The sequence below is a fragment of the Streptomyces sp. NPDC012769 genome (genome assembly GCF_042901205.1).
Lineage (GTDB): Bacteria > Actinomycetota > Actinomycetes > Streptomycetales > Streptomycetaceae > Streptomyces.
In genome coordinates, this window is sequence record NZ_JBIBCP010000001.1 from 1,212,916 (window position 1) to 1,324,692 (window position 111,777).

The following is a 111,777-nucleotide window of genomic DNA, read 5'->3' on the forward strand; positions in this document are numbered from 1 at the left end:
CAGCGGCTCCCGGGCCCCTAGGGGGCCGAGTTCGCGCGGGTGGACGTCGAGGGGCCGGCCGTCGAGGAGTTCCGTGGCCAGGTACGGCCGTCCCTGGTCCACCCCCGAGTCCAGCACCCGGGCCGCGTAGGCGCCGGACACCATGGACAGCGCCTCGGCCTCGCGCTCGAAGCGGCTCAGCAGCCCCGGGTGGCCCAGGAGTTCGGGGTGGATGGTCTTCAGGGTCACCTGGGTGGCGGAGCCGTCCCGCCGCGCCGGGCAGACCGTGCCCATGCCGCCGGCGCCGATCCTGCCGAGCAGCCGGTACGTGCCGATGGTGCGCGGCTCGTGCGGGTGGAGCTCCCGCACGGCGGGCCCACGTCCTCTGCCGCCCCGACCATCTGTCCCCCGTTCGACGGCGACGAGCCTTCAGCGCACAGGAGATGAGCGTCACGGAGACGTCGATCGCGCGGTCCTCGCCGAACACCCGGACCGCGCCGGTCACGGCACGCGGACGACCTGCCCCGCGTACGAAAGGTTTCCGCCGAAACCGAAGAGCAGGACCGGGGCCCCGGAGGGGAGCTCGCCGCGTTCGACCAGCTTGGAGAAGGCGAGCGGTACGGAGGCGGCCGAGGTGTTGCCGGAGTCGACGACGTCACGGGCGACGACGGCGTTGACCGCGCCGATCTTCGCGGCGAGCGGCTCGACGATCCGCAGGTTGGCCTGGTGGAGCACCACGCCGGCCAGCTCCTCGGGAGCCGTGCCGGAGCGTTCGCAGACCTGCCGGGCGAGCGCGGGGAGCTGCTGGGTGGCCCAGCGGTAGACGGCCTGGCCCTCCTGGGCGAAGCGCGGCGGGGTGCCCTCGATGCGGACGGCGTGGCCCATCTCGGGGACCGAGCCCCACAGGACGGGGCCGATGGCCCCGGTGTCGGTCTCGGTCGCCTCGACGACCGCGGCGCCCGCGCCGTCGCCGACGAGGACGCAGGTGGTGCGGTCGGTCCAGTCCGTCACGTCGGTCATCTTGTCGGCACCGATGACGAGCGCGCGGCGGGCGGCGCCGGCCCGGACGGCGTGGTCGGCGGTGGCGAGGGCGTGCGTGAAGCCGGCGCAGACCACGTTGAGGTCCATGGTGGCGGGTGACGCCATGTCGAGGCGGGCCGCGACGCGGGCGGCGGTGTTAGGCGAGCGGTCGATCGCGGTGGAGGTGGCGACCAGCACCAGGTCGATGTCGCCGGGAACGAGGCCGGCGGCGGCGAGTGCCTTGCCGGCGGCGTGTGCGGCGAGTTCGTCGACCGGCTCCTCCGGCCCGGCGACGTGCCGGGTGCGGATGCCGACCCGGCTGGTGATCCACGCGTCGCTGGTGTCGACGAGTTCGGCCACGTCGTCGTTGGTGAGCACCTTGGCGGGCTGGTAGTGCCCGAGCGCGGCGATTCGTGTGCCCGTCATGCCCGGGGCCCCCTAGGTGATTCGTTCGTCGGTTCGTTCGTGCGGCAGGACCACCCAGTCTCGTCAGCGACTGATGGGTAACAGGTGACGTAAACCACCAAGATTCACCCGAAGTGCCTGTTCGACCGTGACAAGAGGAGAATGGGCCGGTCAGGCCCCTGGGGGCGTTCCGCGGGGACAGCGACGTCCCGCACGGACAGAAACGAGTGCAGCGACCATGGGACGGGTCACCGAGCGACGACGTGTGGTGCGCATCAGGGGCGGGGCGGTGAGCACCCGGCCGGACACGCTGGTGGCGGAGGAGCCGCTGGAGATCCGGCTGAACGGCCGGCCGATCGCGATCACCATGCGGACGCCGGGCGACGACTTCGCGCTGGCGGCGGGTTTCCTGGTGAGCGAGGGCGTGCTCGCGGCCGCCTCGGACGTGCGGAACATCGTGTACTGCGCGGGGGCGACGGAGGACGGCTCCAACACGTACAACGTGGTGGACGTGCAGCTGGCTCCCGGGGTGGCCGTCCCCGACATCACGCTGGAGCGGAACGTCTACACGACCTCGTCCTGCGGCCTGTGCGGCAAGGCGAGCCTGGACGCGGTCCGCACCACGGCCCGCTTCCCGATCGCCGACGCTCCCCCGCTGCGGCTCGCGCCCGGGCTGCTGTCGGCGCTGCCCGACCGGCTGCGGGCGGCGCAGCGGGTCTTCGACCGGACCGGCGGCCTGCACGCGGCGGCGCTCTTCTCGGAGGAGGGCGAACTGCTCGACGTACGGGAGGACGTGGGGCGGCACAACGCCGTGGACAAGATCGTGGGGCGGGCGCTGCGGGAGGGCCGGCTGCCGCTGGAGCGGGCGGTGCTGCTGGTGTCGGGGCGGGCCTCGTTCGAGCTGGCGCAGAAGGCGGTGATGGCGGGCGTGCCGGTCCTGGCGGCGGTGTCGGCGCCGTCGTCGCTCGCGGTGGACCTGGCGGTCGAGTCCGGGCTCACCCTGGTCGGTTTCCTGCGCGGGCAGGACATGAACGTGTACGCGGGTGAGCACCGGATCGTCGTGGACGAGGCCCCCTAGGGGGCACACCAGGGCCGGGTGGGGTCCGGGGCACACCAGGGTCGGGTCCGGGGGCGGATCAGGTTCCAGGGATGGTCAGGTCCGGGGCGGGTCGATCATCTGGAGTTCGAGGGTGGCCGGGGGCGGGGCGATTCCGGGCCCGCCGGCCGCGGTCCAGGCGAGGACCTCGTCGAGGCAGTCGTGGTCGGCGCTCCAGCCGATCCAGGCGGCCCGGCCGCCCCGGCGGCGGCCCTCGGTGGACGGCTGGACGACGAGCACGTTGGCCTGGGCGCAGGGCCCGAGGCAGTCGCTGGTGCGGACGACGAGCCGGCCGCCGGAGGCCGCGGCGGCCTCCTGGAGCCGGGCGAGCTGACCGTCGTGGTCCATGCCGGGGTTCTTGCGGGCGTCGCCGCAGCAGCAGCCGCGGCAGACGACCAGGGAGCAGGGGCGGGCCCCGTACCGTATCGGCACGCGGTTCATCCGGCGCCGCCGAGGGTGATCGCGCCGGTGGTGGCGACGGTGCCGAGGCGCGGGAAGTCCAGCTGGACCGAGGCGCGGTGCTCGTCGGCGGTGAGGGCGGTCATGGCGTCCTCGGCGAAGACGAGGTCGTAGCCGAGGTCGGCCGCGGCCCGGGCGGTGGACTCGACGCCGAGGTTGGTGGCGATGCCGCCGAACACGAGGGTGGACACGCCGCGCCCGCTGAGGAGCGCGTGCAGCCCGGTGTCGTGGAACCCGCCGATCGTGCGCTTGACCACGACGTCGTCGCCGTCGCGGACGAGCTCGGCGACGAGGTCGCTGCCGGGAGGCTGGGTGTCGACGCCGGGTCGTTCGACCCGGATGTGGACGACGGGGGCACCGGCGGCGCGGAAGGTTTCGGCGAGCCGGCCGGCCGCGGCGAGGACGTCGGTGCCGGGTCGGGGGGCGAGGGGCAGCGCGACGATGCGTTCCATCAGGTCGACGAGGACGAGCGCGGTGCGGTCGGGATCGAGTGCGGGCATGGGAGCACCGTATCGGCCTGGATGATCACCGCGGGGCGGCCGGCGATGTGATCCCGCCAACGGACGCGGGGCGGGGGCGCTGCCGGGAGGCGGGGGCGGGGCACAGGGACAGGCCCCGGCTCCGCCGGGTCGAGGGCGCTGGGCGGAGCGGAGTGCGGAGCCGCGCGGGCCCGCCGCGGGCGGGCGGAGGGTGAGCGGCCATGGCCGGAATTGGGCGGGACGGCGCTCCTCTCCGCGGACCGCCTAGCGGCCCGCCCCCGCCCCGGCCCCAGCTCCGGCTCCCGCCTCGGCCCCGGCCCCCGCTCCCACCCCCTCGTCCGCCGTCGGCTCGTCGGCCGGCACCGTCCCGGCTTGGCCTGACGGCTCCCGCCCCGCTCCGGCCGCGGCATCCCGCTCCGGGACGTCGAGCGGCTCCGCGGCCGCCTCCGGGTCGCGGGCCCGGCGGCGGGCGAGGACGGCGCAGACGATCAGTTGCATCTGGTGGAAGAGCATCAGCGGCAGCACGGCGAGCGAGGCGTGGGCGCCGAACAGGACGCTGGCCATCGGCAGTCCGGCGGCCAGGCTCTTCTTGGAGCCGGCGAACTGGATGGCGATGCGGTCCTCCCGTCCGAACCCGAGCCGCTGGGCCCCGTACCAGGTCAGCGCCAGCATGACGGCGAGCAGCACCGCCTCCACGACGAGGAGCAGACCGAGCCTGGCCGGAGTCACCAGGTGCCAGACGCCCTGGGTCATGCCCGCGCTGAAGGCCGTGTAGACGACGAGCAGGATCGAGCCCCGGTCGACACGGCCGAGCACCTTCTTGTGCCGGCCGACGAACCCGCCGATCCAGCGACGAAGGAGCTGCCCCGCCAGGAACGGCACGAGCAGCTGGAGCACGATCTTGACCAGCGAGTCGGCGGAGAGGCCGCCCGCGCTGTTGCCGAGGAGGAGGGCGGCGAGCAGCGGGGTGAGGAGGATGCCCACGAGGGAGGAGAAGGAGCCGGCGCAGATCGCGGCGGGCACGTTGCCCCGGGCGATCGAGGTGAAGGCGATCGAGGACTGGATGGTGGACGGCACCAGGCAGAGGAAGAGGAATCCGCCGTACAGATCGGGGGTGAGGACCGTCGGCACGAGCGCCCTCGCCGCCAGTCCGAGCAGCGGGAAGAGCAGGAAGGTGCAGGCGAGCACGGTGACGTGGAGCCGCCAGTGCTTGAGCCCCTCCCACGCCTCGCGGGTGGAGAGCCGCGCCCCGTAGAGGAAGAAGAGCAGCGCGACGGCGCCGGTGGAGGCACCGTTCGCGACCGTCGCCGCCGTCCCGGACGCGGGCAGCAGGGCGGCGAGCCCGACCGTGCCGAGCAGCGCCAGGATGTACGGGTCGATCGGCAGCCAGGAAGGCAGCAGGGGCCCGCGGGGGGCGCGGGACGGGCGGGAGCTCATGGGACCCATCCTGGTGGAAGCCCCGGTGATCGGGAATCCCGTACAGCGCACTGACTGTCATCACGAAACGTGATGACCACCCCCCGCTGCCCGCGATAGCGTCGGAGGCGTGTACGAGCCCAGCCAGCTGCGCACCTTCCTCGCGGTGGCCCAGACCCTGAGCTTCACCCAGGCCGCCCGGCGGCTCGGGCTGCGCCAGTCGACCGTCAGCCAGCACGTGCGGCGGCTGGAGGAGGCGACCGGCCGGCCCCTCTTCGTCCGGGACACCCACGGCGTGGAGCTGACCGAGGACGGCGAGGCGATGCTCGGCTTCGCCCGCACGATCCTGGAGGCGCACGAGCGGGCGTCGGCCTTCTTCACCGGGACCCGGCTGCGCGGCCGGCTGCGCTTCGGCGCCTCGGAGGACTTCGTGACCACCCGGCTGCCGGAGATCCTGGAGGCCTTCCGGCGCGAGCATCCGGAGGTCGACCTGGAGCTCACGGTCGAGCTGTCGGGCACGCTCCAGTCCCGTCTGGAGGCGGGACGGCTGGATCTGATACTGGCCAAGCGGCGCGGCGGCACGGTGAGCGAAGGGGAGGAGCTGGTCTGGCAGGACGTCCTGGTGTGGATCGGGGCGCCGCGGCTGCGGCTCGATCCGGACCGCCCGGTGCCGCTGATCGTCTATCCGCCGCCCGGGATCACCCGGGCCCGCGCCCTGGAGGCGCTCCAGGCGCAGGGGCGGGCGTGGCGGATCGCCTGTACGAGTTCCAGCCTGAGCGCCAATGTGGCGGCGGCGCGGGCGGGGCTCGGCGTGATGGCGCACACCCGTGGCCTGGTGCCGCCCGGCCTCGTCGAGCTGCCGGCCCGTACGGGGCTGCCGGAGCTCGGCGCGGTGGACTTCGTGCTGCGCAAGGGGCGGCGGCGCGGACCGACCCAGGACGCGGCGGACGCGCTGGCCTCGGCGATCCTCGCGGGCGGCGACCGCCTCCACCGCCCGCGCTGACGCCGGGCCGGGCCACGTGGACACGCTGCCCCGGACCGGCCGCCGCGGCCCCGTCCCGCCCCCTGCGCGCCCGCCTCCACCGGCCCAGGTGAGCGCTCCGTACAGATTCCGTGGAGATTCCGGCCGCCCCGCCTTACCGGGGGTTCGGCAACGACGCGCGCGAACCGATCACTTGTCCGGTTTCCCGCCGCTGACCTGTGGATACGTGCAATGTCGCGGCTTGGTGAAGGTTCTCCCACCGCACTGCGGTGTGGGGTAGGTTCACCGGCGCCGTGCGGGAGCGCGACGTCGGACGGGGGAGGGAGCAGGTCAGTGCGCGAGTTCACCGTGCCGCCCGTCGAGGCGGCGCCCCAGGTAGGCGGTCTGGCCGACGCCGTGTTCGACCACGCCGAGCGGCAGCCGGACCGGGTCGCGCTCGGCCGCAAGGACGCCGAGGGCCACTGGCGTGATGTGACGGCCGCGGAGTTCCGGGACGAGGTCCTGGCGCTGGCGAAGGGGCTGATCGCGCAGGGCGTGCGCTTCGGCGACCGGGTCGCGATCATGGCGCGGACCCGTTACGAGTGGACGCTGTTCGACTTCGCGCTGTGGACGCTCGGCGCGCAGCCGGTGCCGGTGTATCCCACCTCCTCCACCGAGCAGGTGTACTGGATGCTCCACGACGCCGAGGTGACCGCGTGCGTGGTGGAGCACGAGGACCACGCGATGACGATCGGTTCGGTGATCGACCGGCTGCCCCGGCTGCAGCGCCTGTGGCAGCTCGACGCGGGTGAGGGCGCGGTCGCCGAGCTGATGGCGGCGGGCGCGGACATCGACGAGGACGTGGTGCACCGGCACCGGAAGGCCGTGACGCCCGAGTCGGTGGCGACGGTGATCTACACCTCGGGCACCCTGGGCCGGCCCAAGGGCTGTGTGATCACCCATTCCAACTTCATGTTCGAGACGGACATGCTGATCGGCCGCTGGGAGCCGGTCTTCCACTCCCGGCCCGGCGACGAGGCGTCCACCCTCCTCTTCCTGCCGCTCGCGCACGTCTTCGGGCGGATGGTGGAGGTGGCGGCGGTCCGGGGCGGGGTGAAGCTGGGCCATCAGCCGGTGCTCGCCGCCTCCGAGCTGCTGCCGGACCTGCGGGCCTTCCGGCCGAGTTTCGTGCTCGCGGTGCCGTACGTCTTCGAGAAGGTCTTCCACGCGGCCCGCCGCAAGGCCGAGGCGGAGGGGAAGCGGGGCGCGTTCGACAAGGCCGTGGACGTGGCGGTGAAGTACGCGGAGGCCTTGGAGCACAAGGCCTTCGGCATCGGTCCCGGGCCGTCGGCGGCGCTGCGGATGCAGCACCAGTTCTTCGAGAAGACGGTGTACGGGAAGGTCCGGGAGGCGCTGGGCGGCCGGGTGCGGCACGCGATGTCGGGCGGCTCGGGCATGGACCGGCGGCTTGGCCTCTTCTTCGAGGGCGCGGGCGTCACGATCTTCGAGGGGTACGGCCTGACGGAGTCCTCGGCGGCGGCGACGGCGAACCCGCCGGAGCGCACCAAGTACGGGACGGTCGGGCAGCCGGTGCCGGGGACGACGGTGCACATCGCGGAGGACGGGGAGGTGTGGCTGCACGGCGGTCACGTCTTCTCGGGCTACCTGAACAATCCGCAGGCGACCGGCGCGGTGCTCAACGACGGCTGGCTGGCCACCGGCGACCTGGGCATGCTCGACGAGGACGGCTATCTGACGATCACCGGGCGCAAGAAGGAGATCCTGGTGACCGCGAGCGGCAAGAGCGTGTCGCCGACGGGTCTGGAGGAGCGGGTGCGGGCGCATCCGCTGGTGGCGCAGTGCATCGTGGTGGGCAACGACCGTCCGTATGTGGCCGCGTTGGTGACGCTGGACCAGGAGGCGGTGGAGCACTGGCTGGCGATGCAGAACCGGCCGCCGCTGCCGCCCGCGGACCTGGTGCACGACCCGTCGCTGGAGACGGAGATCCGGCGGGCGGTGGTGGCGGCCAACACCCTCGTGTCGCAGGCCGAGTCGATCCGCACCTTCCGGATCCTGGCGCATCCGTTCAGCGAGGAGCACGGGCTGCTCACTCCGTCCCTGAAGCTGAAGCGGAAGGCGATCGAGCAGGCGTACGCGGCGGAGGTCGACGCGCTGTACCGCTAGCGGGCAGGCCTTTCGAGCGTACTGACGCCTCATCAATTGACGTGTCGTCAGTTATTGACGGTTCATCAGGTCGCTCACAGAATGCGGTCACCCGACGGAGGGATGACCGACGTGTCCAGAACGCTCCGCACCCTCGCCGCCACGGCGGCGGCGCTGCTCCTCGCCACCGCCTGTAACTCCGCGTCCACGGGCGGTACGTCGGCCCCGCCGGGGACCTCGGGCGGCACCGTACGCGGAGTGACCGCCGACACGATCAGGGTCGGCGGCATCGTCTCCATGACCAGCGCCAGCGGCTACTCCAAGAAGGACACCGACCTCGGCGCCCGCGCCCGCTACGACCGGGCCAACGCGGAGGGCGGGATCAACGGTCGGCGCATCGAATACCTCGGCGCCGAGGACGACGGCCAGGACCCGGCCCGCAATCTCGCCGCCGCCCGCAAGCTCGTGCAGCGGGAGAAGGTCTTCGCGGTCGCGCCGATGAGCTCCGTCACCTTCGCGGGCGCCGACTTCCTCGACTCCCAGGCGGTGCCCACCGTCGGCTGGGGCACCCTGCCCTCCTTCTGCGGACCGCGGCACATCTACGGCTTCAACGGCTGCCTCGTCCCCACCCCCGGCGGCACCCTCAACCAGACCTGGCCCGAGGGACTCGCCACCGTCCTCGGCGGGGCGCAGGGCCGCTCGGTCGCGCTGATCGCGGGCGACAACGACGCCGGGAAGTTCGGCATCCGCACCTTCACCCAGGGCTTCAAGGCCGCCGGCTTCGACCTCGCCTACGCCAGGGCCGCCGTGCCCGCCACCTCCCTGCCGAGCGACTGGACGGCGTACACCAAGGAGATCCTGCGCTCCGGGCCGGGCGGCAAGGCCCCGGACGCCGTCGTGTCCGTGATGCAGACCCCGTACAACATCGGTCTGTTCACCGCGCTCAAGCGCGCCGGATACCGCGGCGTGCTGTCCGACCCGACCGACTACGACCCCGGGCTGCTCGCCAAGGACGCCACCCGGCAGGCGCTCGACGGGGTTCTGGTGCTCCTCCAGTTCCAGCCGTTCGAGTCCGACAGCCCGGCGATGCGGCGGTTCAAGGCCGACATCCGCAAGGCGGCGGGCAAGGAGGTGCCCTTGAACATGCACATGCTGACGGGCTACATGAGCGCCGACCTCTTCCTCTCCATCGCCGCCAAGGCCGGCAAGGACCTCACCGTGGAGTCCTTCCAGCAGGCCGCGAACGGCTTCTCCGACACCGGGACCCTGGTCGGCGACCGTGCCGAGCCCAAGGGTCAGAAGGAGAGCTTCGGCTGTGGCGCGCTCGTCCGCCTCACCGGCGGGCGGTACGAGGTGGCCGTGCCGTTCCGCTGCTACCCGCCCGTCCCGTTCCGCTAAAAGGGCGGTCCCATGGCCGACCTCCTCGCCTTCGTCCTGAGCGGACTGGTCTCCGGCGCGCTGTACGCGCTGCTCGCGACCGGACTCGTCCTGTCCTCCGCGGCCTCCGGGCTGTTCAACTTCGCGCACGGCGCCACCGCCTACCTGTGCGCGCTCGCCTTCCACGAGCTCCACTCGGGCTTCGGCTGGCCGGCCGTCCCGACCGCCCTGCTGCTCGTCCTCCTCGTCGCCCCGGGCCTCGGCTGGGCCCTGGACCGGCTGATGTTCCGCAAGCTGGCCCGGGTCGGCGAGACCGCGCAGATCACGGCGACCATCGGTCTGCTCGTCGCGCTGCCCGCCGCAGGGCTGTGGGCGGTGGAGCTCCTTCAGCGGGCCGGCGCACCGGTCGAGCCGGCCGAGAACCAGTTCGGCCTGCCCGGGGTCGGCCCGAGCCCGGCCGTCTCCTGGCAGCCGCTCGAAGCGCTCGGCATCGGCGGTGTCGACGGCGCGGGCGCAGGCGTCGGTGTCGACTCCGACCAGCTGATCACCTGGCTGGCGACGGCCGCCGTCGCGGTCGGCCTCTGGCTGCTGCTCCGGCACACCCGGCTCGGTCTGCGGCTGCGGGCCGCCGTCGACAACCGCTCCCTCGCCGAGCTGCGGGGCGTGGACGCCGACCGGCTCTCCTCCGTCGCCTGGATGCTCTCGTCCGGGCTCGCGGGGCTCGCCGGGGTGCTCGCGATCCCGTTGCTCGGACTGTCCGCGCACGACTACACCCTGTTCCTCTTCGTCTCGGCGACGGCCGCGGTCCTCGGCCGCTTCGCCTCGGTGCCGCTGGCGTTCGCCGCCGGCCTCGGGCTCGGCGTGGTGCAGAACCTGGTGGCGGGGTACGCGGGTTTCGCCGACGGCCTCACCGGTTTCCGCACCGCCGTGCCCTTCCTCATCCTCTTCGCCGGGCTGGTGCTGCTCGCGCGCCGGGAGCGGGTCGCCGGCACCCCGGCCGCCGAACCGCCGCCCGACGACCGGCTCGCCGGGCTCGGCCCGGCCCGCCGCTGGGGGCCGTGGACGATGGTGGCGGCGCTGCTGTGCGTGGCCCTCTTCACCGTCACCACCCCCTTCTGGAGCGGCATCCTCGCCCAGGGTCTGGCCGTCGGCCTCGTCTTCCTCTCCTTCACGGTGGTGACGGGGCTCGGCGCGATGGTGTCGCTCGCGCAGGCGACCTTCGTGACCGGCGCGGCGCTGGTGGCCGGACTCCTGATGAGCCGCGGGTGGCCCTTCGCCGCGGCGGCGCTCGCCGGTACGGCCGTGGCGGCGCTGCTCGGCGCGGTGGTGGCGCTGCCCGCGCTGCGGCTCGGCGGCCGGTCGCTCGCCCTGGCCACCCTCGCGCTGGCCTTCCTGGCCGACCAGGTCCTGTTCCAGTTCGGGTGGCTGCGCAACGGGGACACCGGCTGGGAGATCCCCCGGCCGGTCCTGGGTCCGCTCGACCTGTCCGACGACCGGGTCATGGGCGCCGCCCTGGTGGTGCTGTGCGCGGTGGGCGTGGCGGGCCTGACGCGGCTGCGGAACTCGCGCCGCGGCCGGGCGATGCTGGCGGTCCGCTCGGCGCCGGCGGCCGCGGCGGCCTCGGGCGTGTCGGTGGTGTGGACGAAGCTCCTGGTGTTCACCGTGTCGGCCGGGCTCGCCGGCTTCGGGGGCGTGCTCCTGGCCTCGTACAACACGCGGATCACCGCCACCGACTTCCCCGCGATGACGGGCCTGGTGTGGCTCGCGGTCGTGGTCGCGGCGGGCGTCCGCCGCCCGCAGTACGCGGTGGTCGCGGGCCTCGTCTTCGCGGTCGCCCCGCATCTGCTCGCCACGTACGTCACCGAGTCCGCCCACCTTCCGGTCGTCCTCTTCGGCCTCGCGGGCCTCGCCCTGGCCAACGACCCGGACGGCTATGTGGCGGCGGTGCCGACGCGGTGGGCACGGCGCCGCCGGGGTCCGGCGCCGAAGGTTCCCCGGGCCGCTCCCGTCTCCGCCCCCGCCGCCGCCCCAGCGCCGGGTCCCGCGCCCGCCCTGGAGATCAGCGGCCTGCGGGCCGGGTACGGCGCGGGCGCGGACGTGCTGCACGGCGTCGGCCTCACCGTGCGGCCCGGGGAGATCGTCGTGGTGCTCGGCGCCAACGGGGCGGGCAAGTCCACGCTGTGCCGGGTGGCGGGCGGGCTGCTGCGGGCCAGGGACGGCGGCGTCAGGGTCGGCGGTGCGGACGCCGCCGGGGACACGGTCGTGGCGCGGGCCCGGCGCGGGGTGCGGCTCGCGCCCGAGGGTCGCGGCATCTTCGCGGGGCTGTCCATCGAGGAGAACCTGGCCCTCCAACTGCCCGCCGCCGCGGACCGGGAGGCCGTGTACGCGCGGTTCCCCGCGCTCGCCGCCCGCCGTAGCGTCGCCGCGGGTTCCCTGTCCGGCGGCGAGCAGCAGCTGCTCTCCCTCGCCCCGCTGCTCCAGCGCCCGCCGCGGGTGCTGATCGCCGACGAGCCCTCCCTCGGGCTCGCGCCGCGCGTGGCCGACGAGGTCTTCGCGCTGCTGGCCGAACTGAGGGCACGGGGCACGGCGTTGCTCCTCGTCGAGGAGAAGGCGGCCGAGGCGCTGGGGCTCGCGGACACCGTCGCGTATCTGGCGGAGGGCCGGGTCGTGTGGTGCGGGCCGCGCGCCGAGGCGGACGCCGACCGGCTCGCCGACGCCTATCTGGGGATGGGGGTACGTTCATGACGGCGCCGGCCCTGCTCGACGCGACCGGCATCGGAGTCCGCTTCGGCGGGGTGCGGGCACTCCACGACGTGGACCTCACCGTGCGGCCCGGCGAGATCTGCGGGCTGATCGGACCCAACGGCGCGGGCAAGACCACCCTGTTCGACGTGCTGTCCGGCATCCGCCGTCCGAACAGCGGCCGGATCCTCCTCGACGGCACCGACATCACCCGCCGCTCGCCCGTCTGGCGGGCCCGGCACGGGGTGCGCCGCACCTTCCAGCGGCAGCAGCTCTTCGGCCGGCTGACCGTCGAGGACAACCTGGTCGTGGCGCAGGAATGGCGCCGCGGCGGCCGGGGCGCCACGGCCGCCCGCCGGGCCCGGGCCGCCGAGGTGCTGGACGCCTGCGGCCTGGAGGCGCTGGCGGGGGCGTACGCGGGAGCGCTGCCGGTGGGTCTCGCCCGGATGGCGGAGCTGGCACGGGCGCTGGCCGATCCGCCGCGGCTGCTCCTGCTCGACGAGCCCGCCTCGGGCATGTCGGAAGGGGAGCGGGGGCGGCTGGCCGCCGTGGTGCGGCACCTGGCGGAGGAGGAGGGTTGTGCGGTGCTGCTCGTCGAGCACCACGTGTCCTTCGTGATGGAGCTGTGTGCCCGGGTCGTCGTCCTCGACCTGGGTCGGGTCCTCGCCGAGGGACCGGGCCACGAGGTGCGCGCGGACCCGCGGGTCCGGGCCGCGTACCTGGGGGCGGGCGCGGGTACGAGCACCGGGACGGGGACGGGCTCCGGTCCCGGCCCCGCACCCGGCCCCGGGCACGAGCCCGGTCCCGGCCCCGGCCGCGATTTCTCCGGTCCGGCGGAATGCGATCGGGCGGGTGATCGTTGAGGCTGGGTGGAGTGAACCGACGACGATAGGAACGACCCCTCGTGAGCACGGACAGCAAGGTGCCCTTCCTCACCCTGAACAACGACGTGCGGATGCCGCAGCTCGGCTACGGCGTCTGGCAGGTGCCGGACGACGAGGCCGAGCAGGCCGTGACGACGGCCCTGGAGGCCGGCTACCGCTCCATCGACACGGCCGCGATCTACGAGAACGAGAAGGGCACGGGCAAGGCCCTCGCCGCCTCGGCGCTCCCCCGCGAGGAGCTCTTCGTCACGACCAAGCTGTGGAACAGCGAGCAGGGCTACGACTCCACGCTGCGGGCCTTCGACGCCTCGCTGGGCAGGCTGGGCCTGGACTACGTCGACCTGTACCTGATCCACTGGCCGATGCCGGCGAAGGACGCGTACGTCGACACCTACCGCGCCTTCGAGAAGATCCTCGCCGACGGCCGGGCCCGGGCCATCGGCGTGTCCAACTTCCTGCCCGAGCACCTGGAGCGGCTGATCGGCGAGACCTCCGTGGTGCCCGCCGTCAACCAGATCGAGCTGCACCCGCAGCTCCAGCAGTCCGCCTCCCGCGAGGCGCACGCCCGTCACGGCATCGCCACGGAGGCGTGGTCGCCGCTGGGCCAGGGCAAGGGCCTCCTGGAGGTCCCGGCGATCGTGGCCATCGCCCGGAAGCACGAGCGCACCCCGGCCCAGGTGGTGCTGCGCTGGCACCTCCAGATCGGGAACGTGGTGATCCCGAAGTCCGTGACCCCGTCCCGTATCCGGGAGAACATCGACGTCTTCGACTTCGAGCTGGACGCCGAGGACCTGGCGGCCGTCGCCGCGCTCGACGAGGGCCGCCGACTCGGCCCGGACCCGGCAGGATTCAACGCCGGCGCCTGACCGGCGCCGGCCGGCTCACGCCGCCTTGCGTGCCGTGTGGACGGTGCGGGCGGTGAGCAGGAAGACGTCCGGGCGGCCGTGCAGGGAGAGCGGGTCGGCCGGGTCGAGCAGCCGGTCGACGGCGGCGCGGTCGTCGGCGGCGAGGCGCTCGGCCAGGCCCTCCCGCAGCCGCGTGTAGTGGGCGACGATCTGCTCGCGCACGGGGGCCGGCAGCGGTGCGGGGACGTCGCAGAGGAAGCTGCGGGTGCCGCTCGGGGTGAGCCCGGCGTCGGCGAGGAGGGCGCCCCAGTCGTCGATCTCCTCCTTGGTGTCGGGCAGCCCCGCCCGCATCTCGCCGAACCAGTCGGCGCTGGCCGCGTCGAGCCGTGCCTCCAGGCCGGGGCGGCCGACGCCCTGGTTCCACGGCAGGTGGCGGGAGGGCAGCCCGCCCTCGGCGAGGGCGATCAGACCGCCGGGGTTCAGCACGTCGGCGAAGGCGGCGAGGGCGCCCCGCTGGTCGCCGATGTGGTGCAGCGAGTTGCTGGCCCAGATCAGGTCGGCCGTGCCCAAGGCGGCGAAGTCCTCGGGGAGTTCGGCACGCAGGGTGCTCACCCGGTCGCCGACGCCTCGGGCGTCGGCCCGCTCGCGGGCGAGGGCGAGGAGTTCGGGGGTCGCGTCGACGGCGACGACCTCCGCCTCGGGGAAGGCCTCGGCGAGCAGGGCCGTGACGACACCGGGCCCGCTGCCGAAGTCCAGGACCCGTCGGACCGAGGCGCCGGGCGCGAGGGAGGCGAGCCAGGCGGCGGCCTCCGCGTAGAGCGGGCTCTGGGTCTCCGCCTGCAGGGTGAGCAGCGGGGCCAGCTCGGCCCAGTCGAGGTCGGAGCCGTCGTGACCGTGTCCATGTCCGTGGCCGTGGCGGTGACCGTCCCCGGATGCGTGGACCGACGCATGGCCGGATCCGTGGCCGGATCCGTGGCCCTGGGCGCCGTGGTGTGCCTGGTGGTCGTGCGCGTAGCCCTGCGGGCCGTGATCGTTCGTGCTCATGGGGACAGCGTGCGACGCCGCTGCCGCGCACGCGAGAAAACTTGCCGGTCCGGCAAGCGATGCCCTGAGGTGTACCGGCCGTCCCGGTCAACCGCGGCCGCGGTGCTCCTGCGGGCTGACGCCGCGGACCCGCTTGAACGCGGCGCTCAGGGCGAAGGCGCTGCTGTAGCCGACCCGGCGGGCGACGGACTCGACGGTCGCGTCCGACTGCCGCAGCAGGTCGGCGGCGTGGGCGAGGCGCCGGCCGGTGAGATAGGCCATCGGCGGCTCCCCCACCAGTTCGGTGAAGCGGCGGGCCAGCGCCGCCCGGGAGACGCCGGCCTCGTCGGCGAGGGAGACGACCGTCCACGGCCGGGCCGGATCGTCCTCCATGAGCCGCAGGGTCCGGCCGACCACCGGGTCGCCCATCGCCCGGTACCAGGCGGGGGCGGCGGCCCCGGGCCGGGCGAACCAGGCACGGACGGCGGTGACGAGCATCAGGTCGAGGACCCGGTCGAGGATCACGCTCTGGCCCGGTTCGTCCCGGGAGACCTCCTCCGCGAGGAAGGGCATCAGCGGGCACCGCCACACGTCCGCGGGCAGGTGGAGCAGGCCGGGCAGCGCGTCGAGCAGCCGTCGGCTGACCTCGCCGGACAGCTGGTAGGTGCCGACGAGGACGGTGGTGGCACCGTCGGGGGCGTTGCCCCAGGTCCGTACGCCCAGGCTCATCGACTCGGCGAGCGGCTCGCCGCTCAGGGTGGCGCAGTGGCCGCCGGGTCCGACGACGGCGGTCGGCGGGGCGTCGGCGGCGTGGGCGACGGTGTAGGGCTCGGGGCCGCGGACGATGACGATGTCACCGGGGCGCAGCAGGATCGGGGCCCCGGTGCCGGGCACGATCCAGGCCTCGCCGTCGGTGACGCACATCAGGCACAGCGGCGCCCGGTCGTCGATGCGTACGGACCAGGGCGGGGCCATGACCATGCGCAGGACGAAGGCGCCCTTGGCGCGGGGCCCGTCGAGGAGACCGGCGAGTGCGTCCATGGCGGCCAGCGTAGACGGACGCGTATGCGGGTGAGCCGGTGGAGCATGGGAAACGGCCGCCCCGGCCGCGAGTCTTGAGCCATGACGACGAACACGAACACCGCGCGGACGATGCTGGTCACGAGCGCCACCGGCAAGACGGGACGCCGGGTCGCCCGGCGCCTAGCGGAGCACGGCGTCCGGGTGCGGGCGGGCTCCCGCACCGGCACCACCCGCTTCGACTGGGAGGACCCGGCCGGCTGGGGCCCGGCCCTGGACGGCGCGGACGCCGCGTATGTGAACTATCACCCCGACCTCGGCGCCCCGGGCGCCGCGGAGGCACTGCGGGCCTTCGGCGAGCTGGCGGCGGCGCACGGGCTGCGGCGGCTCACGCTGCTGTCGGGGCGCGGCGAGCCGGAGGCGGTGCACGCCGAGGAGGCGCTGCGCGGCGCGGTCCAGGACGCCGGGGTCGAACTCGCCGTCGTGCGGGCCTCGTTCTTCGCCCAGAACTTCGACGAGGGGCTGCTCGCCGAAGGGGTCGCGGCCGGGACGATCGCCTTCCCGGCGGGTGACACGGCGGAGCCGTTCATCGACGCGGACGACCTCGCCGAGGTGATCGTGGCGACACTGATCGCCGACGGCCACGCGGGCCTGGTGCACGAGGTGACGGGGCCGCGGGCGCTGACCTTCGCGGAGGTGGCGGCGGAGCTGTCCCGCGCGTCGGGCCGCGAGGTGACGTACGTGCCGATGGGCGAGGCCGAATTCGCGGGCATGCTGGGCGGGTTCGGGGTGCCCGAGGAGGAAGCGGCCTGGCTGGCCGGCCTGTTCGCGGCGCTGCTCGACGGGCACAACGCGCACGTGACGGACGGGGTGAAGCGGGTGCTCGGCCGGGAGCCGCGCGACTTCTCGGCCTACGCGGCAGGGGCGTTCGCCGCGGCGGCCGATCGGCCGTCAAGGGCGGCTCAGGCCCCGAGCCCGCCCCTGGCCTCGGCTCAGGCCCCGGCCTCCGGCCCGGCCTCGGCGTAACGCGCGGCGAGGGTCCGCACGGTGGTGGCGATCCGCTCGCGGAGGTCCTCGGGTGCGAGGACCTCCACCTCCGTGCCGAGGGCGAGCAGGGTGTCATGGGCGTGGTCGGGACCCTCCACGGGCAGCGTGGCACGGGTCCAGCCGTCGGGTTCCGGGGTGCCGTTCTCGGCGAGCGCGCGGGCGGCGGCGCCGGTCAGCCGGGCGGCGCCGCGCGGGGAGACGCGGACGACGGCCTCGCCCCGGTGCAGCCGGGCGTGGAAGTCCTCCTGGCTCGCCCTCCAGTGGGCGGCCAGGTCGAAGCCGTCGGGGATGACGGCCTCCTCGTCGGTGACGGTGAGGTCGAGGATCTGGTCGACCCGGTACGTACGGGGGCCGGGTCCGGCGACCAGGTACCAGCGGCCCGCCTTGAGCACCAGGCCGTACGGCTCCAGGCGCCGGTCGACGTCGGTCGGCTCCTTCCAGCGGCGGTAGCGGACGGCGAGGACGCGGCCGGCGCGGACGGCGTCGGTGACCTGCGGCAGGAAGGGTGCCCCGGTGTCCCGCGCGTACCAGCCGGGGGCGTCGATGTGGAAGCGGGCCCGCAGCCGGTCCACGTGCTCGCGCAGTGGTTCGGGCAGGGCGGCGCGCAGTTTCAGCCGGGCGTCGGCGAAGTGCCCGCCGAGGCCGAGCTCGTCGGCGGCGGCCGGCAGGCCGGCGAGCACCAGGGCCTCGGCCTCGCGCGCGTACAGGCCGGTGAGCCGGTTGCGGTGACCGGCGAGCAGCCGGTAGCCGCCACGGTGCCCGGCGTCCCCGTACAGCGGCACTCCGGCGGCGTGCAGCGACTCGACGTCCCGGTAGACGGTGCGGACGGAGACCTCCAGCTCCTCGGCGAGCTGGGCGGCGGTCATCCGGCCACGGGTCTGGAGGAGCAGCAGGATCGTCAGAAGACGGCTGGACTTCACTGACACAAGATGTCAGTGAAGCGTTCCTACAGTCCAGCCATGGCTTTCGCGGAGAAGTACCTCCATGTACAGGAGCCGGTCGTCGTGGGCGGCCGGCACGTCAAGCGCTATCACGTCACCGCCGACCCGGCCGGCATCGCACCGGAGGTGGAGAAGGCGGCGTACGCACTGCTGCCCGAGCTGCTTCCGGAGCCGGACGGCACCCCGGCGGCGAGCTTCGCCGTGCTGCACCGGGGCGGTGACTCCGGCGCGTATCTCAACGTCTACAGCTGGGTGTGGGACAACGTGCTGCACTTCTCCGGCGCGGCGGCGGGCCAGCCGGCGCTCGACTGTCCGGACCTGGATCCGACGCACTTCGTACGGACCGCGCCGGGCGCGCGCAACTGGATCGGCTGTGTGTGGGAACTGGCCCCGCTCGGCCACGAGCGGGCGGCCTGGGTGCGGCACGTGCTGGCACCCGACACCCCGGACCTGGCCGGCTATCTCCGTGACTCGCTTCCGTCCGGTACGACGGAGGTGCGGGCGTGAGCGGCGACGGCTTCGACTTCCTCGACGGGCGGTTCAGCGTCCGCAACCGCCGGCTGGCGGACTTCCTCGATCCGGACAGCGGCTGGGAGGAGTTCGACGGGCACACGACGGGCCGGCTCTTCTGGGGCGGCCGGGCGCACGTCGACGAGATCGTGTTCCCCTCGAAGGGCTTCAGCGGTCTGACGCTGCGGCTGTACGAGCCGGAGACCGGCGAGTGGACCCTGAACTGGTCGGCCAGCCGGACCGGCAGGCTCGATCCGCCGGTCCGGGGCCGGTTCGGCGCGGACGGCACGGGTGAGTTCTTCGGCGACGACGTCTTCGCGGGGCGGCCGGTGCGGGTCCGGTTCCGCTGGTCCGGGATCACCGCGGACGCGGCCCGCTGGGAGCAGGCCTTCGCTCCGGCCGGTACGGAGGCGTGGGTGACGAACTGGGTGATGGAGTTCAGCCGCGCCTGAGGTAGCGGGCCAGCGGGTACGCGGGGTCGGCACGGGGGCGGTCCTGGTCCGGCAGGCCGGCGAGCGCGGCGCACAGGGCGTCGACGTCGGCGGGGGTGCCGCGGAACCATGAGGCGTAGTAGCCGCGGCGCAGGTTCTCGGCCGTGCGGCGCGGGGTGGCGCCCTGTCCGTGTCCGGTGAAGGTGGTGCCGGGCGTCGGGCTCAGGCCGTGGGCGGTGGCGTAGGCGGTGACGCGGTCGGCCCGGTCGGAGCCGGCTCCGGGTGCGCGGTGCGGCCGGAGCACCGCGTCGATGTCGCTGCCGACGTCATGGGCGGCGTCCTTGTCGACGGTGGTGACGAACACGCCGCCGGGCCGCAGCACCCGGGCCGCCTCGGCGACGATCTCGTCGGCGAAGGGCACGAGGTGCAGCAGCCACACGGCGCTGACGGCGTCGACGGAGCCGTCCGGCAGCGGCAGCCGCCGGGCGTCGGCGCGCACGACCCGGCCCGGGAGGCGTCCGGCGGCGGTGCGCAGCATCCCGTGGGCGGCGTCGGCTCCGTGGACGGCGAGGCCGGGCCGGGCGAGGCGTTCGGTGACGAGGCCGGTGCCGCACGCGAGGTCGAGCAGGGTGCGGGTGCCGGGCGGCAGCAGCCGCAGCACGGCGTCGGCGGCGGCCTCGGCACGTGGCACGCCGCCCCGCGTCTCGTCGTAGTGCGCGGCCTCGGTCTCGTAGTCGAGAATCGTCTCCCCCATGAGGGGGATCGTACGTCGGGGTCGTTCCCGGGCCGGTTCAGCTCGCGCCGTGGCCGGGTGCCACCGCCTCGACCCGCTCGGCCAATTCGAAGTCCTTCTCGGTGACGGCCCCGCCGGCCGAGTGGGTGTTCACGGACAGAGCGACGCTGTTGTAACCGAGCGTCAGATCGCTGTGGTGGTCGAGCTCCTGCTGGATCTGGGCGACGTGGACGACGAGCGCGGTCGCGGCGAAGTGGTCGGCGAGGCGATAGCCGCGGGTGAGCCGGTCGCCCTCCACGGACCAGCCCGGCAGCTCCCGCAGGCGGTCCTCGATCTCCTTCTGCGACAGGGGCTGTGTGGGCACGTGGTGCTCCCTCCGGTTGGTACGGCTGGTGAGGGTGGTGCGCGATGACGGGCGGTCCCCGGGGAAAGCTACCCGGGTCCCCCTCTGGGATACCGTCTGCCCATGACAACTGTCGTGACCGACACGGGTGTGGGTCCGCTGCTGCGCGGCTGGCGCGAGCAGCGGCGGCTGAGCCAGCTGGAGCTGGCGCTGCGGGCGGAGTCGTCCGCCCGGCACATCTCCTTCATCGAGACCGGCCGCTCGCGCCCGAGCGAGGAGATGATCCTCAAGCTGGCCGAGCACCTGGACGTGCCGGTGCGGGAGCGCAACGCCCTTCTGCTGGCGGCCGGTTACGCCCCGAGGTTCAACGAGTCCCCGCTCGACGCGCCGGAGCTGGAGACGCTGCGCGAGGGGATCGAGCGGCTGCTGCAGGGCTACGAGCCCTATCCCGCGCTCGTGGTCGACGGCTCCTACACGGTGGTGGCGGCCAACCAGGGCATCGCGCTGCTGATGGCGGGGCTGCCGGAGCATCTGCTGACGCCTCCGCTGAACGCGATGCGGATCACGCTGCACCCGGAGGGTCTGGCTCCGCGCATCCGCAATCTGCGGGAGTGGCGGGGGCATCTGCTGGCCCAGATGGAGCGTCAGATCGGTCTCGCCCGTTCGGAGGCGCTGCGCGCGCTGTACGAGGAGGTGGCGGCCTATCCGCTGCCTGAGGGGGCGGGCGACCCGGAGGACCGGGAGGATCCGGAGCCGTACCCCTACTTCGCGCTGCCGATGAGGATCGAGCACGACGGGCAGGTGCTGTCGTTCGTGTCGTCGATCTCCACCTTCAACACGCCGATGGACGTGACGGTCGCCGAGCTGGCCATCGAGACGTTCCTCCCGGCCGACCCGGCGACGGTCGCGTATCTGCAGGCGCTGAAGGAGCGCGCCCTCAGCGGGTAGCGGCGCGCAGGGCGCTCCACTGGAGCAGGGCGAACCCGGCGACGGTGCCGGCCTGCATCAGGGTCCACACCGCGCCCGCGGTGGTGGGCTCCAGCCAGGCGACGAGCGCGACGACGCTGAGCGCCGCCCACAACAGGTTGGCCTCGACGACGGCCTTCACGCCGAGGGCCGGCGGCTGCGGGCGGCTCGCGAGCCAGGCCACACCGGCGGCGAACGCCGTGAGGAAGACGCCGAGTTCGATCAGCAGGCCGCGGTCGACGCCGAGGAACTCTCCGATCGGTCCGGAGGCGACGAGGTAGGCGAGTCCGTTGCCGCCGGTGACCACGGCGTCGAGGGCGAGGAACCGGCGCACCATGGACCGCGGCTGGGTGGTGCGGGAGAGACCGGCGAGCAGGGTCTGGGACATGGCGGATCACCCTCCGATGAGGCGTAACTGACGTTCGGGGAGCCGGTGCCCGGGCGGAGTGCGCCGCCCGGGACCCGGTGACCACGAGCATGCCGGGGCGGGCGACACGGGTCGATGACGTGAGAGGTAATGCGGGACTGCGGGACCTGGCACGGGGGCCCGGCCGGGAGGGTCTGGGTATTCTTCGCGGCTGGACGGCCGGGGGACGCCGGCTTGCTCGGACAGGGGGGTTGCCGTGAGGGGCAAGGAGCGGTCGCGGCTGGTCGCGACGGAGGACGACCACAAGGTCACGCCGGCGGAGCTCTTCTTCGACCTGGTCTTCGTGTACGCGATCACGCAGGTCACGGCGTTGATGGCGGCCGCTCCCTCGCCGGTGCGGGTGGTCGGGGCGATGGCGGTGCTGGCCCTGTTGTGGTGGTGCTGGTGCGCCTTCGCCTGGCTGGGCAATGTCGTGCGGGCCGATTCGGGCGCGTTGTTCGCGGTGTTCGTGACCGTGATGACGGTGGTGTTCGTGGTCTCGCTCGATGTGCCGGAGGTCTTCGCGGACGCGCCGGGCGGGTTGCCGGCGGCGCTGGTGTTCGTGGTCTGCTACGGCGCGGTGCGGGTGCTGCACCTCGTCTCGTACTGGCTCTCCGGCCGCGGCGACACGGCGCTGCGCGCCACGCTGCGGCGCACCGCGCTGTCGTCGGTGCTGCCGCCGCTGGTGCTGCTGCTCGTGGGCTGCGCGTACGAGGGGAACGTGCGGCTGCTGCTGTGGCTCGGGGCGGTGGCGATCGACTACGGCGGCATCTACGTCACCGGCTCGTCCGGCTGGCGGGTCAACTCCCCCGGGCACTTCGCCGAACGCCACGGGCTGATCCTGATGATCGCCCTCGGCGAGTCGTTCCTGGCGATGGGCGTGGGCGTCTCCGGCTTCCCGCTGACGGTGACGGTGATCGGGGCGTGTGCGGCGGGGCTGGTGCTCGCGGCCGGGCTGTGGGCCCTGTACTTCCGCCGGATCGGCGAGGTCGCCGAGCACCGGCTCGCGGCGCGGGACGGCGACGACCGCACCCGCTTCGCGCGGGACGTGTACACGTTCCTGCACCTGCCGCTAGTGGCGGGCGTGGTGCTGTGCGCGCTCGGCATGAAGAAGGTCCTCACCCAGGTCGCCGACACCGGCCACTACGACCTGGCCGAGCCCCTGCACGGGACGGTGGCCTGGTCGTTGACGGGCGGGGTCGGTGTCTTCCTGCTGGGCGCCGCGGCGATCGTCCTGCGCTCCTCCGGGCCCCGACCGGTCGCCCTGCTCGTCGGCGGCGTCTGCTGCCTGGTCGCGGGCCCGCTGGTGGCCCTGGTCCCGGCGCTGCTCTCGCTGGTCGCCCTGGCGCTTGCCGTGACCGGCCTGGTCGGCCTGCACGGGCGGGCGGGGCGGGCGGGGCGCGGGGAACGGGAGGCGCAGCCGGTGCCGGCGGCCTGATCGGATCCAGGATCCAATATCCGTCGGGTCCTGGATCCCGGATATTGGATCCCGGATATTGGATATTGGATATTGGATCCACGCCTCGCGGCTTGTGTCCCGTATTTCGGATCCGATATTTCGGATCCAGGATCCGCCGCGGCACTCCCGGCGGATCCCGGCGGTTTCGGCGGCTCAGTCCGCCCGGCCCTCCGGTTCGGCGGACCGGGCCGGGGTGGTGGTGCGGGCGGTGGCCGGTTCGGTCGTGCGTTCCGGTTCGGCGCGTTCGGCGCCGTGGTTCTGGCGGGCGGCCTCGGCGCGCAGCAGGGCGTTGAGCACGGCGAAGGGGTCGACGGGCATGGCGAAGCTCCTTGCGTCGGTGGGGGGCGAGGGGTGCGGGAGAGGTCGGGCCTCTCAGCACCGCATCACCGCCGACCGGGGAGCGTCGCCGCGCGGGGACGGAACGGAGACGAGGACGGGGTGGCGGTCCGGTGTCGTGCCCCGGGGGAACCGGGGCGCGGCAGGGCGCCGTACCGCGCGGACGGACGCGGTCGCCTCGGTCTCGGCGGTCTCCTGGGCCTCCGCGCCCGGGTCGGCCGCCGCGGAGACGGTCCGGGACTCGCCCTCGGCGATCCCGGCCCCCGCGCCGGAGCCCACGCCGAGCAGCGCGGCCAGCACGATCAGCACCGCGAGCGCGAACCGGGCGAGGAGTCTCACGGAGATCCGTACTGCCCGGCACGGACCCCTGTGTGCCGCCCTGGGCGGAAGATCCGCCCGGGCGGCCTACGCTCCCGGCCCCATCCGGGGGACGACCGGAGGTCAGCCGGCGGTCGCCGCCCCGCGGCCCTTGCGGGCCGCCATCGCCGCGTACACCAGCACACCCACGAAGAGGAAGAGCACGCCCTGGTACACGGCCGCGTAACCGGAGCCGGCGACGAGCCAGAGGGAGAAGCCGAACGCGGCGAGGGCGAGCGCTCCGTCACGGACGAGACGGGCGCGGGAGACCTTCTCCGACTGCCCCGAGAGCAGGAAGTAGATCTGCGCGGCCGTGGAGAGCAGATACGGCACGGTGGCGGTGAAGGTGGTGACCAGCACGAGGATCTCGAAGACGCCCTGCGTGCTGGCCGTGTAGTTGTAGACCGTCAGGAGCGAGGCGAGGACGACGGTGGCGAGGACGCCGACCGTGGGCACGCCGCGCCGCTTGACGGTGAAGACCTTCGGGAAGAGTCCGTCGCGGGCGGCGGCGTACGGCGCCTGGGCGCTGAGCAGGGTCCAGCCGTTGAGCGCGCCGACCATGGACACCAGCGCCATGCAGGCGACGGCCGCGCCGCCCCAGGAGCCGCCGAACATGACGTTCACGGCGTCGGAGAAGGGCGCGGTGGAGGTGACGAGCTTGTCGTGGGCGACGGTGCCGAAGACGGAGAGGGTGCCGAGCAGGTAGAGCGCGGCGGCGCCGAGCGTGCCGAGGACGGTGGCGCGGCCGACGTTGCGGCGCGGGTCGCGGACCTCGCCGGCGCTGACGGCGGCGGACTCGACGCCGAGGTAGCTGAAGAGCAGGATCGCGGCGGAGGCGGAGACCGCGCCGAGCGCGCTGCCTTCCCCCGCCTGGAAGGGGCCGAGGTTGGTGCTGTCGAAGAAGAAGAACCCGCCGATGGCGACCAGGAGCAGCGGGACGAACTTCAGGACGGTGGCGACGATCTGCACGGCGCCCACGTAGCGGGTGCCGGCCAGGTTGGCGAGCGCGGGCAGCCACTGGATCAGCAGGGCGGCGCCGATGGTGGCGGCCTTGGAGTCGTGGATCGGGACGAGGACGTCGAGGTAGCCGACGGCGGCGACGGCGAGGGCCGCGTTGGAGACCCAGGCGGTGATCCAGTACGACCAGGCGGCGAGGAAGCCGGCGAAGTCGCCGAAGGCGGCGCGGGCGTAGACGTAGGGGCCGCCGGTCTCGGGGAGGCGGTGGGCGAGCCGGCCGAAGACGAGGGCGAGGGCGATCGCGCCGAGGGTGAGGATGCCGAAGGCGACGAGGCTGATGGTGCCGAAGGGGGCGACGGAGGCGGGGAGGAGGAAGATGCCGCCGCCGATGATGTTGCCCATGACGAGGGCGATGGCGACGGGGAGTCCGAACCGCCGGGCGTGGCGGCTGGGCTGCTGCTCCGTGGGCGTGAGGGTGGGGGTGGGGGCGGGGCTGGTGGGGGCCGTGCTCATGGGGGGTGGTGCGCCTCTCGTCGTACAAACGCACCCATGGTCCGGTAGGTGAGACGGCGCTCCAAATCACCCGTTTTTGTCCCGCACGGCGGGCCCGTCAACCGGAAGAAATGCTTCCACACGTCCGCTCGACGGGGAAATCTCCAGCGGCACCTGAGGACCGTGCCCCTCCCGCAGCCAGCCGCGCAGCACCTGATGCACCTGCTCGGCGCCGACCGGCTCCTCGGGCGGCGCCGGCAGTTCGCGCGGCCACATCAGGAACGGACGCGCCTGCTCGCCGCCCAGGCCGCCGTGCGAGCCGATCTGCTGCTCGAAGGCGTGGACCGCGCCGGTCTCGGGGTCGTACATCGAGTTGACCATGATGTCGGCGACGTGCGGGAAGCCGTCGGTGCGCCGCACCGCCTCGGCCGCGCCCGGTCCGAAGACGGCGAGCGGCCCGTCGGCGGCGCCCCGGGACCCTTCGGCGGCTTCGGGGCCCTCGGCGAGCGCGGCGACCGGTACCTCGACCCCGTCGCGGGCCAGCACCACCGACCCGTGCTCCTCGCTCGCGACGAGCAGGAAGCCGATCCCCGGGTGGTGGGCGAGGGTGCGCAGCAGCGCGGGGTGGAGCCGGTCGATCTCCTCGCGGGTCATCCGGTGCGGCACGCCGGGGAAGGAGACGAGGCCGAGGTTGCCGGAGGCGAGCACGACCGGCTCGGGGGCGCGGGCCGCGGCCACCGCGGCCGCCTCCGCCGCCGCGTCGTCGGTGTCGCCGTCGACCGGCCGGTGCAGCGCGCTGCGCAGCGCGTCCCGGGCCGCGTCCCTGGCCTCCGACCCTCCCCCGGACTCCGTCCGGGGGTGCCCCCAGGGGGTGCGCCGCACGCGGCGCGGTACGGGCAGGCCGCAGCCGGCCCGTACGAGATCGCGCAGGGTGAGCCCGTACGCGGACTCGAAGGTCTCCCCCGGGCTCTGCCCGTGGTCCGAGAGCAGCACGATCCGGTACGGGCGGGGCGCGTGCTCGGCGACCTTGGCGATCAGGGCGACCGCCCGGTCGAGCCGTTCGAGGACCTGGTCGGTGTCGGGGCCCTGCGGTCCGGAGTGGTGGGCGACCTCGTCGTAGGCGACGAGGTCGGCGTAGACCGCGGTCCGCCCGGCCAGGATGTCGCCCATCACGGCGGCGACCACCACGTCCCGCTCGACGACCGTGGCGAAGGCCCGTACGAAGGGGTAGAGGCCGCCGCGCGAGACCCGCGGTGAGGCGCGGCGCAGCCGGGCCCGGGTCGACTGGACCATCTCGCGCAGGACCTCGGCGACGAAGGAGCCGGCGGTGCGGACGGCGTTGGCGGGGTCGGAGAAGTACGCGAAGTAGCCCGAGCGCGAGCGGTTGCGCCGCCCCCGGCGGGCGGCCATGGACAGGACGAGCGCGAGCTGGTCGGCGCCGCCGCTGAACAGGTTCCCGCGAGAGGCGCCGTCGAGGGTGAGAAGCCCGCCGTCGCCGGTTCGTTCCACGGCGCGGCGCTGCAGTTCCACGGCGCTCGCCGGCCGGTTGGACACCATGAGCCGGCCGGTGTCCTTCTCGTACCAGCGGAAGGCGGGCACGTCCTCGTTGGAGCCGTGCAGGATGCCGAGCTGGCTGGCGCCGGTCTGGCTGGACCAGTCGGTGCGCCAGGGGGTGAGCGTGTGGGTGGTGTCGAGCCATTCGGCGACGGTGGGCATCCGGCCGTCGGCGACGGCGTCGCACAGCACCCGGTGGCCGACGCCGTCGAGTTGCAGGAAGACGGTGCCGGGGACGGGTCCGGCGCCCGCGCGGGCGGTCCGGGGGCGGGTGCGGTCGGTGAGCCGGTAGAGGCGGCGCCGGTAGGCGTCGTCGTCGCGGACGGCGAGCGCCGTCGAGGTGGCCGAGGCGACCGCCGACATCACGGCGGCCACCACGACGGCGGTCTCGGGGGCGGCGGCGCCGCGCCCGTCGGGGATCAGCCAGAGCGCGACGAGCAGCAGCGAACCGTTGAGGAAGAACACCAACAGGCCGAGGACGAGCGCCGGTACGAGCAGCAGGGCCCGCACGATCAGGGGCCACACCAGGGCCCCGAGCAGACCGAAGGCGCCCGCGCCCCAGGCGGCGGTCAGCGCGGTCCTGGTGACGCTGTCGCCGTCGGCGGACTGGAGCTGGAAGTCGGGGAGGAGACCGGCCAGGGCGAGCAGGGTGAGGGTGGAGACCGCCCACACCGTGATCACCCGCAGCAGGGCGCTGCCCGCGCTCCGCCAGCGGCCGGGGACACGTCCTCGCCGTTCGCCCACGCCTGGTTCACCTTTCACCCGATTCCTGCCCCCAGCGTGGCACAACGACCGGCGGGCGGGGCGGGGCGACGGGTGTTCGACGGGCGCTCAGGAGCCGTCGTAACCCGCGGTGGGCATGGAGAGCCTGCGGTGCACCCCGGCCTTCATGGGGGCGTCGTACGCGGGTTCGTCGAGGCCCGCGGTCTCGAGCCGCACCCCGCGCCGCTCGCACTCGGCGAGGAACGCGCGCACGTCCGTCAACGCGCGGGCGAGGACGCGTTCGTTCGGGGCCACGAAGAGGTCCACGGCCCCTTCGTCGACGTCCGCCCACAGGGCCTGGTGGTCGGGCCTCATGCCGTAGCAGAACAGCTGCCGCGTCACCACGTATCCCTTGTCGCCGGCCCAGCGGACGCACATGGCGTGCTGGCTGCGGGTGTCGACCAGGAAGGGGTCTTCGTCGAGCTCTTCGAGCGGGGTGAGGCTGGCGATCGCCGCCACCCGAACGTCGTCCATGGGGCGACCCTACTGCGTCGCGCGGCGCCCGAGGAGGGGTTCGGTATACCAAGTGCGGCGCTCCGGCGAAGACCGGCCACACCTGCGGGCGCGCCCTCGGTCCCCTCCGCCGCAGCGCTCCGGGCGCGGACGTTTCCCCTCGTTCCGGGCGGGATCCGCGTTATGGTCGAGGTCCGTGCACGGGCGACGGCGGATCCCCGGCCTGGAGAGGCGGGGCGCGAGACGGCGCCGTCCGCGCACGCGAGACGGCGGCGGACGGAGAGGGCGGCGTGCCGGTGGAGATCACCTGGTGGGGTCATGCCACGTGCACGGTCGAGGACTCCGGGGTCCGCTTCCTGACCGATCCGCTCTTCGCGCGCCGGCTCGCGCACCTGCGCCGCCGGCGCGGAGCGCCCCCGCCGCCGGAGGCGGCACGCGCCGAGGCGGTGCTGGTCTCGCACCTGCACGCCGACCATCTCCATCTGCCCTCGCTCGCCCGGCTCGCCCCGGGCACCCGTGTGATCGTGCCGTCCGGCGCCCCCCGCGCCGTACCGGCCCTGCGCCGGCTCGTCGGCCGCGGCCTGCGGCTCACGGAGCTGGCGCCGGGCGACGAGGTGTCCGTCGAGGGCGTGACGGTACGGGCCGTCCCCGCCCGGCACGACGGGCGCCGGCTCCCGGTGGGGCCGCACCGCTGTCCCGCGCTCGGTTACGTGGTGGAGGGCGAGGCCCGCACCTATTTCGCGGGGGACACCGGTCTGTTCGACGGCATGGCGGAGGCGGTCGGCGCGGTGGACGTGGCGCTGCTCCCGGTGGGCGGCTGGGGTCCGTACCTGGGCCACGGCCACCTGGACGCGGGCCGCGCGGCCGAGGTGCTCGCCGATCTGTCCCCGGCGGCCGCGGTGCCGGTGCACTACGGCACGTACTGGCCGATCGGCATGGACGCGGTCCGGCCGCACGAGTTCCACTCCCCCGGCGACGAGTTCGTCCGGCACGCCTCCCGGCTCGCCCCGAAGGTGGCGGTCCACCTGCTCGCGCACGGCGAACGGGTCCGGCCGGAGGTGGCGCGATGAGGTCCGGCGCGGTCAGCCGCGGGAGGGGGCGGGCCTGGCGGGGACGGCTCTGGACGGCGTGGTGCGGGTCCGCCGCGCCCGCGCAGGGCGCCCGGTGATCGACCGGCTCCTGGCGGCGGTGCGGGAGCTGCCGCCGGAGTCGACGCAGCAGGCCGTCGGCTATCCGTCCCTGTTCCTGCTGGTGGCGCTCGGCGCGCTGGTGCCGGTCGTGCCGACGGGCGCGATCGTGAGTTCGGCGGCGGTGGTGGCCTTCCACCAGACCTCGCCGTTCGCGCTGCTCTTCGTCTTCCTGGTGGCGTCCTTCGCCGCTTTCCTGGGCGATCTGGCGCTCTACTGGCTGGGGCAGCGCGGAGTCCGGTCCCGTAACGGTTCGCGGTGGCTGGCGGCCCTGCGCGGTCGGGTGACGCCGGAGCGCCTCGCCCAGGCGCAGGAGCGGCTGGAGAGCCACCAGGTGTCCGTCCTGGTGCTGTCGCGGCTGGTGCCGGCGGGGCGGATCCCGGTGATGCTGGCCTGTCTCCTCGCCGGGATGCCGCTGCGGCGCTTCGCCCGGGGCGATCTGCCGGCGTGCCTGGCCTGGGCGGCGACGTACCAGCTCATCGGCATCCTGGGTGGTTCGCTCTTCCCCGAGCCCTGGCAGGGCGTGGTGGCCGCGGTGGTGCTCACCGTGCTGGTCAGCGCGGTGCCGTCGCTGTGGCGCCGGCTGCGCGGCGGCCGGCGCGGGGACGCCACCCCCTCGGGGCCGGGCCCGGACGTCCCCTCCGGCTCGGCCCCGGACGTCCCCTCCGGCCCGGGCTCGGACGCGCCCCCGAGGTCAGGGGACGAGCACGCGTGAGGCGCCGACCGGGAGGTCCCACAGGTCCTCGCGGGGCAGCCCCGTCCTCTCCCAGGCGGCCCGGACGCGGGTGAGCGGTTCGAGGACCGGCTCGGACGACAGCACGAAGGTGGCCCAGTGCATGGGCGCCATACGGCGTGCCCCGAGGTCCTGGAAGGCGCGGACGGCCTCCTCGGGGTCGGTGTGGACGTCGCTGAGCCACCAGCGCGGGTCATAGGCGCCGATGGGCAGCAGGGCGAGGTCGATGCCGGGGTGGCGGCGGCCGATCTCGCCGAACCAGTGGCCGTAGCCGGTGTCGCCGGCGAAGTAGATCCGGTGCCCGGCGCGGTCGGTGAGCACCCAGCCGCCCCACAGGGAGCGGCAGGTGTCGCGCAGCGTGCGCTTGGACCAGTGGTGGGCGGGGACGAAGTCGAAGCGCACGCCGTCGAGTTCGGCCGCCTCCCACCAGTCGAGCTCGGTGACGCGGGTGAAGCGGCGGCGGGTGAACCAGCGGCCGAGTCCGGCCGGCACGAAGAGGGGGGTGTGGCGGGGCAGCCGTTTGAGGGTGGGGGCGTCGAGGTGGTCGAAGTGGTTGTGGCTGATGCCGACGGCGTCCACCCGCGGCAGGTCCTCCCAGCGGACGCCGACGGGGGTGATCCGGGCCGGGGTGCCGAGGATGCGGCGGGACCAGACGGGGTCGGTGAGCACGGTGAGCCCGCCGATCCGCAGCACCCAGCTGGCGTGGCCGGCCCAGGTGACGGCGAGGGTGTCCGGGCCGGCCTCCGGCAGCGGGCCGGGGGCGAACGGCAGCAGCGGGACGTCGCGCAGTCCCTCGGGCCCGGGGCGTACGGCACCCTCGCGGGCGAGCCGGGCCATGGCGCGGACACCGGGCAGCGGCGCGGTCAGCCGGTCGGCGAAGCTGCGCGGCCAGTCGTGGCGCAGCCGGCCGAGGGGCTGGAGCGGGGGCGCGGGAAGCGGGCCGTGGGGGGTGCGGGCGGAATGCGGGGTCCGGGGTGGCCGGGCCGTCTGTTCGGTCATCTCTGCGGCCTCCGTCTGGTCCGTCTGTCCGTCGTTCCGTCGTTCCGTCTTTCCGTATGTGCCGGCTGTGGCGTCTTTATGCGTCTGGGCCGTGTGAAGGCTTCCGGTCCGGCTCGGCGGCCGACCGCCGTCGCCACCCGATGCCTGCTGTTGTCGTTCTCATCCGGTCAGTTCCTCCAGGGCGGCTGCGAAGGACCTCAACGCGTCCGCCACGTACGGCAGCTCCTCGGGGCGCGGCGCGGTGAGGGCCGCGGTCCGCTCCTCCTCGGTGGTTCCGAGGAAGGCCGCGGTGTCGAACCGGACGCGCAGCGCGCCGAGTTCGTCGCCGAAGCGGTGGCCGCCGGGGACGGGCGTGCCGAGTCGCTCGGTGAGGTGGTTCTCCAGTTCGAGGGAGTCGGTGACGCCCCGGGCGGCGAGGCCGGCACGCAGCGGGCCGAGGTCGGCGTAGAGGTGGCGGCCGGCCTGTGGGGGCCGGGCGAGGGCGCCGACCGCGAGCACCGCGTGGTGGGCGGCGGCGGCCACGCGCCCGTGCAGCTGGGCGGTGAGCCGGGCCCGTACGGTGACGTCCTCGGGTTCGTCGAGGGCGTGGGCGGCGGCGGGGGCGAACGGCCCGGGCACGAGGGCGCCGAGCGCGGTGAGGACGTCGAGGGTGCGGGGCCTGCGGTCGCCGTGGCCGCCGCCGTGACCGCCGGTGCGGGCGGCGGCGCGCTCGGCGCCGGGCGGGAAGCGGGCGACGGCGCAGGGCCAGGCGGCCGGGACGAGGGCGCCGGCCAGGTCCGTGAGGACGGTGACGTCGTCGGGGCACATCTCGGCGGGGCTGAGCAGCACCGTGTCGTGGGGGCGGTGCAGGGTGTCGCGCCAGGTCTCGTCGCTGATGATGTGGAGGCCCTCGGCGACGGCGGCCTCGCATGCCTCGCGTACGAGCTCGGGCGGGGCGACGGTGGCGGTGGGGTCGTCGGCGACGGACAGCAGCAGCAGACGGGGGTCGCCGCCCTCGGCGCGGACCCGGCGGACGGTCTCCAGGAGGGCGAACGGGTCCGGGACGCCGCCGCACTCGGCGGGGGTGGGCACGTGGTACGCGAGGCGGCCGAGGAGCCGGGCCTGCGGGCTCCACCAGGCCGGGCACGGGCGGGGCAGCAGGAGGTCGCCGCCGTGGGCGGCGAGCAGGGCGAGCAGGAGCGGCGGGGCGCCGGGGGCGGCGACGACGTCCTCGGCGTGGGTACGCAGTCCGCGCCGCCACCAGTAGCCGGCGGCGGCCTCGCGCAGGACGGGCCCGCCGCCGGGGGGCTCGGGGGCCGGGCGGTCGGCCGCGGCGGCGAGGAGGGCGGTCAGTCCGGGCAGCACGGGGAGGCCGGGCCCCGGGGCCGGCGGACCGTAGCGCACCGGGCCGCGGCCTTCCAGGGCCGTCCGCCGCACGTCCCGCCGCATGTCCCGAACCTCCTCGTGCCGGCGCCTGGACCGGGGCGTCCGGCATCGACGCCCCTGTGCCCTTTATACGGAGGTTCGGCGGGATTCGCCGCTTGCGCGAGGTGGATGGGGGGCGCCGGGGCGCGGCTCAGCCCGTCCGTGCCCGCCCGGCACGTACGTGGCGCACCGCGCGGGCGCGCGGTCCGACGACAGCCAGACTGTACGGATGAGAGCACCCGACCCGAACCCGATCGCCGCGGTCCCGCTGCGTGGCGCCCGTCTGGACCTGGAGCCGCTGCGGCTCGACCACGCCGCCGAGCTGGCCGAGGCACTCGCCGACCCGGCCCTGCACGCCTTCATCGGCGGCACCCCGCTGCCGGAGCCCGAGCTGCGCGCCCGCTACCGGCGACTGCTGGCCGGCCCGCCGGACCCGGGGACCTCCTGGTGCAACTGGGCGCTGCGACTGCGCGGCGGCGGTGGGCGGGCGGGCGAGGCGGTGGGCACGGTGCAGGCCACGGCGACGCCCGGCGCGGCGGAGGTCGCGTGGGTGGTGGGCACCCCCTGGCAGGGGCGCGGGCTCGCCCGGGAGGCGGCGGTGATGCTGACCGACTGGCTGCGGGAGCGGGGCGTGCCGCGGCTCGTGGCCCATGTGCATCCGGATCACCACCCCTCGGCGGCGGTGGCCGCGGCGGCGGGCCTGGCCCCGACGGAGGCGTTCCAGGACGGCGAGCGACGCTGGGAGTGGCGCCGTTAGGTCCGGTCACGGACACGCCGCCCTTCTCTCAACTCCCTCCCGTGGCAACCTTCTTCACTGGGGTCGTCCATATGATGAGAACGGGGTCTCAGTATTCGAGTGAGCGGCGTACCGTGATCACATCAACTCAGCCGAGGGAGCCCGGTCATGACGCACGAGACCGCCGTCTACACGCACGGCCACCACGAGTCCGTCCTGCGGTCGCACAGCTGGCGCACCGCCGAGAACTCCGCCGCCTACCTGATCCCCGAACTGCGGGCCGGTCTGCGCGTCCTGGACGTGGGCTGCGGGCCGGGCACCATCACCGCGGATCTGGCCGAGCGGGTCGCGCCGGGACGGGTGACCGGGGTGGACGCGGCGGAGGACGTGCTCGTGAAGGCCCGGGCGGTGGCGGCCGAACGGGGCCTGGACAACGCGGAGTTCGCGGTCGCCGACGTCCACGCGCTGGACTTCCCCGACGACTCCTTCGACGTCGTCCACGCCCACCAGGTGCTCCAGCACGTGGGCGACCCGGTCCGGGCGCTGCGCGAGATGCGCCGGGTGTGCCGCCCGGGCGGCGTGGTGGCGGCCCGGGACAGCGACTACGGCGCGTTCACCTGGTTCCCGCAGACGCCCGGCCTGGACGGCTGGCAGGCCCTGTACCGCCGGGTCGCCCGCGCCAACGGCGGCGAGCCGGACGCGGGCCGGCGCCTGCTGTCCTGGGCCCGGCGGGCGGGCTTCACCGACGTCGCCTGCTCCGCGGGCGCCTGGTGCTTCGCCACCCCGGAGGAGCGCGCCTGGTGGAGCGGCCTGTGGGCGGACCGCACCACCGAGTCGGTCTACGCCCGCCTGGCCGTCGAGGGCGGCCACGCGAGCTCGGAGGATCTGACCGCGATCGCCGAAGCCTGGCGTGCCTGGGGCAAGGAGGCCGACGCCTGGTTCCTGGTGCCGCACGGCGAGATCCTGTGCCGGGCCTGACGAGCGGCAAGGTGAGAAGGGCGGGGTGAGGCGGGCGGGGTGAGGCGGGCGGCGTGAGACGTACGGGGTGAGGCGGGCGGGGTGAGCCGGGCTGTCGGACTGCCGGGCCGGCGCTTCCCCGCCCGGCGGTCACCTCGGCCGCATGCGGAACTCGTAGGCGTCGGGGAGGGGTTCATCCGTGATCCGGGCCCAGAGTTCGCCGAGCTCCTCGGCTCCCTCACCGAGGTCCGCGACCTCGAAGCCCGCGTCGAACACCGCGCGGGCCTCCGCCTTCCTGCCCTCCGCGAGGAGCAGCGTCGCCTCCAGGAAGCGGAAGGCGCCCCGGGCGCGGACGGCCTCCGGGAGGCGGGAGAGGACGGCACGGGCGCGGTCGGGGCGGCCGGTCCGCAGGAGGGCGGCGACCGTCTCACGGCCGAGGGCGGCGGTGACGATCGGGTCGCCGCCCTCCTGGCCGTCGAACGCCTCCTCGTACCGCTCGGCCGCTCGCTCGGGATGGCCGCCCTCACGGTCGGCCACGGCCAGGCAGTAGAGCAGCGGCCAGCGCTCGGCAGCGTTCTTCAGGCCGCGCTCCCAACTCCGTACGGCCTGGGCCAGGTCGCCCGCCGCCCACTGGGCGATGCCGAGGTGGTATTCGGTGACGGGGTCGGCCGGTGCGGTCTCCAGCATGTCCCGCCAGGGGGCGGAGACGGGGGTGGACCACGGCGCGGCGCCGCGCTCCGGGTCCGAGTCCGGGCCCAGGTCCGGGTCCGGGAGGGCGCCCGTGCGCAGGAGGGTGACCCAGGGCCGCTGGTCCTCCCCGATCAGCGACGGGTCGAAGGGGGTGCCGGGCAACTCGTATCCGGCGCGCAGCACTTCGAGCGCGCCCCAGCCGGATCCGGTCGCCAGCAGCGGCCCCGGCGCGGTGTCGGCGGCGGCGCGCCACCGCTCGTACGCCGTGTCGACCTCCGCACGCGGCACCGCCCGCTCGAGGGCGTCCTCGACCCCCGCGCGCGCCGCCGCCCAGTCGGTGCCGTGCACCGCCGTCTGGTCGGCGGTCAGGGGCGCGTACACCTCCAGCCAGGAGACCTCCTCCCCGGCTTCCAGGGTCGGGTGCTCCAGCTGGGTGCGGGCGAGTCCGGCCTGGATCTCGGCGTATCCGGGCGTACCGGGCTCGGTGAGCCACTCCTGCCAGCGCCGGCCGCCGCGGCCCGTGCCCCACAGGAACAGTTTGCGGCCGAGCAGCCGGTCCGTGGAGGTCTGCGCGAGTCCGCTGCCGTCGGCGTCGAGGGCGGCGATCCAGCGCCGCTGCCGGTCCGCCAGCGCGTAGAAGTAGTCGGCCGAGTGGGTGCTCTCCAGGGGGTACGTGCGGTCGACGCCGTCCGCGGTACGGGGCACCGGGACCCGGCGCAGGGCGTGGCCGGTGTGGGCGTACGCGAAGTGCCAGGCGGAATCCGCGGGGGCGAGGATCCGGCGGTCCTCCGGGACGGCGGTGTTGGACCACCAGGAGCAGGGCACCGGCCGCTCGTGGGGGTTGCGGATGCGTACGCCGACGCGCAGGTGCTCGGCGCCGTCGGGCAGCCACAGGTCGACCTGGAACGGCAGGTCGCGCAGCCGTTCCCACTCCCACAGCCGGAGCATCCGGCCGCCGTCGGGAGCGGGGACGACCGCCGCGTGCAGCGGGGCGCAGGAGAGGGTGCCGTGGCCGCGGGCGCCTGTGTTCCACTCGATGCCGCCGGAGAACCAGGCGCCGTTGAGGGCGAACGCGGCCGGCTGGAACACCGGGTTGGAGTAGAGGAGTTCGCGTCCCGTCCCCTTGTGGAACAGGGAGTGGACGCGACCGCCGAGCCCCGGCAGCACCGTGACGCGCAGCCGGTCGTTCTCGATCACGATCGCGTCGAGCTCGGTGGGAGTGCGCTCGCGCCCGTAACCGTCGCGCACCCGGGCGGGCAGCACGGTGCGCAGCGGGGCGTGGCCGAGCTGCCGGGCCATGTCGCGGGGCAGCTCGGCCCGGTCGTGCTCGTCGACCGCGGGGATCCGGGCGCCGCCGAGGAGGTGCAGGGCGGGCAGGGGGTTGTCCGGGCCCAACGGCGCCGCGGGCAGGGTCAGTACGGCACGTCGTACGGTCGTCATGTCGACCATGGAACACTCCGGAACCACCGCTGGCCAGAGGGTGGACAACAGCCCCTGGCCCCGTCGCCCCCTCGACCGGGAAATTCCGTTGCGGTCTACACCTGCCGCCGTAGGGTGGGTCCGGGTAACGAGAGAGGCGCGGGGCAATGAGTGAGCAGCACACCTACCGGGTGATCGTCCGGGGCACGTTCGAGGGACTGTCGGAGGAGAGCCGCGGCCGGCTGCTCGCCGAGGTCGACGAACACGGCCTGACGGCGATGCAGTTCACCGAGGAGGGGTCGCTCGCCTACGACCGGACGCTGAAGCACTTCTCGTACCGCCTGGTGGTCGTCTCCGACGCGGCGGACGGCGAGGAGATGGCCGGGGCGATCGCGGAGGACCGGGTGGAGACGGCGCTCAGGGAGCTGGGGCACGGCTTCGGCGCTCTGAAGTCCACGGTCACCGACATGGACACCATGAAGATCAACTACAAGCGCTGACCGCCGGCCGCCGCGGGCGGCCGCTGATCGGCGGTCCTCGCCCAGCGCTCGTGGTCGCGCCACGCCCCGTCGATGAACAGCATCGCGGGCGAGAACCCTTCGAGGCGGAAGCCGGCCCGCCGGACCAGGGCGCGGGAAGCGGTGTTGCCGGGCTGGATGTTGGCCTCCAGCCGGTGCAGTCCGAGCGGCCCGAAGGCGTGTGCGAGGACGAGCCCGAGGCCCTCCGAGAGCAGCCCGCGCCCGGCGGCGTGCGCGAAGGCGCCGTACCCGAGGGCGCCGGAGAGGAAGGCGCCCCGGACGATGTTGTTGATGTTCACGAAGCCGGCGATCCCTCCGCCGTCCCGCTCGCACACGAGGAAGCCGACCCTGGCCGGGTCGTCGATCAGTTGGCGGGCGTAGGCGGCGTACGTCTCGGCCGTCCGCGGCGGGAAGAGCCAGGGCGCGTGCAGCGCGCGGCTCTCGCGGGCGCGGGCGGTGAACTCCTCCCCGTCGTCGAGGGTGAACGGCCGCAGAGCGACGCGCGGCCCCGCCGCGAGATACGGACCAAGATCGTCGTCCATGCCACCAGGCTAACGGCCCGGGCGCCGTGGGGCGGGGCGAGCGCCCCGGTCGCGGGCTCGGCCGGGCGGGCGGGCGGGGGCCGGGATCGGCCGGAGCCCGGGCTCGGCCGGGCCAGGCGCAGCCGGGCCGGGCGCAGCCGGGCCGGGCGCGGCGTGGGCGGGCCGGGCCGGGCGTGGGCGGGCCGGGCCGGGCGTGGCCGGGGCTCCGGGGTCAGCGGCGGGCCGTGGCGACCCGGGCGGGGCAGGTCTCGCCCTTCTTCACCACGCCGACCACCACCCGGCCGGGGGCGCCTCCTTCGGCGCCCGGGGCGGGGTGCTGGGTGCAGACGCGCCAGTTCGGGGGCCAGAGCACCCGCCGGTCGCCGCCGCCCACGTCGTGGACGTCGAGGCGGGTGCGCGGAGCGAGGGCGGTGAAGACCCGCCACAGGCCCATGCCGAGGAGCTCGGGCATCGGCCGGTCCCCGCCGGGGACGCCCGCGTCCCCCGGCCCCGCCCCCGCTCTCGCCCGCTCCGCCCCGGTCCTCTCCGCCGAACCGACCGCCACGGCCCACAGCGCGAGGACGGCACCCGCGCCCACGACCGCCGCCCGCCTCACGTGCGTCTCCGGGCGGCCATGCCGCCACCCGTGCCCGTCGTCTCTTTGGGAGCCATGGCCGGCCCGCCTTCCCTGCGTCGTCGTCCCCCCAGGATGGGCTCATTCGCCCGCCCGGGGGCGGTGGGCGGTCCGTCCGGGTGACTTGTCAGACAACACCAGGCCGCTACGGTGGTCCTGTCAGTGGACGCGCAAGAGGACGCGGCACCGGACCCGGGCGAAGGCGCGGGCACCAGCACGAGGAGGATCCGTGGCAGCCGGCGGACAGCGGCGTCGACCCGTCGTCGCGCTCTACGAACGGATCGCGGACGCCGTCCACGACGGCACCTACCCGCCGGGGTCCACCCTGCCGTCGGAGCCGAAGCTCGCGGGCGAACTGGGCGTGAGCCGCCCGGCGCTGCGCGAGGCGCTGCTGCTGCTCCAGGAGGACGGACTGCTGACGGTACGCCGAGGGGTGGGCCGCACGGTCAACGCGCACCCCCCGCGGCGCGGGTTCGAGCACGTCCAGGCCCTCGAAGAGCTGCTCGGGGCCGGCGTACCGCTGCGCGTGCGGGGCCTGCTGCGGTCCGTCGAGGAGCCCACCGACTTCACCACCCAGCACCTGCTCGCCCCGGCCGGGGCCGAGCTGCGGTTCTGGGAGTCCGTGCTCGCCGGAGAGGCGGGGCCGGCGGCCCTGAGCCACGAGTGGGCCGCGGCCGACGACGTCCTCGACCGGGCCCACCCCGCCTTCGCCGAGGCCCTGCGCACGGAGCCCGCGCCGGAACACACCTCGATGCTTGCGGTGCTCGCCGGGGCCTCCCGGGGCGTGCCGCTCGCAGCGCACAGCGCGGTCACGGCGACCCTGCTCGGCCGCCGCCGGGGGGAGCAGCTGGGCCGTTCCGCGGACACGCCCGCGGTGCTGGTCACCCAGGTGGTGCGGGTCGACGGGACCCCGGTCCTGGCCGCCAAGCACATGCTGCCGACGGGCGCGCCCGCGCTGCCGGTGCTGCAGACGAACTGACGCGAGGCCCGTCCGGGGCCCGCGCCCGCCGGTCAAAGGTCGTCCGCGGCCCGCCCCGCGCCCCTCGGCCCCTGCCCACGCGCGCCCCCTCCTGTCCCGACCGACCGGCCCCCGGGCCGGGTGCGGCCTCGGGCCGGCGACCCCGCCGAGACCCCCTGTCACCACCGTCACACCACCACCTCCCTCGGGTGGCGTACACTTCCCCGCCATGCACTTGTCTGACAACCATGCCGCCCCCGCCGTGCCCGCCTCCTCCCCCGCCGTCGCCGACTGGATCCGGCGGGCCCCCAAGGCCGTCCTGCACGACCACCTCGACGGCGGGCTCCGGCCCGCCACGATCGTGGAGCTCGCACGGGCCTGCGGGTACACCGGGCTGCCCACCGAGGACCCGGCCGAGCTGGCGGTCTGGTTCCGGGAGGCCGCCGACTCCGGTTCGCTGGAGCGGTACCTGGAGACCTTCGCCCACACGTGTGCGGTGATGCAGACCCGCGAGGCGCTGACGCGGATCGCGGCGGAGTGCGCCGAGGACCTCGTCGCCGACGGGGTCGTCTACGCCGAGATCCGCTACGCCCCGGAGCAGCACCTGGAGGGCGGGCTCACCCTCGACGAGGTCGTCGAGGCCGTGAACGACGGCTTCCGCGAGGGCGAGCGCCGCGCCGGCGGCCGGATCACCGTGCGTACGCTGCTCACCGGCATGCGGCACACCGACCGCTCGCTGGAGATCGCGCGGCTCACCGTCGCGCACCGGGACAACGGAGTGGCGGGCTTCGACATCGCCGGCGGCGAGATCGGCAACCCGCCGGCCCGTCACCTGCCCGCCTTCCAGCACCTGAAGCGGGAGAACTGCCACTTCACGATCCACGCGGGCGAGGCCGTCGGCGCCGAGTCGATCCACGAGGCCGTGCAGGTCTGCGGCACCGAGCGGATCGGCCACGGCGTGCGGATCACCGACGACATCGCCGAGGACGGCACGCTGGGCCGGCTCGCCTCGTACGTCCGTGACAACCGCATCGCGCTGGAGGTCTGCCCGACCTCCAACCTGCAGACGGGCGCGGCCAAGGACTACGCCTCGCACCCGATCGACGAGCTGCGCCGTCTGGGCTTCCGGATCACCCTCAACACGGACAACCGGCTGGTCTCCGGCACCACCATGAGCGAGGAGTTCCAGCACATGGTGGACGCGTTCGGCTACGGCCCCGAGGTCTTCGAGGAGTTCACGGTCGCCGCCCTGGAGGCCGCCTTCCTGCCCCTGCCGGAGCGCCGCCGTCTGATCGACGACCTGGTCCGCCCGGGTTACGCGGCCCTCTCGGTCAGCTGACCCGCCCGTTCACCAGGGGAAGTTCCAGCGCCCCCGTGTCCTCGGGGGCGCTGACGACGGTCACCGGCTTGATCCCCCGGTTGCCGAAGTACGCGGTGTCGCTGGCCGCGATCACGAACTCCAGGCGGTGGCCCGTCTCGTAGCGGTGGACGATGCCGGGGAGTTCGACGGTGAAGGGCCGGGTGACGTCCGGTACGCGGACGGGGCCGACGAGCCGGTTGACCAGGGTCTTCGTGCCGTCGGGGGCCACGTCGTAGAGCTTGGCGAAGAGGACCAGTTTGTCGGCGGCGTCGCCGGAGTCCTGGACGCGTTCGGTGCGCGGCGAGACGACCTTCAGGGTGGCGCGGGGCGCGCCGACGAGGTCGGCGGGGGCGGTGAGCGGGGCGCTGCTCCAGCCGAGGTAGGTGCCGGCGGTGTCGTACGGCTCGGGGTCGGGCAGTCCGACGAGGCCGGCGAGCGAGGACTCGGAGTGGCTGGTCGGTACGAGCCAGTTGGTGTAGGCGCGGGAGCCGCGGGTGACCTTGGCGCGGTTGTCGACGAGCTTGCCGTCGCCGGAGAGGTAGAGCTTCTGGCTGAGGGCGGGCACGCCGGCGGCGGTGCCGTAGCCGCTCTGCCAGGCGCGGTAGTAGGCGAATTCGGCGCCGGTGTCGGTCGTACGGTCGCCGCGCAGATGGCGGTCGAACCAGGTGAGGACGCGCCGCCCGACGTAGCTGTTCTCCAGGTCGCCGGAACCGAGGTCGAGTTCGCCGGGCTTCTGTCCGCCGCTGTGTCCCCAGGACTGCCAGATCATCTTGGTCTCGACGCCCTGCCGCTGGAGCTTCTCGTAGGTGTCCTGGGCCTCGTTGAGGGTGAACAGGCTGTCGGACTGACCTTGGACGAGGAGGGTGGGGGCCTTGACCCGGTCGAGGTAGGAGACCGGGGAGACGCTGCGGGCGAAGGCGAGCATCTTCTCCGCGTCCGCCTTCGGATAGCTGCCGGAGTTGAGCAGCCGGACGGTGTCGCAGGCGTCGGTGACGAAGTGCAGGCAGCCGAGGGAGTTGATCCGGCTGGGGTCGAGGGAGGGGACGAGCAGCGGCTGGCCCTCGCCCATGAGGTAGAAGCCGTTGGCCCACTGCCATTTGAAGACGCCGGGCGTGGCACGGTCGGCGCTGTTGGGGGCGAGGGAGAAGGCGAGGTCGTTCCAGGTGATGAGGGGGACGAGGGCGTCGAGGCGCGGGTCGGTGGCGGCGGTGGCGAGCTGGATCGCGCCGCCGTAGGAGCCGCCGATCATGCCGACGCGGGGGTCGTTCGCGCCGTCCCTGGTGACGAAGTCGGCACGGGTGCCGTCGTCGGCGGCGCGGCTGCCGGCGAGGAAGTCGAGGAGCCGGGCGGCGGCCTGTCCGTCGATGCGCGGGTCGTCGAGGGAGATCAGGCAGCCGCTCTTGCCGAAGCCGAGGCCGGAGTAGACGAGTCCGACATAGCCGCGTGCGGCCACGGCCTTGCCGATGGCGTCGGTGGAGCCGTCGTTCTTGCTGCCGCCGAAGCCGTTGGTGGCGAGGACGGCGGGCGCGGGGTGGTCGGCGTCGACGCCGTCGGGGCGGTAGAGGTCGGCGTCGACGACACAACTGCGGCCGCCCGCCTGGACGGTGAAGCGCAGCGGGGTGACGGTGTACGTGCCGGTGCCGGCGTTCGCCGTGGCGACGTCGGCGGCCTGGGCGGCGGGGGCGGTGAAGGCGAGCGGCGCGGCCATGGCGGCCCCGGCCGCCATGGCGAGAATCCTGCGGGATCCGGGCAGGGCAGGCAGGGCAGGGGACACGGGAACCTCCATACCGAGGACGCGCGATCGACGTACCTACCGGTAGGTACGAGGCCGCGCCCATGGTGTGACACGTGTCAGAGGGTCGTCAACGCGCCGGACAAAGGTTGTTGACGGAGATTCAGTGAAGGCGGCGGTCCCGGCGAGGCTCACCTCAGGGCCGGTACGTCCAGGGTGAGCGTCCCCGCCTCCGCGTCCAGGACGCCCGGGATCCCGAACGGCACGGTCGGCGCGCTCTCGTGGTGCCCGAAGCCCATCTCCTCCACCACCGGGACACCGAGCCCGCCGAGCCGGTCGGCGAGCACGGCGCGCACCTCCTCGTACGGTCCGCAGTCCTCCCAGGAGCCGAGGCCGATCCCGGCGACGCCGTCCAGCCAGCCGGACCGCAGCAGCTGGGTGAGGATCCGGTCGAGCCGGTACGGCTCCTCCCCCACGTCCTCCAGGAGCAGCAGCCCGCCACGGGCGGAGGGCCGGGCGTGCGGGGTGCCGAGGTCGGCGGCCAGCAGGCTGACGCAGCCGCCGAGGGTGACGCCGTGCGCCCGGCCCGGGACCAGGGCCCTGGCCGTCTCCGGGCCGAGGGTGCGCACCGACTCCGGCTCGAACAGGGTCGCGCGCAGGGATTCCTGGGTGCGGGCGTCCTTGAGGAAGGCTCCGGCGGCGATCATCGGTCCGTGCAGGGTGGCGAGGCCGAGGCGGACGGCGAAGGCCTCGTGGAGCGCGGTGACGTCGCTGTATCCGACGAGCACCTTGGGTCCGGCGGCCCGTATCGCGGCCCAGTCGAGCAGGTCCACCATGCGCTGGGCGCCGTAGCCGCCGCGGGCGCAGAGCACGGCGGAGACGTCCGGGTCGCACCAGGCCTCGGTCAGGTCGCGGGCGCGGTCCTCGTCCGTTCCGGCGAGGTGGCCGAGGGCGGGGTGGGTGGCGAGGACGTGCGGGGCCACGACCGGGTCCAGCTCCCAGCCGCGCAGGATGGCGAGTCCGGCCCGCAGGCGGTCCTCGGGGACGGGGCCGCTGGGCGCGACGACGGCCACCCGGTCGCCGGGGCGCAGTCTCGGGGGTCGTAGCGGCTCGGTGGTCATTTCCTCAGCTCCAGCACGGGGACGTCGAACCGTTCGAGGCCGAAGATCTGGGCGTACAGGGAGAGTTCGGCCTCCAGGGCGCGGGTCATGGTCTCGGCCCTGCGGAAGCCGTGTCCCTCTCCCTCGAAGGCGAGGTAGGCGTGCGGGATGCCGCGGCCGGCCGTCTTGGCGAGGAACCTCTCGGCCTGGGCGGGCGGGCAGATCACGTCGTCGAGTCCCTGGAGCAGGAGGAAGGGGACGGAGATCCGGTCGACGTGCTCCAGCGGGGAGCGTTCCCGGTAGCGGGCGGGCACCTCGTCGATCGGGCCGATCAGCGACCGCAGGTACTGCGCCTCGAAGTCGTGGGTCTCGCCGTCGGCCCAGCCGGCCGGGTCGAGGACGGGATAGATGATCGTGCCGCAGGCGTAGAGGTCGCTGTGGACGAGGGAGGCGGCCGCGGTCCAGCCGCCGGCGCTGCCGCCGCGGACGGCGAGGCGGGCCGGGTCGGCCGTGCCCTCGTCGGCGAGGGCACGGGCCACGGCGGCGCAGTCCTCCACGTCGACGACGCCCCACTGTTCGCGCAGCCGCTCGCGGTACTCCCGGCCGTAACCGGTGGAGCCGCCGTAGTCGACCTCGACGACGCCGATGCCCCGGGAGGTGAAGTAGGCGATCTCCAGGTCGAGCACGAGCGGGGCGTTCCCGGTGGGGCCGCCGTGCGCCCAGATGACATAGGGCGGGAGCTGCCCTGAGGGGCCGGTGCGGTCGGGGTTGTGCGGCGGGTAGACGTGCGCGTGGATCTCGCGGTCGTCGGGTCCGGTGAAGGTGCGGATCTGGGGTTCGGGGTAGTAGGCGGGGTCGACCGGGTCGTCGTGCGGGGAGCCGATGACCCGGGTGCGGCCGGTGCGGGTGTCCAGCTCCACGACCTCGTAGGCGCTGCGGGGGCCGGCGGCGACGCCGACGACCCGGGTGCCGTGGACGGCGAGGGTGGCGGCCCACTCGGTCCAGGGGCCGGCGGCGTCGACCAGCTCGCCGGTCTCGGGGTCGAGTATGCCGAGCGCGGTGCTGCCCTTGCCGTGGACGACGGCGATCAGTCCGTTGTCCAGCGGCTGGAACCAGTTGAGGCCGATCCTCCAGAGCGGTCCGCCGAATTCCTCGGCCCGCGGGCAGAGCGCGACCGGCTCGCCGTCCTCGGCGCCGCGGTAGAGGTTCCACCAGCCGGTGCGGTCGCTGAGGTGGAGCAGCCGACCGTCGGGGGCCCAGCCGATCTGGGGCACGGACTCCTCGGGGCCGCCGGCGACGGTGCGGGGGCTGCCGAGGCGCCCGTCGTCGGTGATGTCGGCGAGCAGGGCCTCGGTGCCGTCCCAGGGCATGCGGGGGTGGTCCCAGGCGATCCAGGCGGCCTGCCGGCCGTCGGGCGAGAGGCGGGGGCCGGTGACGAAGCGGTGGCGGTCGTCGGTGATTTCGCGCACCCGGGAGCGGTCCTCGGCGGCGGAGCCGTCCAGGGGCACGGCGGCGATCACCCGGCGCACGTCGGTGGGCGCCGGGCCGGTGAACTCCTCCAGGACGCACCAGACCTCGCCGTGCTCGGGACGGAGCACCGGGTCGGCCCAGCGCAGTCCGTCGCCGGTGGTGGAGAGGGGAGTGAGCGGCCGGGGTCCGGCGCCGTCGGTGGCGTCCGGCTCGAAGGCGTAGAGCCGCTGGTCGGGGTGGTGGCAGAAGACGACGAGCGTCGAGCCGTCGGCCCGGGCCGTGCCGGCCCAGGGCTGTCCGCCGTACTCGATGACGCGGCTGCGCACGTTCCACGGGGTGGGCAGCACGGTCTCCTCGGTGCCGTCGGGGCGGCGGCGCATCAGGGCGCGCCGGCCGCCCTCGGCGGGGCGCGGGGCGGTCCACCACACCTCGTCGCCGACGACGCCGACGTATTCGGGTCGTCCGTCGTGTGCGGCGGCGAGCGCGGCGCCGATGGGTGACGGCCAGCTGCCGTAGGCGGCCGTGGGTGCCATCAGGATCCCCCCTTGTGCGGGTCGTGCGGTGGTCGGGTCGTGCGGTTGGTCGGGCGTTCGGGTGGCCGGGCGCGGGCTAGGCGGACCGCAGATAGTGGTCGAGGACGCGGACGCCGAAGTGGAGGGCGTCGACGGGGACGCGCTCGTCGACGCCGTGGAACAGCGCCCCGTAGTCGAGACCGGGCGGCAGCTTCAGCGGGGAGAAGCCGTAGCCGGTGACGCCGAGGCGGGAGAACTGCTTGGCGTCGGTGCCACCGGACATGGAGAAGGGGATCACGTGCCCGTCGGGGTCGAAGCGCTCGACCGCCGCGCGCAGCTTGGCGAAGGTCGGCGAGTCGACCGGCGCCTCCAGGGGGACCTCGCGGTGGTGGAACTCCCACTCCACGTCGGGACCGGTGAGCCGGTCCATCGTCTCGACGAACTCCTCCTCGCCGCCGGGCAGCATCCGCCCGTCGACGTAGGCGACGGCACGGCCCGGGATCACGTTCACCTTGTAACCGGCGTCCAGCATCGTCGGGTTGGCGCTGTTGCGGACGGTCGGCCGGACCAGGGCGGCGGCCGGGCCGAGCTTCTCCAGGAGGACGTCGGTGTCGAAGCCGGGGGCGTCGACGTCGGTCTCGATCCCGTACAGCGCGGCCAGTTCCCTGAGCGCGGCCCGCACCGTCGTGGTGAGCCGGACCGGCCACGGATGGGCGCCGATCCGGGCGACGGCGGCGGCGAGCCGGGTGACGGCGTTGGCCGTGTTCACCTTGGAGCCGTGGCCGGCCCTGCCGTGCGCGGTGAGCTTGATCCAGGCGGTGCCGCGCTCGCCTGCCGCGATCGGGTAGAGCGTGGTGCCGGGGTCGGGGTGGAAGCTGAAGGCGCCGGACTCGCTGATGCCCTCGGTGCAGCCCTCGAAGAGGCCGGGGTGCCGGTCGGCGAGGAAGCCGGAACCGTCCTCGGCGCTCGCCTCCTCGTCGGCGGTGTAGGCGAGGACGATGTCCCGGCGGGGCCGGACGCCCTGGCGGGCCCAGGAGCGGACGACGGCGAGGACCATCGCGTCCATGTTCTTCATGTCGACGGCGCCCCTTCCCCACACCACCCCGTCGCGGACCTCGCCCGAGAAGGGGTGCACGGCCCAGTCGGCGGCCTCGGCGGGGACGACGTCGAGGTGGCCGTGGACGAGCAGCGCGTCGGCCGTGGGGTCGGTGCCGGGGATCCGGGCGACGACGTTGGTGCGGCCCGGGGTGCGCTCCAGGAGCGTGGGCTCGAGGCCCGCGTCGGCGAGCCGCTCGGCCACGTACTCGGCGGCGGGGCGCTCGCGGCAGTCGCCGCCGCCCCGGTTGGTGGTGTCGATCCTGATCAGTTCGGAGGTGAAGGTGACGACCTCGTCGAGCGCCGCACCGTCAGGACCCCGGTCCTCGTCAGCCATACTGCTCCTCCACGGCGGCGGACACGATCGTGGTGACCGCCTTGAACGTGCGGATTGCCTCGTACATCGTCTCGCTGGAGTAGGCGACCCGTCGCTCGCCACTCCGCCCGGTGCCCGGGACGACCGTCGCGGCGGCGGCCAGGTGTTCCGCGTCGAACTCCAGCTCCACGGTGAACGGCCCGCCGCTCACGGGCTCGTGTCGCACGGCGAGCGAGGCCGCGTCCTTGGCCGCGGCGCGGATGTCGGCGGCCGTGCGGGTGGGCGTGCGGCACACCGCCGCATAGCGGGAGACGTGGTCCTTCACGGCGACCTTGCGTGCCTCCGGTGCGTAGCCGAGGGCGTCCTCGCAGGTCAGGTCGTCGCCGGTGACGAGGATGACGGGCACCCCGAACTCGGCGACGACATGGGCGTTGAGCAGTCCCTCGCTCGCGCGCACCCCGCCCAGCCAGACGCCGGTGATGGAGTTCGCGAGATAGGTGTGGGCGAGGACGCCCTCGGCGCCCGCTCCGGTGTGGTAGCCGACGAAGGCGATGCCGTCGACGTCACCGTGCTGGACCCCCTCCACCATGGACAGCGACTTGTGGCGCCCGGTGATCATCTGGGCCCGCTCGTCGAGCCGCTCCAGGAGCAGGTTCCGCATGGTCCAGTGCGCCTCGTTGATCAGGACCTCGTCCGCGCCGCCGTCGAAGAAGCCGAGCACCGCCGCGTTCACGTCCGAGGTGAACATGGACCGGCACCGCTCCCACTGCGGGGTGCCGGGCAGCACGTCGGCGGGCCAGGTCACACCGGTGGCGCCTTCCATGTCGGCGCTGATCAGGATCTTCATGCCTGGCACCGTACGCGCCGACCCGTGACCCCGACCACCCCTGTGGAAAAGTGTCGAAGGCGTGGACCGGTGGCGGCGGTTCGGCCGCCGGCCGCGGCAGGGGATTCGGGCGAATCCTTTCATCACTCGCGTATAGGCTTACCCGCGCACATTCCCGCCCTGCTCACCCCTTGAGGAGACTCTCGGTGACCACCTCGCTCGCTCCGAACGAGCTCGCCCCGAACGAGCTCGCCCCGATCGAGACCGACACCTGGATCGAACCCGCCGCCGAGGCGGTCGCGGAGGCCGTCGTCCGTGACGCCCGCGACTTCGGGGTGTACGCCCGGACGGGCGGCTGGGCGTTCGCGCTGAAGGTGGCGCGGAGCGTGCGGCCCGGCGGTCAGGCCGCGGAGGGCTCGGAGAAGGTGTCGGCCAAGGCCTTCGCGGAGCTCGCCGGCTGCTCGCCCGAGCGGGTCATGCGCTACTACAAGGCCTGGGACATGGCCGCGGACGACGGCCTGGTGCCACAGTTCGAGGCGCTGGTCCCCGGCGAGGACGTCGAGCTCCCCGAGGCCGACGTCTGGCTCTCGTACTACTCCTCCCGCTCCAGCGCCACGTCCGTGCGCGGCCACGCGATCACCGCGGCGGCCGAGGCGGAGGGCATCAAGGCGACCAAGGCGCTGGAGGTCGCCGAGAACCCGACCGCGCTGCGCGCCGCGATCCTCGCCGACCCCGGCACCGCCGAGGCGGCGCGGGGCGCCCTGCTGGACCGGATGAAGGAGGATCCGGCGCTGCAGACCGAGATGGCGCGGGCCATCGCGCGCACCGGCGACCTGAAGAAGGCGGTGGCGCAGGAGGCGAAGGCCGCCGACCGGATCGAGTACGTGCGGCAGATCGCCGAGGGCGGCCGGATCCGGACACCCGCCGGCCAGACCGTCGAGGCCCCGCCGGAGCTGCGCGCGGAGGCCGAGCGGCACCTGTCGCTCATCGACGAGCTCGACGACTCGGAGGAGGCCGGCGAGTGGGCGGGCGAGGCCTACGACACGGTGAGGTCGCTGGTCGCCCGGACGGTCGAGTCGGATCCGGCGCTGCGGGTCCAGGAGCGCCGGACGAAGTTCTACAACAGCCTGCAGAAGGCGACGAAGGTGTTCGAGGAGCTCACCCTCGACGAGGTCCTGGAGGAGGACGTCGTCGAGGAGGACATGCTCCAGCGCCTCGAAGCCCTGCAGGAGGCGATCGGCGCCTGCATCAGCGCGCTGCGCAAGGCGACCACCGCGCCGTAGCCGAGGCCGGCGGTCGGCGGGCATGCGCCACCGCCCGGCGCCGCCTTCGCCTCAGTCCTCGTCGCCTCAGTCCTCGTCGCCTCAGTCCTCGTGGCCCAGGTGCAGGTCGCGTTCGGTGCGGCCGCCGCCCGCGAGGTGGAGGACCGTGGCGACCGGCGGATAGCCGGCGGTGATGACCGTGTATTCGCCGGAGGAGAGGTCGACGAAGCGGAAGGTGCCGTCGGGGCCGGTGGTGAGCGTGTCGACGACGTTGCCCGCCGCGTCGAGGAGGGTGACACGGGCGTCCTCGACGGGCCGGCCGCCGCCCGCCCTCACGGTGCCGCGCAGGACCGCGCCGCCGGCGAGTTCGATGTCCTGGCGGGTCTCGCGGGAGGCCTGCACGCTGACCGGGAGGGCGGCCGGCCGGAAGGCGGGAGCGCTGGCCGCCAGGGTGTACTCGCCGGCGACCAGCTCGCCGATCACGTAACCGCCCTCGCGCCCGCTGCGGGTGGAGGCGACGACCTCGCCGCGTACGTCGGTCAGGGTGACGGCCGCGTCCCGTACGGGGGCGCCGTCGGCGGTGACGACCGTGCCGGCGAGCCGGCCCGCGCCGCCGAGGACCACGTCCAGCTCGACGGGGCGCTCGCCGACGGTGACGGAGACGGCCTGCGGCTGGTGGCCGCCGGCGGCGGCGATGAGGACGTACGCGCCGGAGCCGGGCGCGCTCAGCGCGTACCGCCCGTCGTCGCCGCTCGCGCCGCGCCCGACCTGGCGGCCCTGGACGTCGATGAGGGTGAGCGCGGCCCGGGGCACGCAACTGCCGTCGGGGTGCTGGACGGTGCCGCAGACGGGCACCCCGGCGAGCAGGGGGACGGCGGTGGGGGCGGCGGCCCGGGCGTGCGGAACGGCGGTGGCGGGGGCCTCGGTGGCGGGGGTGTGGTGGGACACCAGCGGTTTCTCCTTGAGGAAGAAGGCGAGGACGAGGCCGAGCGCGAGGACCGGCACGAGGTAGAGGAAGATCCGGGGCATCGCGTCCGCGTAGGCCTGGACGAACGCCTCGCGCAGGGCCGGCGGCAGCGCGTGGACGGCCTGCGGGGTGATCGAGTCGGCCGGCGGGAGCGCGGCGGCGCCGTCCCGGGGCAGCCGCTCGCCGAGGGCGTCGTCGAGGCGGGCGGCGAAGAGGGTGCCGAAGACGGCGGCGCCGACGCTGCCGCCGATCTGGCGGAAGTAGTTGTGGGCGCTGGTGGCGGTGCCGAGGTCGGCGGGGCGTACGGAGTTCTGCACGGCGAGCAGGAGGACCGGCATGACCAGGCCGATGCCGACGCCGAGGACGGCCTGCCAGAGGCTGTGCGTCAGGCGCGGGGTGTCGGCGTCCACACGGGAGAGCAGCCACGTGCCGAGCATGGAGACGGCGCCGCCGACGACCGAGTAGACCTTGTAGCGGCCGGTGCTGGTGATGAGCCGGCCGGAGACGATCGACGCGATGACGATGCCGCCCATGAGCGGCAGCATCAGCAGGCCGGATCCGGTGGCGGTGGCGCCCTCCACCATCTGCAGGAAGGTGGGCAGGTAGCTGGCGGCGCCGACGAGGGCGATGCCGACGACCACGCCGACGAGGCTGGTGACGGTGAACACGGAGTCGCGGAACAGCCGCAGCGGGATGAGCGGTTCGGGGGCGAAGCGCTCGACGACGAGGAAGAGGACGGTCGCGGCGGCGGCGCCGCAGCCGAGTCCGATGATGAGCCGGGAGTCCCAGGCGTGCTCGGTTCCGCCCCAACTGGTGAGCAGCACCAGGCAGGTGGAGGCGGCGGCGAGCAGGAGGGCGCCGAGCACGTCGAAGCGGCCGCGGGTGGCGGGCCTGGGGAGTCGCAGGACGACGGCGACGACGACGAGGGTGAGGAGGCCGAACGGCACGTTGAAGTAGAAGCACCAGCGCCAGGAGACGTGGTCGGTGAAGAAGCCGCCGAGCAGGGGCCCCGCGACGGAGGCGAGTCCGAAGGCGGCGCCGATGAGTCCCATGTAGCGGCCGCGTTCCCGGGAGGGCACGAGGTCGGCGATGATCGCCTGGACGCCGATCATCAGTCCGCCGGCGCCGGCCCCTTGGAGGGCGCGAAAGGCGATGAGCTCGTTCATGGTGCGTGACCAGCCGGCGAGGCCGGAGCCGATGACGAAGACGACGATGGCGAAGAGGAAGACGCTCTTGCGGCCGAGGAGGTCGCCGAGCTTCCCGTAGATCGGCAGGCCGATGGTGGCGGTCAGCAGATAGGCGGTGATCGCCCAGGACATGCGGTCCAGGCCCTGGAGCTCGCCGACGATCTTCGGCAGGGCGGTGGCGACGATCATCTGCTCGAGCGCGGCGAGGAGCAGCGCGAGCATGAGTCCGCAGAAGACGAGCCGGACGCGGCGGGGATCGAGGCCCGGATCCGGTTCGCCCGGCGGCACCTGACCGCCGGGCGGGGCGGTGGTGAGGGGCACCGCCCGGCCTTCGCCGTGGTCGGCGGCGGCCTCGCCGCCCCGGACGGCCTCGGCGGCCGTCACGGCCGTGATCGCACCCACGTGCTGCTCCCCTCGTCCCCGGCGTCGGTTCCCGGCGTCTGCGCGCGCCATTCTTCGCATTGGGCGCGAAGCGGGGGCAAGTCGGGCGGTACGGGGGGAAGCTGGGGCGAGGGAGGTGGAACGTCCCTGCGGGGCGGCGCACTTGGGGCGCTCATCAGGGCGTTTGTGCGGCGGCCCGCGACCCCCGGGTGCGCCGGGCGCTCTTGCGGGGGTCACGGGGAAACCACTCGAATCGGTGAGGGATCCGGGCGTTACTTCCGGGTTCCGGTTTCCCGAGGCTACTTCCGGGATGCCACGCGTCAGGGAGGGCGGGCTACTTCTCGACCTCGGCGGCGAGGTTGGCGAGCACCGCGTCGTAGATGCGGGCGAGGCCCTTGGGGGCGAAGGTGCGCTCGAAGAAGCCGCCGATGCCGCCGGCGCCGTTCCAGACGGTGGTGACGACGGCCTTGGACCTGCCCTCGCCTGCCGGGGTGACGGTCCAGGTCGTGACCATGGAGGAGTTGCGGTCCTTCTCGACGAGCTGCCCGTCGGTGGGCTCGGTGACCTCCAGCAGGCAGTCGCGGACGCGCTTGCTGGTGGCCTGGAGCTTCCAGTGGACCAGGGTGCCCTGGCCGTCGCCGCCCTCACGGACCTCGTACTCGCTGAAGTGCTCGGGGAGCAGCTTCCCGCGCGTGCCGCTGTAGTCGGCGAGGGTGTCGAACACCGTCTCCGCGTCGGCGGCGATGATCCGCTCCGTCGTGGCCTCGACCTGCGCCATTGCACTTCCTCCAGCTTGATCTCTCGGGGATGTGACCCAAGCCAACCACCTGGGGGCCGGGGCCCAAAATCCGGGTTGCGGCGATCAAGGGAACATGTGTTCTAATCTGGGACCACCCGTCACCGAGGAGGCGACCATGCGCTGGGACCATCTGGCCGACACCCCCGCCGTCCCCGCCGACATCGCGCTGTTCGGCAGGGACGCGGTCACCACTCGCACCTTCGACACCCCGGAGTTCCGCGGGATCACCTTCCACGAGGTGCGGGCCCGCTCGATCGTCAACCGGGTGCCCGGCGCCTCCCGCATGCCGTTCGAGTGGACGGTCAACCCGTACCGCGGCTGCACGCACGCGTGCGTGTACTGCTTCGCCCGCAAGACCCACAGCTATCTCGACCTCGACACCGGGATCGGCTTCGACTCCCAGATCGTCGTCAAGGTGAACGCGCCGGAGCTGCTGCGCGGGCAGCTCGCCTCGCGCCGCTGGACCGGCGCCCACATCGCCATGGGCACCAACGTCGACTGCTACCAGCGGGCGGAGGGCCGCTACCGGCTGATGCCCGGGATCCTGGAGGCCCTGCGCGACCACGCCAACCCGTTCTCGATCCTCACCAAGGGCACGCTGATCCTGCGCGACCTGGACCTGCTCCGGCAGGCCGCCGAGGTCACCGAGGTGGGCGTCTCCGTCTCCGTCGGCTTCACCGACGAGGAGCTGTGGCGCACCGTCGAGCCCGGCACCCCGGCCCCCGAGCGGCGCCTTGACGTCGTACGGACCCTCGCCGCCCACGGCATCGGCTGCGGGGTGCTGATGGCCCCCGTCGTGCCCTTCCTCGGCGACCGACCCGAGCAGCTGCGGGACACCGTCCGCGCCATCGCCGAAGCCGGCGCCACCTCCGTCACCCCGCTCGTGCTGCACCTGCGGCCCGGCGCCCGCGAGTGGTACTTCACGTGGCTGCGCCACCACCACCCCGAACTGGTCGGGCGTTACGAGCGGATGTACGCGGCCGGCGCCTACGCGCCCACGTGGTACCAGCGCAGGATCACCCGTCAGGTGCACGAACTGGCCGCCGAGTTCGACATGGGCCCCGCGGGTCGGGGAGCGCACCGTGCGACTCCCGTGCCCGACCACCACGCGCGCGTGCCGGAGGCCGAACAGCTCACCCTGCTCTGACCGCGAGCCCTCCCACTCCGCCCCCCGGGCCACCCTCCTGACGCCGCATCACGTCCTCCGATCGGGTCGACTCTCGCCGGAAACGGTCCCTCAGGGCCCTGCGCGGGGCACGCAGGCCGTATGAACCCACGCGCAGGAATGCTGATCGCCGCTGGGGCGCTGGTCGCCGGGACGGTCACCGTCCTGCCCGCGACTGCCTCGGCCTCCACCGCCGCCGACCCGGGACCGGCCACCCGCCCCGTGAAGCCGCTCGCCTGGAAGGACTGCGCCACCAAGGCGTACCCCACGCTCCAGTGCTCGACGCTGAAGGTGCCGCTGAACCACGACGACCCGGCCGGGCGGACCATCAGCCTCGCCCTGACGCGGGTCCCGCACACGGCGAAGACGTACCAGGGCCCGCTCCTCGTCAACCCCGGCGGCCCGGGCGGCAGCGGACACGGAATGGCGGGTTACGTGGCGGCCTCGCTGCCCGCGAAGGTGGCCGCGCAGTACGACGTGATCGGCTTCGACCCGCGCGGCGTCGGCAGGAGCGAGCCCGCCCTGAACTGCCGCCCCGGCCACTTCGCCCCGGTCCGCCCCGACTCCGTGCCCCTGCGCGCGGAGAGCGAGCGGGCGGGCGTCGAACGCGCCCGGGCCTTCGCCAAGGCCTGCGGCGAGAAGTACGCCGACATCCTGCCGTACATCGACACCGTCTCCACCGCCCGCGACCTGGACGCCATCCGGGCTGCGCTCGGCGCGCCCAAGGTGAACTACCTCGGCTACTCCTACGGCACCTACCTCGGCGCCGTGTACGCGCGGCTCTTCCCCGAGCGGGTGCGCCGCTTCGCCCTGGACTCCGTGGTCAACCCGCACGGCGTCTGGTACGAGGACAACATCGCCCAGGACTACGCCTTCGACACCCGCCACAAGGACTTCGCGGCCTGGGTGGCCCGCCATGACGCCGACTACCGCCTCGGCACCGACCCGGCGGTGGTCGAGGCCGCCTGGTACCGGATGCGCGAGGAACTGCGGACCGCTCCGGCGGGCGGCAAGGTCGGTCCGGGCGAGCTGGAGGACACCTTCCTGCCGGGCGGCTACTACAACGGCTACTGGCCCCGGCTCGCGGCGGCTTTCGCCGCGTACGTCAACGACCGGGACGGTGCCCCGCTGGTGAAGGCCTACGAGGAGTACGGTGCCTCGGACGCCGCCGCCGAGAACGGCTACTCGGTCTACACGAGCGTCCAGTGCCGGGACGCCTCCTGGCCGCGGGACTGGAACGTCTGGCGCAAGGACAACTGGGACGTGCACGTCAAGGCGCCGTTCTCCACCTGGAACAACGCCTGGTACAACGCGCCGTGCGCCTTCTGGCCGGTCGCCTCGCTGACGCCGACGGACGTCACCAACGACCGGGTGCCGCCCGTGCTGATCCTCCAGGCCACCGAGGACGCCGCCACACCGTACGAGGGCGGGGTCGCGCTGCACCGGATGATGCGCGGCTCCAGCCTGGTCGTCGAGGAGGGCGGCGGGAACCACGGGGTGACGCTGGCCGGCAACGACTGCATGGACGAGCACCTCACCGCCTACCTGGCGACCGGGGAGGTGCCGCGCGGGGAGGCGGGCGCGGAGGCCGACGCGATCTGCGAGACGACGCCGGAACCGAAGCCGGAACCGAAGGCGCCGAAGCCCGCGAAGACGACGGAGCCCGCAAAGACGGCGAAGACGATGAGCTCTGACAAACCGGCACATACGGCACAGGAAGCGGATGCGGTGGCACCCGCGCCGGCGCGGAGGGCGCTGCCTTCGGCGGGCACCACGCTGCACGGGCTGCTCGGCCACGTGCGCTGAGGTTCCCCGCCCCACCCGCTCCCGAGGTTGTCCACAGGCGAGCGGGGAGCGGGCCGGACTGTCAGTGGCATGGGTCAGGATGTGAGCCATGAGTACGCACCTGACCCATGTGTCCGTTCCCGAGGGCCTCGCCCCGAGCCCGCAGTACAGCCACGTCGTGTGGGGCACCGGCCGCTTCGTGGCCGTGTCCGGCCAGATCGCCCTGGACGCCTCGGGCGCGGTCGTCGGCGCCGGCGACCCGGCGGCGCAGGCCCGTCAGGTCTTCGCGAACCTCGGCCGCTGCCTGACCTCGGCGGGCGCCGGTTTCGAGGACGTGGTGAAGCTGACGTATTTCGTCACGGACACGGCGCACCTGCCCGCGATCCGCGAGGCCCGTGACGCCGCCTTCGGGCCGCTGCCCCTGCCGGCGAGTTCGGCGGTGCAGGTGACCGCTCTGGTGCGGCCCGAACTCCTGATGGAGATCGAGGCGTTCGCCCTGATACCGGAGGACCGGGACGCCCTCTAGAAGGCATCCTGGGGGTCTCGGCCGGCACCGGCCGGGCGACTAGGATCGCGCGCATGGCCTTGATCATGAGTGACGTCGACCGGTTCGAAGCCGCCAGGCCCCGCCTGGAGGCCATCGCCTACCGGCTGCTCGGTTCGTCGAGCGAGGCGGAGGACGCCGTGCAGGAGACGTTCCTGCGCTGGCAGGCGGCCGACGTCGAGCGGATCGAGGTGCCCGAGGCCTGGCTGACCAAAGTCCTCACCAACTACTGCCTCAACCAGCTCACTTCGGCCCGCGCCCGGCGCGAGACGTATGTGGGGCGGTGGCTTCCGGAGCCGCTGCTCGCCGGGGACCCGATGCTCGGCCCTGCCGACACCGCCGAGCAGCGCGAATCGGTGTCGTACGCGGTCCTCGTCCTGCTGGAGCGCCTGTCGCCCAACGAGCGGGCGGTGTACGTGCTGCGCGAGGCCTTCGACTATCCGCACCGGGAGATCGCCGAGATCCTGGACATCAGCGAGGCCGCGAGCCAGCAGATCCTCCACCGGGCCAAGAAGCACGTGGCGGACGGCAAGGCGCGCACCGAGATCGACGAGGCCGCCGCCCGGCGGATCGTCGAGGAGTTCCTGGCCGCGGCGACCAGCGGCCGTACCGAACCGCTCGTGCGCCTGCTGACCCAGGACGCCGTCTCGGTCGGCGACGGCGGCGGAAAGGTGCCGGCCCGCGCGAAGGCGTTCGAGGGCGCGCTCGCGGTCGCCACGTTCATGCGCGGCCTGTTCAAGCCCAGCGACGCCAAGCGGGCCATCGTCGGCGGCGCGCCGGAGATCTACGCCACGACCGCGAACGGCGAGCCCGCCATCGTGGCGGTCGTGGACGGCCGGGTCGTCGCCATCACCTGCCTGGAGGTCACCGCGGACGGCATCGTCGCGATCCGCAACCAGGTCAACCCCGACAAGCTCGTCCGTGCGACCGCGCAGTGGGCGGCCTCGGGCCACGGGGACGCCCCGCTCTACACCCTCTGACCGGTCGTCTCCGGGACAGGATCGGGATGTGACGGGCGTCACATCCCGATCCTGTCAGGAAACGCAGGGCTGCCCGGTTCAAGGGGCGAAACCGCACGCGACAGCGGCGGACACCTCGCAGACAGGAGCAGGCCCATGCAGCACCGCATCGTCGTCCTCGGAGCCGGCTACACCGGAGCCGTCACCGCCGGCCGTCTCGCCCGGCGACTGCACCGCGAGGACGTCACCATCACCCTCGTCAACCCCGAGGCCGACTTCGTCGAGCGCGTCCGGCTGCACCAGGTGGCGGCCGGACAGGACCTCACCCCCCGGCCGTTCGACGAGATGTTCGCGGGCACGGGCGTGGAGCTGAAGCTCGCCAGGGTCACCGGGGTGGACGTGGACCGCGGGACGGTGACGGTCACCGCCGTGCCGGGCCCCGGCTCCGCGCGGGAGGACCTGCGGGAGGAACTGGCGTACGACACGCTGGTGTACGCCCTCGGCAGCGGCTGGAACGACGGGGGTGTCCCCGGCGTCGCCGAGCACGCCCACGACGTCGCCGGCCGTCCCGGCGCCCTGCGCCTGCGCGAGCGCCTGGCCTCGCTGGAGGCCGGCCGGCCCGTGGTCGTGGTCGGCGGCGGCCTGACCGGCCTGGAGGCCGCGACCGAGATCGCCGAGTCCCGCCCGGACCTCGACGTCGCCCTGGCCGTCCGCGGCACCCTCGGCGACTGGCTCTCGGCGAAGGGCCGCACCCACCTGCGGAAGGTGGTGGACGGGCTCGGCATCACGGTCCACGAGCACACCGAGATCGCCGCCGTGGCGGCGGACGCCGTCACCACGGCGGACGGCCGAACCGTCGCCTCCGACGCCACGGTCTGGACCACCGGCTTCGCCGTCCACCCGATCGCCGGGGCCACGACCCTGGAGCTCACCGAGCGGGGTCAGATCGTGGTCGACAGCACGATGCGCTCGGTCTCGCACCCGGACGTGTACGCCGTCGGCGACGCCGCGATGGCGATGGGCCCGGAAGGCAGGCCGCTGCGCATGTCCTGCGCCTCGGGCGTGCCCATGGCCTGGCAGGCCGCCGACGCCATCGCCGCCCGACTGGCCGGCACCAAGGTTCCCCGCGTCGCCATCCGCTACTTCCAGCAGTGCGTCTCGCTCGGCCGCAAGGAGGGCCTGATCCAGTTCGTCACCGCCGACGACCGGGCGAAGGACGGCGCCCTGACGGGCCGCCTGGCCGCCGCCTACAAGGAACTGATCTGCAAGGGCGCGGCCTGGGGCGTCGCCAACCCGACGGCCGGCCTGCCCTCCCGGCGCCGGCGGGTCGTACGGCAGGAGGCCCCGCGCCGCGCCGGGGTGGAGGCGGCGGCCTGAGCCCCGCCCCCGCCGGACCGCGGACGCCGGCCGACGCGGGGAGCACGTCGGCCGGCGGCGAGACCGCGCCCGGCGCTCACCCGCCGAGCCGCCCCAGTGCCTCCCGTGCCGCTCCCCCGAGCCTCGGGTGCGGCAGCGCCGCCTCCAGTACCCCTCGGGCGCGCGGGTCGGCGAGTTCGCCCAGGCCCTCGACGCAGGCGAGGCCGACGCGCCAGTGGGGGTCGTCGGCGGCGAGGCGCCGCTGAAGGACGGTGACGAGGGCGGGCAGGCTCTCCGGGGCGCGCAGCCGGGCCAGCAGACGGACCGGCAGCAGGGCGTAGGCCACCCGGAGTTCGTTGGTGGCGAGCGCGGCGGCGGCGCGTGCGGTCCGCGGGTCGCCGAGCCGGGCGAGGGCGTACGCGGCGGAGACGCAGCGCTCCGGGTCGCGGTGGTTGAGCAGGAGGACGAGGGCCTCGAAGGCGCGCGGGTCGCCGGCGAGGCCGAGCCGGAAGGCCGCGATCTCGCGCGCCCAGAGCGGCTGCCCGGGGACGGTGAGGAGGTGGTGGAGTTCCTCCGTGCCGAGAGGTCCGAGGAGTTCTTCGAAAAGCGCGGGAACGGCTTCCCCGGCATTCTCGATCTCTTCCCGCAATCGATCGATCATCGAGCAGAATTCGGGGTCCTCGGCGAAATTCATGTTTCGGAGCCTATCGGCGATCCAGATCACATTCGCTTCAACTTCCTGGGACTGGCGCGCTCGTTACCCACCGGTTAATCTCAGGTGAGCGGGCCACCCCCGCATCTCACAACGGCCTGGTGACGCAGCCGTCGTGGGAGTTGTTCGGTTCGGCAGTTTTCGGCGTGACTCCGGGACAGAGTCCGTCGCCCTTTTCCCTCATCGCGCTCTCGCGCGACGCGTGCCCGCCTCTCCGGGGCCATGCGCGGCGCCGCACCACAGCAGCACCGCACCGCACTGCGCGCTGCACCGCCGCACCGCAGGACCGCACCGCCGCAGCACCGCTTCGCGGCAGCGCGTTCTGCCTTCAGTCGTCACTCTTCCTCCCAGGAGTCCCCTGATGGACACCCCTCTCTCCACCATCGCCGTCGTCGGTCTCGGCACCATGGGCACGGGTATCGCCGATGTCCTCGCGCGGGCCGGCCGTGAGGTCATCGGCATCGACATCAGCGAGAGCGCCTCGGCCCGGGCCGTCGCCGCCCTGGAGGCCTCCACCGCCCGCGCGGTGGCCCGCGAGCGGATCACCGAGGAGGAGCGACAGGACGTCCTCGCCCGGTTCCGCACCTTCTCCGACCTCCAGGCCGCCGCCGAGGCCGACCTCGTCATCGAGGTCGTGCCCGAGTCGTACGAAACGAAGCAGGAGGTCTTCCGGGCCCTGGACGGGATCGTCCGGCCCGACGCGATCCTCGCCACCGGCACCAACGCCCTCTCCGTCACCCGGCTCGCCGCCGACTCCGCGCACCCCGAGCGCGTGCTCGGGCTGCACTTCTTCGCGCCGGTCCAGGCGATGAAGCTGGTCGAGGTCGTCTCCTCGGTGCTGACCGCCCCGCAGGCGGTCGACGCCGTCACCCGTCTGGCGCAGGAGCTCGGCAAGGAAACGGTCGCGGTCGGCGACCGGGCCGGTTTCGTCGCCGACGGGCTGCTCTTCGGCTACCTCAACCAGGCCGCCGCCATGTACGAGGCCAAGTACGCCTCCCGCGAGGACATCGACGCCGCGATGCGGCTGGGCTGCGGCCTGCCGATGGGCCCGCTCGCGCTGCTCGACCTGGTCGGCATCGACACCGCCCGCACCGTCCTGGAGGCCATGTACGCGGCCTCGCACGACCGGCTGCACGCCCCGGCGCCGATCCTCAAGCACCTGAGCGAGGCGGGCCTGACCGGTCGCAAGTCCGGCCGCGGCTTCTACACGTACGACGCCCCCGGGTCGGCCACCGTCGTCCGTGACGCGCTCACCCCGCTGGAGACGGCGGCCACCGCCGAGGGGCGCGAGGTCCGCTCGGTCGGCGTCGCCGGCTCGGGCACCATGGCGTCCGGCATCGCCGAGGTCTTCGCCAAGGCGGGTTACAAGACCGTGCTCTGCGCGCGCTCGCAGGAGAAGGCCGACATCGCCAAGGCCCGGATCGCCAAGTCCCTGGCCCGTTCCGTCGACAAGGGCCGGATGACCGGCGAGGCGCGCGACGAGACGCTGGCCCGGATCGTCCCGGCCGGCTCGCTCGATTCCTTCGCCGAGGTCGACCTGGCCGTCGAGGCGGTCGCGGAGGACCTGGAGATCAAGCGGGACCTGTTCGCCCGCCTCGACAAGATCTGCAAGCCGGGCGCGGTGCTCGCCACCACGACCTCCTCGCTGCCGGTGGTCGCCTGTGCCAAGGCCACCTCGCGCCCGCAGGACGTCATCGGCATGCACTTCTTCAACCCGGCGCCGGCGATGAAGCTGGTGGAGATCGTCCGTACGGTGCTGACCGCCGACGACGTCCACGCCACCGTCCGCGAGGTCACCGCGAAGATCCGCAAGCACCCGGTGGACTGCGGCGACCGGGCCGGCTTCATCGTGAACGCGCTGCTCTTCCCGTACCTCAACAACGCGATCAAGATGGTCCAGGAGCACTACGCCTCCCTGGACGACATCGACGCCGCGATGAAGCTGGGCGGCGGCTACCCGATGGGCCCGTTCGAGCTCCTCGACGTGGTCGGCCTGGACGTCTCGCTCGCCATCGAGAAGGTGCTGCACCGCGAGTTCCGCGACCCGGGTCTCGCCCCGGCGCCGCTCCTGGAGCACCTGGTGGCCGCGGGCTGCCTGGGCCGCAAGACGGGGCGCGGCTTCCGCGAATATGCCCGCCGCTGAGGTCGAGGCCGGGCCCGACGGGGGGTGGGGAGGGCTGCTCAGCCCGTCGGGCACCGTCGGTGCCGGGCCGGGCTCCCCTCCCCCACCTGGGCACACTCCCGCTCCGATGCAGTACGTTCGGGACATGTCCAAGGCCGCGAAGACACCCCGTGCCACGTCCACGCCCGACGCTCAGGAGAGCCCGGCGGGGACCCGCGCCGCCGCGCAGCGGCTGAAAATGCGCCGGGAGCTGGCCACCGCGGCCATGGAACTCTTCGCGACCAAGGGGTACGAGGCCACGACGGTCGACGAGATCGCGGCGGCGGCCGGGGTGGCGCGCAGGACCTTCTTCCGCCACTTCCGCTCCAAGGAAGAGGCGATCTTCCCGGACCACGACGACACCCTGGTGCGGGCCGAGGCGGTCCTCAACGCGGCGCCGCCGCACGAGCATCCGCTCGACACGGTGTGCCGCGGCATCAAGGAAGTCATGAAGATGTACGCGGCCTCGCCCGCGGTCTCCGTCGAGCGGTACCGGCTCACCCGTGAGGTGCCGACGCTGCGGGAGCGCGAGATCGCCTCGGTGGCCCGCTACGAGCGCCTCTTCACCCGTTATCTGCTCGGCCACTTCGACGAGCGCGACCACCACGACGGCAACGACGACCCGCTGCTCGCCGAGGTGGCCGCCTCGGCCGTGGTCACGGCCCACAACCACGTCCTGCGCCGCTGGCTGCGGGCGGGCGGCCAGGGCGACGTGGAGGCCCAGCTCGACCACGCCTTCGCGATCGTCCGCGAGACCTTCGGCACGGGCATAGGCGCCGGCCGCAAGCCCGGCACCGTGACCGCCACCGCCGGCGCCGCCACCTCTGGCGCAGCCGCCTCCGAGAAGCCGGTGGCGGTCGCCTCGGTCTCCCCCGAGACCGACGTCGTGGTGACCGTGATGCGCTCCGACGCCCCGCTGGACGAGGTCGTCCGCACCATCGAGGAAGCGCTCCGCAAGCACTGAGCCGCCCCGGGACGGGTTCTGCCCGCCCCGGGCCGCTTCCCGCCGCCCGCCGGGCCACCCGGCGGGCCCTGAGCTCTGAACCCCGGCCCCGGCCCCGGCCCCCATGGCACCCTGTGCCCCCGCCCGGCCCTCGGGTCCGCCGGGCGCAAGGCGTCCCCGCCCCCGGGACGAGCCCCAGCGCCCCCACCCGCCCCAGGCACCTCGCCCGAATCGCCCCTGGTCAGGCAGGTTTACGGGCACTCATCGATCGATCATCGCTCATCTGTAGCGGGCAGATTGCATCTGAGTGAAATTGTTGGCACGCAGTGCCTTGTCAGGTGACACGGCGTGCCATACGTTGATGTTGTCCGGGCGGCCGGCGCGCCGAGGACTCCTCGCGCGCCGGCTGTCCCCACAAGCGATCCTGCTTGTGCGCCCGGGCGCCTGCGTCACAGGCAACCTCGCGCCACACCCGGCGCCGCCACAGCACCACCGCGCCGAACCGACGGCACACCTCCACAGCAGCAACCCCGACGTAACCCTCAGCGCGTCCCCCGTGGGCGCCGCACCGCCGGAGGCATCCCGTGAAGGACATCCTGGACGCGATCCAGTCGCCCGAGTCCACCTCGGCCGACTTCGCCAACATCAAGCTCCCCGAGTCGTACCGCGCCGTCACCGTCCACAAGGACGAGGCGGAGATGTTCGCCGGGCAGGCCAGCCGCGACAAGGACCCGCGCAAGTCGCTCCACCTGGACGAGGTCCCGCTGCCCGAGCTCGGGCCGGGCGAGGCCCTGGTCGCCGTCATGGCCAGCTCGGTCAACTACAACTCGGTCTGGACCTCGATCTTCGAGCCCGTGTCGACCTTCGGCTTCCTGGAGCGCTACGGCCGCCTCTCCGAGCTCACCAAGCGCCACGACCTGCCGCACCACATCATCGGCTCCGACCTCGCGGGCGTCGTCCTGCGCACCGGCCCGGGCGTCAACGCCTGGAAGCCCGGTGACGAGGTCGTCGCGCACTGCCTCTCGGTCGAGCTGGAGTCCTCCGACGGCCACAACGACACGATGCTCGACCCCGAGCAGCGCATCTGGGGCTTCGAGACCAACTTCGGCGGTCTCGCCGAGATCGCTCTTGTCAAGTCCAACCAGCTGATGCCGAAGCCCGACCACCTGAGCTGGGAGGAGGCGGCGGCGCCGGGTCTGGTGAACTCCACCGCGTACCGCCAGCTGGTCTCCCGCAACGGCGCCGGCATGAAGCAGGGCGACAACGTCCTGATCTGGGGCGCGAGCGGCGGACTCGGCTCGTACGCCACGCAGTTCGCGCTGGCCGGCGGCGCCAACCCGATCTGTGTCGTCTCCTCCCCCGAGAAGGCCGACATCTGCCGCTCCATGGGCGCCGAGGCGGTCATCGACCGCAACGCCGAGGGCTACAAGTTCTGGAAGGACGAGCAGACCCAGGACCCGCGGGAGTGGAAGCGCTTCGGCTCCAAGATCCGCGAGCTGACCGGTGGCGAGGACATCGACATCGTCTTCGAGCACCCGGGCAAGGAGACCTTCGGCGCGAGCGTCTACGTCACCCGCAAGGGCGGCACCATCACCACCTGTGCCTCGACCTCGGGCTACATGCACCAGTACGACAACCGCTACCTGTGGATGTCGCTGAAGCGGATCATCGGCTCGCACTTCGCGAACTACCGCGAGGCGTGGGAGGCCAACCGCCTGATCGCCAAGGGCAAGATCCACCCGACGCTGTCGAAGGTGTACTCGCTGGAGGACACCGGGCAGGCCGCGTACGACGTCCACCGCAACCTGCACCAGGGCAAGGTCGGCGTGCTGGCCCTCGCCCCGGAGGAGGGCCTCGGCGTCCGCAACCCGGAGCTGCGCGCGAAGCACATCGACGCCATCAACCGCTTCCGTAACATCTGACCCCGGGACCACAGATGACAGAGCGTCAGAAGGACCGGCCGTGGCTCATGCGGACGTACGCCGGCCACTCGACCGCCGAGGCGTCGAACGAGCTCTACCGGCGGAACCTCGCCAAGGGCCAGACCGGCCTCTCGGTCGCGTTCGACCTGCCCACGCAGACCGGCTACGACCCCGACCACATCCTCGCCCGCGGCGAGGTCGGCCGGGTCGGGGTGCCCGTCTCCCACCTCGGTGACATGCGGCGGCTGTTCCAGGACATCCCCCTGGAGCAGATGAACACCTCGATGACCATCAACGCCACCGCGATGTGGCTGCTGGCGCTCTATCAGGTGGTCGCCGAGGAGCAGGGCGCGGACATCACCAAGCTCCAGGGCACCACCCAGAACGACATCGTGAAGGAGTACCTGTCGCGCGGGACGCACGTCTTCCCGCCCGGGCCGAGCCTGCGTCTCACGACGGACATGATCGCCTACACGGTGAACCACATCCCGAAGTGGAACCCGATCAACATCTGCAGCTACCACCTGCAGGAGGCGGGGGCCACTCCGGTCCAGGAGATCGCGTACGCGATGTCCACGGCCATCGCCGTCCTCGACGCCGTCCGCGACTCGGGGCAGGTCCCCGAGGAGCGGTTCGGCGAGGTCGTCGCCCGGATCTCGTTCTTCGTGAACGCCGGCGTCCGCTTCGTCGAGGAGATGTGCAAGATGCGCGCCTTCGGCCGCATCTGGGACACCATCACCCGCGAGCGCTACGGCATCGAGGACGCCAAGCAGCGCCGGTTCCGCTACGGCGTGCAGGTCAACTCGCTCGGTCTGACCGAGGCCCAGCCGGAGAACAACGTCCAGCGGATCGTCCTGGAGATGCTGGCCGTCACGCTCTCCAAGGACGCCCGCGCCCGGGCCGTGCAGCTGCCCGCCTGGAACGAGGCGCTCGGCCTGCCGCGGCCCTGGGACCAGCAGTGGTCGCTGCGCATCCAGCAGGTCCTCGCCCACGAGTCCGACCTCCTGGAGTACGAGGACATCTTCGCCGGCTCCCACGTCATCGAGGCCAAGGTGGCCGCCCTGGTCACCGAGTGCATGACGGAGATCGAGCGGATCCAGGAGATGGGCGGCGCCATGGCCGCCGTCGAGTCCGGCTACCTGAAGGCGCAGCTGGTCTCCTCGCACGCCGAGCGGCGCGCCCGCATCGAGTCGGGCGAGGAGAAGATCGTCGGCGTCAACATCTTCGAGACGACCGAGCCGAACCCGCTGACCGCGGACCTGGACACCGCGATCCAGACGGTCGACCCGGCCGTCGAGGCACGGGTGGTGGCCGCCCTCCAGGAGTGGCGCGACACCCGCTACCAGCCTCCGTTCAACCACCCGCGGCCCTGCAAGGCGCTGGAGCGCCTCAAGGAGGCCGCCAAGGGCACCGGGAACCTCATGGAGGCCACCCTGGAGTGCGCCCGCGCCGGCGTCACCACCGGCGAGTGGGCCGGGGCGCTGCGCGAGGTCTTCGGCGAGTTCCGTGCCCCGACCGGCGTCTCCTCCGCGCCCGTGGCCGTGCCGGCCGAGGCGGGCTCCCCGCTGGCCGAGGTGCGCCGCAAGGTGGACCGCACGGCCCAGGACATGGGCGTGGGCAAGCTGCGCTTCCTGGTCGGCAAGCCGGGCCTTGACGGTCACTCCAACGGTGCCGAGCAGATCGCCGTACGGGCCCGTGACGCCGGGTTCGAGGTGGTCTACCAGGGCATCCGGCTGACGCCGGAGCAGATCGTGGACGCGGCCCTGGAGGAGGACGTGCACGCGGTCGGCCTGTCGATCCTCTCCGGCTCGCACGCCCAGCTGGTGCCGGACGTCCTCGACCGGCTGAAGGACGCGGGCGCGGCCGACATCCCGGTCGTCGTGGGCGGAATCATCCCGAACGCCGACGCCGAGGAGCTCAAGGCGGCCGGTGTGGCCGCCGTCTTCACCCCGAAGGACTTCGGCATCACGGGGATCATCGGCCGTATCGTCGACGAGATCCGCAAAGCCAACAAGCTCAGCCCCCTTGAAAGTACGGAGGTCCCCGCATGACCAGCCCCGTGAACCGCCTGCGCCCCCGCCGCTCGTGCCTGGCGGTCCCCGGCTCCAACCCGCGCTTCCTGGAGAAGGCCCAGGGTCTCGCCGCGGACCAGGTCTTCCTCGACCTGGAGGACGCCTGCGCGCCGCTGGCCAAGCCGGAGGCCCGGCACACCATCGTGAAGTTCCTGAACGAGGGCGACTGGACGGGCAAGACCCGGGTCGTGCGGGTCAACGACTGGACGACCCACTGGACGTACCGTGACGTGGTCACGGTCGTCGAGGGCGCCGGCCAGAACCTCGACTGCATCATGCTGCCGAAGGTGCAAAGCGCCGAGCAGATCGTCGCGCTCGACCTGCTGCTCACCCAGATCGAGAAGACCATGGGCTTCGAGGTCGGCAAGATCGGCATCGAGGCGCAGATCGAGAACGCCCAGGGCCTCAACAACGTCAACGCGATCGCGCAGGCCTCCCCGCGGGTGGAGACGATCATCTTCGGCCCGGCCGACTTCATGGCCTCCATCAACATGAAGTCGCTGGTCGTCGGCGAGCAGCCGCCCGGCTACGGCGCGGACGCGTACCACTACATCCTGATGGCGATCCTGATGGCGGCCCGCGCCAACAACCTCCAGGCGATCGACGGCCCCTACCTCCAGATCCGCAACCAGGAGGGCTACCGTGCGGTCGCCCAGCGCGCCGCCGCCCTCGGGTTCGACGGCAAGTGGGTGCTGCACCCGGACCAGGTCGCCGCGGCGAACGAGATCTTCTCGCCGTCGCAGGAGGACTTCGACCACGCCGAGCTGATCCTCGACGCGTACGACTACTACACGTCCGAGGCCGGCGGGAAGAAGGGCTCGGCCATGCTCGGCGACGAGATGATCGACGAGGCCTCCCGGAAGATGGCGCTGGTCATCTCGGGCAAGGGCCGGGCCGCCGGTATGCAGCGCACGTCGAAGTTCGAGATCCCGGAGGCGTAAGACCCATGCAGTTCGGCCGCACCTACGAAGAGTTCGAGATCGGCGCCGTCTACAAGCACTGGCCCGGAAAGACGGTCACCGAGTACGACGACCATCTCTTCTGTCTGCTGACGATGAACCACCATCCGCTGCACATGGACGTGAATTACGCGGAGAACACGACGGACTTCAAGAAGAACGTCGTCGTCGGCAACTACATCTACTCGCTGCTGCTCGGCATGTCCGTGCCGGACGTCTCCGGCAAGGCGATCGCCAACCTGGAGATCGAGTCGCTGCGGCACGTGGCGCCGACCTTCCACGGCGACACCATCTACGGCGAGACGACGGTCCTCGACAAGACGCCGTCGAAGTCCAAGAGCGACCGCGGCATCGTCTACGTCGAGACCAAGGGCTACAAGCAGGACGGCACCCTGGTGTGCGTCTTCCGCCGCAAGGTCATGGTCCCGACGGCCGAGTACATCGAAGCGCGCGGCGGCGAGCAGGCCGGCCGCCCCGAGCTGAAGGAACAGGGGAAGTAGTCATGGCGCGACTCGCCCAGACGCACGGTCTGACCGACGTCCAGCAGGAGATCCTCTCCACCGTCCGGGACTTCGTCGACAAGGAGATCATCCCGGTCGCCACGGAGCTGGAGCACCGTGACGAGTACCCGCAGCAGATCGTGGACGGGCTGAAGGAGCTCGGCGTCTTCGGCCTGATGATCCCCGAGGAGTACGGGGGCCTGGGTGAGTCGCTGCTCACCTACGCGCTGTGCGTGGAGGAGATCGCGCGCGGCTGGATGTCGGTGTCCGGCATCATCAACACGCACTTCATCGTGGCGTACATGCTGAAGCAGCACGGCACGCAGGAGCAGAAGGAGTACTTCCTTCCGCGGATGGCGGCCGGCGAGGTGCGCGGCGCGTTCTCGATGTCGGAGCCGGGGCTCGGCTCGGACGTGTCGGCGATCACGTCCAAGGCGGTGAAGGACGGCGACGAGTACGTCCTGAACGGTCAGAAGATGTGGCTGACCAACGGCGGCACGTCAACGCTGGTCGCCGTTCTCGTCCGAAGTGACGAAGGACACCCCGAGGGCACCGCCCCCCACAAGTCGATGACGACCTTCCTCGTCGAGAAGGAGCCCGGTTTCGGAGAGGTCCGTCCCGGCCTCACCATCCCGGGCAAGATCGAGAAGATGGGTTACAAGGGCGTCGACACGACCGAGCTCATCATGGACGGACTGCGCATTCCGGCCAATCGGGTGCTCGGCGGGGTCACCGGCCGAGGGTTTTACCAAATGATGGACGGCGTCGAGGTCGGCCGCGTGAACGTCGCGGCCCGTGGCTGTGGCGTCGCTCAGCGTGCTTTCGAGCTGGGCGTCCAGTACGCCCAGCAGCGTCACACTTTCGGCAAGCCGATCGCCCAGCACCAGGCGATCCAGTTCAAGCTGGCCGAAATGGCTACCAAGGTCGAGGCCGCTCATGCCATGATGGTGAACGCAGCACGCAAAAAGGACTCCGGGGAACGAAACGACCTTGAAGCAGGGATGGCGAAGTACCTCGCCTCCGAGTACTGCAAGGAGGTCGTCGAGGATGCCTTCCGCATCCACGGCGGTTACGGGTTCTCCAAGGAGTACGAGATCGAGCGTCTCTACCGTGAGGCGCCGATGCTGCTCATCGGCGAAGGTACCGCCGAGATCCAGAAAATGATCATTGGTCGTCGGCTGCTCGAGGAGTACCGATTCCAGGGTTGATTGTCGCATTTGGGTCGGTTCGGCCGCGAAGAAGATCACACCCTGTGTTCGTCTTCCGGCCGTCGACTCGGCTTCTGGCTTGCCCAGTTGCGGCCCGCAACCGATAGCATCGCCGGAAAGCCGCCGTCCCCCGTTGCCAGTGCGGCATCATCCGCTACGAAGGTCATCCATGCCCCACAGCCAAACCTCTGCACACCGCGACAGCCTCAAGGGCGTACGCATCGCACGCGGAGCATCGCCGTGGCTTCTGCCGACCGTCGCCACCGCGGCGCTCAGCCTCGCGCGCGCCCGGAAGTCGCGTCGCGCCGCGGCCGTCGCCGTGCCGGCCACCGCTCTCGCGGCCGGCATGCTGTGGTTCTTCCGCGACCCCGAGCGCGAGGTCGCTCAGGGCCGGGTCATCTCGCCCGCCGACGGTGTGGTGCAGAGCATCATGCCGTGGAAGGACGGACGCACCCGCGTCGCCATCTTCATGAGCCCGTTGAACGTCCACGTCAACCGCGCGCCGCTGGCCGGCACGGTGACGTCCGTGGAGCACGTCCCCGGTGGCTTCGTGCCGGCGTTCAACAAGGAGAGCGAGAACAACGAGCGCGTTGTCTGGCACTTCGACACCGAGCTCGGTGACATCGAGATGGTCCAGATCGCGGGCGCCGTCGCCCGGCGGATCGTGCCGTACATCCCGCAGGGGACGAAGGTCGAGCAGGGTGACCGGATCGGTCTGATCCGCTTCGGCTCGCGCGTCGACATCTACCTCCCGGAAGGTGTCGAGGTCGCAGTCGAGGTGGGGCAGCCCACGACCGCGGGGGTGACTCGCATTGACCGTGATTGATCCCGACACACGGGCGGCCGACTGGGTCGCCGACGCTGAGGCGGAGGCGGCCGAGGAGGCCGAGGAGATGCCGCTGTCGTTGAGGCTGTCCATAGCGGACGCCCTCACGCTCGGTAACGCCACGTGCGGCTTCATGGCGGTGTACTTCACCACCACGGGCATCCTCATCCCGCACCTCACCGGCAGCGGTGTCGAGACCGGCATGGCGCGGCACTCGGCCGCGACCGCCGTGATCCTGATGCTGGGCGCGGCGATCTTCGACCTGTTCGACGGAATCGTCGCGCGCAAGCTCCGCAGCTCGCCGATGGGCGCCGAGCTCGACAACCTGTCGGACCTGATCAGCTTCGGTCTGGCGCCGGCGTACTTCGTGCTTGTGTACGGCATGGTCGCGGACGACGCGCACCAGAAGGTCTCGGCCGTGGCCGCGATCGTGGTGCTGCTCGCGGTGGTGCTCAGGCTCGCGCGGTTCTCCTGCGTGACGATGAAGGACGGCATGTTCCAGGGCATGCCGAGCCCCTTCGGCGCGCTGACGGTCGTCTCGATCGTGCTGCTCGAGCTGCCGTTCATCCCGACCCTGCTGGCGATCATCGGCACGGCGTGGCTGATGGTGAGCCGGGTGGAGTACCCCAAGCCGCGGGGTGTCCTCGCGGTGGCGATGCTCAGCTGGATCGTCGGAGCGATGGCCATGCTGGCGGCCTGGGCGTTCGACGCCCCGGGCGGGCAGCTCCTGCTCCAGACCGGCTGCGCGCTGCAGGTGGTGCTGGGCGCCGTGATCCCCCTCTTCGCGACAGCCCGGCGAGTGAACACCTTCCGCGACAACCGGCGCGAGAGCCGGGAGGCGCGGCAGGCGCAGGCGGCGCAGCTGCCGTAGCGGAACAGGACAGACGGGAAGGGCCCCGGACGCGACAGGCGTCCGGGGCCCTTTTCGCGCGCCCGCGGGTCAGGCCAGGCGCTTGTAGTACAGCGTCGTGGGGCGCAGGGTGCCGTCCGGGGCGGCGGCGAAGTCCGGGATCGTCCCCGCGGCCGTCCAGCCGGCCGCGCGGTAGAGCCGCTCGGCGGGGCTGTCGGTCTCGGTGTCCAGGACGAGCAGGGTGAGGCCCTCGGCCGCCGCGTGCGCCTCGGCCGTGGCGAGGAGCCGGGCGCCGAGGCCCCGGCCCCGGGCCGCCCGGTGCACCACCAGACGGGCGATCTCGCCGCGGTGGCGCCCGTTCGCCTTGCCGTCGCGGACCAGGGTGACGGCGCCCAGGACCTCCTCCCCGGGCCCGTACGCCGCCCAGACCTCCCGTACGCCCCGTTCCGCGTCCCCGGCGGCCGTGCGCCACCACGCGGCCGCCTCGGCCGGGTCCAGGGGCGCCAGGAAGCCGATGGAGGCGCCGCCGTCCACGGCGTCGCACAGGAGCGCGGCGAGGCCGTCGTCGGCCCGGGAGCGGATGTCGTCCGGGGACAGCCTCAGGACGCGGTCGAAGGGCCGCTCCAGGCAGAGCAGCCCCGGCCGGTCGTCCCAGGGACGGACCGTCTGGAAGCCGAGCCGGCGGTACAGGGCGATCGCGCTCTCCCGCCAGAGCCATACCGACAGGCGTACGGAGCGGGCGCCGGCCGCCTCGGCCCGGCGCAGCGCCTCGGTCGTCAGCGCCCGGGCCACGCCTCTCCCCCGCGCTCCGGGCTCCACCCACAGGCGTTTGATCTCGCCCCCGCCGGTGAGCACCACGAGCCCGGCCGCGGCGTCCTCGGGGCCCTCGGCCAGCAGCACGGTGGCGCCCGCGGCGAAGGCGGCCCGCGGGTCGAGCACCTCGTCGCGGTAGACGGCCGGCAGCCCGTCGACGGTGTCGACGGGCTGCCCCTTCTCGGCCTCGGTGCTGAGGTGGTACGCGGCCAGGAGGGCCGGGACGCGGGGGTCGTCGGGGGCGGCGGGACGGACCGTGAAGAGATCGTTCATGGCCCGAGCTTCACATTCCGTTGTTTCCGGAGGGTGACGACATGCCCACGACGAAGATGATCAGCCGGTCAGGCGTGATCAGTGCGTGTAGGACGCCGCCGCCTCCGCGGTGAACGGCTCGCGGACCGTCCGCATGCCGCCGGGCACGGAGGCGTCCGGCTGGAGGATGACCGACTCCCGCGACGAGGGTGCCTTCGGGTCGCCGAAGTCGTGCGTCATGCCGAAGCCCGCGTCGTACGAGGTCATCGTCAGCAGCGCCTTGCCGACCGCCTCGCGGGTCAGGTCCTTCCCGGCGCAGGCCTTCTTCAGGGCCTCGCCGAAGACGCTCGCCGCCGTCCAGCCGGCCACGATGCCGTTGTCGAGGCTGTCGCCGGGATAGGCGGCCTTGTAGTCGGCGACCAGCTTCTTCGCGGCCGGGGTGTCCGCGCCGATCGGAAGGCTCGGGGAGGCGACCCAGTACATCTTCTGCAGGGCCGGTCCGGCCTGGGTGCCGAGCAGCTGCGGCGAGAACGCCGAGTTGTTGCCGATGACCGGCACCCTCAGGCCGGTGGCGGCCGCGACGCCGACCAGCGAGGCCGCCTGGCGCGGGCCCGCGCTGAGGACGACGGCCTTGACGCCCGCCTGCTTCAGGGCGGCGACCTGCGCCGACATGTCGTTGTCGGTGGGCTTGATCTTCTGTTCGACGACCTCGAGGCCCGCCTTCCCGGCCGCGTGCTCGGCGCCGGCCAGCGCGTTCTCGCCGTAGTCGCCCTCGAAGTAGACGTGCCCGATCTTGTCCCCCGACTTCAGGCCCTTCTCCTTCACCAGGAAGTCGACCGCGTTGATGGTCTCCACGTCGTACGTGGAGCCGAGGACGCGGATGTAGGGGGAGCCGAGCAGCGAGGCCGACCAGGCCTGCGGCAGGACCAGGCCCTTGTCCTGGCCGTCGACGCGCTGCTTGACGGCGGCCACGAAGGGCGAGCCGATGAACTGCGCGTAGCCCACGACCTTCGGCTCCAGCTCCGTGTAGGCGGCGAGCGCCTTCTGCGGGTCGTAGCCGTGGTCGCGGACCGTCAGCTCCAGCTGTCGGCCGCAGATCCCGCCGGCGGCGTTGACCTGCTTCACGTACAGCTGCTGGGCCTGGGTGACGCTCTTGCCGAGGGTGGCGTACACGCCGGTCATGTCGGTGAGCGCGCCGAGGGTGATCACCTTGTCGGTGACGCCCTCTCCGGCCTTCACCCCTCCCGCGCCGGTGCCCTCGTCGTCGCCGCCCTTGGCCTTTGAGCTGCAGCCGGCCGCGGTCAGCGCGACCAGCGTCGCGAGTGCGGCGGCCAGGCCCCGCACGGCCTGTCGTCGGTGGTTCATCGTTCCTCCCCTGAGGTGGACTGGGTACGTCGCCGAGCGGCCGGCCGGACCAGGCCACCGGGCAGGAAGAGCACCACCGCGACGACGGCGGCGCCGTAGAGGTAGCGCGCGGCCTCCCCCGGTGCGATCCCGCCCGTCCCGGGGGCGGAGACCAGGGGAAGCACGTCGCTGTACCGGTTGAGGAGCTGCGGCAGCAGGGAGACGAAGACGCCTCCGACCACCGCGCCGGCGACCGAGCCGAGACCGCCGATGACGATCATGGCCAGGTATTCGAGGGAGAGCATCATGCCGAAGTACTCCGGCACGGTGCGCTGGAAGACCAGCGCGAGGACCACGCCGGCGAGGCCCGCGTACATGGAGGACAGGACGAACACGGCGGCGCGGTAGCGGGCCACCGGGATGCCCATCACCCCGGCCGCGATCCGGTGGTCCCGGATGGCGTTCATGGCACGGCCCGGCCGGCCCCGCAGCACGCCCCGGGCGAACAGGGCGCCCGCGAGGAGCAGCGCGAGGCCGAGGTACCAGAGCTTCTCGGCGGAGCCGAAGGGCACCTGGGCGACGAGCAGCTCGCTGTCGTCGAAGGTGAGGCCGAACAGGCTCAGCGGCGGGACGGCCCGGCCGTTGTAGCCACCGGTCAGGTCGTGCGCGTTGAACAGCACGTGCTGGCCGATGAAGATCAGCGCGAGGGTGGCGATGCCGAGGTAGGCGCCGCGCAGCCGGCCCGCGATCGGCGAGAACACCCCGCCCGCGAGGCCCGCGAGGGCGACGGCGAGCACGGCGGCGAGCCAGCCGGGCAGCCCGAGGCCGGTCAGTCCGTCCGAGCCGTCGCCGGCGAAGGCGCAGTAGCCGTACGCGCCGACGGCGAGGAAGAAGGCATGGCCCATGGAGAGCTGCCCGGTGGCGCCGGTGAGCAGGTTGATCCCGATGGCGCCGATGGCGGCGGCGATGGCGAAGAGCCCGGCCTGCAACCAGAAGCGGTCCAGGTAGAAGGGCAGGGCGAGCAGGACGACCCCGCCGGCGGCCCAGGCCCAGAGCCGAGGACGGGCCAGGACGGCCGTACGGCGGGCGGTGAGCGTCTCAGACACGGGCCAGCTCCTTCGTACCGAAGAGACCGGCGGGGCGGACGAGCAGCACCGCGACCATGACGAGGTACGGGGCGAGGTCGCCGATCCCGCGGCCCAGGAAGGTCAGGTCGCCCTGGTAGCCGGTGGCCAGGGACTCGGTGACGCCGACGAGCAGGCCGCCGACGAGGGCCCCGGTGGTGGAGTCGAGGCCGCCGAGGATGGCCGCGGGAAAGGCCTTGAGCGCGGCCAGGGAGGTCGAGCGCTCCAGACCGGGCGTGGGGAAGACGGTGAGGAACAGCGCGGCGACGGCGGCGAGCGCGCCCGCGACCGCCCAGGCGCCCAGGGAGACCCGGCCGAGGCAGATGCCCATGAGGGCCGCCGTCTCCCGGTTCTCGGCGGCGGCCCGCATGGCCACGCCCCACGACGTGTAGCGGAAGGCCAGCAGGAAGGCGGTGATGAGCAGCGCGGCCGCGACGAAGGCGGCGATCCGGGTTTCGGCGATCGTGACCGGGCCGATCGTGACGACGGCGTCGCCCCACGGATCGCCCGGCGAGAGGATGTCGGTGCCGATCCGGCGGGTCAGTTCGGTGGCCAGGAGGATGTCGACGCCGATGGTGACGATGGCGAGGACGCTGTGGTCCGCGCCCCGGTAGCGGCGCATCACCAGGAACTCGACGGCCGCGCCGACCAGCGCCGCGCCGGCGATCCCGACGGCGAGCGCCGGCCAGAAGCCGAGGTCGTCGTGGAGGACGGCGGTGAGATAGCCGCCGGCGAGCAGCAGCGAGGCGTGGGCGAAGTTGACGACCTCCGTGGCCCGGAAGATGACGACGAAACCGAGGGCGATGAGGGCGTAGATCGAGCCCAGTGAGACGCCGTTGACGAGGAGTTCGGCGAAGGTGCTCACTCGGCGTCCTCCTCTCCGAGATAGGCGCGGACGACGGCCGGGTCGTTCTGCACGTCGGCGGGGGTGCCGTCGGCGATGCGGCGGCCGAAGTCGAGGACGGTCACGGCGTCGGCGAGCCGCATCACCACCCCCATGTCGTGTTCGACGAGGACGATGGAGATGCCGAGGCTGTCGCGGACGCCGGCGATGACGGCGGCGGTGCGGCGGCGTTCGTCCGCGGTCATCCCGGCGACGGGCTCGTCGAGGAGGAGCAGCCTGGGCTCCATGCAGAGGGCGCGGGCGAGTTCGGCGAGCTTCTGTCGGCCGTACGGGAGGGATCCCGCGGGTCGCGCCAGGTCCTCCTCCAGGCCGACGAAGGCGGCGATCTCCCGCACCCTGGCCCGGTGCCTCGCCTCCTCGCGGGCGGCGGACGGCAGCCGGAGCCCGGCGGCGAGGAAGCCGGTCCGGGTGAGCCGGTGCCGGCCGAGCATCAGGCTGTCCTCGACGGTGGCGCGGGGCGGCAGCGCGAGGTTCTGAAAGATCCGGGCGACGCCGAGACCGGCGATCCGGTGCGGGGGCAGCCCGGTCAGCTCCTGGTCGCCGAAGCGTACGGAGCCGGAGGTGGCCCGGTAGACGCCGGAGAGCACGTTGAAGCAGGTGGACTTGCCGGCGCCGTTGGGCCCGATGACGGCGTGCACGGTGCCGGGCCGCACGGTGAAGGAGACACCGTCGAGGGCGGTGAGCCCGGCGAAGCGGACGGTGACGTCACGGACGGAGAGGGCGGGGATGTCGGTGGGGGCGGTGTCGTGGGCCGGGGCGGGGCCGAGGGCGGCTCCGTTCGGGGCCGGCTCCGGCTCCCGGGCGGGAGGGGGCGGGGTGCGGCTCATCGGGTCTCCTCCCAGCGGGCGAGGACCGGGCGGCGGGCGGGGCCCGTGACATCCGTGGACGTGTGCGCGTCGGAGTCCGCCGCCTCCTCGTCGGCGACGCCCAGGTAGCGGCGCCGGATCTCGTCCGAGGCGGCGAGTTCCGCGGCGGGCCCGGAGAGGGTGACCCGGCCGACCTCCAGGACGTACGCGCGGGAGGCGAGCCGCAGGGCCAGCGCCGCGTTCTGCTCGACGAGCAGCACCGCCGTGCCCTGGGCGTTGATCTCCCGGACAGTGTCGGCGATCCGGGCGGCCATCAGCGGGGCCAGCCCCAGCGAGGGCTCGTCGAGCAGGAGCAGCCGCGGCGAGGCCATCAGCGCCCGGCCGACGGCCAGCATCTGCTGCTCACCGCCGGAGAGCAGGCCCGCCTGCTGCCGGGCGCGCTCGGCCAGGACGGGGAACAGCTCGTGGACCCGCTTCAGGGCCGCCGCCTTCGCGGCGCGGTCGCCGCGGGCGCCGAGCGTCCCGGCGCGCAGGTTGTCCTCCACCGTCATCCGGGCGAAGACCTGACGGCCCTCGGGGACCTGGGACACCCCGGCGGCCACGACCCGGTCCGTCGCTAGCCCGTCGAGGGGGCGGCCGGCGAAGCGGACGGTTCCGCTCGTGACGGCGCCGCCGTGGAACGCCAGTGTGCGCGAGATCGCCCGCAGCAGGGTGGACTTGCCGGCGCCGTTGCCGCCGAGGACGGTGACGACCGCGCCCTCGGGCACCTCGATCGACACCTCGCGCAGAGCGCGTACCGGCCCGTATCCCGCCGTCAGGTCCGCGACCTCCAGGGCGAGTGCGGTACCTCCCATGGTTCCCCTTCCGTGATGCGTGGCGCTCACCCCAGCACCGGGCCGGGTCGCCCGTCCACGTCCGGCGGCCGAAACGCTGCCGTTGACCAGCGGGCCCGGCGGCGGGTTGTGCACGCGCACAACGGTGCGTGTCAGGGGCCTGTGGGAAGCGGTGGAGGGATGGCATCCTCCCGGCATGGGACGGCGCAGACCGCGGACCGGCGATGACTGGAAGCTGCTGGCACAGGCGTGCACGGCGCTCCTGGAACGGCTGCCGGAGCTGGTGGACGAGCATCTGAGGGAGCTGCACGAGTACGAGCCGGCGTACGGCCGGATCGTGCCGTACGACCAGCACTGGCAGGAGGCGCACGAGGCGATGCGGATCGGGATCGAGATGATCTCGGCGCCGCGCGACTCGCCCCGGCGGGACCTGGAGCACGCGGACGAGATGGGCCGGCGGCGGGCCGAGCAGGGCATGCCGCTGGAACTCGTCGTGCACGCGTACCGGCACGCCGGCCACCTGGTGTGGGACGCGCTGATCGAGGGCGCGGCGGCGCGGCCCGGGGAGCTGACGGCGCTGATGCAGTCGGCCACGATGGTGTGGCAGGCGGTGGACACCCAGGCGGACACGGCCTCGGAGGCGTACCGGGCGACGGAGCTGGAGCTGCGGCGCCGGACCGACGAGCAGCTCGCGGCGCTCCTCGACGAGCTGCTCGGCGACCGGCCGCAGGCGGCGGAGGTGGTGGCGCGGGCGGCGGCGGGCCTGGACCTGCCGGAGCACGGCCGGTACGCGGTGGTGGTGCTGCGGCAGGACCGGCGGGAGGTGCCGGAGCCGTTCCACCGGCGGGTGCGGGGGGCGGGCGTGCGGTTCCTGTGGCGGATGCGGGCGCACTGCGAGATCGGCGTGGCCGCGCTGGCCGACGGGACCGACCTGGACGCGCTGTCGGACCTGCTGCAGGGTCGCTGCCCGGGGCCGGGCGGTATCAGTCCGGTGGTGACGGGCCTCGCGGAGCTGGGGCGGGCGCGGCGGCTCGCGGAACTGGCGCTGCGCACGTGTCCGCCGGAGTCGCACGAGATCGTCCGGCTGGACCGGCGGATGCCGGGCGCACTGGTGGTGAGCCAGCCGGAGATGGCGGGACTGCTGGTCCACGACGTCCTCGGCGGACTGCTCGAACTGGACCCGGCGGACCGGGCGGTGCTCCTGGAGACGCTGGACGTGTGGCTCGACTGCGAGGGCTCGGCGGGCCGTGCGGCGGGCCGCCTGTACTGCCACCGCAACACGGTCTTCAACCGGCTGCGCCGCCTGGAGCAGCTGACGTCACGGTCCCTGTCCCGGCCCCGGGACCTCACGGAGATGACGCTGGCCCTGGACGCCTTCCGCCTGACGTCGGCCGGCTGAACGGGCGGAGGTCCGGGCCGGCGGCCACCGCCAGTGTCCGGCACCTGCGCCCCGGCACGGACCGGCCGGTGCCGTGCGTGGGCCGGAGACGCCATGCGGCGCCCCCGCCGGGGGAAGACCCGCAGGGCCCCGGCCGGGGCCGAGCCGAGTCCCGTGGACGCGATGCGGTGCCCCCGCCGGGCACGGCCCGCGGGGCTTGCCGGCCGGGCCCGGGAAGTGCCGGGGCCCGTAGACGCCGTTCGGCGCCGCCGCCGGGCACGGCCCGCGCGGTCCGCCCGCCCCGCCGGAGCGGCCCAGCCGGAGCGGGCGGCCCGGCCGGGGCAGGCGGCCTGGGCGGGCGGCCCGGGAAGTGGGCTAGCTCAGGAAGTCCCGGGCGATGTTCGCCGAGACCTGTTCCAGGAGGGGGCCCGCGTCGGGGATGGACTTCGCCGGGTCCGGCTCCAGGTCGGAGAGGGGGTAGGCGCGGCGGATGCCGGCGGCGCCGAGGGTTTCCGGGGGGAGGGCGAGGCGGCCGCACACGGCGACGACCTCCTTGCCGGCGGCACGGGCCGCCGCGGCGACGCCCGCGGGGGCCTTGCCGTGGAGGGTCTGCTCGTCGAGGGAGCCCTCGCCGGTGATGACGAGGGTGGCGCGCTCCAGGGCCGGGGCGAAGCCGAGGACCTCGAGCATCAGCTCGATGCCGGGGCGGAAGCTCGCGCCGAGCAGCAGGGCGCCGTAGCCGATGCCGCCCGCGCCGCCCGCGCCCGGGGAGGCGGCGAGCTCGGCCGCCTTGGGGCCGATCGCCTTCTCCAGGACCCGTGCGTAGTGCCCGAGCGCCGCGTCCAGGGTCTCGACGTCCTTTGGGGAGGCGCCCTTCTGCGGGCCGTACACCGCCGCGCAGCCCTTCGGGCCGGTGAGCGGGTTGTCCACGTCGCTGGCGAGGACGAAGTCGACGTCGGCGAAGCGGGGGTCGACGTCCGTCAGGTCGGCGGAGGCCAGTTCGGCGAGGGCCGCGCCGCCGGGGCCGACCGGCTCCCCCGCGGCGTCGAGGAAGCGGGCGCCGAGCGCGGCGAGCATGCCGGCGCCGCCGTCGGTGGTGGCGCTGCCGCCGACGCCGAAGACGATCGTGGTGGCGCCCGCGTCGAGCGCCGCCCGCAGCAGCTCGCCCGAGCCGTAGGTGGTGGCGGTGAGCGGGGCGAAGACCCCGGCCGGCAGGAGCTGGAGGCCGGACGCCTCCGCCATCTCCACCACCGCCGTGGTCCCGCGCAGCGCGAACGCCGCCGTGACGGAATCGCCGACCGGCCCGGTCACGGTGACCTCACGCCGTTCGAATCCGGCCGCGACGGCCGCCGCGACGGTGCCGTCGCCGCCGTCGGCGACGGGCAGCGTCTCCACTTCGAGCTCCGGGACGACCCGTCGCAGTCCTGCTGTGACCCGCTCCGCGACCTGTACGGCCGTGAGCGAACCCTTGAACTTGTCGGCCGCGACGAGCACGCGTGCGACCTCAGTTACTGCTCCGTCCGTCACCTTGCATCCCTTGCTTTCGAACAGGCAGTCGCGCCGAGGCCGACCCTATCCGTACCGGAAGACGGCGTGCCACCCCCTGATAAGGCGATATTCCGCACCATAGTGGTGCCACATGAGCACGGAACCGATCGATCAGAACCGTCCCGACACCAAGGTCATCGGCATCGGGATGGTCGCCGTCGTCGCGGTGGTCGGCTGGGCGGCGCTCGGCAAGGACTCCTTCGACGACGCCTCCTCGGCGGCCCTGGGCTGGGTCCTGTCCCATTTCGCCTGGCTGTTCGTGACGGCCGCCGACGTCTTCCTGGTGCTGTGCGTGGTGATCGCGCTCAGCCGCTTCGGGCGGATCAGGCTCGGCGCGGACGACTCCGAGCCGGAGTTCACCAACCTGGCCTGGATCGCGATGATGTTCAGCGCGGGGATGGGCATCGGTCTGATGTTCTACGGCGTGGGGGAACCGCTCCAGCACTATCTGGACCCGCCCCCGGCGACCGGCGTCCCGCCGCGGTCCGGCGCCGCGGCCCGTACGGCGATGGAGTACTCCTTCTTCCACTGGACGCTCACCCCGTGGGCGATCTACGGCATCGCCGGTCTCGCCCTCGCCTACGCGGGCTTCCGCAAGGGCCGCGGCAACACCTTGAGCGCCGCGTTCGTCCCGCTGATGGGCGAGCGCAGGGCGCGGTCGTGGCCGGGCAGGGCGATCGACCTGCTGGCGGTGTTCGCGACCGTCTTCGGCACCGCGACCAGCCTGGGCCTCGGCGCGCTGCAGGTGGCGGAGGGCCTGAACCTCACCGTGGGCGTCGAGGCCTCCACGACCACCGAACTGGTCATCATCGTGTCGCTGTCGGCGGCCTTCGTGGTGTCCGCCTTCTCCGGCCTGCACAAGGGCGTGAAGTGGTTGTCCACGCTGAACATCGTGCTCGCCGCCGCTCTGATGCTCTTCGTGTTCCTGCTCGGTCCGACGGTGTACGTCCTGGACACGATCCCCGCCTCGGTCGGCGGCTACCTCCACGAACTGCTGCCGATGGCGAGCCGCACGGGCGCGTTCTCGGACCGGGCCTGGCTCGGTGCCTGGACGATCTTCTACTGGGCGTGGTGGCTGTCCTGGGCGCCGTTCGTCGGCACGTTCATCGCCCGGATCTCACGCGGCCGGACGGTCCGCGAGTTCCTCTTCGGGGTGCTGCTCGTGCCCTCGGGCGCCACCGTGATCTGGTTCTGCGTGATGGGCGGCACCGCGATCCGGCTGGACTCCACGGGCGCCGCCGACCTCGCGGGCGCGGTGAAGGACGGGGCGGAGGCCTCGCTCTTCGCGATGCTGGACGCGCTGCCGATCGGGACGGTCACCTCGTACGTGGCCATGCTCCTGGTGATGACCTACTTCGTGACCAGCGCGGACTCGGCCTCGCTGGTGATGGGCTCGCTGACCAGCCGGGGCGCGCTGCACCCGCCGACCTGGCTGGTGGTCGCCTGGGGCGTCCTGATGGCCGCGGTGGCCGCCGTACTGCTGGTGGCGGGCGGCCTGAACTCGCTCCAGACGGCGACGATCCTGGTCGCGCTGCCCTTCGTCCTGGTGATGCTGGGGCTGTGCTGGGCCCTCCTGAAGGAGCTCCGTGAGGACCCGGGCGCGGGGCCGGCCCGGCAGGGCGCGCTGCACGGCGTGGGGGACGCGGTGAAGGCGATGGTGGGTGACGCGATCTCCGACCAGGGCCCCTCGCGGCACCACCGGCTGCGCCGCGCCGCGAAGTCCCGGACCGGGGGTGACTCCGGAGCCGCGGGCGGCGGGGAAGCCGGAGGAGAGGGCCGGGGCAGGGAGGGCCGGGGCGGCGAGGAGGACTGACGGGTCGATCCTCCGGTGTCCGCCGGGTGCGTCGGCGCGCGCCCGCGCTCCGCATTCGGTACACCGGAGGCATGGGCCAGCTCAAGCACAGCGAACTCGCCGACCGGATCCTCGGCGGCTGGACGGGGCGGATCGCCGGGAACATGCTCGGCAAGCCGGTCGAGAGCGGTGACCACTGGACGCGCGAGCGGATCGACGCCTATCTGCGGCTGACCGACGCCCTGCCGCTCACCGACTACCTTCCTCCGCCGCCGGCCGCCGGAGCCGACGGCTTCGAGCTGCGCCCGGAGTGGCCGCAGTGCGTGCGCGGCCGGATCAACGGCAGCTGCCGGGACGACGACATCGACTACACGATCCTGGGGCTGCATCTGCTGGAGACCCGCGGTTTCGCCTTCACGACCGAGCAGGTGGGCGAGCACTGGCTGCTGCGGCTGCCCTACCTCCAGACCTTCACGGCGGAGCGGGTGGCCTACCGGAACCTGGCCAACGGCCTCAGGCCGCCGTTGACCGCCACGTACGACAATCCGTACCAGGAGTGGATCGGGGCGCTGATCAGGGCGGATGTCTACGGCTTCACCTCGCCGGGCGATCCGCGCCGGGCGGCCTCGCTCGCCCGCCGGGACGCGGCCCTCTCCCACACGGGGAACGGGGTGTACGGGGCGATGTGGGCGGCGGCGCTGATCGCCGCCGCGTTCACCGCCCCCGACGTCCGCTCCGCGCTGCCGGCCGCCCTGGAGCGGATCCCGGCGAGCAGCCGGCTCGCCCGGACCGTACGGCACACCATGGCGCTGCACGAGGCGGGCGTCGAGTGGTCCGACACCCTCGCCGAACTGGCGAAGGAGACCGGCTCGCTCGGCTGGATCCACACGGTGCCGAACGCGGCGGTGCTGACCGCCGGGCTCCTTTACGGGGAGGGGGACTTCACCCGCACCGTGACGCTGACCGTGCGCGGCGGCCTGGACACCGACTCCAACGGGGCGACGGCCGGTGCCGTCGCCGGGGTGCTGTGCGGGGCCGCGGCGATCCCGCCGCAGTGGTCGCAGCCGCTGCGGGACCGGGTGCGCAGCGCGGTCGCGGGCTTCGACCACGCGCGGATCAGCGAGCTGGCCGAACGGACGGTCCGGCTGGCTACGCTGACGGGATGACGACCTCTGACTTCGCCACGTATCTGGCGGGCCTGCCCCGGGTCCTGGCCGGTGCGGCCGCCCTCTTCCGGGACCGGGCCGGCCGGGTGCTCATCGTCGAGCCGAACTACCGGGAGGGGTGGGCGCTGCCGGGCGGCACGATCGAGTCGGACGCGGGCGAGACGCCCCGCCAGGGCGCCCGCCGCGAGACGGCCGAGGAGATCGGCCTGGACGTCGACCTGGGCGCGCTGCTCGCGGTGGACTGGTCGCACGGGCCGGACCGCCCGCCGCTGGTGGCGTACCTGTACGACGGCGGGGTGCTGTCGGACGAGCAGCTGGGGACGATCCGGATCCAGGAGGAGGAGCTGATCTCCTGGAAGCTGGTGCACCCCGACGAGATCCCCGCCCACCTGCCCGGCTCCCTCGGCCCCCGGGTCCTCGCCGCCCTCGACGTCCTGGAGCGCGGCCACGGCCCGGTGGAGCTGGAGAACGGCCGCGTCGCACGATGAGCCGGGCCGCGGTGCGGCTCGTGGTGGCCGTGTGGGTGGCGGGCCTGCTGGTGGGCACGGTGACCCACCTCGGGGACCTCCTCACCGAGGGGCCGTTCGCCCACCGGGAGTTCGCGCCGGCCTGGCTCGACCTGTACTGGTCGTCGCTCGCGGTCGTCGACCCGCTGGCCGCGGTCCTGCTGCTGCGGGGCCGGCGGGTGGGCGTCGACCTGCTCCTGGCCGTCCTCGCGACGGATCTGGCGGCCGACGCGTACGCGGTTCTCGTGCTGCTCGACGGCTCACCGGCGGGGACGGGCGGCCTCGGGCGGGTGCTGGCCTTCGGGCTGTTCGTCCTCGTCACCGCTCCGTGGGTGCGCCGGGCGTTCAGCCCTGCGGCGGCTCCTGCGGGATGAGGCCGCCGCGCACCGGCTCGTCGCGGGAGGCGGTGCGGGCCTCGGTGCGGTGGCCGCGGGCGATGTAGTCGCGGACGACCGCCTCGACGGCGTCCTGCGGGTTGCCGATGCCGGCGAGGACCATGACCTCGACGACCAGTTCGGCGTCGAGGGAGACGTTCACCTTGGCCATGCGGGCAACCTAGCAGCCGTTAATCGGCTCGCGGGAGGCCTTCGGGACTGCCTACCCTCGCCGTATGACGATGGTCGCGATCTTCACCGGTGCCGGTATCTCGACGGACTCGGGCATCCCCGACTACCGGGGCCCGAACGGGCTGTGGCGGCGTGACCCGGAGGCCGAGCGGCTCGTCACCTACGGGCCGTACATGGCCGACCCGGAGGTCCGCCGCCGTTCGTGGCTCATGCGGCTCGACGGCGAGGCCCTGAACGCCGAGCCGAACGCCGCGCACCACGCCATCGCCGCGTACGAGGGGAGCGGCAACGCGCTGCGGGTCATCACGCAGAACGTGGACGGGCTGCACCAGGCCGCCGGGGTGCCCGACCGCAAGGTGCTCGAACTGCACGGCGCGGCCCGGTCGGTGGTGTGCACGGCCTGCCACGCCCGCTCGTCGATGGCCGAAGCGCTGGACCGGGTGAGGGCCGGCGAGGCCGATCCGCCCTGCCGCGCCTGCGGCGGCATCCTGAAGGCGGCGACCGTCATGTTCGGGCAGCGGCTCGACCCGGTGGTGCTCGGGCAGGCCATGTCGATCGCGAAGGCGGCGCAGGTCTTCATCGCCGTCGGCTCGACCCTCCAGGTGCAGCCGGCCGCCTCGCTCGTGGGCATGGCCGCCGAGCAGGGCGCCCGACTCCTCATCGTGAACGCCGAGCCCACCCCGTACGACCCGCTCGCGGACGAGGTCGTGCGCGAGCCGATCGGCACGGCACTGCCCGCGCTGCTGGAGAGCCTGCGCTAGGCCGTGTCCGTAAAGTCCCGCCTGGCCCGCGACCCCTGGCACGCACGCTCGCTGCGTTGTCGGGATCACCCAAGTACGCTCAGTACGAGGGCGACCCTCCGCCTTGCGATCGCACGCACCAGACGCCGCGGGCCCTGCCCTGCGGGCAGACGGCGCTACTTTCCGGACACGACCTAGGGCTTTCGCCAGGGCCTTCTAGAACAGGGCGTCGGGTGCCGGGCCGACCGGGGAGCCCGACTCGAAGGCGAGCAGGCGCTTCTTGCGGTCCAGGCCGCCGCCGTAGCCGGTGAGGCTGCCGCTCGTGCCGATCACGCGGTGGCAGGGGACGACGATGCTGACCGGGTTCTTGCCGTTGGCGAGGCCGACCGCGCGTGAGGCGCCGGGGTTGCCGAGGGCCTCGGCGAGTTCGCCGTACGTCCGGGTCTCCCCGTACGGGATGAGCCGCAGCTGCTCCCAGACCCGCAGCTGGAACGGGGTGCCGATGAGCTTCAACGGCAGCTCGAATTCGGTGAGTTCGCCGGCGAAGTAGGCGTCGAGCTGGCGCACGGCCTCGGCGAAGGGGCGCGGGTCGCGCTCGCCGAAGGTCTCCTCGGGCGGGCGGTGGCGCTGGTCGGTCATGTGGATGCGGCTGAGGACGCCGTCGACGGCGACGAGGGTCAGCGCGTCGTAGGGGCTGTCCACGACCGTGTGCTGGACGGTGGGCACGGGGCTCGACTTCCTTACGCGGGGAGGTGGTTGATCGGGTGGGTTTCGGTGGCCCAGAGGTACTGGACCGCGTAGGCCCGCCAGGGCCGCCAGTGCGCGGCGCGTGCGGTGAGGGCGGCGGGGGTGGCGGGCAGGCCGAGGCCCTGGGCGGCGCGGCGGACGCCGAGGTCGCCGGGCAGGAAGGCGTCGGGGTCGCCGAGTGCCCGCATGGCGATGACCTCGGTGGTCCAGGGGCCGAATCCGGGCAGGGCGAGGAGCCGGGCGCGGGCCTCGGTCCAGTCGCTCTCCGGTCCGAGCGCCAGGCTTCCGTCGGCGAGCGCGCCGACCAGGGTGAGCAGGGTCGTGCGGCGGCTGCGGGGCAGGGCGAGGGCCTCCGGGTCGAGGCCGGCGAGCGCGTCCATGGTCGGGAAGAGGTGGGTGAGGCCGCCCTCCGGGTCCTCGACGGGGACGCCGTGCGCGGTGACCAGGCGGGCCGCGTGGGTGCGGGCGGCGGCCGTGGACACCTGCTGGCCGAGCACCGCCCGTACGGCGAACTCGGCGGCGTCGACGGTGCGCGGCACCCGCCGTCCGGGCGCGGCGTCGACCAGCGGCGCGAGCAGCGGGTCGGTGCGCAGCTGCTCGTCGACGGCCACGGGGTCGGCGTCCAGGTCGAGCAGCCGGCGGCAGCGGCTGATGGCGTGGGTGAGGTCGCGCGGGTCGGTGAGGGACAGCCGGCACAGCACGTGGTCGGGGCGGGGGGTGAGGACGACGATCCCGTGCCCGTACGGGAGGCTCAGGGTGCGCCGGTAGGAGCCGTCGCGCCACTCCTCCACACCGGGGACGGCGGTGGCGGCGAGGTGGCCGAAGAGGTTGGAGGGGTTGAGGGGCGCGCGGAACGGCAGCCGCAGGGTGATCGCGCCGGGCGGCGGTGCGGGCGACACCGGTGCCGCACCGCGCGGCCCGGCGGCGCGGGCGCGCAGTTCGCCGGGGGTGAGGGCGAAGACCTCGCGGACGGTGTCGTTGAAGGTGCGGATGGAGGCGAAACCGGCCGCGAAGGCGATCTCGGCCATGGGCATGGGGGTGGTCTCGATGAGCAGCCGGGCGGTCTGGGCGCGCTGGGCGCGGGCGAGGGCGAGCGGTCCGGCGCCGACTTCGGCCAGGAGCTGGCGCTCGATCTGGCGGGTGGAGTAGCCGAGCCGGGCGGCGAGGCCCGGGACGCCCTCCCGGTCCACGACGCCGTCCTGGATGAGCCGCATGGCGCGGGCGACGGCGTCGGCCCGCGCGTTCCAGTGCGGCGAGCCGGGGCTGGTGTCGGGCCGGCAGCGCTTGCAGGCACGGAAGCCGGCCCGCTGGCAGGAGGCGGCGGTGGGGTGGAACTCCATGTTCTCGGGCTTGGGCGGCACGACCGGGCAGCTGGGGCGGCAGTAGATCCGGGTGGTGCGGACGGCGGTGAAGAACACGCCGTCGAAGCGGGCGTCCTTGGATCGGACGGCCCGCACGCAGCGCTCGGTGTCGGTGTGCATGCCTCAAGGATGGCGGCTCGCCGGGGGGCGGGCTGGCGAGAAAACGACATCGACCTTCGCGAGGCGGGTGGGGCGGGTAAGGCGGGCGGGGCGGCCCGGGCCCGTGAGCGGGGGGAGGCGGCGGACGCGGTGCGGCCCGGATCGCGGACCGGGCGTGGGGCGGGCCGTCGCCCTGGCCGGACCGTCGCCGTCAGGCGGGCCGTGGCCCCGTACGGCCTCGCCCACCGACCGGCACCCCGGCCTGCTACAGCAGGCCGATCGCCGCGGCAGCGCGTGCCGTCAGGCATGCCGCTCCTCTCGGTTCGCCCCGCCTCTGCCTCGCCCGGCGCTCCGCCGCGCCGACCGCCCGAGGCCACCGGTCGGCCTCGCCCCCGGCCGTTCGGCCGCGCGGGCCGGCCGGTCAGCTCGCGTGGTCGGGGGCCCGCCCTCACCCGCCCCCAGCCGGGTCACCTCGTCCGCCCGTCCTCGTCCACCCGTCGGTCGACCTCACGCCTCCGCCCAGCTGTCTCGCGGGCCGCGCGCCTGACCCGGCGCGTCCCCGCTCGCTCGACGGCCTCGCCGCGGCGTGGCGGGGCGGGGCGGGGCGTCAGGCGTACCGGCCCGGGCCGCTCGCCCGGGCCGTCCCGGCGGCGGCCGTCGCGCTCTCCCCCGCGGCCGGCCCAGGGCCGGTTCCCGTGAGCGGCAGGTCCGGGAGGTAGTGCGAGAAGAAGACCTGGCTCACCAGCTCGCGGCGCGAGCGGACTCCGGTCTTGGCGAAGACCGACTTGAGGTGGTCCTGGACGGTGAAGGGGGAGAGCGCCAGCCGGGCGGCGATCTCGTTCGTGGGCGCGCCGCTGACGACCTGGGCGAGGACCTGGCACTCCCGGGGACTGAGCGCGTAGGCCTCCATCAGGGCGGCGACCCGGTCCGGCGGCGACGCCGGCCCCAGCGACAGGGCCACCTGGGCGCCGTCCCCCGTCTCCAGGCGCCAGCCCTCGATGGCGGCCCAGCCGCCGGAACGGGTCGGGACGCACACACGGCTGCCGCCCGTCGGACTGCTCAGGGCCGCGGCGGCGACACCGTACGCGGCGGCCGGCAGGCCCGTGCCGCGCGCGGGCGTCTCGGCGAGTTCGGCGCACCAGGCGGCGGCCGTGGCGGACTCGGTGACGGTCTCGTACCGGGAGTCGAGCACCACCAGGGCGCGGACGTCGAGGCCGGGGGCGGTGGGCCGTTCGGTCAGGGAGTCGCGGAGGGCGCGCCCGAGCGGGCCGGAGAGCCGGGCGGCGGCGGCCGTCTCGGCGGCGGAGAACGGCGGCCGGTCCGCGGAGCGCACGAGCACCAGGGCGCCCCACACCCGGCCGGCGTCGCGCAGCAGCACCCGCATCTCGTCGCCGAGACCGAGCGGGCGGTAGATGTCCCGGTAGCGGGCGCTCCGGTCCAGCCTGCCGTCGAGGGCCGTGGTCAGGGTGCCCACCGGACACGGCTGCCGGGCCAGGGCGGGCATGAGGAGGGCGTCCCCCTCGCGGTACTCGATGTCCAGCAGCCGGGGCATCCACGGGGCGCTGACACCGTGCTCGTAGCAGCCGCCGACGTTGAGGAGGGTGACCGGATCGAGGAGCACTCCGGCCCAGAGCTCGTACGGGACGAGGTCGGCGAGGGCCGCGGCGGCGGCCTCCAGTACGGCGACGGGGCCGCCTTCGGGCTTCCGCCCGCCCCCGAAGGCCCGCTCGTGACCGCGCCCGTGGCCCCGCTCGTGGCCGCGCCCGTGGCCGAGCCCCCGGCCACGGGCGTTGTCTCTTCGCCCGTCGGTGACGAGACGGTCCATGCGGCCCCCCGATGTTCCCGCCCCGTCCCGTTCTGTCCGGGGCTCTCGCCCCAGCGTCCTCCGGAGCGCTGAACGTCTGATAAACGACCCGTCCTTCCCCAGATTCCTGGGATACCGCCGCCGGTGGCGCCGTCCGCACACTGCGCTGCATGGCCGAAACGGACACCAAGACGATGACGGGGACGAAGACGGGGACGAAGACGGGAACGGAGGGGCCGGGGAGAGGCGTCCTGGAGGGGGCGTTCGCCTTGCTGGACGCGCTGCGGCGGCGGGGCGGGGAGGCCGGTCTGACGGAGCTCGCCGTGGCGTGCGGGGTGCCCAAGGCGACCGCGCACCGCCTGCTGGACCAACTGGGGCCGCTGGGCGCGGTCGAACGGCGCGGCAGCCGCTATGTGCTGGGGCCTCAGCTGTTCCGGCTGGGCGAGTCCTGGCAGCCGTATCCCGGACTGAGGGACGCGGCCCGGCTCCCGCTGCACCGGCTGCGGGCCGCCACGGGGGCCGGTGTGGTGCTCGCGGTGCCCCACGGCGGCCGCGCGCTCGCCGTCGCGACCGTACCCGGACGGGCGGAGGGGGCCGTGGCGCTCCGGGAGGGGATGACCTTCCCGCTCGGTACGGCGATGGGCCGGGCGCTGGAGAGCCGGGACCACGGGCCGTTCGTGGACCGGGGGACGCGGGCGGTCGGTGTGGCGGGCTCTGCGCGGGCGGGGTCGGCGGCGGGTGTCGACTGTGTCGCGCTGCCGGTGCGGGGGCCCGGGGGCCGGGTCGTGGCCGGTGTCGCCGCACTGGCTCCCGCCGGCGGGAGCCTGGGCCCGGTCGTCGCCGCGACCGTCTCGGCGGCCTCGGCCGTCACGGCCGGGCTCCAGGGAGCGGGCCGGGAGCGCGGGATGTCCCTCGCCTCGGTGTGAGCCTCGGCGGAAGGGCCGGGCGGGACCACCTGGCCCGTACCCTCAGCCCAGGGCGGCTTCGAAGGTCTCGTACGCGGCCCGGTCGAAGAGCACGAACCGCACCTCCCGCACGGGGGCGGCGGCCGCCTCCCGGACGGTGCGGATCGCGACGCGGGCCCCGTCGTCCATGGGCCAGCCGTAGACGCCGGTGGAGATGGCGGGGAAGGCGACCGTCTCGGCACCCAGTTCGGCGGCCACGCGCAGGGACTCGCGGTAGCAGGAGGCGAGCAGCGCGGAGCGGTCCTCCTCGCGGCTGTGGACCGGGCCGACGGTGTGGACGACCCAGCGGGCGGCGAGGTTCCCGGCGGTGGTGGCGACGGCCTGGCCGGTGGGCAGTCCACGGCCGTAGTGGCCGGCGCGGAGCTTTCGGCACGCGTCCAGGATGGCGGGGCCGCCCTTGCGGTGGATCGCCCCGTCGACTCCGCCGCCGCCGAGGAGGGAGGAGTTGGCGGCGTTGACGATGACGTCGGTGTCCTGCGCGGTGATGTCGCCGTGGACGAGGACGATCTCGGGTCGGGTGGTGGTCATGCCCTCATCCTCCCGCCGCGGCTGGGGGCCCGCACCGCTATTGCACTCCCGGGGTGCGCAGCCGCCGCCAGACGGCCTTGGCCGCGTTGTGGCCGGACATGCCGTGGACGCCGGGGCCCGGCGGGGTGGCGGAGGAGCAGAGGAAGACCGCCGGGTGCGGGGTGGCGTAGGGGAAGAGGGAGAGCTTCGGGCGCAGGAGCAGCTGGAGGCCGCGGGCGGCGCCGCAGGCGATGTCGCCGCCGACGTAGTTGGCGTTGCGGGCGGCGAGTTCGGGCGGGCCGGCGGTGGCGCGGGCGAGGACGAGGTCGCGGAAGCCGGGCGCGAAGCGCTCGATCTGACGCTCGATCGCCTCGGTGAGGTCGCCGCGCCAGCCGTTGGGGACATGGCCGTAGGCCCAGAAGACGTGTTTGCCCTCGGGGGCCCGGCCGGGGTCGACGAGGCTGGGCTGGGCGGTGATGAGGAACGGGGTGTCGGGGGCGGTGCCGGAGGAGGCCTGTCGCAGGGCGATGTCGATCTCGCCCCGGGTGGGGCCGATCTGGACGGTGCCGGCCCGGCGGGCGGCCTCGGCGGTCCAGGGCACGGGGCCCGACAGGGCGTAGTCGATCTTGAAGGCGCTGGCGCCGTAGCGGTAGCCGTCGTAGAAGGCACCGAGTCCGGCGATCCGGGCGAGGGCGGTGGGCGAGGTGTCGAAGACGTAGGCGCGGGCGGGCGGCAGATCGTCGAGGCGCTTGACCTCGAAGTCGGTGTGGACGGCGCCGCCGAGCTCCTTCAGATACGCGGTGAGGGCGTCGGAGATCGACTGGGAACCGCCCCGGGGCAGCGGCCAGCCGGCGGCGTGGGCGGCGAGTGCGAAGACCAGGCCGACGGCGCCGGTGGCGAGGCCGCCGAGCGGGGCGATGACATGGCCGACGAGCCCGGAGAACAGGGCCTGCGCCTTCTCGTCGCGGAAGCGGCGCATCAGCCAGGTGGACGGCGGGAGTCCGGTGAGGCCGAAGCGGGCGAGGGTGACCGGGTCGCGGGGCAGCGCGGTGAGCGGCAGCTGCATGAAGTCCCGGAGGAGGGTTTCCCACCGGGGCAGGAACGGCTCGACGAGGCGTCGGTACGTGCCGGCGTCACGCGGTCCGAGGGAGGCGGCGGTCTCGGCGACGGAGCGGGAGAGGACGGCGGCGGTGCCGTCGTCCCAGGGGTGGGCCATGGGCAGTTCCGGGTGCAGCCACTCCAGGCCGTGGCGGTCCAGCGGCATGGTCCGGAAGACGGGCGAGCCGACGCCCAGCGGGTGCACGGCGGAGCAGGGGTCGTGCCGGAAGCCGGGCAGTGTCAGTTCCTCGGTGCGGGCACCGCCGCCGACGGTGGACTTCGCCTCGAACACGGCGACGGAGAAGCCGCGTCGGGCGAGCTCCACGGCGGCGGTCAGTCCGTTGGGTCCCGCCCCCACGACGACGGCATCGAGCATCGACGGCACCTTCGGACTCCTTCGTCAGCCGATGGCCAGGGGCCAGGGGTCTCCCAGCATATTCCCGGCCCCGTACGGCACTTAGCGGCCCCCGAGCAGTGACCGGATCCTGGCGGCCGTCGCGGCGTCACGGGCCGCGGTGAACGGCAGGGTGTTGCCACCGGTGATGCGGAAGGGCTCGCCGGTGAGGGTCAGGTCGGCGCCGCCCGCCTCGGTGACCAGGAGCAGTCCGGCGGCGTGGTCCCACGCGTACTCCCAGCTGAAGGCGACGCCATCGAGCCGGCCGCGGGCGACGGCCAGGTATTCCAGGCCGGCGGAGCCGCAGGGGCGGGGGCTGACGCCCTCGGTGCGCAGTCCGAGCAGGGCGCGCTTCTGGTCCGGGGTGGTGTAGTCGGGGTGGGAGGTGGCGACCTCCAGGACCGCTCCGGGAGCGGGCGCCCCGGACCGTATCGCCGCTCCGTTGAGCGTGGCGCCGCGGCCGCGCACGGCGACGGCGAGCTCCTCCAGTGCGGGGGCGTAGGTCCACGAGGCGAGGACCTCGCCGCGGCGGGCGAGGGCGACGAGCGTGCAGAAGCCGGCCTCGCCGCGGACGAACTGGCGGGTGCCGTCGACCGGGTCGACGATCCACACCGGCGCGTCGCCCTTGATGGCCTCGTAGACCGAGGGGTCGGCGTGCACGGCCTCCTCGCCGACGACCACGGAGCCGGGCAGGAGGGCGGTGAGGGAGCTGGTGAGGTGGGCCTCGGCGGCCCGGTCGGCGACGGTGACGAGGTCGTGCGGCCCGTTCTTCTCGACGATCTCGTCGGCGCCGAGCTGGCGGAAGCGCGGCATGATCTCGGCGGCGGCGGCCTTGCGGACCGCCTCCTCCACCTCGGTGGTGCCGCCGGCGAGGACGTGGTCGAGGAAGTCGGTGACGTCGGTGTGTCCGCTCATGTGACCAGCCAAGCACACCCGACTGACATTCCGGCGGCCTTGCGGCGACCTGTGGACAACCGGCGGACGACCCCCGGCCCGCGCGTACCCTTTGATCGAGTTCACCCTGTGTTCCACCCCTTGTACCCCCAGGGAGGGTCCGTGCACGGCGAGTACAAGGTCCCGGGCGGCAAGCTGGTCGTCGTCGACCTCGACGTGGAGGACGGCGTGCTGCGCCGGGTCCGGGTCGCGGGCGACTTCTTCCTGGAGCCGGACGAGGCGATCCTGGCGATCGACCGTGCCCTGGAGGGCGCTCCCGCCGACACCGACGCCGCCGGTCTGGCGGCCCGGATCGACCAGGCGCTGCCACCCGGCACGGAGATGTTCGGTCTGACCACGGAGGGCGTCGGCGTCGCGGTCCGCCGGGCGCTCGCGCACGCCACGGACTGGACGGACTACGACTGGCAGCTGATCCACGAGCCGCCGCGGCCGCCCGCCCTGCACATGGCGCTCGACGAGGTCCTCACGGCGGAGGTGGCGGCCGGGCGCCGCCCGCCGACGCTGCGGGTCTGGGAGTGGGGCGCCCCCGCCGTCGTCATCGGCAGCTTCCAGTCCCTGCGCAACGAGGTGGACCCGGAGGCGGCGGAGCGGCACGGCATCGAGGTGGTCCGCCGGATCAGCGGCGGCGGCGCCATGTTCATCGAGCCGGGCAACACCATCACGTACTCGCTCTCGGTCCCCGACGCCCTGGTGAAGGGCCTCTCCTTCACCGACAGCTACGCGTATCTCGACGACTGGGTGCTCGGCGCGCTCGGCGACATGGGGATCAAGGCCTGGTACCAGCCGCTGAACGACATCGCCACGGACGCGGGGAAGATCGCGGGCGCCGCCCAGAAGCGCGTGGTCGCGGGCGAGGGCGCGGTGCTGCACCACGTGACGATGGCGTACGACATCGACGCCGACAAGATGACGGAGGTGCTGCGCATCGGCCGCGAGAAGCTGTCCGACAAGGGCACCGGGAGCGCCAGGAAGAGGGTGGACCCGCTGCGCCGCCAGACCGGTCTGCCGCGCGAGGCCGTCATCGACCGCATGATCGCCTCCTTCCGCGACCGGTACGGCCTGACGGAGGGCCGGGTCACGGAGGAGGAGCTGGCGCGGGCGAAGGAGCTGGCGGAGTCCAAGTTCAAGGCCCGTGAGTGGACCGCGCGGGTGCCGTAGCGGTGACCGCGAGGAGCCGTGGGGCCGCCCCGCAGGCCGTGTCTTTCGGATCTTGCCGGGCTCGCGACTCCCCCAGAGCTTCGCCTGGGAGGTGCCCCCATGCGCACGCACGCTCGCCGCGTTGTCGTCGGTCGCCGATGTCCCCCAGGCTCCGCCCGGGAGGTGCCCCCACCGCATGGACTCCCTCCTCCGCCTTGCGATCGCACGCACCAGACGCCGCTCCCTGATCCGGCCTGATCCAAAAGACACGGCCTAGGCTCCCTCCATGCGGATCGATCACCCGGTGCGGCCGGGGCTGCGGATGGAGTGCGCGGACGGCGGGCGGCTGGTGCTGGTGCAGGGCGGGCGGCCCGTGCTGTTCGCGCGGCAGCGCGCCACTCACCGCGGGGTGCACTACGCGCGGACCGGGGAGTACCGCTCGCCGCTGGCGCCCGGGCGCGCCGACACGGCCAGGGCCGTCGCCGCGTTCGCCCCGGCGGGGTCGGACGCCTGGACCGAGCGGTGGGCCGCCCACGCGGCGGCGGAGCTGCGCGGGGCGGCCGAGGGGCCGCTGCACGAGGGCGACTGGAATCTGGGCGCGATGACTCCGGGCTGGTTCGTGGACCGCAACTGGGCCAAGCTGCCGGCGCACGATCCCGACCGGGGTCACCTCACCTGGTTCGGGTACGGCGATCCGGACGAGGACGCCCGCGATCTGCTGCCGCTGCGGGCGCTGTCCGCCCCGGACGCGGCCCGGGTGAAGGCGTACCGCCGGCAGTACCGGGAGGGCGTGCTGCCGCCCGTGCTGCTGTGGTGGGTCAGCGGACTGAACTCGCCGGTGGTGCTCGACGGGCACGACCGGCTCGTCGCGGCCCTGGCGGAGGGCGGCCGGCCTGCCGTGCTGCTGGTTTCCCGGGCCGTCGACGCCGCCTATGTGGCGGCGTGCTCCGCCCGGCCGATCGAGGAGTATGAGTACCGGGCGGCAGCGCCGGCAGACGACGATCCGCTGGCCGGGACGAAGGCCGCCATGGCGAGCCGCCGGCTCGCCGACGCCCTGCGGGCGATCGAGCGGACCCCGTGGATCACCCGGGCGTGGCCGCTCGCCGGAGGCGTGGCCGCCTGGGAGCGTTCCGTGGCGGCACACGTGCCGGGGTGGGGGCCGGCGCCCCTGCCCTGATCCGGTGAGGTCAGGCGGCCGGGGTGCGGGCGACCAGGATGAACTCGTTGTACGGGAAGGCCTTGCCCACCGCCCGGGCGAACGGGAACGAGTAGGTGCGCTCCACCGTCAGGCCGACCTTCGTGGCGTGGGCGCGCAGGCCGTCGAAGTCGACGAACCGCACGTGGGTGGCGTCCGTCTTGTAGCCGGCCTCCTGCGGGCAGATCAGCACGACCGAGCCGCCGGGCTTCACCAGCGGCAGGTACTGCTCCAGGATGGAGTTCCCCAGCGCCTCGTCCATGTGCTCCAGGACGTGCGCGCAGAGCAGGCTGTCGAAGGAGCCCGGGCCGCAGTCGGGGGCCTCGGCGAGCTCGTCGGGGGTGTAGGCGGTGAGACCGCGCTCACGGCAGGTGGCGACGGAGGTCGCGTTGTGGTCGACGCCGACGCTGTTGGGACCGCAGTTCAGCAGGTTGCGGCCGATGCCGCAGCCGACGTCGAGCACGCGGCCGAGGGCCAGCCGCTTCAGATTCCAGCGGTACGGGGCCTGCGTGGGCAGCAGCCGCTTGATCCCCGAGCTCTCCAGCCGCGCGAGCCGCTGGGTGTAGTCGGAGGATTCCGTGCCGGACATCGACGACCGCCTTCTGTTGTGCCCTGACCCTGGTCTTCTGAACCGTGGTGTCGTGATCCGCCGCGCCGCGATCATGTGACCTGCTGTGGCCGACCCCGTCGGGGCAGGCTATGCCATGACGTCGGGCCGGTAAAGATCGATCGGCGCCCCGTCGTACGCTGGGTCGGTCATCCCGTACGTGAGGGGCAGGAGGCCGAGGTGGCCGAGACGGCGTTGGCCGAGGTGATGGCCGAGCTGGCCGCGCTCGAGGACCCGAAGGCGCGCGCGGTGAACGAGCGGCACGGCGACGATCACGGGGTGAACCTCGGCAGGCTGCGCGCGCTGGCCAAGCGGCTGAAGACGCAGCAGGAGCTGGCGCGCCGGCTCTGGGACACGAGTGACACCGCGGCCCGTCTGCTGGCCCTGCTGATCTGCCGCCCGAAGGCCTTCGAGCGGGACGAGCTGGACGCCATGGTGCGCGAGGCACGAGCACCCAAGGTGCTCGACTGGCTCGTGAACCACGTGGTGAAGAAGAGCCCGCACGCGGAGGAGCTGCGGCTCGCCTGGTCGGCCGACCCCGATCCGGTGGTGGCGAGCGCCGGCTGGGCGCTGACCGCCGACCGCGTGGTGAAGAGGCCCGAGGGCCTCGACCTCGGGGGCCTGCTCGATGTCATCGAGGCGGAGATGAAGGACGCCCCGGAGCGTCTGCAGTGGGCGATGAACACCTGTCTGGCCCGGATCGGCATCGAGCACGCCGGGCTGCGCGCCCGTGCCGTCGGCATCGGGGAGCGCCTGGAGGTGCTGAAGGACTACCCCACCTCCCCGGGCTGCACGTCTCCGTTCGCCCCGGTCTGGATCGCCGAGATGGTGCGCCGGGCGGCTGCGGCCGGCTGACGTCCGTGCGCCGTGGGGAGGCGCGATGAGTTCCGCCGGGCCGGGGAGTCTGCCCTTCGCAGTCGACAGCTCCGGAGGAACTCATGACACAGCTGCTGAGAGTCCAGAATTTCACCGTCTCGAGTGACGGCATCGCCGCCGGGGAGGACCAGAGCTTCGAGCGGCCGTTCGGTCATGTCGATCCCGAGCGGCTGTTCTCGTGGGCCGGTGCCACGGCGAGCTGGCCCATGCGCACGGACCCCGGGGGCAGCCGGGGGCTCGACGACTACTTCACTCGAGACTTCGCGCGGAACATCGGCGCCGAGATCATGGGGCGCAACAAGTTCGGCCCGCAGCGCGGGCCCTGGCAGGACGACGAGTGGCGGGGCTGGTGGGGGGACGAGCCCCCGTTCCGTACTCCGGTGTTCGTCATGACCCACTACCCGCGTCCCTCCTTCACGCTCTCCGACACGACGTTCCATTTCGTGGACGCCGACCCGGCCACGGTCCTGGAGCGGGCGCGGGAGGCGGCGCGGGGCAAGGACGTCCGGCTCGGTGGCGGGGTGACGACCATCCGGGAGTTCCTCGACGCCGACCTCGTCGACACGCTGCACGTGGCGGTCGCGCCGGTGAAGCTCGGGTCGGGGCTGCGGCTCTGGGAGTCCCCCGACGAGCTGCTCGACCGGTTCCGTCTGGAGGTCGTGCCCAGCGCGAGCGGGATGACGCACCACCTGTTCTGGAGGAGGTGACTCCGCGAGGACGCGCCGCGTGAACGGGTGCGCCGGCCACGGTCGGCGCACCCGTTCGCGTCAAGTTACGGCCGATTCCATTCGAAAACCCTTCGCACGAAGGGGTGTTGAGGGGTTCCGTTCACTTGACGCCATTACTCTCCATTGACCTGCCCTTGAACTTGCTTTGGTGAACCGGGTGACGGTCGATCGGAGGGAGGCCCGTGCTCGCGACAGCGGTGGTCCGTGTGTCCACGGTGGTGCGTACGGCTCCGCTCCTCCTCCTCGCGCTCACCCTCGCCCTTCTCTGCGGCGCCTGCGCCGTGTCGGCACCGGCCGACGCGGCGAGGGCTGCCGGGGCCGCGCAGCCGCGCCTCCAGCAGCTCGGGGCCGGGCCGGACCCGGCGTACGAGATCAGCTCTCCCGGGGACGGCGAGGGCGAGACCCCGGACGGTGCCGCCGCGCACCGGGACCGGCGCCGAGCCGCCCTCGCTCCGGCCGGACCGGCCGGTCAGCCCGGACCCCCGGCGGCGGCCGTTCCCACATCGCCGCGCACCGACCCTCCGGCCGGGCACCGGGGAACCCCGGACAGCCGTCCGAGACCCCGGGCCGCCACCGACCCCGCCGTGCTCCAGGTGTTCCTGTGCTGACAGGCGAAGAAACGTCCATGCGCCGACCTGTCAGTCCGACGCGCCCCTACGGCGCGCCAGGAGGAAACATCCATGCAGCCCCTCATCGACAACGCCCGCCGATTCGGACAGCGCCCTGAGGAGTTCGCCCCGCACGCCGCGGGCCAGTCCCCGGCCGTGCTGTTCATCACCTGCTCCGACTCCAGGGTCGTCCCGGCCCTGATCACCGGAGCCCGACCCGGGCAGCTCTTCGAGCTGCGCACGGCGGGGAACATCGTGCCCCCGTACGCCAGCGGCAGCCCCACCGGGGAAGCCGCCACCATCGAGTACGCGGTCGAGGTCCTCGGCGTCCAGGACGTCGTCGTCTGCGGCCACTCCCACTGCGGCGCCGTGGGCGCCCTCGTCCGGGGCGACGACCTCAGCGCCGTACCGGCCGTACGCGACTGGCTCGCCCACGCCGCGCCGGAGGGCGCCGACGGGCGTCCCGACGACCCGGCCGTCGCCGACGCCGTACGCGGTCACGTCCTCGCCCAGCTGCTCCGACTGCGCTCCTACCCCTGCGTCGAGCGGCGCCTGGCGGACGGCCGGCTCCGGATGCGCGGCTGGTACTACGAGGTGCACACCGGTGCCGTACACGAGTACCGGCCGCAGACCGACTCCTTCGAGACCCTGTGAGGGGGAGGATCCGCATGTCCCAGCCCCGTTCCCTCCCTCGATTCCCCCATCTGCGGCAGGACTTCGCCGCGTCGCTCGTCGTCTTCCTCGTGGCCCTGCCGCTCTGCATCGGTGTGGCCGTCGCCTCCGGCGTGCCGGCCGAACTCGGCCTGATCACCGGCATCGTGGGCGGCCTCGTCACCGGTGTGATGCGCGGCAGCAGCCTCCAGGTCTCGGGGCCCGCCGCCGGGCTCACCGTGCTCGTCCTGGAAGCGGTCCGTTCCTTCGGGCTGCCCGCCCTCGGCGTGATCGTGCTCCTCGCCGGACTCCTCCAGATCGCCATGGGCGTCCTGCGGTGGGGGCGCTGGTTCCGTGCCATCTCCCTGTCCGTCGTGGAGGGGATGCTCGCGGGCATCGGTCTGATCATCATCGCCGGCCAGCTCTACGCGGCGGCCGGCGTCACCGCCCCCGCCTCCGGGCTCGACAAGCTCACGGGCCTGCCGGCCGCCCTGGGGAAGGCCGTCGGCAGCACGACGGCCCTCGCGTCGCTCGCCGTCGCCGCCGGCACCGTCCTCGTCGTCGTGGTCTGGCAGCGGCTGCCCCGCCGGGCGCGGGCGGTGCCCGGTGCGCTGGCGGCGGTCGCACTGGCCGCGCTGGTGACCGCACTTGTCGACCTGCCGGTCGCGACCGTCCGGGTGAGCGGCGTCTTCGACGCGGTGCGGCTGCCCGGCGCCGACTCCTTCTCCTCGCTCGCCGAGCCCGCCGTGCTCGGCACGGTCCTCGCGTTCGCGCTGATCGCGTCGGCCGAGTCGCTGTTCAGCGCGGCGGCCGTCGACCGGCTGCACGCGGGGCCGCGCACCGACTACGACAGGGAGCTCGTCGCCCAGGGAGCGGGCAACGCCCTGAGCGGTCTGCTCGGCGCCCTGCCGCTGACCGCGGTCATCGTGCGCAGCTCGGCCAATGTCGGGGCGGGCGCCCGGACGAAGGCGTCCCGCGTCCTGCACGGGCTGTGGCTGCTGCTCTTCGCCGCCCTGCTGCCGGCGGTCCTCGCGTACATCCCGCTCGCGGCCCTCGCCGGGATCCTCGTCCACGCCGGCTGGAAACTGATCCCGTTCCGGGGCGTGGCGTCGCTGTGGCGCGCCCACCGCGGCGAGGCGCTGGTCCTCGTCGCGACGGCCGTCGCCATCGTCGCCGTCGGCATGTTCGAGGGGGTCCTGGTCGGGCTCGTGCTGTCGGTGGCGAAGGCCGCGTGGGAGGCATCCCATCTGCGGGTGGAGCACAGCGACGAGGAGGAGGGACCGCTGCAGGTGCGGCTCTTCGGGACGATCACCTTCCTGAAGCTGCCGCAGATACTCGACAACCTGGAGAGTCTGCCCCCAGGCCGCCGGGTCGTGCTCGACCTCTCCGGGGCCCATCACGTGGACCACGCCTGCCGGGCCGCGCTGGAGGCCTGGGCCGAGCGGCACGGTGCGGAGGAGCCGGGTCCGGACAAGGGCCCGGCCCCGACCCTGGACGCGGACGCGGGCCCGGACGCGGACCCGGCCCCTGATCCGGACGGGGATCCGGCAGGGTCGGTGAGCGCCTCGCGCTGACGGCGGTCGCCGGTCGGAAGGAGCGGCGGCTTCGGCCGCCGCTCCTGAGCGGGCACCAGGTCGGAGACGCGTTCTCCTCGCGTGCCCGCAGCGCAAGCGGATCGGTCGGTCCGGGCGCGGGTCTCCCCTAGGCGGGCACGGGCCGCCACGCCGCGCGCCGTGCCCGGGACGGCCCGCTCCCGGGTCCGGCGGCGGTGCCGGTGCCGAGCGCGGTCGCGCGGTGTGCGCTGGGGCTGACGCCGTAGGCGTCACGGAAGGCCCGGCTGAAGGCGCTGGCGTTGGGGAAGCCCCAGCGGGAGGCGATGACCTGGACGCTGTGGTGGCGCAGCTCCGGGCGGGCGAGGTCGGCGTGGCAGCGTTCGAGCCGGTCCCGGCGGATGAGCGCCGCGACGCTGGCGGGCTGGTCGCTGAAGAGCTCGTACAGGGTGCGCAGGGACATGTGGTGCCGGTCGGCGATCGTCTGCGGCGTCAGGTCCGGATCCCCGAGGTTGTGCGCGATGAAGCTGTGGATCCGCTTCAGCGTCGCCTGCGCCCGGGTCTCCCCCGGTTCCTCGTCCAGGGCCCCGAGCCACTGGGCGAGGCATGCGGTGACCAGGTCGAGGGCGATGGATCCCATACGGCTCAGCTCCTCGGGCCGGCAGTCCGCCCCGTGCGTGAGCAGCGTGCCGAGGAAGCCGGCGAGGACCGCGCCCGTACCGCCGCTCGTCGGGATGGGCCGCCCCAGAAGCGGGTCCACGCGGTCCGGGCGCAGGGGCAGGGAGGGCCGGGGGATGTGGAGCACGACGGTCCGGACGAACTGCCCGGCCGCAGGGGCGATGCCGCTCCCCGTCGGACACGTGGAGTCCGTCAGCACCAGACTGTCCGTGGCCCCGGCAGCCCCCGTGATGCCCGCGTCCTCCTCGGCCCCCGGGGCCCCCTCGTTCTCCGGGCCTCCCGCGGCACCGGTGGCCGGTGCCCCGGTACCGGACAGGGCGGTCCGGTGGCCCCGTTCGGTCACCCACGCCAGCATGTACTCCTCAGGATCACCCTGCCGGACATGCGCGGGCGAGCGGTGGCCGCGCGCCGGCGAGAAGTCGAATGCGGTCAGCCGTAAGGGACCCAGTCCCAGAGTCATGACCTCGGCACGGAAGTCGGCCGTCCACTCGGTCCTGAGCCTGCCCGTCATAAGCCCGCCGGACACCGTCTCCCGCAGCCATTCGAAGCGATCCCCCGACGACACGCCGGAATCCCGAATGCTTGACCAGCTCACCATTCCCCCTAATTCCACGGTGTGAAAACACACCGCTCCCCCGAGCAGCGCTCCCCGCGCCGTCACCGCGTCTCCTCTGTGTGTCCGAGCAGTGACGATGACCTAGGATCACCGCAGCCCGCTATCGTGCGGCTAGCGCGACGGCCTTCACGGCCGGCGGTTAAACGGGGGATTTGATGGAAATCCGGCTCTTGGGCCCGATCGAGATATTCAGCGACGGCAGACAGGTCGCCATATCCGCTTCCAAGCAGCGTGACCTGCTGGCCATTCTCGCGACTCGACCGGAGTCCGTGGTCACGGTCGACGAGCTGATGGACGGCCTCTGGGGAGAAACACCGCCGAAGACCGCGCGGACGACTTTGCACAATTACATTCGAAGACTGCGGCACACGCTGGACACCGTTCCGGGACAGGCGTCCGTGCTGCACACGGCGAGCCGCGGTTACACCCTGCGGGTGTCGCCGGCGCACGTGGACGTGCACCGCTTCGAGGAAGGGGTGCGGCAGGCCGTCGAGGCCCGGTCCCGCGCGGAGCTGAGCCGGGCGTCGGCGCTGTTCCGCGAGGCACTGGGGCGGTGGCGTGGCACCGCCTTCGAGGGGACCTCGTCCCCGTTGCTCGCGCACATCGTCCGCCCCCGGCTGGAGGAGGCGCGGGTCTTCGCCTTCGAGAGTCTGGTGGACACCGACCTCGCGCTCGGACGTCACCGTGCCCTGCTGCCCGAGCTGCGACGAGAGGTGGAGCGGGATCCGCTCCGCGAGGGACTGCGTTCGCGCTACATGATCGCGCTGTACCGGGCGGGCCGCCGTGCGGAGGCCCTCGCCGCCTACCGGGAGGGCCGCCGTGTCCTCGTCGCGGAACTGGGTCTCGAACCCGGCGAGGAGCTCAGGAGGCTGGAGCGGGCGATCCTGGCCGACAGCCCGGACCTGGCGACCGAGGCGGCGACCCCCTCCTGCGCTTCACCGCTCTCCGGCCCGCCGGAGCAACTCCCCGCGGACATACCCCGGTTCGTCGGCCGGCAGGATCAGCTCGACGCCCTCGACGCCTGGGCACGCGCGAAGGGCACCGCCGGTCCGGTCCTCGTCACGTCCCTCGACGGGCACGGGGGCATCGGCAAGACCGCCCTGGCCGTGCACTGGGCGCACTCCGCCCGCCGCTCCTTCCCCGACGGCCGGCTCTTCGCCGATCTGGGCGGCCACTCCCCTGCGGGGCCCGCGAGCCCGCGGAGGTACTCGGGCGGTTCCTGTCGGCCCTGGGCGTTCCCCGGGAGAGCATCCCCCACGACCTCGACGGCGCCGTCGCCCTCTACCGGACCATGATGGCGGGCAGACGGATGCTCGTCCTGCTGGACGACGCGCGCGACGCCGAGCAGGTGCGTCCGCTGCTGCCGGGCAGCCCGGAGTCCCTGACCCTGGTCACCAGCCGGAGGCGCATCGCCGGCCTGGTGGTCCGCGACGGTGCCCAGTGGCTGCCCGTGCAGCCGCTGTCTCCGGAGGAGGCCGGAAAGCTCCTGGCGGCCGCCCTGGGCGACCGGCGCGTCGCCGCCGAGCCGCGGGAGGCGGCCCGGCTGGGCGCGCTCTGCTCGTACACCCCTCTGGCCCTGCGGATCGCCGCGGTCAACGTGCTCGGGATGGCCGCGAGCCCGACGCCGATCGCGGACTACGTGAGCCGGCTTCTCGACGAGGACCGCCGGCTGACGCGGCTCAGCGTCGAGGAAGACGAGCTGAGCTGCATGAAGGCCGTGTTCTCACTGTCCTACGCGCTTCTGTCGGCGGACGAGCGGCTCGTGTTCAGGGCCGGCTCGCTGGTGGCCGGTCCGTCCTTCACCGTCGACGCCGTCGCCGCCATGCTCGACTGGCCGCCGCAGCGTGCGACGCAGGTCCTGAAGCGTCTGACCGCCGCCCGGATGCTCGAACCCGCCGACGGGCAGGCCTATGCGTTCCACGACCTTCTGCGGCTGTTCGCCGGTCGGTGCGCCGCGGAGGACGGGGCCGACGGCTGGGACCGCGAGGAGTCCCTCGACCGGTTGTACGCCTTCTACGTGGCCGTGTCCGACCGGGCGGCCCGGCAGCTGTACGCCGAGAAGATCCGGGTCACCGAGGACCTGCCCGCCTCGCCCGTGGGTCCTCCGATCGCGGACCCGGCCGCCGCCGGCGACTGGCTGGAGCGTGAACTCGCCGGTCTGGTGGGGGCGGTGCGGCGCGGCCTCGGCCTGGGGCGGGTCCGGCCGGTGTGGCAGCTGTGCGACATCCTGAGGGGCTATTTCTGGCTCTGCCGCCGGAGCGCCGACTGGATCGTGGTGTCCCGGTGCGGGGTGGAGGCGGCGAGGGCGGACGGTCACGTCCTCGGCGAGGCGGTGGCCCTGATGAGTCTCGGCGACGCGCACCGCAGCGTGGGGCGGTACGGCGAGGCGCGGCGGCACTACGAGGAGATGCTCCGTCTGGTGGAGCGGGAGCGGCAGCCGGAATGGCGCGCGCAGGCGCTCAACAGCCTGGGGCTGGTGTACATCCTGACGGGCCGTCTGCGGGACGCCGGATGCCACCTCGAAGAGGCGCTGGGCTCGCTGCCGGACGACCTGCGGTGGCGCCGGCTCCGGTTCGTCATCGCGGAGGGGATCCTGGCCCGCGAACGGGGGTCGCTGGCCGAGGCGGAGTCCCTCCACACCGAGTCCCTCGCGGTCTCGCGGTCCCACGGACTGCACGGGCCGGAGTCCGTCTCCCTGGCCAACCGGGGCGAGACCCGGCTCCTTCTCGGTGATCTGGACGGTGCCCTGGACGACCTCACGACGGCGCTCGCCCTGCACCGGCAGGCCGTCAACCGCGGCAGCGAGGCCGAGTTGCTGAGGGATCTCGCGGAGCTCCACCGGCTGCGCGGCGACACCGGGTCCGCCCTGGATCTCGTCGGTGCGGCGCATCGGCTCGCCGCCGAGATCGGCGACGGCCGCCTCGAGTCCTCGGTGCTCCACACCCTGGGCAGTGTCCATCTGGCGAGGGGCGACCTCGCGACGGCGGCGGGGCACTTCGCCGACGCCCTGCGCGTCGCGGGCGAGGTCGGGGCCCGGGTCACGGAGACGATGGCCCTGCACGGCCAGGCCGAAGCGCTGTTGCTCCAGGGCGACACCGCCGGGGCGCACCCCCTCGTCCACCGGGCGCTGGAGTGTGCGCACCGCGGGGGGTACCGCGTCTGGGAGGGCAAGGCGCGTGTGCTGCTCGCGCGGTGGCTCCTGAGTCAGGGCGATCCCGCCGGCGCCGTACGGGAGGCGGAGGAAGCCGTGTCGATCCAGGAGAGCACCGGCCACCGGCTCGGCGCGGCCGCGGCGCGCGCGGTCCTCGATCGGGCGCGGACCGCTCCCACCGGCCGGGAGGCGTCCTGCGGGGGCGCGGAGCTCGCCTGCGGGATGCCTCGTGCCCGGCGGGCCGGCCGGTGACGGGTCAGGAGGCGGAACCGGCGGGGATGGGGCCGACGGCGGTCCAGCCGTTCGGGCCCGAGGGGTCGCCGCCGTTGTAGAGGTACGGGTGGGTGGTGCCGTCCGCGGTGGTGTGGAGGTAGTCGGCGTGGGTGTCCGCGTCGAGGTCGGCGAGGTGGACCCGGGTGTGGTCGGTGGTGACGCCGGTCGCGGTGCGGCCGAGGTACCGCCAGCCGCCGTGGCCGTCGCCGCCCCGGTTGAGGTAGGTGGTGACACTGCCGTCGGGGGCGATGGCCCAGTAGTCGGCGCGGCCGTCACCGTCGCAGTCCGCGAGGCGGACGCGGGTGCGGTCGGTGGTGGTGCCCGTGGCTATCCGGCCGATGTCGACCCAGCCGCGGGCCCCGGCCGGGTCGCCGCCGCGGTTGAGGTGGACGTTGACGGCCCCGTCGTCGGCGATGGTCCAGTAGTCGGCGCGGCCGTCGCCGTCGTGGTCGGCGAAGCGGACCTGCTCGTGGCGGTTGGTGGTGCCCCAGGCGACCTGGCCGAGGTTCCGCCAGCCGTTCGGCCCGCTGGTGTCGCCGCCCTGGTTGAGGTAGACCGTCACCCCGCCGCCGGGCGCGATGAGGACGTAGTCGGCGCGGCCGTCGCCGTCGAAGTCGGCGAGCCGCACGCGGGTGCGGTCGGTGGTCAGCCCGGTCGCCACCTGCCCGATGTCCCGCCAGGTCGGCGTCCCGTCGGCGGCGGCTCCGGTGTTGAGGCGGGCGCGTACCGCGCCGTTGTCGGCGATGGACAGGCGGTCGGTGCGGCCGTCGCCGTCGAAGTCGGCCCAGCGCACCGCACCGGTGCCGCCGGACTCGTTCCCGGCCCGGGGCGCGGCGGGCTGCCGCATCCAGCCGGCGTCGAAGGCCGCGGTGAACGCCTGGTGGTAGGCGTCGGCGATCTTGCGGTATCCGGCGTCGTTGGGGTGCAGTCGGTCCGGGAGTTCGGTGGCCACGTCGAGGCGGGGCGGGGCGACGTACCGGAAGGGGCGGCCCGCCGCCCGCAGCACCGGCTCCCGCTCGCTGAGGACGGTGTTGAACGCGCTGGTGCGCTCCTCCTGGCCGGGGGTGTCGGTCAGCAGTCCGAGGACGATGACGGTGGTCCCGGGTCTGTTGGTCTGGATGCGGTCGACCAGGGCGAGGAGCCGGTGGGCGGCGTCGACCGGATCGGCGCCGTGCCACTTCAGGTCGTTGATGCCGAGGTGCAGCAGGACGACGCCGGGGCGTGCGGCGTCCTGCCACCGGTCGATCTCGCCACGGATCCCGTCGATGGTCCAGCCGCCGTGGCCCTCGTTGTCCGGGTCGCCCGCCGCTCCGAAGGAACCGGAGCCGACGAAGTCGGCGGTGTAGTGGCTCTGGCCGGCCAGGGACTGCCAGAGCGGCGCGCGGTAGCCGGCGCCGGTGGTGCTGCCCTCTCCCGCGGTGATGGAGTCGCCGAGCGGCATGACCCGTACGACGGGCGGGGCCGGCGGGACCGCCGCCGCGGCGGAGGTGCTCGGTCCGACGACGGCGACGGCGGTCGCGAGGGCGACGGTGACGGCGGTCGCCGCGGCACCGCGGGAGACGAGGCCGTGCCTGGTCCTGGTCATGCTGGTTCTCCTGCTCGTGGTGGTGGTCGTGCCGATCATGGGCCCTCACCGGTCGGAAACGCGAAGGGGGCGGCGTGCCGGAGCACGCCGCCCCCTGAGGAAGGGTCAGGGACGCTGCCACTTCGTGTTGGAGCCGCCGTTGCACTCCCACAGGCCCAGGTAGGAGCCGTTGGCCGTGGCCTGGCCCCAGACGTTCATGCACTGGCCCGGGTTGAGGGAGGCGGTGACGGTGTTGTCGGTGGTGAAGTTCCACTTCTGCTCGGCGCTGCCGTCACACGGAACGACCGACACCCGCGCGCCCTGGTTGGCGCCCTTGTCCGCGGTCAGGCACTTGTCGCCGCCGACCCGCAGCTCCTTGGCCGCGGTCAGCTCCCACTGCTGGTTGGCGCCGCCCCAGCAGTCCCAGATCTGGGCGCCGGTGGTGCCGTTCCAGTCCAGGCAGCGGCCGGAGCCGTCGCCGCGGAGCGTGCTGCTGGCCCACCGCTCACCGCCGCCGTTCGCCCAGCGGACGACCAGGCTGCCGTTGTTCTCGAGGGTGGCGTAGCTGGCGCCGTTCCAGGTCTGGGTCGACCACAGGGCGCCGCCCTTGCCCTCGCCGCCGTCCTTCTTGTAGAGGACGAGGTTGCCGTCGCCCTGCATGTGCAGGTACGAGTACCAGTTCCAGGTGACCTTGTTCCACAGCTCCCGGCCGGTGGCGGCCTCACGGAGCTGGACGTTGCCCTGGATGTCCATCAGCAGCACGTTCCGGCCGTTGGTGAGCCAGGAGCCGGGCATCAGCCGGCTGCCGGCGGCGAGCCTGTCCCCGCGGGGGTAGGTGTCGCTGTGCCACAGGTGACCGCCGATGCCGTGGCCGCCGTCCTTGGTGTAGACGACGAGGTTGGCGTCCGCCTGCAGCTCGAGGCGGGCGTCGGCGTTGTTCCACGTGTGGGTCGACCACAGGGCGCCGCCCTTGCCCTCACCGCCGTCCTTCGTGTAGACGACGAAGTTGCCGTCGGCCTGCATCTTGGCGTAGGCGCCGGGGTTGCCGCCCGTGTTGGAGGCCCACAGCACGCCGCCCATTCCGTGGCCGCCGGTGCGGTGGTAGATGACCAGGTTGCCGTCGGCCTGCATGGAGAGCCGCGCGTTCTGCGACGAGATCGTCTCGCCGGACCGCAGGGTCTGCCCGGCCTTGACGACGACCGGGCGCTGCTTGACGGAGTCGATCCAGGAGCCGAGGCCGTCGACACGGGCGGAGATCGCGCCGGTACGGGTCTCGGCCGCGTCGATGCCGAGACAACCACCCTGCCAGGAGCGGGAGTTCACGCCGACGAGTCGGCCGTCGGCGTCCAGCAGCGGGCCGCCGGTGTCGCCCTTGCAGATCGCGTCCGTGCCCTTGCCCGTGATGCCGAGCGTGGTCGCGTCCGAGGTGGTGACGCCGAACGCGGCGGTGTGGAGCTTGTCCGGGACCCAGGCCGTCCTGGTGCGGCCGAAGCCGGCCGCCGTCACGTCGGTGCCGGCGGCCGGGACGGTGCCGGCCAGGGTGACGGGCCCCAGGCCGGTGGCCGGGGTGGCCAGACGGACCAGGGCGACGTCACGGTCGGTGCGGGGGACGACCTCGGTCACGCCGATGGTCCTGCCGTCGCTCAGTGTCACGGTGGTGGGGACGAACGGCCGGCCGGCCGGGACGTCGCCTCCGATGACGGGGGCGAGGCAGGCGGCGGCGGTGGTCAGCCACAGCTCGTCCACGAGCGTGGCGGTGCAGGCCCGGCTGTGGGGCCATTCGCCGACGGACAGCTGTGCGGTGTGGGCGAGCGTGCCGGCGGCCGCGGGCGCGCCGGCGGCGGCCTGCGCGGTGCCGGTGAAACCCGCGAGCGCGAGGGGGGCGGAGAGGAGAGCCGCGCCGAGGGCGGCCCGTATCGGGGACGGTGTGGAGTGCGGACGCTTCATTTCACTTCCTGGAAGCACGGCGATGAGTCGAGGGCCGCGGCGTGTCCCGGCCGGTGACGGCATGGGGGACGAAGGCGCCGGCCTTCGCGGTGAGTCGTTCGGGGCGGGCGGGTCCGCGCGGCGAGGGCCTGCGCGGAGGGTGCGCCTACTTGGCGGTGCGGATCTCCATGAGCATGAAGTCGCGGCCCTGCTCGTCGGCGCTCTCGCCGACCGGGGTCCACGCGTTCTTGTTGACGTCGAACGTCTTCTCCTCCGTGCCGACGGTCATGTCGACCTGCGCGGAGTAGGCGTTGCCCTTGACGGCGAAGACGGCGGGGATCTCCAGGGCCAGGTAGCCCCGGGTGCCGGAGACCTTGAAGCAGATCTTCTCCTTCTCGCGTGACCAGACCTCCATCAGGTCGGTCGCGCTGCCGCAGTCGGCGAGGAGGATGTGGCCGTCGCCCCGCTTGAGGACGATGTTGCGCTCGGCGAGGATCTTGTCGGCGTGGGGGTAGCCGAAGTCCTCGATGGCACGACCGGGTCCCTCCTCCGCGATCGGCTTCATGGCGGTGCCGCCCGGACCGGCCGCGCCGGCGCCGCCGGTGATGCCGCCCGCCACCGCCAGCCACGCCAGGGCGCCGGCGCCGAGGGCGGTGCCGATCGTGCGGACGACTGCTCTGCGTACCTTCATTGCTTTCCTCTTCTCGGGTTCCGGAAGACCGTCCGGAACGGGTGTCGACAGGGATGTCGGTGCGCTCCCGCGCCGGCGGCTCCGCTAGCTCAGCCAGCTGGTGATCGTCGACACGGCATTGCGTCCGATCGACGAGATCTCCTTGACCAGGTGCGGGACGCCGGGGGCCTTGGCGAGGAGTCCGCCCGTACCGCCGGTGATGACACTGAGAGCCGTCGTGCCGAGCGACTTCTTGAACTCGCTGCTCGTCCAGCCGTAGCCGAAGCCGGTGAAGACCGTGTTGGCCACGTCGAGGGTCATGGTGACGGCGCCGAAGCCCCTCGATGCCATCAGAAGGAACGGGGCGGCGGGCAGGCCGACGCCGGTGAAGCCGGCCGCCACTCCGGCGACGCCGAGTCCGACGCCGGCCCAACCGGTCCAGATGGCCCATTCGTTGGTGCGCTTGGCCCACTCCTTAGGGTCCGTCGTCCACCAGGACGTGTCGGCCTTGACGCTGTCGTGCTCGGGTGCGTCGGCCGGGTTGACGCCGGCCGCCTGGGCCGCCCGGATCTCCTCGGCCGCCTTCCTGGCCTCCGCCGCCACCTCGGCCGTGCGCTTCTCGATCTCGATGGAGCGGGCCTGGCTCGCGGCGACGGCCGCCTCGTCGGCGTTCTTGCCCGCCTGGATCTGGGAGGCGCGGGCCGAAGCGGCGGACGCCTGCGCGGCGTTGGCGGAGGCGACGGCACTGCGTGCGGAGGCCATCGCGCGGTTGGCGGAGTAGGTCGCCGAGCGCGCGGCGGTACGGGCGACGGAGGCCGCCTGCTTCGCCTGGTCCGCCGAGGCCTGGGCGTTCCGGGCGGACTGCTCGGCCTCGTCGGCGTAGCCGTTCGCCTGCTGGGCGGAGGTGGCGGCCTGGGCGGCCGACTGCTTCGCCCTGTCCGCCCACTGCAGCGCCTCGGTGGCGGCGTTGCGGGCCGTGGCGGCCGCCTCCTGGGCGCGGGCGGCGTCCTCCTGCGCCTTGTTGGCGATCTTCGCGGCTGCGGCGATGGCGCCCTTCATGGCCGCGGCGTGGGTGGCGGAGTCGTGGTCGAGCTGCGCGGTCTTGTACTGGACCGAGGCGACGAAGTTGCGGCGCATCCGCGCCGGTCCCTCCAGCGCGGCCTGGGCGTGCGCCTTGGTGTAGGGGCCGCCGGTCTGGAGGAGGGTCGCGGTGGTCACCGCGTCGTCCTCCCGCTGCGCCTTCTCGAGGGTGACGGTGAGGAACTCGTGGAGTGCCTCGGCGGTCCCGGCGTCGAGGGCCTCGTTCGCCGCCTGGGTGACCGCACGGCCGGGCTTCTCGGCCAGGACGCGCGTGACCGTGACGCGGTTGTCCATCTCCGCGGCCTTGACGGCGCCTGCGGCGAGGAAGGCCCCCACGGCGTTGTCGTCCGCGCTCTCCAGGGCCGCGGTCGCGGCGAAGGCGACGTCCGGGGCGGCGATCCTGGCGAGGTAGAGGGCGGTCTCCCGGTCGTCCTGCCGCTGTGCGATCCGCCGGTCGGTGTCGATCCAGGCGTGGATGTCCGCGTCCTCGCCGGCCAGGGCGAATCGCGCGGCTTCCTGGGACCAGGAGCCCCTGGAGTCCAGCAGGGCGAGGGCGGCCTTCCGCCCGAGCTCGGCGGCGGCCCCCCTGTCCCCCGCCGTGAGGGCCGACTCGGCCCGCGTGATGAGGTCCTTGGTGGCCTGGGCGGTCTGCTCGGCCTGGGTCCGCTTCCGCTCGATCTCCGCCCGCTCCCGGGCTTCGAGCTGCGCGAGCAGGCGCATCTCCTCGATCGCGCGCTGCGTCTCCTCGTCCAGGCGCTGCCACTCGGCCTCGCGGGCGCTCTTCTCCACCGCGATCGCCTGGGCGACCGCCGCGGTGGCCGCGTTCGCGGCCGTGGTGGCCTCGTTGGCGAACTGGGTCGACTTGTTCGCGTGGTCCACCGCCTGGCCCGCGTACTGGACGGCCCACTCGGCGGCGGCCGCGGCCTTGTCGGCGTGGGCGGCCGCGCTGTTGGCGGCGTCCCGGGCGGTGCGCGCGGCCGCGGCGGCGTTGTTCGCCAGGGCCTGCGCCGTGCCGGCGGCGTTGGTCGCGATCTGGGCGTTCGTGCCGGCGATCTGGGCCTGGCGCCTGGCCTCGGCGGCCTCCGCCGAGGCCGACCCGGCGGCCGCGGCCGCGGTGGCCGAGGCGTTCGCGGCGGCGGAGGCGTTGCGTGCGGCGGACGCGGCGGCGTGTCCGGCCGCGGCCGACTGCTCCGAGGCGGTCACGGCGTGTCCGGCGGCCTCGGCCGCGCTCCGGGCCTGCGCCGCGGCGTTACGGGCGGCGACGGCGGCCTCCTTGGCCGCGCCCGACATGGCCTGGTCCTTGGAGGCGTTGATGGCGGCCCGGTACGCCGCCGCTGCGGCGGAGCCGGCGGTGGCGGCCGCCTGGCTCGCGGCCGCGGCGGCGTACGAGGCGCGGCGAGACGCCTGGACGGCCGCGTGGGACGCGTTGATGGCGACGCGCGACGCGTCGGCCGCGCCCTTGGCGGCCTCGCCGGCCTTGCGGGCCGCCCTGCCCGCCTTGGCCACGTCCTCCTGCGCCGCCTGGGCCTCGGCGGCGGCCTTCTCCGCCGCGTCCTTGGCCTTCGCCGCCGCCTCCACGGCGCGGGCGGAGGACTCCTCGGCCTCCTTGGTCTTCGCCTCGGCGTTCCTGCCCTCGCGGCGGACGACGGCGACGAGTTCCTCGATCTTCGCCCGCTCCTGGTCGCGGGCGCGGGCTATGTGCTGACCGGTCTCCAGGAACCATTCGACGTCGGCGGGGGTGCCGTCCAGCGCGCGGGAGGCGTACTTCTGCACCTCCGGGCCGGCGTTCACCATCAGCCGGGAGGTCTCGACGCGCATGTCCTCCAACCGGGCGGTGTACTGCCCCGCGGTGAGGAACGTCTCCAGCGCCGCCTGGGAGCCGTCGGTCAGTGCGGCGTTCCCGGCTCGGTTCACCCCCCGGCCGCCCACGCTCATCACGGTGGTGGTGGCCACGCGCAGGTCCTCCAGGAGGGCTGCCTTGAAGGCGCCCCCGAGGAACGCGGCGATGGCGGGGTCGCCGTTGTCGATGGCGGCGGTGGCCTCACGACGGATTCCCCTTCCGCCCGCGGCGATCGAGGTCATGACCGCGACGCGGTTGTCCTCGGCCGTCTCGACGGCGAGCCGGTGGGTGAGGAAGTTCTCGACGTCGGTGACGGAGCCGGTCAGCGCCGACGCGGCGGCGGCCCGAACCGCCCTGCCACCCAGCAGCCACGCCTTGACGACCTTCGCCCGGTCGGTGTCCGGCAGCAGGAACGGGTCGCCGCCGTCGCCGTCCACCGGCGGGGTGTCGGCCCAGGCGGCCATGGGGTTGAGTACGAGGCTCGTCGCGGCCGCGGCGACCGTGGTGGCCGCGATGGCTCCGAGAACGCGCCGTCTACTCCAAGGATTGGTGTCCAAAACGGTCCTTCGTCGTCGGCTGACAGCAAGGAATGCAGGCCCTCGGCGACGCGTGATCCAGGGTGCTGATGGCGCGCCGCACCCAAGGGGCCCCGTGCGTAAGGCCTTTCCGCGAGCGACGTTCACGCCGTGGCGTTCCTGCTCGCGGCACCGAAGCTATGCGCCGGCGACTGACGGTGGTGTGCGTGGCGTGCGGGATCGATGGACAGTGCGTGCGGCGGTGGCGCGCGAGCGGTCGAGGTGACCGGCGGGGAAGGCGGCGCGCGGGGGCCCGGGGCACACTGTCGGCCGGCATGCCGCCGGGCACGGGCAAGCGGTCCGGGCCTGCCCTCGGACCGGACCGCTCACCGCGTGCTGCTCCTCGCTAGGCCGCTCGGCCCGCCGGGCGGAAGTTGATGCGTTCACGGATGACGGGGAAACCGGCCTTGGCGAAGTTCGCGGCCATGGGGAAGTTGGCCTGGTCCGTGGCTCCGCTGATGAACTCCGCGCCCTGCTCGACGAGGAGGTGGGTGCACTCCGCGAGGAGGTCGTAGGCGTAGCCGTGGCCGCGCTGTTCCGGGATGACTCCGATGAAGCCGATGGTCGGGCCGGAGGGGTTGTGGGCCGGGATGTGGATGCCGGCCAGGTCGCCCTCCGGCGTGTGTGCGGTCTGCCACCATTCCCGTGGGGAGGGGCACCAGTGGAAGAAGTCGAGTTCCTCCTGGGCGGCCTGGTCGAGGCCGCCCTCCTCGATGGCCCTGAGCGCGTGGGCGTCCAGGGTGGCGGAGTGGATGCGGCGCAACGCGTCGAAGAACACGGTGTCGTCGGGTTCGGCGCTGAAGCGCAGGCGTCCGGGCCGCTCGGGCAGACCTCGCTCCGGGGTCCAGCGGTACAGGAAGCGTTCCACCAGGAGTTCGTACCCTGCGGCTCGTGCGGCGGCGAAGCGGGCCTCGGCGCCGGCGCGCAGGTCGGTGTTCTCCCGCCAGCCGGCGGGTAGGTTGATCTCGAGTTCGACCTGCCAGGGAGCGGAGCGCAGGAGTTCGGCCCCG

The 111,777-nt window shown here is 73.7% G+C and carries 100 protein-coding genes (2 of these 100 cut by a window edge); 50 read left to right on the plus strand and 50 right to left on the minus strand.

Annotation, left to right across the window (positions count from 1 at the left end; all coding sequences use genetic code 11):
• Together ACFY7C_RS05435 and ACFY7C_RS05440 are read right to left on the minus strand one after the other, a co-directional pair.
• On the minus strand, positions 1-348 hold the 5' portion of the coding sequence (locus tag ACFY7C_RS05435; RefSeq protein ID WP_389644062.1) for a serine/threonine-protein kinase. The gene continues 558 nt to the left of window position 1, outside the view; the window shows 348 of its 906 coding nt (coding positions 1-348); its start codon is at positions 346-348; its stop codon lies off the left edge, out of view.
• Positions 349-480: 132 nt separating this feature from the next.
• Positions 481-1,425: a beta-ketoacyl-ACP synthase III gene (locus ACFY7C_RS05440; protein WP_389644065.1), complete on the minus strand. Its 945-nt coding sequence runs from the start codon at positions 1,423-1,425 to the stop codon at positions 481-483.
• Positions 1,426-1,642: 217 nt separating this feature from the next.
• On the opposite strand from ACFY7C_RS05440, the gene fdhD reads away from it, so the two are divergent.
• The gene (gene fdhD, locus ACFY7C_RS05445) at positions 1,643-2,482 is read left to right on the plus strand and encodes a formate dehydrogenase accessory sulfurtransferase FdhD (protein WP_389644068.1); all 840 of its coding nucleotides are present in this window, start codon (positions 1,643-1,645) and stop codon (positions 2,480-2,482) included.
• A gap of 75 nt (positions 2,483-2,557) precedes the next feature.
• On the opposite strand, the gene ACFY7C_RS05450 is transcribed toward fdhD, so the two are convergent.
• The 3 genes from ACFY7C_RS05450 to ACFY7C_RS05460 form a co-directional block, all read right to left on the minus strand.
• Complete coding sequence (locus ACFY7C_RS05450; protein ID WP_389644071.1) at positions 2,558-2,941, minus strand: (2Fe-2S) ferredoxin domain-containing protein; 384 nt, start codon at positions 2,939-2,941, stop codon at positions 2,558-2,560.
• Positions 2,938-3,459 (minus strand): isochorismatase family protein, encoded by a 522-nt coding sequence (locus tag ACFY7C_RS05455; RefSeq protein ID WP_389644074.1) that lies wholly within the window; start codon positions 3,457-3,459, stop codon positions 2,938-2,940. Before ACFY7C_RS05455 ends, ACFY7C_RS05450 begins: the two co-directional genes overlap by 4 nt.
• A gap of 243 nt (positions 3,460-3,702) precedes the next feature.
• A complete protein-coding gene (locus tag ACFY7C_RS05460; protein ID WP_389644077.1) occupies positions 3,703-4,875 on the minus strand; it encodes a bile acid:sodium symporter family protein in 1,173 nt (390 codons plus the stop codon).
• Between the two features lie 109 nt (positions 4,876-4,984).
• Between ACFY7C_RS05460 and ACFY7C_RS05465 the strand changes: the two genes are divergently transcribed.
• The 6 genes from ACFY7C_RS05465 (at position 4,985) to ACFY7C_RS05490 (ending at position 13,847) form a co-directional block, all read left to right on the plus strand.
• Complete coding sequence (locus ACFY7C_RS05465; protein ID WP_389644080.1) at positions 4,985-5,857, plus strand: LysR substrate-binding domain-containing protein; 873 nt, start codon at positions 4,985-4,987, stop codon at positions 5,855-5,857.
• A gap of 312 nt (positions 5,858-6,169) precedes the next feature.
• Positions 6,170-7,999 carry an AMP-dependent synthetase/ligase gene (locus ACFY7C_RS05470; RefSeq protein WP_389644083.1) on the plus strand — a complete coding sequence of 610 codons (1,830 nt, stop codon included), beginning with the start codon at positions 6,170-6,172 and terminating at the stop codon, positions 7,997-7,999.
• A 111-nt stretch (positions 8,000-8,110) separates the two neighbouring features.
• Positions 8,111-9,376, plus strand: a complete 1,266-nt coding sequence (locus ACFY7C_RS05475; RefSeq protein ID WP_389644086.1) for an ABC transporter substrate-binding protein — start codon at positions 8,111-8,113, stop codon at positions 9,374-9,376.
• A gap of 12 nt (positions 9,377-9,388) precedes the next feature.
• Positions 9,389-12,100 (plus strand): ATP-binding cassette domain-containing protein, encoded by a 2,712-nt coding sequence (locus ACFY7C_RS05480; protein WP_389644089.1) that lies wholly within the window; start codon positions 9,389-9,391, stop codon positions 12,098-12,100.
• On the plus strand, positions 12,097-12,960 hold the full coding sequence (locus tag ACFY7C_RS05485) for an ABC transporter ATP-binding protein (protein ID WP_389644092.1): 864 nt from the start codon (positions 12,097-12,099) through the stop codon (positions 12,958-12,960). Before ACFY7C_RS05480 ends, ACFY7C_RS05485 begins: the two co-directional genes overlap by 4 nt.
• Positions 12,961-13,052: 92 nt before the next feature.
• The gene (locus tag ACFY7C_RS05490) at positions 13,053-13,847 is read left to right on the plus strand and encodes an aldo/keto reductase (protein WP_389645979.1); all 795 of its coding nucleotides are present in this window, start codon (positions 13,053-13,055) and stop codon (positions 13,845-13,847) included.
• 15 nt (positions 13,848-13,862) lie between these two features.
• On the opposite strand, the gene ACFY7C_RS05495 is transcribed toward ACFY7C_RS05490, so the two are convergent.
• Together ACFY7C_RS05495 and ACFY7C_RS05500 are read right to left on the minus strand one after the other, a co-directional pair.
• On the minus strand, positions 13,863-14,870 hold the full coding sequence (locus ACFY7C_RS05495; RefSeq protein WP_389644095.1) for a class I SAM-dependent methyltransferase: 1,008 nt from the start codon (positions 14,868-14,870) through the stop codon (positions 13,863-13,865).
• Between the two features lie 87 nt (positions 14,871-14,957).
• Entirely contained in the window at positions 14,958-15,890 is a 933-nt protein-coding gene (locus tag ACFY7C_RS05500) for a cupin domain-containing protein (RefSeq protein WP_389644098.1), read from the minus strand.
• A gap of 81 nt (positions 15,891-15,971) precedes the next feature.
• On the opposite strand from ACFY7C_RS05500, the gene ACFY7C_RS05505 reads away from it, so the two are divergent.
• On the plus strand, positions 15,972-16,895 hold the full coding sequence (locus tag ACFY7C_RS05505) for an NmrA family transcriptional regulator (protein ID WP_389644101.1): 924 nt from the start codon (positions 15,972-15,974) through the stop codon (positions 16,893-16,895).
• Here ACFY7C_RS05505 and ACFY7C_RS05510 read toward each other — a convergent pair.
• Positions 16,862-17,836: a helix-turn-helix transcriptional regulator gene (locus ACFY7C_RS05510; protein WP_389644103.1), complete on the minus strand. Its 975-nt coding sequence runs from the start codon at positions 17,834-17,836 to the stop codon at positions 16,862-16,864. The genes ACFY7C_RS05505 and ACFY7C_RS05510 overlap by 34 nt on opposite strands.
• A 39-nt stretch (positions 17,837-17,875) precedes the next feature.
• On the opposite strand from ACFY7C_RS05510, the gene ACFY7C_RS05515 reads away from it, so the two are divergent.
• Together ACFY7C_RS05515 and ACFY7C_RS05520 are read left to right on the plus strand one after the other, a co-directional pair.
• Positions 17,876-18,364 carry a hypothetical protein gene (locus ACFY7C_RS05515; protein ID WP_389644106.1) on the plus strand — a complete coding sequence of 163 codons (489 nt, stop codon included), beginning with the start codon at positions 17,876-17,878 and terminating at the stop codon, positions 18,362-18,364.
• Entirely contained in the window at positions 18,361-18,819 is a 459-nt protein-coding gene (locus tag ACFY7C_RS05520; RefSeq protein WP_389644109.1) for a hypothetical protein, read from the plus strand. Before ACFY7C_RS05515 ends, ACFY7C_RS05520 begins: the two co-directional genes overlap by 4 nt.
• Here the strand turns inward: ACFY7C_RS05520 and ACFY7C_RS05525 are convergent.
• Positions 18,806-19,552: a class I SAM-dependent methyltransferase gene (locus tag ACFY7C_RS05525; protein WP_389644112.1), complete on the minus strand. Its 747-nt coding sequence runs from the start codon at positions 19,550-19,552 to the stop codon at positions 18,806-18,808. The two genes, ACFY7C_RS05520 and ACFY7C_RS05525, sit on opposite strands and share 14 nt — an antisense overlap.
• Positions 19,553-19,589: 37 nt before the next feature.
• Positions 19,590-19,895, minus strand: coding sequence for a 4a-hydroxytetrahydrobiopterin dehydratase (locus tag ACFY7C_RS05530; protein WP_389644116.1), 306 nt, complete (start codon positions 19,893-19,895; stop codon positions 19,590-19,592).
• Between the two features lie 102 nt (positions 19,896-19,997).
• Between ACFY7C_RS05530 and ACFY7C_RS05535 the strand changes: the two genes are divergently transcribed.
• Positions 19,998-20,822, plus strand: coding sequence for a helix-turn-helix domain-containing protein (locus ACFY7C_RS05535; RefSeq protein WP_389644119.1), 825 nt, complete (start codon positions 19,998-20,000; stop codon positions 20,820-20,822).
• On the opposite strand, the gene ACFY7C_RS05540 is transcribed toward ACFY7C_RS05535, so the two are convergent.
• The gene (locus ACFY7C_RS05540) at positions 20,812-21,228 is read right to left on the minus strand and encodes a hypothetical protein (RefSeq protein ID WP_389644121.1); all 417 of its coding nucleotides are present in this window, start codon (positions 21,226-21,228) and stop codon (positions 20,812-20,814) included. The genes ACFY7C_RS05535 and ACFY7C_RS05540 overlap by 11 nt on opposite strands.
• Before the next feature lie 235 nt (positions 21,229-21,463).
• Between ACFY7C_RS05540 and ACFY7C_RS05545 the strand changes: the two genes are divergently transcribed.
• On the plus strand, positions 21,464-22,684 hold the full coding sequence (locus tag ACFY7C_RS05545) for a low temperature requirement protein A (RefSeq protein ID WP_389644124.1): 1,221 nt from the start codon (positions 21,464-21,466) through the stop codon (positions 22,682-22,684).
• Between the two features lie 174 nt (positions 22,685-22,858).
• Here ACFY7C_RS05545 and ACFY7C_RS05550 read toward each other — a convergent pair whose 3' ends face one another.
• The 5 genes from ACFY7C_RS05550 to ACFY7C_RS05570 form a co-directional block, all read right to left on the minus strand.
• Positions 22,859-23,023 carry a hypothetical protein gene (locus ACFY7C_RS05550; protein ID WP_389644127.1) on the minus strand — a complete coding sequence of 55 codons (165 nt, stop codon included), beginning with the start codon at positions 23,021-23,023 and terminating at the stop codon, positions 22,859-22,861.
• A gap of 54 nt (positions 23,024-23,077) precedes the next feature.
• On the minus strand, positions 23,078-23,380 hold the full coding sequence (locus tag ACFY7C_RS05555; protein ID WP_389644130.1) for a hypothetical protein: 303 nt from the start codon (positions 23,378-23,380) through the stop codon (positions 23,078-23,080).
• A 102-nt stretch (positions 23,381-23,482) separates the two neighbouring features.
• Positions 23,483-24,868: an amino acid permease gene (locus ACFY7C_RS05560; protein ID WP_389644133.1), complete on the minus strand. Its 1,386-nt coding sequence runs from the start codon at positions 24,866-24,868 to the stop codon at positions 23,483-23,485.
• A gap of 66 nt (positions 24,869-24,934) precedes the next feature.
• Positions 24,935-27,145, minus strand: coding sequence for a phage holin family protein (locus ACFY7C_RS05565; RefSeq protein WP_389644136.1), 2,211 nt, complete (start codon positions 27,143-27,145; stop codon positions 24,935-24,937).
• A gap of 87 nt (positions 27,146-27,232) precedes the next feature.
• Positions 27,233-27,637, minus strand: coding sequence for a recombinase family protein (locus tag ACFY7C_RS05570; protein WP_389644139.1), 405 nt, complete (start codon positions 27,635-27,637; stop codon positions 27,233-27,235).
• 269 nt (positions 27,638-27,906) lie between these two features.
• Between ACFY7C_RS05570 and ACFY7C_RS05575 the strand changes: the two genes are divergently transcribed.
• Both ACFY7C_RS05575 and ACFY7C_RS05580 read left to right on the plus strand, forming a co-directional pair.
• Positions 27,907-28,686, plus strand: a complete 780-nt coding sequence (locus ACFY7C_RS05575) for an MBL fold metallo-hydrolase (protein ID WP_389644142.1) — start codon at positions 27,907-27,909, stop codon at positions 28,684-28,686.
• Between the two features lie 94 nt (positions 28,687-28,780).
• Entirely contained in the window at positions 28,781-29,518 is a 738-nt protein-coding gene (locus ACFY7C_RS05580) for a DedA family protein (protein WP_389644145.1), read from the plus strand.
• Here ACFY7C_RS05580 and ACFY7C_RS05585 read toward each other — a convergent pair.
• Together ACFY7C_RS05585 and ACFY7C_RS05590 are read right to left on the minus strand one after the other, a co-directional pair.
• Positions 29,498-30,535, minus strand: a complete 1,038-nt coding sequence (locus ACFY7C_RS05585) for an MBL fold metallo-hydrolase (RefSeq protein WP_389644148.1) — start codon at positions 30,533-30,535, stop codon at positions 29,498-29,500. The two genes, ACFY7C_RS05580 and ACFY7C_RS05585, sit on opposite strands and share 21 nt — an antisense overlap.
• Positions 30,536-30,694: 159 nt before the next feature.
• Complete coding sequence (locus tag ACFY7C_RS05590) at positions 30,695-31,963, minus strand: pyridoxal phosphate-dependent aminotransferase (RefSeq protein ID WP_389644151.1); 1,269 nt, start codon at positions 31,961-31,963, stop codon at positions 30,695-30,697.
• Positions 31,964-32,168: 205 nt separating this feature from the next.
• On the opposite strand from ACFY7C_RS05590, the gene ACFY7C_RS05595 reads away from it, so the two are divergent.
• Both ACFY7C_RS05595 and ACFY7C_RS05600 read left to right on the plus strand, forming a co-directional pair.
• Positions 32,169-32,696 carry a GNAT family N-acetyltransferase gene (locus ACFY7C_RS05595; protein ID WP_389644154.1) on the plus strand — a complete coding sequence of 176 codons (528 nt, stop codon included), beginning with the start codon at positions 32,169-32,171 and terminating at the stop codon, positions 32,694-32,696.
• A gap of 147 nt (positions 32,697-32,843) precedes the next feature.
• Complete coding sequence (locus ACFY7C_RS05600; RefSeq protein WP_389644157.1) at positions 32,844-33,653, plus strand: methyltransferase domain-containing protein; 810 nt, start codon at positions 32,844-32,846, stop codon at positions 33,651-33,653.
• A gap of 129 nt (positions 33,654-33,782) precedes the next feature.
• Here ACFY7C_RS05600 and ACFY7C_RS05605 read toward each other — a convergent pair whose 3' ends face one another.
• On the minus strand, positions 33,783-35,762 hold the full coding sequence (locus ACFY7C_RS05605) for a DUF5107 domain-containing protein (protein ID WP_389644159.1): 1,980 nt from the start codon (positions 35,760-35,762) through the stop codon (positions 33,783-33,785).
• Between the two features lie 146 nt (positions 35,763-35,908).
• Here ACFY7C_RS05605 and ACFY7C_RS05610 point away from each other — a divergent pair, with 146 nt between their 5' ends.
• Positions 35,909-36,241, plus strand: a complete 333-nt coding sequence (locus ACFY7C_RS05610; protein WP_389644162.1) for a DUF6204 family protein — start codon at positions 35,909-35,911, stop codon at positions 36,239-36,241.
• Here ACFY7C_RS05610 and ACFY7C_RS05615 read toward each other — a convergent pair.
• Positions 36,229-36,801 (minus strand): GNAT family N-acetyltransferase, encoded by a 573-nt coding sequence (locus ACFY7C_RS05615; protein ID WP_389644165.1) that lies wholly within the window; start codon positions 36,799-36,801, stop codon positions 36,229-36,231. The genes ACFY7C_RS05610 and ACFY7C_RS05615 overlap by 13 nt on opposite strands.
• 211 nt (positions 36,802-37,012) lie before the next feature.
• Positions 37,013-37,396 carry a hypothetical protein gene (locus tag ACFY7C_RS05620; RefSeq protein WP_389644168.1) on the minus strand — a complete coding sequence of 128 codons (384 nt, stop codon included), beginning with the start codon at positions 37,394-37,396 and terminating at the stop codon, positions 37,013-37,015.
• A gap of 247 nt (positions 37,397-37,643) precedes the next feature.
• On the opposite strand from ACFY7C_RS05620, the gene ACFY7C_RS05625 reads away from it, so the two are divergent.
• Both ACFY7C_RS05625 and ACFY7C_RS05630 read left to right on the plus strand, forming a co-directional pair.
• Entirely contained in the window at positions 37,644-38,393 is a 750-nt protein-coding gene (locus ACFY7C_RS05625; RefSeq protein WP_389644171.1) for a GntR family transcriptional regulator, read from the plus strand.
• 208 nt (positions 38,394-38,601) lie between these two features.
• Entirely contained in the window at positions 38,602-39,711 is a 1,110-nt protein-coding gene (locus tag ACFY7C_RS05630; protein ID WP_389644174.1) for an adenosine deaminase, read from the plus strand.
• Here the strand turns inward: ACFY7C_RS05630 and ACFY7C_RS05635 are convergent.
• From ACFY7C_RS05635 to ACFY7C_RS05655, 5 genes are all read right to left on the minus strand, one after another.
• Positions 39,704-41,518: a CocE/NonD family hydrolase gene (locus ACFY7C_RS05635; RefSeq protein WP_389644177.1), complete on the minus strand. Its 1,815-nt coding sequence runs from the start codon at positions 41,516-41,518 to the stop codon at positions 39,704-39,706. The genes ACFY7C_RS05630 and ACFY7C_RS05635 overlap by 8 nt on opposite strands.
• 137 nt (positions 41,519-41,655) lie before the next feature.
• Positions 41,656-42,585: an LD-carboxypeptidase gene (locus ACFY7C_RS05640; RefSeq protein WP_389644180.1), complete on the minus strand. Its 930-nt coding sequence runs from the start codon at positions 42,583-42,585 to the stop codon at positions 41,656-41,658.
• Positions 42,582-44,567 (minus strand): prolyl oligopeptidase family serine peptidase, encoded by a 1,986-nt coding sequence (locus ACFY7C_RS05645; RefSeq protein ID WP_389644183.1) that lies wholly within the window; start codon positions 44,565-44,567, stop codon positions 42,582-42,584. Before ACFY7C_RS05645 ends, ACFY7C_RS05640 begins: the two co-directional genes overlap by 4 nt.
• A gap of 76 nt (positions 44,568-44,643) precedes the next feature.
• Positions 44,644-45,978, minus strand: coding sequence for a M20/M25/M40 family metallo-hydrolase (locus tag ACFY7C_RS05650; RefSeq protein WP_389644186.1), 1,335 nt, complete (start codon positions 45,976-45,978; stop codon positions 44,644-44,646).
• Positions 45,971-46,804: a M55 family metallopeptidase gene (locus tag ACFY7C_RS05655; protein WP_389644190.1), complete on the minus strand. Its 834-nt coding sequence runs from the start codon at positions 46,802-46,804 to the stop codon at positions 45,971-45,973. Before ACFY7C_RS05655 ends, ACFY7C_RS05650 begins: the two co-directional genes overlap by 8 nt.
• Before the next feature lie 236 nt (positions 46,805-47,040).
• On the opposite strand from ACFY7C_RS05655, the gene ACFY7C_RS05660 reads away from it, so the two are divergent.
• A complete protein-coding gene (locus ACFY7C_RS05660; protein ID WP_389645982.1) occupies positions 47,041-48,066 on the plus strand; it encodes a hypothetical protein in 1,026 nt (341 codons plus the stop codon).
• Between the two features lie 81 nt (positions 48,067-48,147).
• Here the strand turns inward: ACFY7C_RS05660 and ACFY7C_RS05665 are convergent, their stop codons facing one another.
• Together ACFY7C_RS05665 and ACFY7C_RS05670 are read right to left on the minus strand one after the other, a co-directional pair.
• Positions 48,148-50,601: an MFS transporter gene (locus ACFY7C_RS05665; RefSeq protein WP_389644192.1), complete on the minus strand. Its 2,454-nt coding sequence runs from the start codon at positions 50,599-50,601 to the stop codon at positions 48,148-48,150.
• Positions 50,602-50,914: 313 nt separating this feature from the next.
• The gene (locus ACFY7C_RS05670) at positions 50,915-51,358 is read right to left on the minus strand and encodes an SRPBCC family protein (RefSeq protein ID WP_389644196.1); all 444 of its coding nucleotides are present in this window, start codon (positions 51,356-51,358) and stop codon (positions 50,915-50,917) included.
• 136 nt (positions 51,359-51,494) lie between these two features.
• On the opposite strand from ACFY7C_RS05670, the gene ACFY7C_RS05675 reads away from it, so the two are divergent.
• From ACFY7C_RS05675 to ACFY7C_RS05695, 5 genes are all read left to right on the plus strand, one after another.
• Positions 51,495-52,526, plus strand: coding sequence for an Rv2578c family radical SAM protein (locus tag ACFY7C_RS05675; RefSeq protein WP_389644199.1), 1,032 nt, complete (start codon positions 51,495-51,497; stop codon positions 52,524-52,526).
• A 120-nt stretch (positions 52,527-52,646) separates the two neighbouring features.
• Positions 52,647-54,350, plus strand: a complete 1,704-nt coding sequence (locus tag ACFY7C_RS05680; protein ID WP_389644202.1) for an alpha/beta hydrolase — start codon at positions 52,647-52,649, stop codon at positions 54,348-54,350.
• Positions 54,351-54,438: 88 nt separating this feature from the next.
• Positions 54,439-54,855 carry a RidA family protein gene (locus ACFY7C_RS05685; protein ID WP_389644205.1) on the plus strand — a complete coding sequence of 139 codons (417 nt, stop codon included), beginning with the start codon at positions 54,439-54,441 and terminating at the stop codon, positions 54,853-54,855.
• Between the two features lie 53 nt (positions 54,856-54,908).
• Positions 54,909-55,853 carry an RNA polymerase sigma-70 factor gene (locus ACFY7C_RS05690; RefSeq protein WP_389644208.1) on the plus strand — a complete coding sequence of 315 codons (945 nt, stop codon included), beginning with the start codon at positions 54,909-54,911 and terminating at the stop codon, positions 55,851-55,853.
• A gap of 135 nt (positions 55,854-55,988) precedes the next feature.
• A complete protein-coding gene (locus tag ACFY7C_RS05695) occupies positions 55,989-57,209 on the plus strand; it encodes an NAD(P)/FAD-dependent oxidoreductase (protein ID WP_389644211.1) in 1,221 nt (406 codons plus the stop codon).
• 76 nt (positions 57,210-57,285) lie between these two features.
• On the opposite strand, the gene ACFY7C_RS05700 is transcribed toward ACFY7C_RS05695, so the two are convergent.
• Positions 57,286-57,882 (minus strand): HEAT repeat domain-containing protein, encoded by a 597-nt coding sequence (locus ACFY7C_RS05700; protein WP_389644213.1) that lies wholly within the window; start codon positions 57,880-57,882, stop codon positions 57,286-57,288.
• 379 nt (positions 57,883-58,261) lie between these two features.
• On the opposite strand from ACFY7C_RS05700, the gene ACFY7C_RS05705 reads away from it, so the two are divergent.
• The 9 genes from ACFY7C_RS05705 to pssA all read left to right on the plus strand — a co-directional run bounded on the left by ACFY7C_RS05705 (position 58,262) and on the right by pssA (position 69,362).
• Positions 58,262-60,043 carry a 3-hydroxyacyl-CoA dehydrogenase family protein gene (locus ACFY7C_RS05705; RefSeq protein ID WP_389644215.1) on the plus strand — a complete coding sequence of 594 codons (1,782 nt, stop codon included), beginning with the start codon at positions 58,262-58,264 and terminating at the stop codon, positions 60,041-60,043.
• Between the two features lie 106 nt (positions 60,044-60,149).
• Complete coding sequence (locus tag ACFY7C_RS05710; protein ID WP_389644218.1) at positions 60,150-61,025, plus strand: TetR family transcriptional regulator; 876 nt, start codon at positions 60,150-60,152, stop codon at positions 61,023-61,025.
• A gap of 563 nt (positions 61,026-61,588) precedes the next feature.
• Complete coding sequence (ccrA, locus tag ACFY7C_RS05715) at positions 61,589-62,926, plus strand: crotonyl-CoA carboxylase/reductase (RefSeq protein ID WP_389644221.1); 1,338 nt, start codon at positions 61,589-61,591, stop codon at positions 62,924-62,926.
• Positions 62,927-62,940: 14 nt separating this feature from the next.
• Positions 62,941-64,977: a protein meaA gene (locus ACFY7C_RS05720; protein WP_389644224.1), complete on the plus strand. Its 2,037-nt coding sequence runs from the start codon at positions 62,941-62,943 to the stop codon at positions 64,975-64,977.
• Positions 64,974-65,939: an HpcH/HpaI aldolase/citrate lyase family protein gene (locus tag ACFY7C_RS05725; protein WP_389644227.1), complete on the plus strand. Its 966-nt coding sequence runs from the start codon at positions 64,974-64,976 to the stop codon at positions 65,937-65,939. Before ACFY7C_RS05720 ends, ACFY7C_RS05725 begins: the two co-directional genes overlap by 4 nt.
• Positions 65,940-65,944: 5 nt before the next feature.
• Complete coding sequence (locus ACFY7C_RS05730; protein ID WP_389644230.1) at positions 65,945-66,457, plus strand: MaoC family dehydratase; 513 nt, start codon at positions 65,945-65,947, stop codon at positions 66,455-66,457.
• A gap of 2 nt (positions 66,458-66,459) precedes the next feature.
• Positions 66,460-67,665, plus strand: a complete 1,206-nt coding sequence (locus ACFY7C_RS05735) for an acyl-CoA dehydrogenase family protein (protein ID WP_384419701.1) — start codon at positions 66,460-66,462, stop codon at positions 67,663-67,665.
• A 169-nt stretch (positions 67,666-67,834) separates the two neighbouring features.
• The gene (locus ACFY7C_RS05740) at positions 67,835-68,491 is read left to right on the plus strand and encodes a phosphatidylserine decarboxylase (RefSeq protein WP_389644233.1); all 657 of its coding nucleotides are present in this window, start codon (positions 67,835-67,837) and stop codon (positions 68,489-68,491) included.
• The gene (gene pssA / locus ACFY7C_RS05745; RefSeq protein WP_345491973.1) at positions 68,484-69,362 is read left to right on the plus strand and encodes a CDP-diacylglycerol--serine O-phosphatidyltransferase; all 879 of its coding nucleotides are present in this window, start codon (positions 68,484-68,486) and stop codon (positions 69,360-69,362) included. Before ACFY7C_RS05740 ends, pssA begins: the two co-directional genes overlap by 8 nt.
• Before the next feature lie 69 nt (positions 69,363-69,431).
• On the opposite strand, the gene ACFY7C_RS05750 is transcribed toward pssA, so the two are convergent.
• The 6 genes from ACFY7C_RS05750 to ACFY7C_RS05775 form a co-directional block, all read right to left on the minus strand.
• Positions 69,432-70,427: a GNAT family N-acetyltransferase gene (locus ACFY7C_RS05750; protein ID WP_389644236.1), complete on the minus strand. Its 996-nt coding sequence runs from the start codon at positions 70,425-70,427 to the stop codon at positions 69,432-69,434.
• 78 nt (positions 70,428-70,505) lie between these two features.
• Positions 70,506-71,771, minus strand: coding sequence for an ABC transporter substrate-binding protein (locus ACFY7C_RS05755; RefSeq protein ID WP_389644238.1), 1,266 nt, complete (start codon positions 71,769-71,771; stop codon positions 70,506-70,508).
• On the minus strand, positions 71,768-72,856 hold the full coding sequence (locus ACFY7C_RS05760) for a branched-chain amino acid ABC transporter permease (RefSeq protein WP_389644241.1): 1,089 nt from the start codon (positions 72,854-72,856) through the stop codon (positions 71,768-71,770). The genes ACFY7C_RS05755 and ACFY7C_RS05760 overlap by 4 nt, the downstream gene beginning before the upstream one ends.
• A complete protein-coding gene (locus ACFY7C_RS05765; RefSeq protein WP_389644245.1) occupies positions 72,849-73,739 on the minus strand; it encodes a branched-chain amino acid ABC transporter permease in 891 nt (296 codons plus the stop codon). Before ACFY7C_RS05765 ends, ACFY7C_RS05760 begins: the two co-directional genes overlap by 8 nt.
• Positions 73,736-74,506 (minus strand): ABC transporter ATP-binding protein, encoded by a 771-nt coding sequence (locus tag ACFY7C_RS05770; RefSeq protein WP_389645985.1) that lies wholly within the window; start codon positions 74,504-74,506, stop codon positions 73,736-73,738. The genes ACFY7C_RS05765 and ACFY7C_RS05770 overlap by 4 nt, the downstream gene beginning before the upstream one ends.
• 95 nt (positions 74,507-74,601) lie before the next feature.
• Positions 74,602-75,438 (minus strand): ABC transporter ATP-binding protein, encoded by an 837-nt coding sequence (locus ACFY7C_RS05775; protein WP_389644247.1) that lies wholly within the window; start codon positions 75,436-75,438, stop codon positions 74,602-74,604.
• 175 nt (positions 75,439-75,613) lie between these two features.
• On the opposite strand from ACFY7C_RS05775, the gene ACFY7C_RS05780 reads away from it, so the two are divergent.
• Positions 75,614-76,816, plus strand: coding sequence for a PucR family transcriptional regulator (locus ACFY7C_RS05780; RefSeq protein WP_389644250.1), 1,203 nt, complete (start codon positions 75,614-75,616; stop codon positions 76,814-76,816).
• 354 nt (positions 76,817-77,170) lie between these two features.
• On the opposite strand, the gene ACFY7C_RS05785 is transcribed toward ACFY7C_RS05780, so the two are convergent.
• Entirely contained in the window at positions 77,171-78,322 is a 1,152-nt protein-coding gene (locus ACFY7C_RS05785; RefSeq protein ID WP_389644253.1) for a glycerate kinase, read from the minus strand.
• 112 nt (positions 78,323-78,434) lie between these two features.
• Between ACFY7C_RS05785 and ACFY7C_RS05790 the strand changes: the two genes are divergently transcribed.
• From ACFY7C_RS05790 to ACFY7C_RS05805, 4 genes are all read left to right on the plus strand, one after another.
• Positions 78,435-80,156, plus strand: a complete 1,722-nt coding sequence (locus ACFY7C_RS05790) for a BCCT family transporter (RefSeq protein ID WP_389644255.1) — start codon at positions 78,435-78,437, stop codon at positions 80,154-80,156.
• Positions 80,157-80,227: 71 nt separating this feature from the next.
• The gene (locus tag ACFY7C_RS05795) at positions 80,228-81,301 is read left to right on the plus strand and encodes an ADP-ribosylglycohydrolase family protein (RefSeq protein ID WP_389644258.1); all 1,074 of its coding nucleotides are present in this window, start codon (positions 80,228-80,230) and stop codon (positions 81,299-81,301) included.
• Positions 81,298-81,789 carry an NUDIX domain-containing protein gene (locus ACFY7C_RS05800; RefSeq protein ID WP_389644261.1) on the plus strand — a complete coding sequence of 164 codons (492 nt, stop codon included), beginning with the start codon at positions 81,298-81,300 and terminating at the stop codon, positions 81,787-81,789. The genes ACFY7C_RS05795 and ACFY7C_RS05800 overlap by 4 nt, the downstream gene beginning before the upstream one ends.
• Positions 81,786-82,181: a hypothetical protein gene (locus ACFY7C_RS05805; protein ID WP_389644263.1), complete on the plus strand. Its 396-nt coding sequence runs from the start codon at positions 81,786-81,788 to the stop codon at positions 82,179-82,181. Before ACFY7C_RS05800 ends, ACFY7C_RS05805 begins: the two co-directional genes overlap by 4 nt.
• On the opposite strand, the gene ACFY7C_RS05810 is transcribed toward ACFY7C_RS05805, so the two are convergent.
• Complete coding sequence (locus tag ACFY7C_RS05810; protein WP_389644266.1) at positions 82,153-82,353, minus strand: DUF2191 domain-containing protein; 201 nt, start codon at positions 82,351-82,353, stop codon at positions 82,153-82,155. The two genes, ACFY7C_RS05805 and ACFY7C_RS05810, sit on opposite strands and share 29 nt — an antisense overlap.
• A 64-nt stretch (positions 82,354-82,417) precedes the next feature.
• Here ACFY7C_RS05810 and ACFY7C_RS05815 point away from each other — a divergent pair, with 64 nt between their 5' ends.
• Positions 82,418-83,134 carry an NAD-dependent deacetylase gene (locus ACFY7C_RS05815; protein ID WP_389644269.1) on the plus strand — a complete coding sequence of 239 codons (717 nt, stop codon included), beginning with the start codon at positions 82,418-82,420 and terminating at the stop codon, positions 83,132-83,134.
• 195 nt (positions 83,135-83,329) lie between these two features.
• On the opposite strand, the gene ACFY7C_RS05820 is transcribed toward ACFY7C_RS05815, so the two are convergent.
• The 3 genes from ACFY7C_RS05820 to ACFY7C_RS05830 form a co-directional block, all read right to left on the minus strand.
• On the minus strand, positions 83,330-83,839 hold the full coding sequence (locus tag ACFY7C_RS05820; protein ID WP_389644272.1) for a methylated-DNA--[protein]-cysteine S-methyltransferase: 510 nt from the start codon (positions 83,837-83,839) through the stop codon (positions 83,330-83,332).
• Between the two features lie 14 nt (positions 83,840-83,853).
• Positions 83,854-85,341 carry a DNA-3-methyladenine glycosylase 2 family protein gene (locus ACFY7C_RS05825; RefSeq protein ID WP_389644275.1) on the minus strand — a complete coding sequence of 496 codons (1,488 nt, stop codon included), beginning with the start codon at positions 85,339-85,341 and terminating at the stop codon, positions 83,854-83,856.
• Positions 85,342-85,927: 586 nt separating this feature from the next.
• The gene (locus tag ACFY7C_RS05830) at positions 85,928-87,145 is read right to left on the minus strand and encodes a LuxR C-terminal-related transcriptional regulator (RefSeq protein ID WP_389644278.1); all 1,218 of its coding nucleotides are present in this window, start codon (positions 87,143-87,145) and stop codon (positions 85,928-85,930) included.
• A 149-nt stretch (positions 87,146-87,294) separates the two neighbouring features.
• Between ACFY7C_RS05830 and ACFY7C_RS05835 the strand changes: the two genes are divergently transcribed.
• A complete protein-coding gene (locus tag ACFY7C_RS05835) occupies positions 87,295-88,050 on the plus strand; it encodes an IclR family transcriptional regulator (RefSeq protein WP_389644281.1) in 756 nt (251 codons plus the stop codon).
• A gap of 42 nt (positions 88,051-88,092) precedes the next feature.
• Here ACFY7C_RS05835 and ACFY7C_RS05840 read toward each other — a convergent pair whose 3' ends face one another.
• The 3 genes from ACFY7C_RS05840 to ACFY7C_RS05850 form a co-directional block, all read right to left on the minus strand.
• Positions 88,093-88,617: an O-acetyl-ADP-ribose deacetylase gene (locus ACFY7C_RS05840; RefSeq protein WP_389644285.1), complete on the minus strand. Its 525-nt coding sequence runs from the start codon at positions 88,615-88,617 to the stop codon at positions 88,093-88,095.
• A gap of 37 nt (positions 88,618-88,654) precedes the next feature.
• Positions 88,655-90,079 (minus strand): phytoene desaturase family protein, encoded by a 1,425-nt coding sequence (locus tag ACFY7C_RS05845; protein WP_389644288.1) that lies wholly within the window; start codon positions 90,077-90,079, stop codon positions 88,655-88,657.
• Between the two features lie 72 nt (positions 90,080-90,151).
• Positions 90,152-91,003: an inositol monophosphatase family protein gene (locus ACFY7C_RS05850; RefSeq protein WP_389644290.1), complete on the minus strand. Its 852-nt coding sequence runs from the start codon at positions 91,001-91,003 to the stop codon at positions 90,152-90,154.
• Positions 91,004-91,144: 141 nt separating this feature from the next.
• On the opposite strand from ACFY7C_RS05850, the gene ACFY7C_RS05855 reads away from it, so the two are divergent.
• Complete coding sequence (locus ACFY7C_RS05855; protein WP_389644293.1) at positions 91,145-92,200, plus strand: biotin/lipoate A/B protein ligase family protein; 1,056 nt, start codon at positions 91,145-91,147, stop codon at positions 92,198-92,200.
• A gap of 265 nt (positions 92,201-92,465) precedes the next feature.
• Positions 92,466-93,356, plus strand: coding sequence for a hypothetical protein (locus tag ACFY7C_RS05860; RefSeq protein WP_389644296.1), 891 nt, complete (start codon positions 92,466-92,468; stop codon positions 93,354-93,356).
• Between the two features lie 10 nt (positions 93,357-93,366).
• Here ACFY7C_RS05860 and ACFY7C_RS05865 read toward each other — a convergent pair whose 3' ends face one another.
• Positions 93,367-93,963, minus strand: coding sequence for a class I SAM-dependent methyltransferase (locus ACFY7C_RS05865; protein WP_389644299.1), 597 nt, complete (start codon positions 93,961-93,963; stop codon positions 93,367-93,369).
• A 225-nt stretch (positions 93,964-94,188) separates the two neighbouring features.
• Between ACFY7C_RS05865 and ACFY7C_RS05870 the strand changes: the two genes are divergently transcribed.
• The 5 genes from ACFY7C_RS05870 (at position 94,189) to ACFY7C_RS05890 (ending at position 98,418) form a co-directional block, all read left to right on the plus strand.
• A complete protein-coding gene (locus ACFY7C_RS05870) occupies positions 94,189-94,836 on the plus strand; it encodes a DNA alkylation repair protein (protein ID WP_389645988.1) in 648 nt (215 codons plus the stop codon).
• Between the two features lie 83 nt (positions 94,837-94,919).
• Complete coding sequence (locus ACFY7C_RS05875; protein WP_389644302.1) at positions 94,920-95,564, plus strand: dihydrofolate reductase family protein; 645 nt, start codon at positions 94,920-94,922, stop codon at positions 95,562-95,564.
• 203 nt (positions 95,565-95,767) lie between these two features.
• A complete protein-coding gene (locus ACFY7C_RS05880; RefSeq protein WP_389644305.1) occupies positions 95,768-96,193 on the plus strand; it encodes a hypothetical protein in 426 nt (141 codons plus the stop codon).
• A gap of 72 nt (positions 96,194-96,265) precedes the next feature.
• Entirely contained in the window at positions 96,266-96,847 is a 582-nt protein-coding gene (locus tag ACFY7C_RS05885; protein WP_389644315.1) for a carbonic anhydrase, read from the plus strand.
• Positions 96,848-96,861: 14 nt separating this feature from the next.
• The gene (locus ACFY7C_RS05890; RefSeq protein ID WP_389644318.1) at positions 96,862-98,418 is read left to right on the plus strand and encodes a SulP family inorganic anion transporter; all 1,557 of its coding nucleotides are present in this window, start codon (positions 96,862-96,864) and stop codon (positions 98,416-98,418) included.
• Between the two features lie 127 nt (positions 98,419-98,545).
• Here the strand turns inward: ACFY7C_RS05890 and ACFY7C_RS05895 are convergent, their stop codons facing one another.
• On the minus strand, positions 98,546-99,415 hold the full coding sequence (locus ACFY7C_RS05895) for a helix-turn-helix domain-containing protein (protein WP_389644321.1): 870 nt from the start codon (positions 99,413-99,415) through the stop codon (positions 98,546-98,548).
• 428 nt (positions 99,416-99,843) lie between these two features.
• On the opposite strand from ACFY7C_RS05895, the gene ACFY7C_RS05900 reads away from it, so the two are divergent.
• Together ACFY7C_RS05900 and ACFY7C_RS05905 are read left to right on the plus strand one after the other, a co-directional pair.
• Entirely contained in the window at positions 99,844-100,983 is a 1,140-nt protein-coding gene (locus tag ACFY7C_RS05900; RefSeq protein ID WP_389644324.1) for a BTAD domain-containing putative transcriptional regulator, read from the plus strand.
• A complete protein-coding gene (locus ACFY7C_RS05905; protein ID WP_389644327.1) occupies positions 100,983-103,091 on the plus strand; it encodes a tetratricopeptide repeat protein in 2,109 nt (702 codons plus the stop codon). The genes ACFY7C_RS05900 and ACFY7C_RS05905 overlap by 1 nt, the downstream gene beginning before the upstream one ends.
• A gap of 4 nt (positions 103,092-103,095) precedes the next feature.
• Here the strand turns inward: ACFY7C_RS05905 and ACFY7C_RS05910 are convergent, their stop codons facing one another.
• The 5 genes from ACFY7C_RS05910 to ACFY7C_RS05930 all read right to left on the minus strand — a co-directional run.
• Complete coding sequence (locus ACFY7C_RS05910) at positions 103,096-104,697, minus strand: FG-GAP-like repeat-containing protein (RefSeq protein ID WP_389644330.1); 1,602 nt, start codon at positions 104,695-104,697, stop codon at positions 103,096-103,098.
• A 105-nt stretch (positions 104,698-104,802) separates the two neighbouring features.
• Positions 104,803-106,623: a trypsin-like serine protease gene (locus tag ACFY7C_RS05915; protein ID WP_389644333.1), complete on the minus strand. Its 1,821-nt coding sequence runs from the start codon at positions 106,621-106,623 to the stop codon at positions 104,803-104,805.
• Between the two features lie 145 nt (positions 106,624-106,768).
• Positions 106,769-107,293 carry a hypothetical protein gene (locus ACFY7C_RS05920; RefSeq protein ID WP_389644336.1) on the minus strand — a complete coding sequence of 175 codons (525 nt, stop codon included), beginning with the start codon at positions 107,291-107,293 and terminating at the stop codon, positions 106,769-106,771.
• An 84-nt stretch (positions 107,294-107,377) separates the two neighbouring features.
• Positions 107,378-110,656, minus strand: a complete 3,279-nt coding sequence (locus ACFY7C_RS05925; protein ID WP_389644339.1) for a hypothetical protein — start codon at positions 110,654-110,656, stop codon at positions 107,378-107,380.
• Between the two features lie 457 nt (positions 110,657-111,113).
• Positions 111,114-111,777 carry the 3' portion of a GNAT family N-acetyltransferase gene (locus ACFY7C_RS05930; RefSeq protein ID WP_389644341.1) on the minus strand. 236 nt of this gene lie beyond the right edge of the window, so the window shows 664 of its 900 coding nt (coding positions 237-900); its start codon lies beyond the right edge, outside the window; its stop codon occupies positions 111,114-111,116.

What these genes read in the sequence shown, in the direction of transcription:
- ACFY7C_RS05875 (WP_389644302.1), top strand. Translation starts at nt 94,920, where the DNA reads ATGACACAGCTGCTGAGAGTCCAGAATTTCACCGTCTCGAGTGACGGC.
- ACFY7C_RS05485 (WP_389644092.1), top strand. Translation starts at nt 12,097, where the DNA reads ATGACGGCGCCGGCCCTGCTCGACGCGACCGGCATCGGAGTCCGCTTC.
- ACFY7C_RS05735 (WP_384419701.1), top strand. Translation starts at nt 66,460, where the DNA reads ATGGCGCGACTCGCCCAGACGCACGGTCTGACCGACGTCCAGCAGGAG.
- ACFY7C_RS05535 (WP_389644119.1), top strand. Translation starts at nt 19,998, where the DNA reads ATGACAACTGTCGTGACCGACACGGGTGTGGGTCCGCTGCTGCGCGGC.
- ACFY7C_RS05655 (WP_389644190.1), bottom strand. Translation starts at nt 46,804, where the DNA reads ATGAAGATCCTGATCAGCGCCGACATGGAAGGCGCCACCGGTGTGACC.
- ACFY7C_RS05810 (WP_389644266.1), bottom strand. Translation starts at nt 82,353, where the DNA reads ATGGCCAAGGTGAACGTCTCCCTCGACGCCGAACTGGTCGTCGAGGTC.
- ACFY7C_RS05750 (WP_389644236.1), bottom strand. Translation starts at nt 70,427, where the DNA reads ATGAACGATCTCTTCACGGTCCGTCCCGCCGCCCCCGACGACCCCCGC.
- ACFY7C_RS05640 (WP_389644180.1), bottom strand. Translation starts at nt 42,585, where the DNA reads ATGACCACCGAGCCGCTACGACCCCCGAGACTGCGCCCCGGCGACCGG.
- ACFY7C_RS05725 (WP_389644227.1), top strand. Translation starts at nt 64,974, where the DNA reads ATGACCAGCCCCGTGAACCGCCTGCGCCCCCGCCGCTCGTGCCTGGCG.
- ACFY7C_RS05490 (WP_389645979.1), top strand. Translation starts at nt 13,053, where the DNA reads ATGCCGCAGCTCGGCTACGGCGTCTGGCAGGTGCCGGACGACGAGGCC.
- ACFY7C_RS05705 (WP_389644215.1), top strand. Translation starts at nt 58,262, where the DNA reads ATGGACACCCCTCTCTCCACCATCGCCGTCGTCGGTCTCGGCACCATG.
- ACFY7C_RS05560 (WP_389644133.1), bottom strand. Translation starts at nt 24,868, where the DNA reads ATGAGCACGGCCCCCACCAGCCCCGCCCCCACCCCCACCCTCACGCCC.
- ACFY7C_RS05730 (WP_389644230.1), top strand. Translation starts at nt 65,945, where the DNA reads ATGCAGTTCGGCCGCACCTACGAAGAGTTCGAGATCGGCGCCGTCTAC.
- ACFY7C_RS05700 (WP_389644213.1), bottom strand. Translation starts at nt 57,882, where the DNA reads ATGAATTTCGCCGAGGACCCCGAATTCTGCTCGATGATCGATCGATTG.
- ACFY7C_RS05550 (WP_389644127.1), bottom strand. Translation starts at nt 23,023, where the DNA reads ATGCCCGTCGACCCCTTCGCCGTGCTCAACGCCCTGCTGCGCGCCGAG.
- ACFY7C_RS05780 (WP_389644250.1), top strand. Translation starts at nt 75,614, where the DNA reads ATGGGACGGCGCAGACCGCGGACCGGCGATGACTGGAAGCTGCTGGCA.
- ACFY7C_RS05615 (WP_389644165.1), bottom strand. Translation starts at nt 36,801, where the DNA reads ATGGACGACGATCTTGGTCCGTATCTCGCGGCGGGGCCGCGCGTCGCT.
- ACFY7C_RS05610 (WP_389644162.1), top strand. Translation starts at nt 35,909, where the DNA reads ATGAGTGAGCAGCACACCTACCGGGTGATCGTCCGGGGCACGTTCGAG.
- ACFY7C_RS05835 (WP_389644281.1), top strand. Translation starts at nt 87,295, where the DNA reads ATGGCCGAAACGGACACCAAGACGATGACGGGGACGAAGACGGGGACG.
- ACFY7C_RS05590 (WP_389644151.1), bottom strand. Translation starts at nt 31,963, where the DNA reads ATGCGGCGGGACGTGCGGCGGACGGCCCTGGAAGGCCGCGGCCCGGTG.
- ACFY7C_RS05595 (WP_389644154.1), top strand. Translation starts at nt 32,169, where the DNA reads ATGAGAGCACCCGACCCGAACCCGATCGCCGCGGTCCCGCTGCGTGGC.
- ACFY7C_RS05495 (WP_389644095.1), bottom strand. Translation starts at nt 14,870, where the DNA reads ATGAGCACGAACGATCACGGCCCGCAGGGCTACGCGCACGACCACCAG.
- ACFY7C_RS05755 (WP_389644238.1), bottom strand. Translation starts at nt 71,771, where the DNA reads ATGAACCACCGACGACAGGCCGTGCGGGGCCTGGCCGCCGCACTCGCG.
- ACFY7C_RS05675 (WP_389644199.1), top strand. Translation starts at nt 51,495, where the DNA reads ATGCGCTGGGACCATCTGGCCGACACCCCCGCCGTCCCCGCCGACATC.
- ACFY7C_RS05790 (WP_389644255.1), top strand. Translation starts at nt 78,435, where the DNA reads ATGAGCACGGAACCGATCGATCAGAACCGTCCCGACACCAAGGTCATC.
- ACFY7C_RS05925 (WP_389644339.1), bottom strand. Translation starts at nt 110,656, where the DNA reads ATGGCCGCCTGGGCCGACACCCCGCCGGTGGACGGCGACGGCGGCGAC.
- ACFY7C_RS05455 (WP_389644074.1), bottom strand. Translation starts at nt 3,459, where the DNA reads ATGCCCGCACTCGATCCCGACCGCACCGCGCTCGTCCTCGTCGACCTG.
- ACFY7C_RS05440 (WP_389644065.1), bottom strand. Translation starts at nt 1,425, where the DNA reads ATGACGGGCACACGAATCGCCGCGCTCGGGCACTACCAGCCCGCCAAG.
- ACFY7C_RS05900 (WP_389644324.1), top strand. Translation starts at nt 99,844, where the DNA reads ATGGAAATCCGGCTCTTGGGCCCGATCGAGATATTCAGCGACGGCAGA.
- ACFY7C_RS05570 (WP_389644139.1), bottom strand. Translation starts at nt 27,637, where the DNA reads ATGGACGACGTTCGGGTGGCGGCGATCGCCAGCCTCACCCCGCTCGAA.
- ACFY7C_RS05450 (WP_389644071.1), bottom strand. Translation starts at nt 2,941, where the DNA reads ATGAACCGCGTGCCGATACGGTACGGGGCCCGCCCCTGCTCCCTGGTC.
- ACFY7C_RS05885 (WP_389644315.1), top strand. Translation starts at nt 96,266, where the DNA reads ATGCAGCCCCTCATCGACAACGCCCGCCGATTCGGACAGCGCCCTGAG.
- ACFY7C_RS05505 (WP_389644101.1), top strand. Translation starts at nt 15,972, where the DNA reads ATGACGACGAACACGAACACCGCGCGGACGATGCTGGTCACGAGCGCC.
- ACFY7C_RS05805 (WP_389644263.1), top strand. Translation starts at nt 81,786, where the DNA reads ATGAGCCGGGCCGCGGTGCGGCTCGTGGTGGCCGTGTGGGTGGCGGGC.
- ACFY7C_RS05860 (WP_389644296.1), top strand. Translation starts at nt 92,466, where the DNA reads ATGCGGATCGATCACCCGGTGCGGCCGGGGCTGCGGATGGAGTGCGCG.
- ACFY7C_RS05870 (WP_389645988.1), top strand. Translation starts at nt 94,189, where the DNA reads ATGGCCGAGCTGGCCGCGCTCGAGGACCCGAAGGCGCGCGCGGTGAAC.
- ACFY7C_RS05630 (WP_389644174.1), top strand. Translation starts at nt 38,602, where the DNA reads ATGCACTTGTCTGACAACCATGCCGCCCCCGCCGTGCCCGCCTCCTCC.
- ACFY7C_RS05890 (WP_389644318.1), top strand. Translation starts at nt 96,862, where the DNA reads ATGTCCCAGCCCCGTTCCCTCCCTCGATTCCCCCATCTGCGGCAGGAC.
- ACFY7C_RS05600 (WP_389644157.1), top strand. Translation starts at nt 32,844, where the DNA reads ATGACGCACGAGACCGCCGTCTACACGCACGGCCACCACGAGTCCGTC.
- ACFY7C_RS05840 (WP_389644285.1), bottom strand. Translation starts at nt 88,617, where the DNA reads ATGACCACCACCCGACCCGAGATCGTCCTCGTCCACGGCGACATCACC.
- ACFY7C_RS05650 (WP_389644186.1), bottom strand. Translation starts at nt 45,978, where the DNA reads ATGGCTGACGAGGACCGGGGTCCTGACGGTGCGGCGCTCGACGAGGTC.
- ACFY7C_RS05915 (WP_389644333.1), bottom strand. Translation starts at nt 106,623, where the DNA reads ATGAAGCGTCCGCACTCCACACCGTCCCCGATACGGGCCGCCCTCGGC.
- ACFY7C_RS05920 (WP_389644336.1), bottom strand. Translation starts at nt 107,293, where the DNA reads ATGAAGGTACGCAGAGCAGTCGTCCGCACGATCGGCACCGCCCTCGGC.
- ACFY7C_RS05865 (WP_389644299.1), bottom strand. Translation starts at nt 93,963, where the DNA reads ATGTCCGGCACGGAATCCTCCGACTACACCCAGCGGCTCGCGCGGCTG.
- ACFY7C_RS05605 (WP_389644159.1), bottom strand. Translation starts at nt 35,762, where the DNA reads ATGACGACCGTACGACGTGCCGTACTGACCCTGCCCGCGGCGCCGTTG.
- ACFY7C_RS05775 (WP_389644247.1), bottom strand. Translation starts at nt 75,438, where the DNA reads ATGGGAGGTACCGCACTCGCCCTGGAGGTCGCGGACCTGACGGCGGGA.
- ACFY7C_RS05460 (WP_389644077.1), bottom strand. Translation starts at nt 4,875, where the DNA reads ATGAGCTCCCGCCCGTCCCGCGCCCCCCGCGGGCCCCTGCTGCCTTCC.
- ACFY7C_RS05690 (WP_389644208.1), top strand. Translation starts at nt 54,909, where the DNA reads ATGGCCTTGATCATGAGTGACGTCGACCGGTTCGAAGCCGCCAGGCCC.
- ACFY7C_RS05525 (WP_389644112.1), bottom strand. Translation starts at nt 19,552, where the DNA reads ATGGGGGAGACGATTCTCGACTACGAGACCGAGGCCGCGCACTACGAC.
- ACFY7C_RS05830 (WP_389644278.1), bottom strand. Translation starts at nt 87,145, where the DNA reads ATGGACCGTCTCGTCACCGACGGGCGAAGAGACAACGCCCGTGGCCGG.
- ACFY7C_RS05480 (WP_389644089.1), top strand. Translation starts at nt 9,389, where the DNA reads ATGGCCGACCTCCTCGCCTTCGTCCTGAGCGGACTGGTCTCCGGCGCG.
- ACFY7C_RS05800 (WP_389644261.1), top strand. Translation starts at nt 81,298, where the DNA reads ATGACGACCTCTGACTTCGCCACGTATCTGGCGGGCCTGCCCCGGGTC.
- ACFY7C_RS05720 (WP_389644224.1), top strand. Translation starts at nt 62,941, where the DNA reads ATGACAGAGCGTCAGAAGGACCGGCCGTGGCTCATGCGGACGTACGCC.
- fdhD (WP_389644068.1), top strand. Translation starts at nt 1,643, where the DNA reads ATGGGACGGGTCACCGAGCGACGACGTGTGGTGCGCATCAGGGGCGGG.
- ACFY7C_RS05685 (WP_389644205.1), top strand. Translation starts at nt 54,439, where the DNA reads ATGAGTACGCACCTGACCCATGTGTCCGTTCCCGAGGGCCTCGCCCCG.
- ACFY7C_RS05645 (WP_389644183.1), bottom strand. Translation starts at nt 44,567, where the DNA reads ATGGCACCCACGGCCGCCTACGGCAGCTGGCCGTCACCCATCGGCGCC.
- ACFY7C_RS05850 (WP_389644290.1), bottom strand. Translation starts at nt 91,003, where the DNA reads ATGAGCGGACACACCGACGTCACCGACTTCCTCGACCACGTCCTCGCC.
- ACFY7C_RS05795 (WP_389644258.1), top strand. Translation starts at nt 80,228, where the DNA reads ATGGGCCAGCTCAAGCACAGCGAACTCGCCGACCGGATCCTCGGCGGC.
- ACFY7C_RS05680 (WP_389644202.1), top strand. Translation starts at nt 52,647, where the DNA reads ATGAACCCACGCGCAGGAATGCTGATCGCCGCTGGGGCGCTGGTCGCC.
- ACFY7C_RS05540 (WP_389644121.1), bottom strand. Translation starts at nt 21,228, where the DNA reads ATGTCCCAGACCCTGCTCGCCGGTCTCTCCCGCACCACCCAGCCGCGG.
- ACFY7C_RS05515 (WP_389644106.1), top strand. Translation starts at nt 17,876, where the DNA reads ATGGCTTTCGCGGAGAAGTACCTCCATGTACAGGAGCCGGTCGTCGTG.
- ACFY7C_RS05500 (WP_389644098.1), bottom strand. Translation starts at nt 15,890, where the DNA reads ATGGACGCACTCGCCGGTCTCCTCGACGGGCCCCGCGCCAAGGGCGCC.
- ACFY7C_RS05905 (WP_389644327.1), top strand. Translation starts at nt 100,983, where the DNA reads ATGGCGGGCAGACGGATGCTCGTCCTGCTGGACGACGCGCGCGACGCC.
- ACFY7C_RS05815 (WP_389644269.1), top strand. Translation starts at nt 82,418, where the DNA reads ATGACGATGGTCGCGATCTTCACCGGTGCCGGTATCTCGACGGACTCG.
- ACFY7C_RS05740 (WP_389644233.1), top strand. Translation starts at nt 67,835, where the DNA reads ATGCCCCACAGCCAAACCTCTGCACACCGCGACAGCCTCAAGGGCGTA.
- ACFY7C_RS05910 (WP_389644330.1), bottom strand. Translation starts at nt 104,697, where the DNA reads ATGACCAGGACCAGGCACGGCCTCGTCTCCCGCGGTGCCGCGGCGACC.
- ACFY7C_RS05585 (WP_389644148.1), bottom strand. Translation starts at nt 30,535, where the DNA reads ATGACCGAACAGACGGCCCGGCCACCCCGGACCCCGCATTCCGCCCGC.
- ACFY7C_RS05825 (WP_389644275.1), bottom strand. Translation starts at nt 85,341, where the DNA reads ATGCACACCGACACCGAGCGCTGCGTGCGGGCCGTCCGATCCAAGGAC.
- ACFY7C_RS05670 (WP_389644196.1), bottom strand. Translation starts at nt 51,358, where the DNA reads ATGGCGCAGGTCGAGGCCACGACGGAGCGGATCATCGCCGCCGACGCG.
- ACFY7C_RS05695 (WP_389644211.1), top strand. Translation starts at nt 55,989, where the DNA reads ATGCAGCACCGCATCGTCGTCCTCGGAGCCGGCTACACCGGAGCCGTC.
- ACFY7C_RS05710 (WP_389644218.1), top strand. Translation starts at nt 60,150, where the DNA reads ATGCAGTACGTTCGGGACATGTCCAAGGCCGCGAAGACACCCCGTGCC.
- ACFY7C_RS05635 (WP_389644177.1), bottom strand. Translation starts at nt 41,518, where the DNA reads ATGGAGGTTCCCGTGTCCCCTGCCCTGCCTGCCCTGCCCGGATCCCGC.